Below are 115,343 nucleotides of genomic sequence, written 5' to 3'. Positions count from 1 at the left end.
AGAAAAAATTGGTGAAGCTGCCTTCTATGGTCCAAAGATGGATATTCAAATCTTTACAGCTTTAGGACATGAAATTACTGTTTCTACTTTACAACTTGACTTCTTACTACCAGAACGTTTCCAAATTACTTTCACTAACCAAAATAATGAAGAAGAACGTCCAGTTATGATTCACCGTGGATTAATTGGAACATATGAACGTTTTGTTGCTATTTTACTTGAACAAACTAAAGGTGTTTTACCATTTTGACTTGCACCTAAACAATTTACAGTTATCCCTGCTACAAATAATGCAGAAGACATTAAATATGCTCGAGAAGTAAATAAGATTTTATTTAACGCAGACTTTAGATCAAAAATTGATGATAGAGACGAAAGATTAGGCAAAAAAGTTCGCGAAGCTCAAATGTCTAAATCTAAATTCCAAATTATTTTAGGTGAAAAAGAAAGACTAAGTGAAACCATCTCATATAGAGAATATGGAAAAGAAGAAACTGTTACATTACCATTAGCTGATTTCATCCTACAAATGATGAGATTGAGAGACTCTCGTGGATAAACGAAAAACTGTCACCAAAACAACCAAAAGAAATTGATATACAACATCATTTTATATTTACTTAATTATCTTTAGCTTATTGCTAATTTTAACTAGTGGTATTATCATCCCTTGAAATGTTTTTATACCCAATTCAAACTACCAATTGCCTCTTTGGGCAAGAATAGTTATGTCAGTGGTTTATGGCTTTAGTGTGGTGATATATGGATTTATTCTAGCTTGAAATAAAAAACTATCAATTTATCGTTTTTCAAATTATATTTTTATTATCGGAATTGTTTTAACTCTATTTTGAATTCCACAATCTCACACTGTTAAAGGTCCAGATAACAAAGAAGTTTTTGAAACCAAATGATTAGTTTTCCCATTTGATACAGTACTAGTTTTCTTACTTTGTGCAGTAGCTTATTTAGCTGCTACATTTACATTAAATGAAAAACTAATGGACAAATTAAGACAAATGTTTGGTAAGCAAAAAGCTTTTCTAGATAACAATGATCTAGACTTTGGAACTAAAGAAGCAGATACAACAACTTCTACTACTCAAACTCAAAACCTGGTTGAGAAATTAGATATGACTAAACAAGAAATAGAAAATATTGATCAGAAATAATTCATCCTCTTGGGTGGATTTTTCTTACGCTCGAGTTAATAAAGGTATTTGGGACAACTAAATGGTACAAATATCATGGGACAATGACACGGAATTAGTAGATTTTCTAAATCATTATTGCTTGTTACACAAGATGTAGAATTACAAGAAATTTATAAAAAAGAGCTTGAATGAGGATGAACTGAAGCAAAAAACTACAGAAATGGATTTGATCAGTTCAAAAGAAACACATTAAGATACACGAATAGGAAAGTTATTGAATTTTTACCTTATAATACTTATAACAATAAAAAATATAAAGAAAGACATTTAAAAAGTATGAATGCAGGTAAGAAAAAGAATAAAGATCGTCATATAAAAGGTAAAACAAATATCTCCCAAAAAGATTATGACATCATCTTAAATGTATTATTGGATGAATTATTAGGAGAAGATTCTACTAAAAAGGAACGTAATAATAAAGTTTCCGAAGTAATAGAAAAGATCAAGAATAAGAAAAACAATTGCAGTGCATCTATAAGTAGTTTATGTAAACTTTTTGGTATTTCACGCTCAAGATTTTATGATAGAAAAGATAATGTTGGTTATAAGAAAAGAAAGGACTCTAAAGTCACAGAAATTGAGATGATTGCTTTAGTAAATGAAGTTTTCAACCAACATAAAGGTAATATAGGGTCAGATAAAATTTCTGGCTTAATTAAGAAAGATTATGGAATTAACATATCACAACCAACTGTATCTAAAATAATGTCAAATTCACATTTATGTGTAAATAGCACTAAAAATAAGCCTAAAAAGTTTAAAGAAGATAAAAATACAAAAGACGATTTTGAATATTTAGTAGATTTTGAAAAACGTCAAGAATTAAAACCTTATGAAGCTGTTTCTGCTGATTTTATGATTATAAAGAATAAGGACAAACATTATCATTTGCACATGATTGCTGATATTAAAACGCACAAAATTGTTGCATATACATTAAGCGATAATCAGTCAGCAAGTATTGTTTATAAAGACATCACTAAATTAAAAGATTTGAATGTAAAAATAATGAATACCGATCACGGTACTCAATATTTTGAAAAGAATGTAAGAACTTATTTAGAATCTATAGGTGTTAAACAATCTATGGGCAGAGTAGGCCATTCAAATGATAATTTATGAATAGAATATATTTTTGGAAGAATTCGTGAGGAACTTTTCTCTCAATATAATATCAACAAACTTAACATAAAATATGTAAAACGATTAATCGATAACTATGTTGAATATTGAAATAATGAGAGACCAATTAAAACACTAAATTATATGAGTCCGAACGAATATATTAATTTTTTAAACGAAAGGAACTGTCCTGAATATCTTTATTAGTTCGGCTTTTGTGACCACATTTGTATAAAAAAACACCACGAGGGTGTTAATTAAAATTAGAATTTGTAACCTGTAAAAATATCTTCTAAATCATCTTCATCAAGTAATTCATCTTCAAACTCTTCTTTATCATAAAAGTTTGAATTTGATTTAGAAAAACAATCTCTTGAATCTAAATAGTAAGCTGCTCCATCGTTTTTAAGGCTGTATTTAATCTTGTTTTTAACTAAAAAAGTTTCTAAAGCAGCTTTTAGTGTACCTGTACCATTTCCAGTAATAAATAGTACTGAATCAATTTGGTTTCTTTTTAGGTCATATAAATGTTTAACAACTTCAATCATAGCTTGTTCTGAAGTTAAACCATGTAAATCTACTGTTCTCATGTTTTTATAATTACTCCTGCGTTTTTTAAAGCTTTTAAGCCTATTTTAGTATACTGTTTAGCATTATGCTCTTTGCTATCATAAGTAGCAAGTGCATCTTGATATACAATAACATTTTTATCTGAATGAATCTTATTTAAATATGTTTTTAAAGTTATTCCTAATTGCAAAATACAAATATCTGTACAACATCCTACTAGATAAAATTCATCATAAAGATCCCAAATTTTTGCTGGTATATCTCAGAAGGCGTTCGTAGTATTCTTATAAACAATTTCTTGTACATAAGGTACTAGTGGCGCCACTATTTCAGATTCAACATCGTTGGCTAGACAATGAATTGGGTAAAGTTTCATTTCTAAATCTTCAACTGAATGGTGATCACAAACAAATAAATTGTAATCAAATTCTTGAACAATATTAGCAATTGTTGGGATTATTTTAGCAATGTTTGAGCTTGCTAAAGCTCCTTTATAAGCAAAACCATTTAACATATCAACTACTATGAGCAGTTTTTTATCCATTAATTTCCTTTTGACAATTTGGGCAAAAGCTTGTGCCACGTCCATTTTGCTTATAATCTAATTTTACTTTTTTTATTAAAGAATGTTTACATGTGGAACAAAGTTGTCCTTCTTTTCCATAAACTTGCAATTTTTCCTGATAGCTCCCTCTTTTAGAGTTAACGGATACATAAGTATGTACTGAAGAACCGCCAAGGGCTACTGAATCGTTCATAATATCACCAGCAGCTTGTAATAATTCAGCTAATCTTGCTTTTGAAACTTTATTACATTTGAGCATTGGATACATTTTGACACGATATAAAGCTTCATCTGCATAAATGTTTCCAACTCCTAAAACTAAGGATTGGTCAAGCAGTACTGCTTTAATACTGATATTTTTATGCTGTAATTTAGCTCATAAAGCATCAATATCCACTTGGTGAGGTAACTTGGCTAAATTTTTAATTTCATAAATGCTACGAGTATCGGTGGAAGGAATAATTTCAAATGAACCAAACATACGAGCATCATTATAAATCATCACTGTATTGTTATCTAAATAGAAATAAATATAGTTATGAGCTTCTTGCATCATTGGGCTTGTACTGTTTACATCTAGCACAAAGTACTTTCCAGACATTCTAAGATGTGAAATCATACGAGAATTATCATCAAAAGTAAAGAGAATAAACTTTCCGTAATTACATATTTGTTTTATGGTTTTGTTTTTTAAGAAGTCAATAAATTGAACTTCTGAAGCATTCTTAATTAGTTTATCCTTTAAGACCTTAATGGATATTATTTTGCGTCCGCTAGTTAAGGAATTTAAAGTATTTGTTACAACTGTGACTTCAGGATATTCGGGCATTATTTACCTCCTTTTTCATTAGTGTTCTTTAATATATTTATAACTTGTTGCAAGGTAACTGAACTTTGACGTTTGTAACCAAGTAACTCAAGCGCAATTTTAGCCAACTCATCATAGTTCACTTCATTATTAAATTCTTTTGCTTTAGTTAAGAAGTGTTCTCATTCTTTAGGGTGTAAGAATCCGATTTCTCTTTTATCATCATCGTATGCAGTTTTAAAGTTGATTTCTTGATTATTTAGCCCTGTTTTGTAGGCGAATCCTTGAATAATCTTGAATCTATAGTTGTCTAATACAAGATTGATATTTTTAGGGTTAGTATATACTTTTTGGATTAAAACTTTTAATTCTTTAAGGGAAATTACATTAATATGTTCTTGCAAGTATATTGCCTTATCGCGGATTAAAGTATTTCTTCTAACCTCTTTTAGGCTAATTAAAGGTTCAAAGCAACTTCTAAAATCTACTTTTGCAACTTGCTCAATGATGTTTTCTGATTCTAAAACTTCATTTAAACGAGGTTTAACTTGTTCAAAGGAAGAAATGTGCTTTTGAATAAAGTTAGTTAATTGTTCCATTTCCAAGTCTTTATTTTTGAATCAATCAGTTGATCACATACGATAAATAATTCATCCACGACTTTGTAAAACATTACTACGTAAATAGTCACGATCTTTAGCAACACGTGAGGAAGCAAATGTTGTTCCGTCACATTCAAGTCCAAGTACATATTTGTTTTTCTCTTTGCTATAAATAGCTAAATCAATTTTGAAATCACTAGCCCCAACATTAGTGTGTACAGTGTAACCTAAATTAGTCAATTCTTGAGCTAATTGAGCCTTAAATGCCTGTGTAATAGCGCTATTTGAAGCAACAGTTTGTACTCCAACTTCAGCATTTTTAAGTATGTCTTTTAAGAAGGCGACTCCACGAGCTGGACTTTTGTTTGTATCAATATCACTGTATTTTAATGATGAAATAATAAACATGGCTTCTTTAGCGCGTGATACTGCTACATTTAAACGTTTATATCCAGCGTCTTGGTTAATTGCACCAAAATTATGTGAAATTTTACCTTCAGCATTTGGGCCAAATCCAATAACAAGTAAGATAATATCTCTTTCATCTCCTTGCACATTTTCAATGTTTTTAATAAAGAATTTTGTTTTTGATTTAGGGTTTAAGAAAGACTTATATTTTTCATTACTATTTAGAAATCTATTAAGATGCTTGTCTAAATAGTTAGCCATAGTGATATTAAGAGTAATAACACCAATAGTTTTCTTATCCCCAAACTTATCAATGATTTGAGTTAATTTTTTAATTGTTGCATCAGCATCCTGTGCATTTTCACGATCTTCATAAATACCATTAGTATAAATGAAATTAAGTCCAGTAAAACGATCTCCATTTGAAACACTCGGGAAAGAAACAAGTGTATTATCATAAACATTGGTATTGGATGAATAAATCAATGATTCATATTTTGAGCGATAGTGTCATCTTAAAGCAATTGATTTAAGGAATGAGGCACCAGCTGAAAGTATTGATTCATAGGCGTCTAAGTCATAGATGTTTTCATCATCAACTTCATCTAGGTCGGATTTTTCTTCAAAGAAACTGGTAGGTGGCAATTGCTCAACATCACCACAAATAATGTATTGATTTGCTCTAAAAATAGAAGATAAAGCATTTTCTGTCTTAATTTGACTAGCTTCATCAATAATTAAAACATCAAAAGTAGCATTCGAATCTTTTAGGTATGTTGAAACTGATAGAGGAGACATCATTAAACAACGTTTCATTTGTAAGATAGCATCACTAGCTTCTGACATTACATTTTTAACTGATTTTAGTTTACGTGACTTAGAAGCTTCTGCTTTTAATATTAGGTAACTACGTTCAGTTCCAAGGAAATTAGGAACTTGCTTACTGCAAGCTTCTAAAGCATTGGCATAGGCATTTTTGTTTAAGGTTGCAATATCGTTTTGATATCTTTCATGTAAATCTTTTAATTTAACAAAATCACTTGCTAAATTGTTTCTTACTAAAATATTTTTAATATTTCAATTTGCATATGATCATTTAAATGTATTTACGAATAAGCTGTTATAGTGACCTGAATGTAAGAAACTTAAATAGTTTTCAAGTCCAAATTCAACTAATTTAATTTCTAAATTATTCTTAGAAACTATTACATAACCATTATTTTGTTCAATTAACAAGGTATCAATAAAATTCATAATTGCATAATAGTTTTCAGCATCCAATTCAACTAAGAAGTTTTTAAATAGTTCAGTGTAATTAGAGTTAATTTCACTAATCATTTCTTGTAATTGAGCAAATGAAAAGCGAGCAACAGGTGCAACTTCTTTAGTGTAGTTAACTGCAAAGCTAAACTCTGAATCAGTAAAGCTGTTTGCTAAAGTTTCAAAGTTTTTAATTAATATATCAACTAACACTATATCTTGAATATCAAATTGGAATGTTAATGATGGTAAAATAGTTTGAATCTTATCAAAGATCTTTTGAGCCTTTAAGCTAGCTTTATAAAGTTTTTTAGCATTTCTATAAGAATTAAGATGAATTCCAAGGCCAAAATCTTGCAAGCTTAAGACCTTCTTATTAGCTTTATATTGCTTTGAGAAAGCTCTAAAGAAACCATTTTTGTTTTCTTTTAACCATTTTTCTAAATAGTGAATATTATCTTGATTCATTTTCAAAGTAACTTGATCAAAACTAAGCAATCTTGTAATTTGCTTATATAATTTTGAAATTTCTTTTAGAGTTCTTAATTCAGAATTAAAGGTAAAGTTATTTTTCTTATTTCAAGTAGTTTTAGTCAAGATAAACGTAATATTTTTAACCTTTTCAATCTCACTAAATAACTCATTATTTTTAATAAAAATATAGTCACTATTACCAAGTAAGTAATTAAGTTGAGTTAAGTTATTTTTAAGATTATTTAAACAGTTATCAATCTTATTAAAGTCCACTTCACTAGTATGAATAATTGAAAATCATTTTGAATAGTTGATTTTATTAAACGAATTTAACATGCCTTGATAATTTTTTAGTAAGTCATAAATATCTCTAAGTTCTTCTTCTGAATAGCTACGCATAAAACTAAAGGATTCAGAAATAGGCAAGTAGTCCTTAATTTCTAGATAATTATTAAATAATGTAAATAATGGAACATTATTCTTATCGCTATCTACCAGGATGTTTTCATAGTCATTAATTAATCTGACATATTGAGAAATATTACGATTCATTTCATCTCGAAATGAATTATTTAATTTAGGATAGCTTTTTGTTTCTTCATAGTCAGCAAGTAATTTTTTAGCAAATTCTTTATTATTATCATCACTATGAAGGCGCAGAATAAATTTTTCAAAACCTTTAGCAGCTAGTGTGTTATAAACAACATCAACAGCAGCTGTTTTTTCAGCAACAAACAGTATTCTTTTACCACGAGACATTAATTCTGTAATAATATTACTAATGGTTTGAGATTTTCCGGTTCCAGGAGGGCCTTGAAGTACAAAACTGTGGCCTTGAATTGCGGCTTGAATAGCTTTTTCTTGTGATCCATCAGATTCGAGACAGTGGTAGTAATTTAAGTAGTCAATTTTTTCATCAATATCTTTATCAGAGATAAGTTCGAAGTTAAAATTTTGCATTTGGCCATTTAATTGTTGATAAAATGGTGAAGCATCCAAACGGGCCCTGTTTTGAATTAAGTCATTATAAATGCTAATTTTAGAATAAGTAAAAATACCAAAATAAGCAAGCTTTTGAACTTTGAATTGTTTTTGGCTAAAATTAATTTGACTTAGGAGTTGGTTTTCTAATTTGGTTAAATTATCTAGTACTTCATTAAAAGTGCTCTTTGCTTCTAAATATTGTTCTAGGATTTTAAGTAAGTCAAAATTATATTCAGTTTTAAATTTAAAAGCAAGCGTATAGTTTGGCTCAATATTAGCATAAGAAGTTTCGATAAAATAATCATCTTTTTCACTATTTAATTCCGCACTAACGCAAAATAATGGTGAATTAAGCAAGTTATCATCGCGATCTTGTCATTTTAAAATCCCTAAAGTTAGATTTAAAATATTTATCCCAGTTTCTTCAATTGAAAGACGATTAAATTTGATAAATTTATCAGCCATTTTGCTAAGTTCAACTTCAGAAACGTTAGTAAGCATAATACTTTGTTTTGCGCTGGCACTGTCAGGATTGTTGGTTAATAAAAATGTACCTTCAGCAGTTTCTTTAATTGCGTCTATAGCCAAATATTTTTCAGGTTTAATTTTAACTAGATTGTTGCGCAATGACGTATCAAGTAGTTTGTTTAATATATTTTCGAACATAATTCTCCTATTTAATAGACCTTAAATTAATTTAATTACTATGTAATTAAAGTTTATCAAACTTTGATTTTTTTTACTGAAATTTTAGTCAAAAAAGCGTGCTATTTCCATATTTTCCACATTGGTAAAATAAATAATAAGTTATTAATAGAATTAAAGAAATAAGCAAAAATAGAATAAAATTTAAATATGAAAAAGCTACGTAATTTACTTTTAATATCTAGTGCCTCAGTAGTAACTTTACTGCCTGTTATTTCCTCTTCTTGTGATGATATAAATCAAGGGCCAGATCAAGAATTAATTGAAAAAATTAAAAAACTTGAACAAGATAATCAAGCTGTTCAAGCTGCTTTAAATGCAAAAATTTCTGAGCTAGAGACTAATAAAAAAGCTTATGACTTAGAACTTGCACAAAAAGATAATCAAATTAAACAACATCAAAACAATATTGCTCAATTAAATGATGAATTGACTACTTTAAAACATCAAAATGAGACAAAAAGTACAGAACTTAATAATCAAATCAATCTTTTACTAGATAAAATTGATGGTATTAATGATATTAAAGCAAGTTATGAAAATCAAATTATAGAAGCAAAAGAACAATTAGAAGAACTAAAAGCACAATTACATTCAAATCAAGATGAAATAGATAAACTAAGCAAAAGCATCGAGGTTAAACAAGCCTATATCACTGAGTTAGAAGGCAATATTTCAGGGCTAAAGTACCAAATTGCACAATTACAAGCGCAAATTGAATTAAATAAGCAAACTTTTGCTAAAAAAGAAGCTGAAATTGCTAAAAATGAGCAATCTATTTTAAATTTAAATAATGAAAAATTAATTCTAAATCAACAAATTGGCGAGTTAAAAAATGAAAAGATAAAATTGCTCAAAGAACATGAAAATGAAATTAATGAAAAAAACAAGAAGATTTCTGCTCTTGATTCCTTGCTATTAGGCATAAATAAACAATCAGTTAACTATGTAAATGCTAAAAATCTTCTAGCTATTTATCAAACTAATGCACCTTTACAAGCTGAGTGTGCATCAGAGTTTATTGCCTTAAAAAAAGCCATAGATGCTATTAATAATGAATATAGTATAGATAAAACAAATACTCTAATTGCAAGCTATTCAAATGCCCTCACTTCAGCAATTGGAATATATAGTGACGCAATTGCTAAGCTTAATATAATTAATAGTGAATTAGAAAGTCCAACTATTGCTTTACCTACTGATAAATTTGATAATTTAATTGAATACTTAAAGGAATTAATTTATTTAATTAATCGCAATAAAGTCCAAATAATTGAACAATATAACAGAAAGCTTGAAAGCTATGCTAAAGCCTTTAATATGATTTCAAACTATCGAGTTACCTATAGTCCAATTGTTAATAATGATCAATTAAACTTACCTAATTTAATTAGTCAAGCTAGTGATGAGTTAAAATTCAATATTTGGTCATATATTGCTTTAAATATTTCACTATGCGATCAAATGAATGCAGTTTCACTAGATCCAATAATAAAAAGAAATTATCAAAATTTTAGAAATGAACTAACCAAACGTAGCTATATTAATTTAAGTTTCGATTACTTGCTTAGTTCATTTCAAGCGTTGCTCAAGGTTAAAAAGGATTTAACTGATGCAAGTGCTAATGCTAGAAATGAAGCTGAGCAAAATAAAGCTAGTGTACTAAAAGCTATCAAAGATTTTGAAACACAAAATAATGATTTAATAAATTATATTAATGAACTTGCTTCTTATAAAGAACTTGAAAAATTAAGAGAAGAAATTGGAAATGAAAAACTTAATTACGATAGTATTATAGTTCTTTGTGCTAGAGCTAGAAGTAAACTGAAACAAGTTGAAAATGATCTAGCTAGTGTTAAAAAATATTACAATAGTTTAAAACAAGAAACTGAACAATCAATTTCAAAATTTAAACAATTGCAAGCTGAAATTGACAAGTGAGTTAATGCAAGTGACTACTATAAGCAAAATGCTGAAATTCGAGCCATGTTAGCTCAAATTACCACTGGCCTAGTGTCATTAGAAACAATTGATTGAAAAGGACAAGAACTTGATAATATCAATAGTAAGATTGAAGCAAGTAATAAGGCTAAAGATAATATCAAACAGCTATGAGATAAATTTGAAGCTAATATGAATGCACCTAGAAACGCGGATGAAATTAGTGAGTTTTACAAAAATAATGCTGCAACAGTTAAAAAACTAATAATCGAAAATAAAGCTACAAAAAACCCAAGCTTTAGTTATTACAATATTTATGATTCTATCTTTAAGCGTACCTTTAAAATAGTATTTAATAATGTAGATGATGCTAAAAAGAATGAATCAACCTTAACGTTTGGAACTGCTTGATTATTGGATTATGTTGCTTTAGGAAATAATAAATATCGTTTATATTTAGGAACCAATTTACATGTAGCTAATGCGAATATTGATAAAAATGACCATTCAGATAATAGACAAGAAAGCAAAATTAGCAAAGGGGTTCATACAGTCTCTTCATTTATTGGATTTGATCCTGATTGAGCTGATGGTAAAAATCAATATTACATGTACCAATTTATGAATAATTGAGACTCACATGCTTTATATATTCCTAAAAACTTTTATGTAGCAATTAATTTTATTTCACCAAATAAGGTCAAAGGCAATATAGCAGCTGATTTTGCTGTACTTGAATGATATGTTGACTTAAATGCATTTGCTAAGTGAAGACCTATGAACTTTTTAGAAACAGCACAATTCTATAATCCAGAAGCAAGAAATGAATATAAAAAATTAATTGAGACAGGTAGCTTACAAAGAGCTTATGTGCAACATATCTTAGATGCAATTGCTCAAGTTAATGCTTCAAAAGCAGCAATTGCTAATAAAGCAAAGGCAAACTTTAATTCTAGCTTGCCTTATATTTCGGTAGACTACATGTCTGTTGGCAATATCCTAAAAGAATATAACAAGATGTATCCGGATAATAAGATTATTAACTACTTATCTCAACCTGAAAGCTATAAATCAGCTATTTATTTAGATAGCTATATGAATACTAAATTTGGTAATAATAAATTTGACAAGCAACCTAATAATGTCTTTATTGCTGGGTATCCAGCTAAAAATGGTAATAAGACTGAAATTAATGGAACTTGAAGTAAGATTAATGAAAATGGGGATAGTATTTATAACTATAATGTAACTGATTCAATAGCTGACTATAGTGTTGAATTTAATCCAAAAAGCACCATAAATTACGATGGTACATCGTATCAAAGATATATGCTGCAATTTTATTCTTCTAGTGCTAATAACTTAAGTGGTGGTTCCTCTGGTTCGTTAGCAGTTAATCAAGATAACTTGCCTATAGGATTAAAATGAGGATCTGTTGTTAATGGTGAAACAAAATACTTTGACAATAATTCAAGACAAGTGCACTCATATCGTGATGTTGTAGCCTCATTTGTCAATACTTTTGATAAGCCATTTTATTGAAAAAATGATACTGCTGATATCTTGTATGCTTATAACTTAATTGACGGAACTAATAAAGATAACTATCCATATCAAGTTAGCTCATATCGTGAAGAATTAATTAAACGCTATGGTCCAGAATATAAAACAGTGCTATTTGATAAATAGTTTTAGCTTTTTCTCACTAAAAATAAGATACTATAAATAATTTTGTGTAAATTTGTAAAGATAAGTTTTATAATTCTTATGGTATACAAATTATACATAATTTATTAAATGTTTTTAAACCCACAATGTTTGTATTGAGAATTCTTAAAATTGTACTCTTCAAACATTGCAACAAGTATTTTCTCCGCAGCTTCTACTGTGGAGAATTGTTTTTACCCTTTAATTGTCTTTTTATTTGTGAATTTAATGCTTCTATTAAGTTAGTCGTATATATTGATTTTCGTATTGCATAAGGAAAAGAATAGAACGCAAATAAATCATCCGCAATTTTAAGGAGTCCTCTTGTAATGTTTGGGTATTTCTTGTTTCACTTATTTAAAAATGAATTGAATTTTTGAATAGCTTGTTCTTCATCGGTTTGATTGTAAATTAATTTTAAGTCTTGGATAATTTCAAAATTATCTGATGGTTTCACTTTTGTAGATATATTACGAGATATATGCGTTCAACATCTTTGAAATTTAGTAGATGGAAAGTTTTTGAAGATTACATCTTTAATTCCGGCTAATCCATCAGTAACAAAAAGTTCGACGTTCTCAACACCACGATTCTTTATATCTTGAAGTATTTCATCTCAGTTGTTTGCGCTTTCATTAGGATTAATATCAAAAGCTAGTACCTCTTTATTTCCTTCAAGGCTTATACCGAGTGCTATATAAACAGCTTCTTTGCTATATGTACCACGTTTAATGCTCAAAAATGTTGCATCCAAGTAGACAACTTTATATTCTTTTTAAGTTGTCTTTTCTTAAATTCTTCAACATTTACCAAAAATTTATCAGTTATATTTGTTATAGATTGTTTAGATAACTGCTTTCCAAATAAATCAGTCGTGACATCGATAATATCTGAATAATCCATTCCCTTTTAAATAAAATTTTGACTAATTTTGTCACTTCTTCTTGTGTTCTTTGATATTTTTAATTAGTTTATTATTGAAATCCCCATTTCTATCTCTAGGAATATTTAGTTCAATTTCTCCGATTTCTAATAATAATTTTCTTGTGTAGTACCCATTTCTATAATTATCAGTATCTGCTCTTTTGTATTTCTCGTATTTAAGAAATTCAGTTAATCCATCTTTTAATAGTTCGTTTAATATATGTTGAATATCGTTTTTGTATTGTTCAAGCATTAGTTTCATAAAGTCATCAATACTATTTATACTTTTAGAAAAGTTTTTAATAAAATCTTGGTTTAATAGTTTAAAATTATTCATAGATAAGTTCCTTTCTTGTTCAAAAAAATTATAAGGTAACTTATCTTTTCTTTTTACCCTTTTTTGGGTAATTTTAAATTTACACAAGATTTTGGATAGTATCAAAAATAAAATGCTGTTATAAAACAAAAGTACCTTGTTGTTTGGGCAAACAATGAGGCGCTCTTTTTTTATACTGGATAATGAAAACGCCCTTGCGCTAGGCATGGACGTTTTTTATCTTAATTGGATTGAAATTGAATTATCGCTATTATCAAGCACTTTACCAAGTTTTTTAATATTATCTAAATCTTGTTCATTTAAAGGAACGTATTGTGCATTTGATTCGTGACCTAATTCTGAAATGGCACCTTTTATTGCAGCTACTGAATTATCGGCAATTTCTTTAATTTGTTCTTCATCAAAACCCATTGCTCGAGGATCGTTTTTTAATGAGCGGATAAACATTTTTGAAATAAATTCTGAATTTTTGTCAAAAATGTTATTAGCATATGTTGCAAAATCTAATTTTTTATTTAATGTTATTCTTGCCTTAATGTTGTAAGAGATTTTTAATAAGATAGGCTTATCTTGTGGTTTGCTAGAAAAATCTTTTATTTGATTACTAAAATCTTGAAAAATTTTAACAACATCTTCATTATCTTTCGTAGATATATTATTTAGATTAATGCTTATTGTGCCTAAATCTTTGATTTCGGCATTCTTGTATTCGCCTAAGTTTTGAATAAAATTAAAACCTGCAGCTTCACCAGCTTTAGCTAGATATTTTAATGGGGTTTCTGAGTTTTTGGTTCCAATTTTTAAGAAGTCAGCTGGCATATTTAGAACATCATTGTAAGCCTTATTTAAATTTGCAATATCAGCATCAGTTAATGAACTGTTTATTTGAAGCATTTGTGATAAATAAGGAATAATATATGAAATTGATTGCATTCCATTTGTCTCATAAATTCCTTCTACTTTATTTGATGATAGTGGAACTAAAAATCTAACAGAGGCATCAACATCAAAAGTTTTAGAATTTTGTTTTTCATCTTTCATAAATGTATCTAGATTCTTTGCTAAAGAAACCATATTTTCTTCACTTGGAGCTTGTGTACCACCTTGAGATTGTGTACCACCTTGAACTTGTGTGCCACCTTGAGCTTGTGTGCCACCTTGAGCTTGTCTATCGTCTTGAGCTTGTGTACCACATTGAGCTGCCACTAAAGGTGTAAGCATTGTAGATGATAAAGTAAGTGGGAATAATATTTTAGTTAGTTTTCTCATAGTTTTCCTTTATTTTATATATGTTTAAAAAGTTGAGTCCTTATAACTTGGACTTATTGTAATAGTTTTACTGCTCATTCCGCGTAAGCACCCTGGACAGCAGCAACGAATGGCATTTGGATCATGGGTAATCTTATTTTGTTTAACCGTTGCACTAGTTGTAAATGAAATAGCGCTATATATTAATGGTGTGGCAATTAAACCTGTAGCTAGAACGCTAAGTAAAACTTTATTTTTAACTTTCATTTATATCTCCTGATTTATATCCTTAAAATTATATAAAATTTAGCCTGTTAATAATTAAAAAAGTTTATAAATTAAAAATATGATTTTCCACTAAAGGTCTAATTTTGATTGTAAAACCAATGTTGTTTTAATTTTAAAGGTTTTTTATAAAAAAAGCAGTAGAAAAGGCACCTCACCCATAAAAATTTGATGAGGTTATTTTAAAAGTTTGCTATTTTTTAACAATATGTTGAATAAAATTCATATGCACTCATGCGCACAGTGTATAAACTACCCGGAATTTTATATTCTCTTTTGAGCTATTGATAATATGGCAAATGTTCATTATGTTTTGATCATTTATTCAGGAATAATATTTTCCTTTTGGAATAAACTTTCGTAATTCTTTGTGTCAACATTCAATTCCACCTTTTTGATACGAAGAATAAGGGTCACAAGTATAGATTTTTCCTATTCCTGGAATTGTGTGCAATAATGTGTTTTCAGAGCCATTATCTATTGTTAATGTCTTAATTGTAAGACCATAAAGTTTAATGATTTTTTGGACAGTTTTAACAACTGATTGAGCATCTCTTTTTGAAAGCATCGCATATCCTAATCTTGATTTTCTTTCATAAACAGTTACTAAAATAAGTTTGCTAGACTTATTAAACACAACTGTATCCATTTCGTAATGTCCAGCTTCTTCGCGGTTGTTTATGCTTTCATCTCTATTATGAATAGAAGTTGCGCCTTGAATTTTTGACTTTGTGTATTTTCGTTTTTCTTCTTTTGAGATTTGTCAAATGATGAATTGCTCATTCCTTTTTACCCACAAACATACTGAAGTCGATATCTAATTTAGTGTCTATTGCATTATAAAATGTCTTTAGTGTAGGGATAAACACATTTTGACCTTTATATTTCTTGGTATATTCATCTAATAAACGAGCTGCTGATACTTGCATGGTATATTTAATATTTTCACCAAGATCCATATCAGGATTTTCTTTTCTTAATTTTTTGTATTTCTTTCTTAAATTACTTCACTCAATCAAAAAGTCTTGTATTGGTTTTAATCTTTCACAACTTTTCATTACATTTGACTCATAAATATTCTGAGCTAATGCAATTTTTGTATAAGTTCATTCTTCTAGCGATAAATATGTAACAGTCATCATCTTTGATTTACATCTCTTACATTTTGCTGTTGTTGTATATTTGTATTCTTCAGCAGCGTTTTCGATGTTACTTTTGATTGTTTTAATATTTATATTCATCACTTTAGAGATTTCAATTAAGCTATTGTATCTCTGTAAGTTATCAAACAAACAAGATAAGTTACTTAATTGGAAATAATTAGTGTTTTGCTTTCTAGCTTTGTTAAGTTCATTGTCAAGTTTAGTCTTTAATGTTTTATCCTTGTAAGGTCTCAAAATAAAATGTTCGCATTTTGTAATTTGTTTTTTTGTGTTATCAAAATTGTCTATTCTTATTTCTGTTTCAACACAAATTATATTTTTCTTGTGCATTTTAGTTGCAGTTATCATATAATTAAATTGGTTCCTTTCTTTTGTTTTTTGTACACTAATTTTACAACAGGAACCAAAAAAGATGACAGCTCCACTTTACCTTTAGTGGAATGTCATCTTTTTAATTTTTAAATTAAAAAAGTTTGCATTTTAGCTTTGTAAAATGCGAGAAAAAAATAAATTTTACTTGTAGTTAGAAACAAAAAATACATTTTAGACCATTATGTAAGCTAAAATAGCTTTTTGAGATATTTAGCCTTATTTATTAATAAAAAACACTTTTACTATATAATTATTTTGATAAATACATTTAGGTATTTTATTCACCCATTTCAAAAGATAATAATTAATTTTAATGAAGCGTTTTTTCATTATCTTAATTTCACATAATTTTTAAGGAGCTATTATGAAACAAAAACAACCTACAGAAATTTTTGCTTTAGGTGGTGTTGAAGAAATTGGTAAATCAACACTAGTTGTTGATCACCACAATCACATTTTCATCATTGACTCAGGTATTAAGTTTGCTGATACATTTAATACTGGAGTTAAAGGGATCATTCCTGATTATTCATACTTAAATAGACCAGAAAAGAAAATTGAAGGTTTATTCATTACCCATGGTCATGAAGATCACATTGGTGGTGTTGTTTATTTAGTACAACAAACCAGAGTTAAAAAGATTTTTGCGCCTAGAATTGCAATTCAATACCTTAAGTTAAAATTTGAAGAAAATCGTATTAAAAAAGATATTGAATTTATTGAAATTGAAAAGAATGAAGTTTATAAATTCCCACTTGGATGTCGAGCAGACTTTTGAACAGCACAACACTCAATTCCAGATGCCTTTGGAGTTAGATTAACAACTCCAAATGGATCAATTATGTGTACAGGAGACTTTAGATTTGATTATACACCAATTGGAAACTATACTGACTTTGCTAGACTTGACGAAATCGGAAAGGATGGATTAACAGCCTTACTTTCTGATTCAACAAATGCAATGCGTCCAAACCACTCACCAAGTGAATCAGATATTTTAACTGACATTGAACGTCACATGCGCTCAGCTAAAAAGAAAACTATTATTACAGCATTTGCTTCAAACTTAACTCGTGTCAAAGTTATTATTGAACTTGCAGCTAAATTAAATAAAAAAGTTATTACCTTTGGACGTTCAATGATCCAAGGGGTAAAAATTGGTCGTAAATTAGGATATATTAATGTTGGAAATGATGTTATTATTGACAAAAAAGACTTAGCTAATGTTAAAGATTCTGACTTAGTTATCTTAACTACAGGTTCACAAGGTGAACAACTTGCAGCTTTATCAAGAATGAGCTATGGAAAACATGCGACAATTAAGATTACTAAAGGGGATTTAATTATTTTCTCTTCTAGTCCTATTCCTGGCAACAGAATGGTGGTTGAATTACTTGTTAATAGACTCTATAAATTAGGGGCTATTATTAAGGAAAATGGTGTTGATGGTTATTTACATACTTCAGGGCACGCTTACCAATGAGAACATGATAAGATCTTTACTTTAACTAAACCTAAGTACTTCTTACCATACCACGGGGATTACAGAATGTCACTTGTGCATGGTCAAACAGCAGTAGCTAATGGAGTTAAAAAAGAAAATGTTATGATTCCTCAAAAAGGTCAAATTTTTGAGATGTTAAATAATGTAATTACCCCAACAGATCGCTTTGTAGAATATGGTCCAATTTATATTGATGGAAATACTGTTTTAAGTGTTTCAGAACACATTTTATCTGATAGAGCCCAATTAAAGGATTCTGGATTTGTTAACATTATTTTCCTATTAGATAGAAATAAAAATGCAATTCTAGCTCGTCCTCAAATAGTAACTCGTGGAAGTTTCTTTGTTAAGACATCGAAAGAATTAATCGAAGAAGCTAAAAGAGTAGCTCACGGTGCTGTGTTATATCACATTAAGAATAATGAAAAATGAACTACTGAAGAACTTGAAGCAATCGTACGTGAACGTTTAGCTACTTTATTTTATAAAGAAAAACGTAGAGAACCAATTATTATTCCTACAATAATATACACAGACGAGCCTCAAGATCCTAAACTAAATAAAGCTAAAATTAAATTCTCAAATAATAAAGATGAAGGTGAATTCGAAACTGAAAATAATGGTAAAAAACTTCGTAAATCACTTGTTCAAGAACTTGAAAAAACTAAGAAATCAATCTTTGGTGAAGTCGAAAATGACGAACTTGATATTGATGAAGAAGACGAAATTTAATCACTTATCCACACAGCAAAACGTGTGGATATTTTTATTTTTACAACTTGCAGCAAGGGAAAAAACACATAAAGTAAATACAATAAACACTGTATAATATAAATATGTTAAATATAGTATTATATCAACCAGAAATATGCCCAAATACAGGGAATATTATTCGTACATGCTTCGCTTTAGGAGCTAAATTACACATCATTAAACCAATTGGATTTGACTTACACCCAAAATGATTAAGAAGATATGGAGCCGGAAGAATGCTTTCAGATATCCCACATGAAGTACACAAATCATATGCTGATTTTGCTGCTAAATATGGTGATAAAAAGATTTTTTACATTACTAGATATGGACTAAAATCATATACAGATGTAAATTACAAAGAACAATTTGAAAACACTGGTGAAATTTGATTAATGTTTGGTAGAGAATCTACTGGAATAGATAAGAAAGTTTTACAAGACCATTTAGACGATTGTTTAAGAATTCCGATGGTATCTGCAATGCGTTCAATCAATTTAGGTAACTGTGTAAGTATTCTTGGGTTTGAAGTTATGAGACAACTTGACTTCCGTGATTTATCACTATATGAAGTAGAAAAAGGAAAGTACTTCCTAAGAGATTATGTTGAAGAAGATCACAAGTAAAAGCAATCCAACTATCAAGGAACTAAAGAAACTACAAGATAAAAAATATCGTGCTAAAGAAGGCAAGTTTCTAATTGAAGGCTACCATTTAGTTCAAGAAGCTTTAGATGCTGGATTATTACTAGAAACATTTGAATCTAATCCTGAAAGTATTAAGTATCCTAATTCAACACTAGTCACAAGTGAAATTATCAAAGAATTAAGTGATACTACTACGCCACAAAGTATTATTGGAGTATGCAGTTTAATTCCAAATGGCAAAATTGGTTCTAAAGTGCTATTTTTAGATGAACTCCAAGATCCGGGAAATGTTGGAACCATTATTCGACTAGCAAAATCATTTGACATAGATACAGTGATTGTAAATAAGTTTGATTATTTGAATCCTAAAACTATTCGTTCTTCTCAAGGAGCCTTCTTTAAAACTAATTTAGTTGCAACTAAAGATGGTGTTAGCTTGCTTAGTGAACTAAAAAAACAAGACTATCATATCTATGCCACAGTGTTAAATACACAAGCTAAGAAACTTAATCAAGTGCAATTTAACCATGATAAATTTGTACTAGTAGTTGGAAATGAAGGCAATGGTGTTTCACCTCAAGTGCAAGAGCTAAGTGATGAATTCATTTATATCCCAATCTCATTTGAAAGTTTAAATGTGGCTTGTGCAACAGCTATAGTTCTAGATAAAATTAGAAATAAGGAATAAGTATGAATAATAAAGTAAATGACTTATGCGAAAAGATCAAGAATCAAACCTTTAGTTTAAATCTTGAAGGATATAACAGAAAAGAAGTTGATGATTTTATGCAACTTATTTTTGCTAATTTAATTGATGAACAAAGTCAAAAAGAAGCCTTAGCTTCCGAACTAGAAAAATATAAAGAACTATATCAAAAAGAATTATTAAAGAATCAAATGCTTGAACAAGAAAATAATCGATTATCAAAAGAGGTGGAAAAAATTTATGAATAATAACGAAAATGAAAACAAATACCAAAATTTAATCCAATGATACCCAGGGCACATGGCTAAGGCTATGAAGGATCTAAGAGAAAATGCTAACTTAGCTGACTTATTTATAGTTGTATTGGATGCTAGATGCCCAATTAGTTCGTATAATGAAGATTTTGATAAGATTGCTCCTCAAAAGCCTAGATTATTTATAATTACTAAATCAGACTTAATGGATAAAAGTAAGAAAGATAAAATTCAAGCTAGATTTAAAGGTGAAAACTTATTATGACTTGATTTAAGAAAACAATCTTCTAAAAAAGTTATCTTAAATAAAATTCAAAGTATCATGAAAGAAAAAATAGCACGTAATCGTGCTAAAGGCATGTTAATTACTCGGATTAAATCCTTTGTAGTTGGCGTGCCTAACTGTGGTAAAAGTACTTTAATTAACCTAGTTTCTGATAAGAAAACTTTAAAAGTTGCTAACTATCCAGGGGTTACTAGAGAAAAGAAATGAGTAGTTAATGGAGAATTTTTATTCTTAGATACTCCTGGAATCTTACTTCCTAAATTTGATGATCAAGAAAATGCAATTAAATTACTAGTAACAGGAGCAATAAAACTTGAAAACTTCCCTCAAGAGTTTTGTGCCACAAAAATTTATGCTTTAATTTCTGGGTACTATCCAGAAAAGATTCAAGCTTTAGGCCTTGTGCCTAGTCAAAATGATGTTGAAATCTATGCTCAATTCCACCAATATGCTACACTAAATAATATCTTTAAAGATGGTGGCAAAGTTGATTTAGCACGTGCTTATACATTATTTATCAACTGAGCTAGAAACTTAAATGATGTAACTTATGATTAATAGCAGCCTAGTGGCTGTTTTTTATAAAAAATCTACACTGCTGTGCAGATAATTTTAATTTAGATTTTTTTGTCTTCAGTATAGTAACAGGCAAAGACTTTAGCTTTAAGCACAATTAGTTCATCTAAATTTTGAGGTGGGTTTTCATAAATAACTTTAATGTTGTTATTTGAAGCTAAGTTAATAACATTAATACAGTCAAAATATACTTTAGTACTATTGAGGTGTTTTGTTACTTTTTCACCTATAACAATGGCTTTAAGCTTAGTATCATTAATAATATTAATTAATGCCTTATCAATTTCATCAATATACAGAGCAGTTGGAATTGAGTTCCTAAAGTTATCTTCGATTTTACGTTTTAAATTTAAGTGATCAAAGACATTATTGTAAGCATAAATTAAGCAAATAGGTGAGTCTTTAGTGTTATTTAAGTCTTTATTTAAGTAAACTTCTTGGCTAACTTTAACTAGTAAATTATGATTTCTTTTATTAGAGTTCTTTTCAACGTATTCATATCAATACTTTTCATATTCATAGTTAAGAATTGGAATGTTTCTGAAGAAATCATTTCATTTATTATCGGTGACATCATAAGAGTCATTAGATACTGAAGCAATGGTTAAATTAGAAGATTTTTGGGATTGATAATTCTTAATAGGAAAAAAGTTTATATGCATGTTATTAAGGTCTTTATTTAGTAATGAGTTTTCATTACGATATCTCACTAATTGATTATTAAACTCCTTAAATTGAGGGGTATTAATAAAATCGAGTGGTAAATCTAAATAGTTAGCATAATTATTAAAATCATTCAGGATGTTAAATAAAGAATAAGCAATTTTAGCTAGCAACATTTCGCGCGAATACTCAGTAGCTAATTTGGCATTTTTAAAAATAGTAGCTGCAATAAAACATTTATTAAAGTTAATATTATTATTTATATTGCGAATTTTATTAAGATAATTATTATAAGTGTGCTTACCTTTATCCTTAATTACAAGGAATAAAAATCCATTTTGTCTAAAAATTGGGGTGCGTTTGTAAGATAAGTCAAATTGATTAAATAAGTCTTCGAGATATTCGGAATCAATTTCTTTAGCCATGTAATATGGCTTAAGTGCAAAGGCAATTATAATGTTGTATTCTTGTTTGAATTGAGCATCAAAGAAGGCATTTTCATCATTTGAGATTTTATTTAGCGAATTGAATTTTTCATTTTGCTTGCTAAAAGTAATAGTGCAATTATATTGACCATTACCAATTGGATAAATTTTTAAAACATATGAACTAGTAACTTGAGAGATACGATCAAATCAGTAAATTAAGCGTTCATATGGTGTTAATAACGCCTTAATGTTAGCATTAAATGTAAAAGGTATTTCTTGCTTACGGGTGATACCTTCTTCAATATATGAAGTAATATATTGTCTTGTTTCATCATCAAGCACATCTAAGAAAGTGTCTTGTTGAATAAACTTATATTGTTGAAATCTTAAACGTTTAGCGTCAAAAATAGTTGAGAAAGCATAATTCTTTTCACTTAAACGTAATACCCGTTTATTACTTGCATCTAGCATAAAAAGAATGATACCAGATGAAGAACGCGCATAAAAGAAATATAAAGTTAGAAAGAAGAGGAAAGTAAGTAGGATGATTGCAATAAAAACACCTATTACTACTCCAATAATAGATGATGTTGGCATTATTGGCCTATAACCTTAATAGAAGAGTGGTTTTTATTTAATGTTCTAACTTTTTTGTCTTTGATAAATTCAACGACAATTTCATTTGGTGTAACTTCTAAGACTTCACCTTCACCAAACATGATGTGGCTAATGATATCCCCAACAATAATGTGGTTATTTGTAACAGTTTCTTCTTCATTACCAAAGTTGCCATAGAATCGATTTTTAGCGTTAATTATTGTATCGTTAACATCTATTCCCATTTCGGTAATAAATCTTGAAGGAACCTTATCAATTTCAGTACCAATAATTTTTCCTCTTGAGTCTGAAATAAAGAGTTTGTTTTTAGCTCTAGTTACCGCAACATATGCTAAGCGTCTTTCATCTTCAAGAGTATTTGAATATCTTCCTTTAGCAGAGAATTTAGAACTATGATCTGGTTCTAGTGATCTTCTGTTAGGGAAAATTCCTTCTGACATACCCACAATAAAGACATTATCAAATTCTAGCCCTTTGGCTGAGTGAATTGTCATTAATGAAACATAGTTAGGCACATTGTCATATTCATCAGAAACTGACATTAAAGCAACCATATTTAAGTAGTCGGATACAGTCTTGTCTTTATTCTTTTCTTCTCAGTTAGCAATTGAGTTAATTAATTCTTTAACGTTATCTTCAGCTGAGCCACGTAAGTTTTCGTTTAAAGCAATGTGCTCATAGTATTTGATTTCTTCAAGGAATTTGTTTAAAGTTACACTAATTTTATTGTGTTGTAAGGCTTTAGCATACTTGATTACAAGTACCATAAATGGATAAATTGATTTAACAATTTTATCATTCGGAATTGGTAAGGTTCTGATATCTTCTTGGAGAGTTCTAAATAGAGATTTACCTTGTTTTTTGGCATATTCTTTTAATTTTTCAAGAGTAGCATCCCCAATTCCACGGTTAGGTACATTAATAATTCTTTCTAAAGCAATATCTTTTTGTTCAGCAATGACTCTTAAGAAAGCTAAAGCATCCTTAACTTCAGCACGTTCAAAGAATTTAGTTCCATTAAAAATCTTGTGGTTAATGTTTTCTTCGATTAAAGCTTCTTCAAATGGACGTGAGTAATAGTTTGAACGATATAAGATGGCAATGCCTTTAAGTTGATTCTTTTGTTTCTTAAGTTCGTTAATTTTTTGAATAACTCATCTAGCTTCAGCTTCAGGTGAGAATCCATGGTAGAATTCAACATCATCACCCAGTTCATTGGCTGTAACTAAGTCCTTGTGTAATCTGTTAGTATTTTTAGCAATTAGTTTGTTAGCAGCATCTAGAATCTTTTGAGTTGAACGATAGTTAATGTCTAGAATAATAGTCTTAGCATCTGGGAATTCTTTATCAAAGTTTAAAATTAAGTTAACATCTGCACCACGTCAGTTGTAAATAGTTTGGTCTGGATCACCAACAATAGTAAAGTGAGTATTTTTTCCAACTAGTAACTTAATTAAGTCATATTGAATTCTTGAAGTATCTTGAAACTCATCTACAAGCACATATTCAAATTGTTTTTGGTAAATAGCAGCAACTTCTGGGTGAGTTTCAAGGAGTAATTTAGTTAGAGCAACTAAATCATCAAAGTCAAGTGATCCTTTTGAAACAAGTTCGTTAAGATATTCTTGGTAAACATCAGCAACTACTTTTGAATATTCAAAAGTTTTTAATTCATCTTTAAGTTCTTTATAGGTTAATTCCATATTTTTAGCATATGAAATATATTCGATCATGCTTTTATAACTAATATCGTGGCTGGAAACACCAAGCTTACGATAAATATTACCTAAAATTTGCACTTTATCAGGTTCATCAATGATTAAAAAGTCATTGTGAAATCCAAGTAAGCGAATGTGTTTTCTTAATAATTCTGCACAGAAAGAGTGGAATGTGGAGATCTTTAATTCATTTTTCAAACTTTTACTTGTATACTGTAGCACTCTTTGTTTCATTTCATTGGCAGCTTTATTTGTAAAAGTCATAGCTAAAATATTTTTAGGTCTAACACCTAAATCATTGATTAAATAAGCAATTTTACGTGTTAATACTCTGGTTTTTCCTGATCCAGCTCCAGCAATAATTCGCAATGATGTGTCAAAATATTCAACTGCTTCTCGTTGTTTAGCATTTAAATCGCTAAGTAAGTCAACTTTAATTAAATCCATAGTTAATCTCCTTGTATTTGATTTGTTTGATTGTAGTATCTAAATGTTCTTTCTGTGTAGTAATATGGGATAAGAATAATATCTTTACTTGCGATTACTTCAAGGTACTTATCTTCAACAATTCTTGAAGTAAAAGCGATATCAAGTATGGTTAGTCTTTTCTTGTAAAAAATTAATAAGATATAGCCTAAAGTTTGAAGTAAGAATCAAGTTCCCATTAGAGCAGTAATAATTGCTGTGATAGCTTGAATGGTAGGGTTTGAATTTGCTTCATTCATATCTTTGTATTGACTCAAATCAATTGAGGCTGTAGCGGAAAGGACAATAATAAAATTTAGCGTTACAAAGAAGCAACCTAAAATGTTGCGTTTTAAAATTAAGGTGTAATGAAATTTTTTATCGACATCTGATATTAGTTTAAGATTGAAAATTCACATACCAATTGTTTTGCCACCAATTAGGCATGGAAATAAGATGTAATAGCAATTTAATCAAATTACTATCAATATCATAGATGTGTAGTAGTATTTATGATTTGCTGTTAAGTTGCCATCTGGCTTGCTAATGAAAATTATGGCGATAGCAATGGCAATGAAAAGAATAAAGTCAACTAAGTTCGAAAAGAACCTTTTAAAGAATCCTGCATTCTTGTACATTATTCCAGATTATCCAAGATTTTGTTTTTGATCAATTTAGTATAGCTTTCTCTTAACATACTGGCTTCAGTATTATCAACAAGCATATACATATTAGTTGTTAAGAAAGTTTGAAAATCATTGCTATCTTCAATTTTTTCAAGCATTTCATCATGCTTTTGAATCAAGATCTTACTTCTTTTTTCTTCTAGTTGTTCTTTATCGTTTTTTGAAAAGTGTCTATAGACAAAATAAGTTTCTGATAAGAATCCAGTTAAAAGCAATTTAACAAAGTAGTATTTAGCATATTTTAATTCTTCTTGAATTTTTAAATTCATACGTTTTGAGTTTTCTTCAATAACTCTAAAGGAATCTATCGCAGTTTTGGTATTAAATCAAGTATCTGAAGAAATGAATTCACGAATAATTCTAAAGTCTAAGTATTTGTATTTTTTAGCTTCCATCATTAGTAAGTAGTTAATTTCTAAACACATTAAAGTATCATTTGAAACTTTTGGTTTGTATTTAGTTACTTTTTTTACTAATGACTTTTTAAAGATTTTATTGAAGATGAAAGGATAAGTATATGCAATAACATTAGGATTTTTGCTAATGTCAAGTACTTTATCGAATTCTCCTCTTTCTTTTGGTTTGAAGCGAACTGTACCAACTAGTCTTGGCTTAAACTCTAACACATCAACATTGAAACGTTGAGCATGTTCGATCATATCACCGATAAAGTATCTTTTAATACTTGAGTCAGAGTTAATTACAGTTACATAATCACCCTTTACAATTCTAAAAGCACTTACAAGATTGTGCTGATATGAATTATCTTTTGAGTTAGTAATTAAAACTAGTCTACTTCCGAAGAACTCATAGTATTTTCGAGCAATTTTGAAAATATTTTTTGCTTCTGAGTTTTTATTAACGCATAAAATAACCTCGAAACTTTGGGTTTCTTGCTCTTTTAATGAGGCTAAAAATGTATCTACATATGATGCATCGTCACCTACAAGTGAAATTATTGATAATCTCATATTTTTACTCCTTAAATTTATAATTTAATTTTATCATATTTAAATATTTCATATTTAAACTATTTACAATATAGTGCATTTTTAAGGGCAAAAAGAAAAACCCAACTATTAGCTGAGTTTTGTTTTAGGATAATAAATTTCAATTAATTGGTCCGCTAAATTATTTAAGTATTTGATAATTGGTTTAGCCATAATGTAAGTACAAATAATATTTAATGGTAGTGGTAAAATGTTTTTTAATGATGTAAAAATTACTACTTCAATTAATGTGTTGGTTATTTGTTTCAATACATCATCACCTACTTTATATAATCCAGCAAGTAGAAGTTTGTATTCCAAGGTCTTATTTGCTACAGCAGACTTTACTTTAGTGAATTTTGAATCTTGGTTGTTTTTAGATAATATATCTGCATCACTTCAATCTTTGTGTGGCTTTCTAAAGTCAAGCTTAATTCCTTTGGCAACTAAATTATCTTTTTTCAATGTAATTGTTAAAGATCACCCTTTGTTCAAGTCTTGATCAATTTTAGCAATTTCTAAATCTTGAGCCAAGTGCACATTTCCGTTAACTGCCATAAATGACTTGATTTCATTTACTAATGCATTATATTCAGCTGTTTTTTCTTTTTTAGCTGCACTTTCTGATGTAACTGAACCAAGTAGATTTCCACCAGCATTTTTGATCATTGTCTTTATTTTTTTTGTAAATCATTCTTCATTTACATAATAATTGTTATATGCACTTTCTAATGCCTTTTCTGCATTGGTTAGATCTTCTTGATTATTTACCTCAATAAGTAATGGACCAAGATCAAAATTGGGATACTGTCAATAATTTTGTGTAAATTCTGAAAAGATAAGTAACTTGTATAACTTTTATTTAAAAATTATACAAGAATATTAAATATTCTTAAATCCCATATGCCTGCGACTAGAATTTTTCGCATTATATGAATCTATAATCGTTATTAATATTTTCTCTGCTGAATTAACAGTAGAGAATTGTTTTTTACCTTTTAATTGCTTTTTGATATATGAGTTGAATGCTTCAATTAAATTTGTTGTATAAAGGGATTTTCTGATTTCATATGGAAATGCGTAAAATGAAAATAAATCATCTCCTATAGATAGTAGATTTCTAACAATTGATGGGTAGATATTTTTTCATTTATTTAGAAATTCATTGAACTTCTTAATAGCCATATCTTCATCGGTTTGATTATAAATTAATTTAATATCCTGGGTTATTTCTGTGATATGCGCTCTTTTAACTTTTGAATGTATATTACGTTGTATGTGTACTCAACATCTTTGATAATATGCTTCTGGAAAATGTCTGTGAATTACATCCTTAATCCCTGCTAGTCCATCAGTTATAAATATGTCTACTTTTTCAACACCGCGATTTTTAATATCTTCTAAAATATCTCCATAATTATTTGCACTTTCATTTGGATAAATCTCAAATGCGAGTATTTCTTTATAACCTTCAGCGCTTATTCCTAGGGCTATATGTACAGCTTCTTTCTGATATGAACCATCTCTTTTAACACTCAAATGTGTTGCATCTAGGTATATGACTTTGTACTCTTTTTTCAACCTTCTTTGTCTAAACTCTTCAATATTATGAATTAAGTTATTGGTGATATTTGTTATTGATTGTTTAGAAAATTCCTTTCCAAACATTTCGTTTACAATATCAATAATTTCGCTGTAATCTAAACCTTTTTGAAAAGAATTTGAATCATTTCTGTTACTTGCTTTTGTGTTCTTTGATGTTTTTTAATAAGTTTATTTTCAAAGTCACCATTTCTATCGCGTGGTATTTGAATTTCAATTTCACCAATTTCTAATAGTAATTTTCTAGTGTAATAGCCATTTCTATAATTAGCATTGTCACTTCTTTCGTATTTTTCATATTGAAGAAATTCAGTTAGACCATCTTTTAATAATTCATTAATTATTTCTTGGATATCTGATTTATATTGATTCAGTAATAAAGACATAAGGTGATTGATATCGGTTGTTTCTTTATAAAATTTTTGCAATTGTTCTGAGCTTTAATAGTTTAAAATTATTCATAGATAAGTTATTCCTTTCGACGTTATAAAAATTATAGGGTAACTTATCTTTTCTTTTGCCATTTTTAATAATTTATGAATTTACACAAAAATCTATATAGTATCAAAATTGGTATCAATTGTTTTTGAATTCATTTTTTCTAATAAAACTTTAAATTCTTCTCTTGTGTATTCAATTTGTTTTTCAAGTGTAAATTTGTTACCAATTTTAATATCATAATTGAGAATAATATCTGTATATGAATTATCATTCATAAATGCCTTAGATTCAGTATCTAAAGTTTTAGCTAGTGCATTTAATTCAGTGGCTTTAGTAGCAACTAAAGAAATGGTTTTTACTTTTTTAGTTGGTGTAACTACAACTGGTGTGTCAATAGGATTGGCATCTAATTCAGGATTCTTCTTTTCATCTTCGGTTTTATTTTCTTTATTGCATTGTGCTGCAACAAGAGGGACTAATGTAGTTGTTGCCCCTCCTAAAGTTAGTAATATTCAGTGTTTTTTCTTCATTTATTCCTTTCTAAAATATAGTTTATATAAAAAAAAGAAGTCTGTTGGTAAACTTCCATAATTTTACAAATTTAACTTTTAAGCCTATCTTGTAGCTGTTTTAATTTGTTCTTCAAGATAGTCTTGCAACTGATCTAATTTTATTTCACTAGTTGGTTTAACTTTTGTGCCATATCATTTAATATGTTGAACTTCTTGGGCTCCTAAGAATTTAAATGTTCCTTCTAATCAAGCTGCATGAGTTCCTCATGGATATCATCCTTCAGGAGCTCCTTGAGTTGAAACGATAATAACTTTTTTAAGGTTAGTTAATAGCCCGATTGCATCACCCTTATTTGAATATTTGTAGCTAAAGGTTTTATTTGCAACTGAAATTGAATCAATAAAGTTTTTAACAATTACAGGGGCAGAAAAATTAATCATTGGGTTAGAAATAACTAAGACATCAGTATTTTTGACTAATTCAATCCATTTATCTGATTCTACATCTTGTCAGTAAGTTGACATGTTTTGACTCGTCATGAAGACTTTTGATAAAACTGTGTCATTTAAATCAATCCGAGTAGTTTGATTATTGGGATCTTTTTGATATTGTTCTTGTACTAAATCAAGAATTTTATGTGATATTGAAATTTCCTTAGAAAGTACATGCGCATCCAAAAGTAGTATTTTTTGCATATTTTTACACTCCTTTTTAACTTTTTAATAATTTTACATTATTTTGAAATTTTGTCAAGGTTAATAAAAAAAGAGCTTTTGCTCTTTCTATTTGTATGTGATTAAATTTGGATTTTTTCTATAACTACGACCTTCTTTAGCTTGAAGTTGTCCATTTAAAACAGTTGCATCAGCTGAAAAAGAATTGTTAAGTTTAAAAATACTTTGCCCTACTCCATAGTAATCGACAGGGACATTTAATTGCTCAAATATTTGAATCTTTTCGGCATTAAATCCTGATGAAACTACAATTTTATAATTTGTTGCTCCTGCTTGGTCTAAAGCTTTTCTAAGTCTAAAAATTTGTTCAGGGTTTACTCCGTATTGTGGCTCTTCACCATCAAACATGTGATCTACCATATTTTTTGAAGTATCAATTCTAACACCTCAAACTTTATCTCCCAAAGCATTTCAAACCTTTAAAGCGTCAGTGATAATATCATTATGGTAATCAATTAAAGCAATCAACTTGTTATTTGGGAATAATTCATGGTATGCACGAGTAGCTGCAACAACATCACCATTAAAGCCTTGGATTAAAACATGAGGCATTGATCCAAACACACTTTCTTCTTTAACCGATGGGTCTTTTTGTGCTAAAGTTGAAACTAACTTAATTCCACCAACTCTTGCTGCATACCCATCAATTTCTTGATTAATATAGTGATCAGCACGATCGCCCATAAAAATAACTTCCTTACCTTTTGCAGCTTTTACACAGTGATATGCGTTTGTTGCAATTGATGTATTACGAGTTAAAATCCCATCAATTAATCCTTCTCAAATTCCAAATTCTTGGTATTGCCCTTCTAGTTCTAGAACAATGTCTAGGCTATTGATATGACTACCTTCTGGTAAATATCTAATAGTATATTTACTAGTGTTAGTTTGAGTTTTTAAGATGTCAAGCACTTCGTTAATTCCACATAAAATTGCATCATCTTTTCTTTGAAAAAATTGCATTACAATCTTATTTTCTGGTAATTTAGTTGCAAGGATATCTTTAGTCTTTTGAAAATATGAAGCGATATATTTTTCTTTTTCTTGCATAATTCTCCTATTTTGTAGTTATAGAAAACAAACTAATTAGCTTAGTTTGTTTGATCTTGATTATTATTTTGTTCAAGAAGAGCAGCAGTTTTTGTTTCAATAGTGCTTGCTGCTAGTAATTTTTGATTCTTTTTATCTAATTTGGCTTGCTTAATTTCAGCTTTATGTTTTGCTATAGCTTCGCGACTTTCAGGGCGAATGAAGTAAACTTTTCTACGTTTTCTTTGTCCTGGAAGTAGAATTCTGAGTACTTTACGAAGTGTAAATCCAATTACAGGAGCTGTAAAAATGGCACATAGAACCATTACTATATCTAAAACAACTACAACAAATAAACTATCTCCAGTGTATCCTATAGGATGATAGAAAGAAACAACTCCGTAAATTGTTACACCTCTTTGTAATTCGGTTCCGCCAAAAGGCTTCATAAATTTATAACCAATAAAGTAAATTGCAACTGTAAATAGTAAGTAAGCAATAGGCCAAGCTGCAAAACCTCAAATTGATCTAGTTGAGATCCGGATTCTTTTACGTTCATAAGCAAATAGCGTAAATAATCCTAAAAATGGTGCTCCAGCATGCATGATTAATGTTTTAATCATTTCAAATGGGCGATTTTGAGTGATGATGCTATTATCAAAAATAACACCTCCTCAATATCCTAACATCACTATAATGATGTACACCATAGAAGCAAAGTAGAAAGTTTGAGCTCTACGAGACTTTTGATAAAATGGGTAAATAAAGAGAGTTACACCCATTAAAACATTTGACATAAATGTGAATCAATATGTTGAGCCACCTCAAAATAAGTAGGTAGCATTAGGATAAACTAATTCTGTGATGACACGTTGAGCATTAGGATCTCCGGCTGCATAAATTTCTTTGATATCATCAAGAATGGTTTTGCCACCTGGACCAGCAATATTATATGCTTCAAGTACTCAAAGACTTCTAAAATGCCATTCCAAAATTGTGATTGTTATATATGTAACAATTAAAGTAAAACCGATTGCACAAGTTAATCAATCTTGTCATTTAAAAGCTCCAAATAACCTTGAAAAATAGTTTCTGATTCTTTTATTTTTCATAAATCTCTTTTTTATAGCAAGATTGCAAGCAGAATAATAGTAATAATGACCAATAAAAGGATAATTCCAAACAAAATAGCTCATAAACGATTACGTAAAAAAGCATGCTCTCTTTTTAAACGTCTAAATAGTACTTTATTAGGAATTAAATCATTATCAGCGATTTTATGGTCGCGTAATTCGAGTAGCAACTTATTAATTTGGTCTAAATATTTTTCTGTTGCTTTGGTATATCTTTTTTTGTTTAGGTTTGAAAATTTATCTATTTCACTTTTTACTTCATTACTAAAAAGCTTTCGGTAAAAAGACATTTTTTCTTTAGGAAATTCTTTGCGTTGCATTTTAATAAATGTCCATTAATACAACTTGCACATTTTTAGGTTTTTTATCAATTAAACTTTTAACACTTTCTTCTATTTTAAAGGTTAAATCTTTAATTATTGCATATGGATCAATTTCGTTACTTTGTGCACCACGAATTTTAACATCTATGTAAATTTGTACATTAGAATGATCGTCATCAAAGCTAAGTCTCATGTTTGAGAGATTGCTTTTAACGTATTTGGTACTTTCAATCGCGTTAGATACAGCATCCACAATAGCAGATTCTTGTACGATATAACTTTGATTAGAATTGTACGGTACTGTAATTCAGTTCATTATTTATTTGATTTTCCAACGTATTTTCCAGAATCTGTTGAAACTGAAATAACGTCACCTTCTTTAATAAACATAGGTGTTTCTAATTCAAATCCTGTTTCAACTGTAACTTTCTTTTGAGGATTAGTTGTTGTGTTTCCTTTAACAGCATCAGGTGCTTCTGTTACAAGTAAGTCAACGTTTGCTGGTAATTCAACGTCTAATACTTCTTCTTGGAATTTTCTAATTTGAACTTCTTGACCTTCTTTTAAGAAGTTTAATTCTCATTCAACGTGTGAAACTGGGATTTCAACTTGTTCAAATGTTTCATTATCCATTAAAATAATGTTTTCTCCATCTGAGTATAAGAAGTTCATTCTTCTTTTGTCAATGTGAGCTGGTTTAACTTTATCTCCACCTGTGAAAGATTTGATTGTTGTAGAACCTGTTCTTAAGTTTTTAACTTTAGCTTTAACATTAGCTTGACCACGTCCTTGTTTTGAGTGTTGTGCATCTAAGACAACAAAGATTTCACCTTCATCTTCGAATGTGATACCTGGTTTAAATTCATTAACATTAATCATTTTTTCTCCTTTTTTGACTATTTTAGCCTTGTTATATTATATTTTTAATTAAATTAAAATAATTATATTAAAATTAGTCTTATTTTTTATAAAAAAATAAGCATTTAATTACCTTAAATCCTGGACTAAAGGTAATTTTGAAATAAAATTATTTTTCAAACTCATACTTTTGGAAATAAAAATGTGGAAATTTCCACAAAATGTGGAAAAATGTGGAACAAAATAGAATTTGAGCTGTATCAATAAAATAAATAATATAATAAATTTGTAAGTCGCATCAAAGTGCTACTTACACCCAGAACTTTTATAAAAAGTGGATAAAAAACTAACTTTTATTTATATCGCACAAAGTTATGCTATTTAGCATAAAATATCATCAATCTACAAATATAAAAGTAATCAACTTTATCATAGATAAAGTGTTATCATAGTATGTAACTATGATTGGTTTCAGTACAAAAAAGATTTTGTTGTTTAAAAAAGTTATATGCTTTTTCGCACGAAAGTGCGTTTTTTCATATTGTGAATTAATAAATGTATGAAAAATTAAAAAGATGACATTCCACTAAAGGTAAAGTAGAGCTGCCATCTTTTTTGGTTCCTGTTGTAAAATTAGTGTACAAAAAAACAATAGAAAGGAACCAATTTAATTATATGATAACTGCAACTAAAATGCACAAGAAAAATATAATTTGTGTTGAAAGGCCATTCAAATGATAATTTATGAATAGAATATATTTTTGGAAGAATTCGTGAGAAATTTTTCTCTCAATACAATATCAATAAGCTTGATATCAAATATGTAAAATGATTAATTGATAACTATGTTAAATATTAAATCATTAAATTATATGAGTCCGAATGAATATATTAATTTTTTAAACAAAATGAGTTGCCTTAAATATCTTTATTAGTGCGCTTTGAAAATTGCTTATGATAGAATAATATTAAGAGGAAGATATGGCAAGAAATAAATTTCAAATAGTATCAATTATTTTTACAATTTTAGTAATTATTTCTGGAATAGGAGCTGCTGGCTATGGTATTTCTAACGCTATTGTAAATTACAAACAAGGAACAGATTGAGAAAAACAAAACAGATCAGCTCTCTTAGAAATGAGACAAAAATATCTTGACCTATGAAATAAAGCTAAAGATAAGAATGATTATTATGTTACATATAAAACAAAAGAATGCATGGAACAAATTGATAATCATCTAAATGATAATTATTTTTTAAGAAACAACAGTCTAGATCAAGATACGTTTAATACCCTTAAAGAGTATTATGACACATTGGAACGATTATTTAATGAATATATTACTGAATATAAAGGTCAAGTTGAGCAAGTTCTTAGTGTTTCTAATAGCTTAGAAGTATGAGCTAATAAGCAAAGTGAACCAATCAAAAAAGCTTTGCATAATAGTAAAGTATGAAGCAAGATAGTAAATATAAAACAGGAATCAGAGTTTTTTCCAACTAAAACTATAGCCATTTTTTGAAAATGGTTTTATCAATTACCAAGTATTTTGAATTCATATACCCAAACTAATCCAACATTAAGTGCTAATTTTTATAGCTACCTTTATCAAAACATTCTAACATTGTGCAATGAAAAATATTACACATCTTGAGAATGAGAAAATAATAAATTAAATAGTCTAGCGCAAGAAATGGAAACAAAAGTCAACCTAGCTGATAATAAAGATTTAGTCCTTGATCAATTAGATAACTTTCTAAAAACTGCTTGGGACTATTTAGAACTATATAATCAAGGCAAAAGGGAAATTGAAGGATTGAAGCGCTATGCTGCAGAGATGTCAAGAAAGCAAACTTCTATAAATAATTTTATGAAAATGGATTTATTTAAAGCTCAATATGGTAGTGAAATTGAAAAACATAAAGAAATGGCCAAAATTAATTTAAATCAACCTTTTAAACAAATTCAACAGCAATATTTAGACTTCTTTCATTTCATTGATCCAATTCTTAAAAAAGGATTTTTAGCTCTAGGGTTTGGGACTGAACAATATCAACCTTTTAAGAATCTTAGATCTCAATTTTATAGCTACTTAAAAACACTAGCAAATAGTGATCTTTATGCTCAAGCTAGAGTGGAAGCTGAAACAATTATTGATAAATACTCTAACGAATTTGCAAATAATCAAAATAATTCAAGTAAGCTTGAAGAACTTTTAGCACAATACCAACAAGCGTATAACGATTTTGTACAAAAGTTTACATCTGTCAATGAGGCGACAAAATAGTAAGTTATTCAATATTAGTCACAACAGTGGCTTTTATTATGCATTAGGTAAATTTACTGTAAATTTTAGTGGGAATGTTAAAATTATTAAAGATAAAAGAAAAGGAATATGTTATGAAAAAATGGAAATTTGCTCTAGGAGCAATTAGTGTGCAAAGTTTAATGCCACTAATGACTTTATCATGTAATGAATCACAAGCACAGGAACTAGATCGGAAAAATAAGTTAATCGAGCAATTACAGCAACAAATTAATCAACTAAATCAAACTTTAGGGCAAAAACAAAATGATTTAACAAATGCAAACAAACAGCTATTGCAAGTTAATAGCAATTTAACTTTAGTACATGAACAACTAGTTCAAGCTAAAAAGACTAATGCTTCATTAGTATCTCAAGTTACGGAATTAAATGGCCAAAATAAACAGTTAAATGAGCAATTACAACAAAATGCTAGTAATATAGCTAATTACCAAACTAAGATAGATAGATTGCAACAACAAGTAAAAGAGTTACAAAATAACCAAGAATATAAGAATCTTGCTGAGCAAATAAAAGAGCTAAATAAGCAAATTGTATCCTTACAAGAAACTATAAAACAAGCTAATGATATTCAAGTTCAAGATCGAAAACAAATTCAAACATTAAAAGCTCAATTAGCTCAAGCTCAAAAAGATAAAAACAACTTAGAGCAAGCACTAAAAGCCAAAAATGATGCAATAAATCAAGTAGCAAGCCAACTACAAGAAGCACAGGAAAAAGTAAAAGAATTAACTGCAAGCAATGAGGAATTGCAAGCGACTATTGAAGCAAATAATGCTACCATTAAGCAAAATAATCTAACAATTGTTTCATTAAAAGAACAAATTAAGGCAAATACAGAAAAAGTTGCTTCATTACAAGCACAGCAAGAACAATTAAACAAGCAAGTGGAACAACTTTTAGCTCAATTAGCAAGCGCCAAAAGTGCCTTAGAAGTTGCTAATAGTTCTAATGCAACATTGCAAGAACAAAATGCTAAATTGCTTGATGAAATTGCAAAACTTAAAAAACAAATTTCTGATCATTCTGAAGAAAGTGAAACTGATAAAGATAAAGTACTTTCTACAGCAGAGATTAAGAAATATTATCAAGAACATCCTGACTTAAAACAATTTAAACTAGATACTAGTGTTGAAGGGAAGCTTGAAAATAATAAAGCTTATATTAGTTCCATTCTAAATCGAACATTTTCTTTAATTTGAGATTTTAATGATGGAACTAATACAGCTGGAACTATTTGATTGTTAGATTATCACAAAGAATCAGATACTAAATATAAGCTTTTCTTTGCTACTAATTATCATGTCGCTGCTGAATTATATTCAGATAAAGACTTTACTTTTAATGCGCAACCCAATCGTAAAAAATCAATTACCAATATTCGACTAGGAGCTATTGATAATTGAACAAATATAAAGCGCAAGTATAGCTATAAACAATTAAATTATGAAATGTGACCTAAAAACTTGTTTTTAGCGCACAACTTTATGGATCAAAAAGTTTCTGCTCTATATCAAGGACGTTACTATACAGAGTTTTCTGTAATTGAATTTGACTATGACATAGAGAAATTCAATGCTTTACCCCCAATTGATCCTAAGCTAAATGATAATGAAAAAAGAGTTAGAATCGAAGAATTAAAACAAATGAAAGCAGATAATAACGTTTTGACTAACAAGCTTAATAATGCAATCAAAGAGTTGGATTTATCAATTGAAAAATTCAAAAGTGGTTCTTATCCAATGCAAAATTCTACTTTACCATATGCTGGAATGGATTATGGTTCAGTTGCATTATTTGCACATAATGTTTTAGGAACTAAAGATGGCATAATTCAACAACCTAACACTATTAATAAAATTAACAAAGTAAGTAATGATATTGAAAAATATTTTGGCAACGTTAAACTTCAAAAGCAACCTACCTGAGACTATTTTGCTGGATATCCATTTGTCAATGCTAGCAGAAACCAATTGCTATATAATGTAGCTCCTTCTATGCTAGGCAGCTCAACTGGTCTGGTACATAATATTGATCAAAACTTTTGACGTACTATTGATTGATATAATGGCAATGTCATTGCAGATCATGGAGCAGAATTTAATAATGAACCTAGAAGCAGATTTTATGGTCTGGCATATGAAAATTTAGTGCCATGTGATATTATTGGAGGAGCTTCCGGCTCATTAGTGGTTAATGATTCTAATTTACCAGTAGGACTACTATTTGGGCATAATGGTAAGCAGCCTTTAATTGATAAAGAAAATGCACAAGTACAATTAGAAAAAGCTTTAACTGTTGGTTATGCTTTAAATATGCCATTTTATTCAAGCAATATTAATGGTTATGTGCAACCTTATAATGTTATTGATGGAACTGATAAAACAAAATATCCACATCAAGTAAACTCATATCGTGAAACGTTAGCCAAGGTTTATGGCTCAAATTATCAAACAGCATTATTTAAATAAAAAAATGACCTAAAATGCATATAGCGCTTTAGGTCATTTTTATATTAATCAAATTCAATTTTTTCTCAGTTATCCTCATGATTAACTGAAGCAATTGTACATAGTTGAGTTTTTAAAATTCAAGAGAAGAATCTGCTTCCAAATAGCTTAATCATTAGTTTAGTATATTTGGAATTGAAGTCATTACCAGTTAAATTATTTTCTTTAATAACTGTATAAATTACTACTCGATTTAATGGATACAATCCAAGGAATGCAAGCATAACAAATATATAAATCATAAACATATAATTAATAAATGATCCATGATATGATGGATTTGCAAAGGCATTAATAATTAATCCTAAACCTGTGAGAGCAAAAATTAAATTAAGTACTGGAAAAGCATTAATTAAGCACGCAATTGCTTTCTTATTGCCTTGTTTGACTGTGCTTGAATTTACTTCAAGATCATAAGTTGGCTTAATGTAAATATATTTGTAGATAAAAGCAAGTAATTTACCTTTTTGACTAGGAAAACGATGAATTGGTGTTTCAAAATCTTTGATTAATATTCTAATTCATAGGTTAAATCCAAATTTTAAATTATAGAAAGCAATAAATGGAGCTAGCATAAGAAGCCATATTCCAAAGAATACTTCAGCTGCTATAAAAAACTTGATTTCATTAGGATTTTTTGAAGTCTTAACTTCATCCATTAATATTGGCATAATTACTGGCAATAGTAGTAGTGTATATAGTGCTGCTATAAGCGCAATTGCTAAGATAATTCCGATTGAAAATAACCAGTAAATTTTTTTCTTGTTACTTGATTCATTCATATATACCCCTTAAAATATTGACTTTTTAATTATATATAGAAGTTAGAAAACCTTGTTAAAATTAAATTTATTTCCACATTTTGTTCCATATTTAGAATTTTGTACATAAAATAAAACTTTTTTATTTAATCTAATATTGCAAGAGGTTTATTTAGTTTCTATTTACCTTTGCAATTTAAGAAATATAGCTTCTTTAAGCCTAGGGGGTAGGCAAAAAGTACAAGATAAAAATCTTTATTTTTTAGATTATGAAATCTAAAATAGGATAAAATTTAAGTAATATTTTAAATAAGGAGATCTTATGTTTGAAAACATAAAAAATAAAGAAGTTAATCACAAAGATATGTGCAATCTAGCTGCTATTATTGATGCATTTGGTGGTTTTGATAATATTTTAGCTTTTAATAACTCAGTATCTCAATTAAGATACGATGTTAAAAATATTGCATTAGTTAATGTTGAAGAATTAAAAAGACTTGGAGCAAGTGACATTAAGGTATTTGATGCTGCAAGACACGTACAAGCAACATTCCCTTGTGCTGAAGAATTAAACTGCTTTATTAAATGCAATAAAGAAGAATTAAAACCTTTATGTTCATCTGTACAAGCTAACAGTGAAAGCAACTGTGGATGTGCTTCAACAGAAGCTAAAACTCAAGTAGTAAACCAAATTGAAGTATTAGCACCAGTTACGGGAACAACATTTACTTTAGAATCATTAAATGATGGTGTATTTTCTAGAGGGCTAGTTGGAAAAGGGTTTGGAATTAAATTAACAAACGAAACAAAAGCTGAAGTAGTTGCTCCATTTGATGGAAAAATTGCTATGATGCCAGCTAATAAATCTCAAATCATTTTATCTAACTCAAGTAATGGTGTTGAAGCTGTTATCTTATTTGGAAAAGACAGCTACAAATTAGATGGAATTGGATTTAAAGCTTTTGTTGCTTTAAATGACTCAGTTAAAGCTGGTGATAAATTATTTGAATTAGACTTAAACAGATTTAATAATGAAAACATTAATAAAGATGTATTATTTGTGTTAACACAAGATTCAAAATTACAAGAAATTACTAACTTAGAAGCTAATGCAACTGTTGGTAAAAAACTATTTACTTTAAAATAACTTACATTTAATAATTAACACGGGGCAACCTGTGTTTTTTAATACAATGTTGCGGTGTTCTAGTGGATTAAAAAAAACTATGCTTTTGCATAGTGATTATGTGCTGATATTAATAAAAGAAAGTAATTTTTATAAAATTTATAATAATTCATTCAGCGATAAATTGTAGATATTGAAGGCTGAATGCGATCTCATTTGTTTTTAACTTTATGTCATGTTGCTTCGATGCTCATAGCACTTTTAGAATATTCAACCTTAAAATGTTTTAAGAATTTTAAACATTTTTATCTGCTCATGAAAATGATCTTTTAAAATGAAACCTATGTAAAGCCACTAATGACGATTTTTGTGATTCGTATCCATTATTAACAGTATTGCGTTTTAGTTCTCTCGAAATTGTTGATGGATTTCTTTTTCTGATTTTAGCGATTTCTCTTATTGAATGATGACTAGTAAAGTATAAAACCTCAATATTTTCTCTTTCTTTTCGAGAAAATCGTTTGTATTTTTTACTATACTTATATAATTATTTAAGCACTCGGTTCGTCAATTAAACAGGGTGCTTTTCTTATGCAAGAATATACAAAAACACCCTATAAATATTATATAGAGTGTTGCGCTGTATTTAAGAATTCAGGATTCACTCAAATGAGTGAATTAATTAAATGATACAATGGCAAAGCGATCTTTGCCGGCCATATCTTTATGAATTTCAATTTGATATTTAGTTTGAAGTTGTTCTCAATATTGTCTGTGAAATGGATTAATTTCAAAAAAGATTTTGCCACCTGGATTGAGGTAGTTTTGTCCTTGTTCAATAATAGTTTGATAAAAGTAAAAACCATCTTCAGGAGCATATAATGCATGTAATGGCTCAAAATTAATTACACTAGCATCTAATTGTTCGCTTTCTTGAATGTAAGGTGGATTTGAGACAATTACATCAAACTTTTGTTCTATATTATTAAATAAATCGCTTTGAATAATATTAATATTTACTTGGTTGCTTAAAGCATTTTCGCCACTTTGCGCTATTGCTTCTGGATCTATATCACTAGCAGTTAAACTTCAAGTGGGATTAGCTTTCTTTAGTGCTATTGCAATAAAACCTGAACCAGTGCATAAATCAAGCACTTGTAAGTTGTTTTTATTTTGATACGCTTGCTCAACAAGTAAAATTAATTCTTCAGTTTCATAACGGGGAATAAGAACTTTATGGTTAACATTGATTCTGACGTCATGCATATCAACATATCCCATAATTTTTTGCACTGGCATTCCTTGCTCAAGGAGCTCTAATTCAAAAGAAGATACAGTTTGAGGTAAACTATATCTTCTTTTTTCAAGTAATAAATCTGCTTTTGTAGGCATGAATTAAATTCCTGCTTCAGCAATCTTTTCATTTTGCTCTTCAGCAAGTAGCGCATCAATAATTGAATTTAACTTACCTTCCATAACAGGAAGCAAGCTAGTTGAATAAGAAACTCTATGATCTGTAACTCTATCTTGTGGGTAGTTATATGTTCTAATCTTTTCACTTCTAGCACCAGAACCAGCTAATTTACGGTATCCTGATTCTTCAGCTTGTTTCTTTTGAAGCTCGATGTCATATAACTTAGATTTAAGCACTCTAAAGGCAATATCCTTGTTTTGAATTTGGTTTTTACCTTCTTGACAAGTAACAACAATTCCAGTTGGCAAGTGAGTAATTCTAACCGCAGAGTCAGTTGTATTAACTGATTGCCCACCATTACCACTTGAACGATAAACATCAATTCTTACATCTTCTGATTTAATTTCAATGTTGATATCATCATCAATTTCAGGCATAACTGTAACTGTAGCTGTTGAAGTATGAACTCTACCTTTAGTTTCGGTTACAGGAATTCTTTGTACTCTGTGTACTCCTGATTCAAACTTAAGTTTTGAATAAGGCTTATCACCTTTAACTGAGAAGACAACTAGAGTAAATCCACCAGCTTCAGCTGCAGAAGATTCAAGTAAAGTAAGTTTCATATCATTTTGACTAGCTCATTTTGAATACATTCTAAATAAGTCCCCAGCAAAAATGTTTGCTTCATCTCCACCAGCTGCTCCACGAATTTCAACAATAACGTCTTTATCATCATTTTCATCTTTAGGCAAAATTAAAATCTTTAATTCATCAGTTAATTTTTGCATTTTACTTTCAGCTTCAGCAATTTCCATTTTAGCTAATGAAACTAGTTCATCATCGTTTTCTTTAAGCATTTCTTTAGCATTCTTTAAGTTGCTTTCAGCTTCTAGATAGCTATTAAAAGCATCTACAATATCTTGGATTGAATTAATCTCCTTATTTAACTTTGTGTACTTTTTAATGTCATTAATAACTTCGGGATCTTGAAGTTGTTTTTCTAATTCATCATGTTTTTGTTTGATTTGCATCAATGAGTTATACATAGTTGTTTCCATAATTGTATATTTTAACATATAGCTCAATTTTAAAGACTATTTTTTAAGCCTATTATATAGAAAGTGAGACAAAAATCTTTTTGCAGCTAATATTAGACATATAAATTAAAAATATGATTTTCCACTAAAGGTCTAATTTTGATTGTAAAACCAATGTTGTTTTAATTTTAAAGGTTTTTTATAAAAAAGCAGTAGAAAAGGCACCTCACCCATAAAAATTTGATGAGGTTATTTTAAAAGTTTGCTATTTTTTAACAATATGTTGAATAAAATTCATATGCACTCATGCGCACAGTGTATAAACTACCCGGAATTTTATATTCTCTTTTGAGCTATTGATAATATGGCAAATGTTCATTATGTTTTGATCATTTATTCAGGAATAATATTTTCCTTTTGGAATAAACTTTCGTAATTCTTTGTGTCAACATTCAATTCCACCTTTTTGATACGAAGAATAAGGGTCACAAGTATAGATTTTTCCTATTCCTGGAATTGTGTGCAATAATGTGTTTTCAGAGCCATTATCTATTGTTAATGTCTTAATTGTAAGACCATAAAGTTTAATGATTTTTTGGACAGTTTTAACAACTGATTGAGCATCTCTTTTTGAAAGCATCGCATATCCTAATCTTGATTTTCTTTCATAAACAGTTACTAAAATAAGTTTGCTAGACTTATTAAACACAACTGTATCCATTTCGTAATGTCCAGCTTCTTCGCGGTTGTTTATGCTTTCATCTCTATTATGAATAGAAGTTGCGCCTTGAATTTTTGACTTTGTGTATTTTCGTTTTTTCTTCTTTTGAGATTTGTCAAATGATGAATTGCTCATTCCTTTTTACCCACAAACATACTGAAGTCGATATCTAATTTAGTGTCTATTGCATTATAAAATGTCTTTAGTGTAGGGATAAACACATTTTGACCTTTATATTTCTTGGTATATTCATCTAATAAACGAGCTGCTGATACTTGCATGGTATATTTAATATTTTCACCAAGATCCATATCAGGATTTTCTTTTCTTAATTTTTTGTATTTCTTTCTTAAATTACTTCACTCAATCAAAAAGTCTTGTATTGGTTTTAATCTTTCACAACTTTTCATTACATTTGACTCATAAATATTCTGAGCTAATGCAATTTTTGTATAAGTTCATTCTTCTAGCGATAAATATGTAACAGTCATCATCTTTGATTTACATCTCTTACATTTTGCTGTTGTTGTATATTTGTATTCTTCAGCAGCGTTTTCGATGTTACTTTTGATTGTTTTAATATTTATATTCATCACTTTAGAGATTTCAATTAAGCTATTGTATCTCTGTAAGTTATCAAACAAACAAGATAAGTTACTTAATTGGAAATAATTAGTGTTTTGCTTTCTAGCTTTGTTAAGTTCATTGTCAAGTTTAGTCTTTAATGTTTTATCCTTGTAAGGTCTCAAAATAAAATGTTCGCATTTTGTAATTTGTTTTTTTGTGTTATCAAAATTGTCTATTCTTATTTCTGTTTCAACACAAATTATATTTTTCTTGTGCATTTTAGTTGCAGTTATCATATAATTAAATTGGTTCCTTTCTTTTGTTTTTTGTACACTAATTTTACAACAGGAACCAAAAAAGATGACAGCTCCACTTTACCTTTAGTGGAATGTCATCTTTTTAATTTTTACTAATATTAGACAGCGAAAAGAATAAAAATATACTTCCAAAATGAAAATATATTAACAAAACATTTTTTCTAATAAAGCTTGCTTAATGTTGTTAAGCTTTTCGAGTTTTAGTTCTTGAGAAGATATTAAGGAGTCAATTGACATAAAAAGAGTGCTGATTTTACTAGATTCAATTGTCGAATTAGGGTAATTAATCATTATCTCTCCCATTGTTGAGTTCATTAATTTCGGATTTCCTGCTCTAGTAACATAATTAGGAGCAACAATATTCAGTAGCTCTGCAACGCAAGAGTTGGGCTTTAGTATTCCTTGTTCCAGTACACCACAAACATTTGTACAATAAAATTTTTCATTTCTAAATTTCACAGTTCCCGCATTTGCCCCATCAGTTGTTCAAGTGATGCAATTTTCAAATAAATATTCTTTATAATATCCCATTAATCCGTTTCTTAATGTTTGAGAAGAGTATACTGGGTAAGTATATATTTCATTTTGAAATTCAGATATCTGATTTTGAGATAGTACTTCCCCTCTTGTTATTTTAAATAAATTGCAAACTTTATCTAAATTCCATTCATCCTCAAATCCTTTAAATCTTATTTGTGGGAATTTTTGATTTTTTAAAGCAAACATTTTGTTTAGCAATGATTGTTTTACTTCATTAAGTTTTTCGAGTTTTAATTCTTGAGATTGAATAAGTGAGTCAAGGTTTGAAAAGAATTGCCCTATTTTTTGTTGTTCAGATAGATCACTTGGAACACTGATTTCAGATTTCTCTAGCTCCAAAGAAGCTATAGAATCAAATGTTGACCCGCTAGATTTAGATTTTCAAAACTGACTAATTTCTTTTCACAATAAATTGAAATATATGAAATCATCTCCCTTTATTGCTGCAACTCCTCTTCCTATTACAATATCATAATTAGACCTTGCCACTGAGCCTACGGGTGCTCTTACAGAAAAAATAATATCGCCAATGAAAGCCCTTTTCGTTATCTGAGATGTATAAATTCTTGGATATACTCATCTATTTTTTACGTCAGCATTTCCTTGAACTAAAATGTGATCAGTTTTTTTATCAGTATAATAAATGGATAAAGGAGACTGCCCGAAGGTTATTTCTACTATTTGTTCTAATGTTTTTAAATTTCACTCGGTATTATATCCACTAAATCTTATTTCTGGCGCTAATTTTTGCTTTTGCATATCTCTCTCCATCTCAAGCTAACTTGTTATAAAATAATTTTATCATAGCTAAATACGAAGTTACTAAAATGAAGCATTTTTGTAGCAGATATAAATTAAGGGACCGTGAAAAATGAGTGTGTAGCTCTACTTCAAAAAAGAAGTAGGGCTTTTTAATTAAGCCTTGCGTAAATGAAAAAGTGAGGTGAATTATGGAAAACACAAAATTTGATGCTAAAGATTACGTTAATATGAATGATAAAGCTATTAATACACTTAAAGGTATGAAAGTTTGTGTTAACAGAGAGTTTAGCTTGCTTTTTCACAAAAAAATGTACTTTTTTGTTTTAATGCTAATGAAACACAAAGAAGAAAACAATGAATGTATTTCACTTAAAGAAATGAGTGAAGAATACGGAATTAGTTTGAATACACTTTGAGGTGCTACAAAATATTTAGTCGCAAATAATTTAATCATCAAGAAAGCTAAAAAAGAATTTAAAGTTAATGATGAAATTCAATATGCAAAATATGGTGAAAAATATATTTCAATTGATAATGATGTTAAATGGAATTTATTATTTGCTGGGAATTTTATTACATTATGAATTTCCCAAAAAATGTTAGTTAAAGTACGTAGTAAGAAAGATTTAGAAAACGTTGACTTACCTAACAAAGCATTTAGATTTCTTGGAATTAGTAGAGTAACAATATATAAACAACTTAAATTGATTTCTGAAGTTTTATTGAATTGTGATTTCAATGATGTTTTTTGCACTGAAAAAAATTCATACAAATTAGATAAACCTGTTTTCGAAACATATACAAAAGAAGAACTTGAAGAAAAAATGTTAAATGATGAAGAATTTAATATTGATAAACAACTGTGTAAACACTGTTGTGATTTAGAATATTCTTTACATAAGACTGATGGATATAACTGAACTCGGTTTCGAAAGAACGGGTGATGTTACTTTTATATTGAGTACCTTGCAAGTGTAAAGTCTAAAAGTAATTTAGTTATCACAGACCCTAAAGGTGAAATATTAGCATCGAGTGGAAATATACTTAAAAATAATGGATATAAAATTGTTGTTTTTGATTTAGTAGATACAAGAAAATCTATTAAATGAAATCCACTTAAACTTGCTTGAGAACAAGTTCATAATAAACCAAAAGATGAAATCACACAGTATGAAATATCACGTGCATATGAAAGTATAAGCGACGTTATGAATGCTGTTTCCAAATCTATATCTGAAAATAAAAATGAAAATGATATTTGAGAAAGAAAAGGTGTTGATATCGTTGAATTGGTTCTTAAATTTATGCTATTGTACTCACTTGAAGATGATAATTTTAAACTAAATGACTTTTCAATTGCTAATGTGATGCAATTTATTAGCGAAAACAATTTTAAAAAAGGAAAATGGGTTGAGAAACTTAAAAAATATAGATATAAAAACGATGAATGAAAGAAACTTTATGCTAGCTGAGAAATTTATTTTAATACTAATAAAGATACATTAACATCAGCTTTATTTAATGCTTCGGATTTATGCGCTCCTTTTGCTGCATCTCCGGAAATTTCAAGTCTAACAAGTAATGATACGTTTGATGTAAAGGAATTATTAAGAGGTGAGCAACCATTCGCTATTTACATTAAATACAATGATGCTAAAACGAAAATGAGATTTCTTATTTCACTATTTGTTACTCAGCTATATCAAAATGCAATTGATATAACACAAGAAACATCAAAATGAAGATGCACCACGAGGAAGCATTAAGATAAGCCTATTGTACACCGCGGTGGAACACTAGCGCAAACGGATACAATTTAGATAAAGACATTCAGGCTTGAGTTGTCTAAATAGTGGTTTGTTCATAGGCCTGTTACTAATAAATCTACTTGAAAAAGTAGATTTTTTTATCATCTAATTAATAAAGGTTTTTGGGACAATTCCATTCGCTTAAAAAATTAATATAATTTAATATGGAGGAAGAATGGAAGAATTAAAGATAATTAGAGATAAAAAAACTAATGCATATACTAAAGCAAATGAAACAATCATTTTTGATGATGAAGGTAAATCAATTTTGTCTCATTTCACCGGGTATAATAATAGACCACTAATTATATTTGAAATAAATAATAAAACTTATTACTTACCTATAAGAGGAGCAAAAGATGCATCAAAAAAATTGCCTTTTGAAGTAGAAATAACTAAAGATGATGATTTAAATGATAAATGATCTAAGAATTCTTGAGTTGATACAGCTAATATCCAAATAATGGATAGTGATAAGTTTCATAAAATTTATAGAGAAAAACAATTTTATACATTAAATGATTTAAAAAGTGAAAAACAGCTTGAGATAATATCAAATATATTTTTAAATATAAATAATCAAAAAGCTACAATTCAAGAAATAGATTTTGATAATGAATTAAAAGTGTATTCAAAAATGATTAAACAGAGAAATACATACAAAATTAATGATGAAAAAGAATATGAATTTTATAAAAACACGCTACTTTTTAATTTGGGTAAATATATTTTAAAGAATAGTGGTGAAAATGATATGTTTAAAGACTATAAAGAAAATAATAATGTATATGAAATTGGTGAACTATACGATATCATTGATAATGATATTAAGCAAAATGGAATTAGAACACAATATGGTAAGTTGATACCTCAATTTAAAGTAATAATTAGTAAAGATATTACAAAATATCCTTTACCTTTATTAAAAATAAATGATGATATGACCTCATTAGAATTTGTGAATATAGATGAATTTACTTTTATTGTGCTTAATAATATAAGCAAAGAAAAAGAAACTTCTAAAACAGATGAATTACTAAATAACGATACATTAATAGAAGATGGCGAAACTTTAAATAATGATGAAGAAATTATAGAAGATAATGATGGAGTAATAAAAACCAAAATATAAAAATATTTTTAGCTATAACTTAATTTTATGTGTTATAATATTGCTAATATATTTATGAACAGCTGATTATTCGCTGTATTTTTTTTGACTTTTTTTATAATTAAATAATGAAAAAACTAATTAATATTGCACAATTGCAAATGCAGCAATTTGTTGATACATTAAATAATAAAGAAAAAGAATTCAGAGAAAAGATAAATTCCCGACGTGAAATATATGTCGTAGAAAACAAAAGAAATTTATTACAAAGTACGGTACATTTTTATTAAATATTACTATGTACGAAACTAGAATAAATGGAAAAGTAAAGAGATTTACATATTATCACGATGATATTATGAAACAGATAATGAAATATAAATATGATTATGAGTTAATGAATGATTTATGCTATAAGTATCTGAATGGTGAAAATATTGGGTCCATTAATGGAAAAAGAATATCAGCTAATCATATTAAATATTGAATAAGACTACTCGGGATTGATAAAAATATAGAAGAAGAAAATAATAGATTAATTGATGAAATAAAATCAAAAAAGCTAAATGATTGTAACTCTGATATTGATATTGAAATAGATGATACATATAATGGTGTAAACTCTAAAATAAGTTCAAAAAGCATTGTTTTAGACAAGCTGTTATTCACTCTAAGCAAGATAATAAAATAGGTAAAAATGGTGTAGTGATGCTAATGCTTTTAGGGGATAAAAATTCAAAAACTAGTGGTAAAAAATTAATGATTTTGAAAATCATATTTTAAACAGCATTAATGAATTTACAAGCAAAGGGACAAAATTATATCTAAAAGCGGATGGTGCAAATTGAATAAAAACAATCGCTAATAATATACAAGCTCATTACATTTTAGATTTATTTCACTTAAAATTTGTTACAAGAAAGGCTATAGGATATTCTAAACATAGTAATAATCCATATAAAAATTTCTTTAAAAATTGATATTCAAAAACTTTTAATGCTCGATGATATGATTTATTCGAGTATGTTTTTGAATACAAAACTTTACAAGATTGTGATAGTTTGATGAATATTTTTATGGCTGAATTTGACGAGCTTAAATACGAAAATAATGAGCTGAAAGCACACATTAGAGCATTTATAAAATACATCGATAATAACAAAAAGGGGATATGAAATAAAGAAGGAAAAAGAATAAAACGTTCTTGTTTTACTGAACATTTTGTATATGCTAAATGCAAAAACACATTCAAAAAGCACAGGCTTTATATAGTTATGAAGCTATAAAATTAAAAATAATGTACGGAAATCTGAAGTCTGGATACTGTACATTATTTTATTAGCAAAAATGTGGTGATGCAGATTTGATGCACAAAATTGAAAAATTCATATTACTATGTAATATGTTTTCTATTTTTGTCAAAGTGATGCAGATTTGCATCAGATTTTAATTTGCTGATGCAAATTTAATACATAAAAATACTTTAAATAAATTACTACGTAATTTACAAGATAAAAAACTGCACCACGGTAAGTGGTTTGATGCAGTGCTTATCTTGCCTTAAAAGGGCGCGCATACGCACGCGTGTAATTTTTCTACGAAAAATTCGATTGGAAAAAACTGGAAAAAGTGAAAAAATAGAAAAAATATTAAAAAAATTGCGAAAGTAGTATAATACTATTGAAGTAGCAGATACGCTACATACTTAATTTTCACGGTTCCTAAATTAAAAATATGATTTTCCACTAAAGGTCTAATTTTGATTGTAAAACCAATGTTGTTTTAATTTTAAAGGTTTTTTATAAAAAAAGCAGTAGAAAAGGCACCTCACCCATAAAAATTTGATGAGGTTATTTTAAAAGTTTGCTATTTTTTAACAATATGTTGAATAAAATTCATATGCACTCATGCGCACAGTGTATAAACTACCCGGAATTTTATATTCTCTTTTTGAGCTATTGATAATATGGCAAATGTTCATTATGTTTTGATCATTTATTCAGGAATAATATTTTCCTTTTGGAATAAACTTTCGTAATTCTTTGTGTCAACATTCAATTCCACCTTTTTGATACGAAGAATAAGGGTCACAAGTATAGATTTTTCCTATTCCTGGAATTGTGTGCAATAATGTGTTTTCAGAGCCATTATCTATTGTTAATGTCTTAATTGTAAGACCATAAAGTTTAATGATTTTTTGGACAGTTTTAACAACTGATTGAGCATCTCTTTTTGAAAGCATCGCATATCCTAATCTTGATTTTCTTTCATAAACAGTTACTAAAATAAGTTTGCTAGACTTATTAAACACAACTGTATCCATTTCGTAATGTCCAGCTTCTTCGCGGTTGTTTATGCTTTCATCTCTATTATGAATAGAAGTTGCGCCTTGAATTTTTGACTTTGTGTATTTTCGTTTTTTCTTCTTTTGAGATTTGTCAAATGATGAATTGCTCATTCCTTTTTTACCCACAAACATACTGAAGTCGATATCTAATTTAGTGTCTATTGCATTATAAAATGTCTTTAGTGTAGGGATAAACACATTTTGACCTTTATATTTCTTGGTATATTCATCTAATAAACGAGCTGCTGATACTTGCATGGTATATTTAATATTTTCACCAAGATCCATATCAGGATTTTCTTTTCTTAATTTTTTGTATTTCTTTCTTAAATTACTTCACTCAATCAAAAAGTCTTGTATTGGTTTTAATCTTTCACAACTTTTCATTACATTTGACTCATAAATATTCTGAGCTAATGCAATTTTTGTATAAGTTCATTCTTCTAGCGATAAATATGTAACAGTCATCATCTTTGATTTACATCTCTTACATTTTGCTGTTGTTGTATATTTGTATTCTTCAGCAGCGTTTTCGATGTTACTTTTGATTGTTTTAATATTTATATTCATCACTTTAGAGATTTCAATTAAGCTATTGTATCTCTGTAAGTTATCAAACAAACAAGATAAGTTACTTAATTGGAAATAATTAGTGTTTTGCTTTCTAGCTTTGTTAAGTTCATTGTCAAGTTTAGTCTTTAATGTTTTATCCTTGTAAGGTCTCAAAATAAAATGTTCGCATTTTGTAATTTGTTTTTTTGTGTTATCAAAATTGTCTATTCTTATTTCTGTTTCAACACAAATTATATTTTTCTTGTGCATTTTAGTTGCAGTTATCATATAATTAAATTGGTTCCTTTCTTTTGTTTTTTGTACACTAATTTTACAACAGGAACCAAAAAAGATGACAGCTCCACTTTACCTTTAGTGGAATGTCATCTTTTTAATTTTTATTTTTGTAGCAGAATGCTATTAAGAAATAATTTTGTAATATAATTGTTTTAATACTTTTTTAATAAAGGAGCTGAAATGAGAATTTTAATTAAAAATGCAACAATAGTTACTATGGAAGATGAAAATAAAGTTATTCCTCATGGTAACGTTTATATTCAAGATAAATATATAGTAAAAGTTACTCCTGAATTAGATCCTGAGTTTAAAGCTGATAAAGTGATTGATGCCAATGGCAATGTTTTAATGCCTGGATTAATTAATTGCCATACTCATATAGCAATGACAATGTTAAGAAATCATGCTGATGATGTTAACTTAGAAGATTGGTTATTTAATAATATTTTTCCAATTGAAAGTAAAATGACTCCAAAAGATGTTTATTATGGAGCAAAATTAGGAATGCTAGAAATGATTTCTAGTGGTACTACAACATTTTTAGATATGTACTTTTATGAAGATCAGGTAGCACGTGCAGCCAGTGAAGTTAATATTAGAGCTTATTTAGGAATTGGAATTACTAAGGATTCACTTGAACGTAATTTAAAAGAAACTAAAGAATTATATGCACAATATAAAGATAATGATTTGATTCAAGGTGTTGTAGCACCACATTCAGTTTATACTAATGATGAATCTGACTTGGTAGCTTGTGGTAACTTACATAAGGAATTAAAAAACTTACATACAATTCATTTAAATGAATCTAAAGCAGAAGTACAAAATGCTATTGCTAAATATGGAATGAATTCATTGCAAGAAGCATATAAAACAGGTAATTTAACCAGTCAAACAGTTGTTGGACATGGAGTGCATTTAACTGATGCAGATATTAAATTAATTAAAGAAGTTGGATGTTCAATAGCTCATAACCCTTGTTCAAACTTAAAACTTGCTTCAGGAGTTTTACCTGTAAGTAAATTGTTAGCTGAAGGAATTAATGTCTGCTTAGGTACTGATGGAGCTGCATCAAATAATAATTTAGACATGTTTGAGGAAATGAAGTTTGCTTCATTAATTCAAAAAGGTGTATATGATAATCCTACTAATTTACCTGCTTGAGAAACTTTAAAAATGGCTACAGTTAATGGAGCTAAAGCTTTACACATGGAAGAAAGCTTAGGGAAAGTTAAAGCAGGATATTTAGCTGATTTAATTTTAGTTGATATTCATAACATTAATCACACACCAAGTGCTAATGTTATTAATTCATTAGTTTATTCAACAAACAGTAAAGATGTTTACACAACTATTATTAATGGAAAAATTGTTTATGAAGATCATCAATTTAAAACAGCTGATGCAAATGAATTAATGAAACAAGTCAATGCAGTTTACCATGAACTCATTAAGTAAATGCTTACAAGGCATTTTTCTTTATCTTTTTTAATTATTAAATAAATAATTAAGAGATAGCATTTTAAGAAAATATAAAAAAATATTTTTAAATTTCAAAAAATAAAGGTATAGTTATAACTAATTATGGGAACAAAGAATTTAATTATTGTCGAATCACCTAATAAGGTAAATACAATTCAAAAGTATGTGGGAGATGACTATCAAGTAATTGCTAGTGTTGGCCACATTTTGAAAATGAAAACTACAGGAACTTATGGTTTTGGAATTGATATGGAAAATTGAGAGCCAGAATATAGTGCTGACTCAAGTAAGAAAAAAGTAATTTCAGAACTAAAGGCTGCTGTTAAAAATGCTAAACATATCTATATCGCAACTGACCCGGACCGTGAAGGGGAAGCGATTGGATATCATTTAGTTGAATATTTAAAATTACAAGATAGATATTCAAGAATTAAATATAACGAAATTACTAAGGATGTAATTTTAAAAGCTTTAGCTAAACCTCAAGAGTTAGACTTTAACTTAATTGATGCTCAAAAGGCTCGTAGAATGCTTGATAGAATTATTGGTTTTAGACTTTCAAAACTAATGCGTACTAAATTAAAACAAGCACCAGGAACTCCAACTGCCGGAAGAGTTCAAAGTATTGCTTTAAAATTAATTGTTGATCGTGAAAACGAAATTAGAGCATTCGTGCCGGAAAAATATGCAACATTATCAGTTAAAATAGAAAATGATAATTTTGCTTATTATTATGATGCTACAGTTTCAGGAGATCGAAAAGATTGAATAAATAACGAACAATTGGAAAAATTTCAAAAATACTTTGCTACAGCTAAAAAAGAACTTGTTGTTGCAGATATAAAAGTAGCCGAAAGAAAAGTTGCTGCAATGCAACCATTTAAGCAAGCTGTTATTTATCGTAAATCACCACTCTCTTCACAAACTACACAATATGTGTTGCAAAAACTTTATGAAGGATTTGGAGATGGCGGGTTAATTTCATATCCAAGAACTGATTCAACACGTCTTTCTCAAGACTTTATAGACCAAGCACATAGCTATATTAAGCAAAAATGAGGTGCAGATTATATTGCGAGTGAAGTTAAAGGATTTAGTGGAGATCAGGATGCCCATGAGGCAATAAGACCTACGCATATTGAATTAACTCCAGCAAGCGCAAAAGCACTTTATAACTTGACAGACTCAGAATATAAAATTTATAAAATGATTTATGAAAATACATTACAAGCCTTAATTAAACAACCAATTAGAGAAATTACATCTTATACATATCAAAATGGAACATATACATTTAGAAATTCATATTCTAAAATTAAATATGATGGATATTATGTGGTTACTGGAAAAGAAACAGAAGATATTAATCCAAACTACCAAGTAAACCAAGTTGTTCCAGTAGAGGAATTTATTTTTGAAGATCACGAAACAAAGCCAACAGCTAGATATAATGATGGTTCATTAATTGAAGCTTTAGACAATATAAAAGTTGGTAGACCTTCTACCTTTGCTGCTACTGTAAAAATAGTTAAAGATAGAAATTTTGCAGTTAAAGAATCAAATGCTTTAGTTCCGACTGAATTTGGAGAAATTGTTCTTAAGGACTTAATTTCAGGCTTCCCTAACATCATTAATGAAACTTATACAGCACAAGTAGAAGATGAATTAGACTTAATTGCTGAAGATAAAATTAGCAAAAATGTTGTAATGCAAAACTTTTGAGATAAATTTGCTACAGAATTTGAAGAAGCTGATAGTAAAATTGAAACTTACACATTCCCACTAAAAGAATTCGATACACCATGTCCAGAAGATGGAGGAATCTTAGTTCAAAGATTTAATAAGAAAAATCAACCTTTTGTTGCATGTAAAAACTTCCCAAAATGTAAATATACAGCTAGCTTGCCTGAAGCTGAAAAAGTTTCAGATGAAGAAGCAAATGAAGAAACATTTATTAATGATATTGAGATGGAATAACTTAATATTGCAATTTATTTTTAATGATTTTAAAATCTAGTTTATTCTAGATTTTTTTATTTACTCCTAAATTTTTAATTTAAAAATTATATTAACAAATAAATATGATTTTTTAAAAGATATAGAATAAAAGTAAGAATGATAGTAAGGAAAGTGAGATAAATATGAAAAAAATAAGTAAATATGTAGCATTAATGCCTTTGGCAGCTGCTCCTGTTATTGCGGTTGCAACTTCTGAAAATAATGAAGAAGTTAATAGTGAAAATGACCAGGCCGATATTGATTTAAGGGCCATTGATGTGCAAAGAATTATGGAATGAATTAAAAGTAATGATGATGCTTTTATAAGAAAATTCCCAATTATGCAAAATAATCAAACAATTGATGATTTCTTGAATAAATGAGATATATTTAGCAATATTAAATCACACAATGATATAAAACAAAAAGTTGAAAAAGAGCTAAATAATCCCGATAAATATTATGACATAATGCAAAATATAAATAAGCATTTTGGCAGTGGTCTTGAAACAAAAGCTATTGTTACTATTGATAATGTTACGAAATTATTTAAAAAATTTAAAGAAGTTCTAGATAAAGACAAAATAAGAGATTATTATGCAATTTATACATTCTTAGAATGGGTAAAAAGCTTGTCTGTAGACAAAGAAATTCCAAAAATTAATAATTCAGACAACACCGATAATAAATATTGAAATTTCTATAATGATGATAAGTTTTATGATATTTATACAAAAACATCAATACTAAGAAATTTCAATATTGCATTTGGTGAAGGTGACATCAATACTTTGTTTAAAAACAATTTTAGTTCATTTAATTATAATAACTCAGATGATATATCCTCATTTGTAAAAGATATAAATAATATATATTACCCTAATCTTATACACCAAAGTGGCTTTAAATTGTTCAAGACAATAATGAATGATGCCTATGAAAATAGGGACAATCTAGATGTTGAAAAATATCTAACCTACGCTTCCCACTTGGGCCAAATATAGTCACTTTTTAGGTGGCTATATTTTTGAAAAAAATATAAATATTATGCTACTATGCTACTAAATGTGGTATAATATATTCATGAAAAAGAAGAACCTACATGAAATAAATTGAATAATTTCAAGATCTAAAAGACAAAAAGGAACTTATATATCTGTTGGATATCAAAGCACAAACAAAACAGGATATGCTGTAAGATTCGGGATAGGATATGAAGAAGATTTTGATAAATATCAAGAAAATTCAGTCGAAAAAATAAAACAAATTATAAAAACTCTTCCTCTCTCAATGACTAAAGAAGAGGTTATTAATGAAATTAATAAAAGATCAAAAATAAAAGCCCTAAAATAAATGAGACATATGAAAAATTTGTTGGACTCGACTTAATTTCTCGATTAATTGATTATTTTGATATTTTCAAGGATTGTAAAACTACAAAATCAGTAAGTTTAAATGATGTTGTAAAGCAACAAATATATCAAAGAATTAAAAATCCACTAAGTGTTTATGCTACATACAAAAATGCAACTAAAGAAAAACAAGATTTTTATTCTAAAAATTCGTTTTATAGATCACTAGAATATATTGCTGATAACAAAAATCAAATACTTAAGCAATATAAATGAAACCATGAAAAATGAGTACAAAAGAGATGTAAGTATAGTTTGATTTGACTCAACAACAGCTTATTTTGAAACATTTAGTCGAGATGGTTATAAGAAACCAGGTTATTCAAAAGATGGAAAATTTAAAGAAGACCAAATCGTTATTGGACTCGCCACTGATAGTAATGGTATACCAGTGCACTACAAAGTTTTCCCGGAAATACAGCTGATTCATCTACTTTTATTCCTTTTATACTTGAACTGCAAAAATATACAACATAACCACAGTTACTGTTATTGCTGATAAAGGAATGTCTGTAAATAAAAATATAAGATTTTTAGAAGATAAAAAACTAAATTACATTATTTCATACAGAATGAAAAAAGGTTCAAAAGAATTCAAAGAATATGTTCTTAGTGAAAAGGATTACATTAATGAAAATGGACTCTTATATAAGAGCAGAGAGATAATATCTCTATACCGTAATGGAAGAAAAAATGGTCACACTAGAAAACAAATAATCACTTTTAGTGAAAAAAGAGCAAAAAAGACTATGAAGATAGAAAAATTCTTATTGATAACTTCAATAAGAAAGCTAAAAATGGAAAAGTGTCATATGAAGATATGGTTGGAGGAAAGAAATATCGTTTCTTTAAACCAACAGATAAGTCAGGTTTTTATGAATTAGACTATGATAAAGTCCTAGAAGATGAAAAATTCGATGGATTTTATGTTTACGAAACTAATAGAGTTGATCTTAAAGAAACAGAAATCGTTGAGCTATATGCAAAACAATGACAGGCTGAAGAAAACTTTAGAACATTAAAAGGTGCATTATCATTAAGACCAATGTATCTTTCTACATGAAAAAATATACAAGGATATATTTGTTTATGTTTCCTTTCTTTAGTAATGTTAAAATTCCTTACCTATAAAATTAATGATTTTTTAGGTCTTGCTTAGAAGGATAAAATGACTACATCTAGAATCATTACTATGATTAATGATGTTAAACAAGTTGAACACTATTTTGACAAAAAACTTATAAATACAATCGAAATCAAAAACCCAGCCTTACAACAAAGCTGGGAAGACTACCAATTAATATTAAATATTTTTAATCATTTAAATATTAAATAAAGTTTCAAACCAACTACAGCATTCACTGTGGCTGGTTTATTTTATTATGCTACTGCTGGGAAACGTAGGAAAAGTTTCAGATGAAGAAGCAAATGAAGAAACATTTATTAATGATATTGAGATGGAATAACTTAATATTGCAATTTATTTTTAATGATTTTAAAATCTAGTTTATTCTAGATTTTTTTATTTACTCCTAAATTTTTAATTTAAAAATTATATTAACAAATAAATATGATTTTTTAAAAGATATATAATAAAAGTAAGAATGATAGTAAGGAAAGTGAGATAAATATGAAAAAAATAAGTAAATATGTAGCATTAATGCCTTTGGCAGTTGCTCCTGTTATTGCGGTTGCAACTTCTGAAAATAATGAAGAAGTTAATAGTGAAAATGACCAGGCCGATATTGATTTAAGGGCCATTGATGTGCAAAGAATTATGGAATGAATTAAAAGTAATGATGATGCTTTTATAAGAAAATTCCCAATTATGCAAAATAATCAAACAATTGATGATTTCTTGAATAAATGAGATATATTTAGCAATATTAAATCACACAATGATATAAAACAAAAAGTTGAAAAAGAGCTAAATAATCCCGATAAATATTATGACATAATGCAAAATATAAATAAGCATTTTGGCAGTGGTCTTGAAACAAAAGCTATTGTTACTATTGATAATGTTACGAAATTATTTAAAAATTTAAAGAAGTTCTAGATAAAGACAAAATAAGAGATTATTATGCAATTTATACATTCTTAGAATGGGTAAAAAGCTTGTCTGTAGACAAAGAAATTCCAAAATTAATAATTCAGACAACACCGATAATAAATATTGAAATTTCTATAATGATGATAAGTTTTATGATATTTATACAAAAACATCAATACTAAGAAATTTCAATATTGCATTTGGTGAAGGTGACATCAATACTTTGTTTAAAAACAATTTTAGTTCATTTAATTATAATAACTCAGATGATATATCCTCATTTGTAAAAGATATAAATAATATATATTACCCTAATCTTATACACCAAAGTGGCTTTAAATTGTTCAAGACAATAATGAATGATGCCTATGAAAATAGGGACAATCTAGATGTTGAAAAATATCTAAGAATATTTGATGAACTTGGTCGTTCAGAAATATCGACTAAGATTTTTTGATTATATATGTATTCAATTTATAAAAATGATTTTTGATTTTATTCAAACCAACTTTTTGGTGACATTAATCAATATGATGGATATAAATGAAGTAAAGAATTATTAGACTGTTATATAAATAATCAATGTCCACCTGTCCAAGACAATTATTATAGAGGTCATGTGGATCAAATAATAAATTGAGTTTATAAAACTGCTATAGTTAGTGCAGAATTTAAAAAATTAAATGCAAAATATTCTCCTGTATTTGAAGCTAATAAAAAAGAAGAAAATTATAAATACTCTAATCCAACTATTAAGAGTCAATTTAATGCACAGATAAATGCTTTGCCTTATTTATCAGAACTAAAAACATTAGTTGCATATGATAAATCTATTTCTGATGTTGTTGTTGGAATTAAGGCCATTAATAATAAATACTTTCCGATAGAACCCAAATTTGATATCTCACATCTCAACGGAAATAGTAATTTAGCTAAGATTCAAAGTTATAAAAATATTAGTAAAACATCAGCTGATGCCTTTAAAAATATGATTTCTAACGCAACCACTGATAACGATGTAACAGAAATATTTAAAACAATTAAAAACTTAGATGATGTATTAAAAAACACGTCTGATTTAAATAAAAAATTTGGAGAAATTAAAAACACAATAAAATATAAGTTTTCTGATTCTCAGCCACAATCAAATTATGATACTAGATACAATGATTTTGAAAATAAATTAAACTCTATTAGTGAAATAAATAATTCATCTACATATCAAAATGTAAATGATTTAATTGCACAATTTTATACATCTATTCAAGAAACTAATAATGCAGCTGAACAATTAAATGGTGAAGTTAAATATAATAAGTTAATTAGCGAAAGAATAAATGAAATTTCTAAATTGGATAATTTATCAGTAAGCCAAAAAGAAAATATCACAAAATTAATTAAGACACAAACTGATAAACACTCAATAGAAGATATTGTTTACTCTGCTGTATCATTAAATGATATTATAGGAAAACTAAAAACACAAAAGCTAGAAAATGAAGCTGTAACAAAAACAATTAGTTTTACCGAATCTGATAATAAATTAAAAGAAGACTTTAATAATAAAGCCAATGCAATTGTTGCAAAAATAACAGAATTAAGAAATTTTGTTTTTGATAATAGTTCGGTGCAAAAAGTTCCTGTGATTGATGATGATGCGAGAGAATTAATTCTGAATGCAAAAAGCGCAGCTAGAAAATTAAATGGTGATGATAAAATGGCTAAAGCTAAATCATCAGCTATTGCAACCATAGGAACATTAGATAAGTTAAATTCAGCTGTTATTGATGAATTCAAAAAAGAAGTCATCAATGCTAAAGATATAACTTCAGTTGAAGCAATTAAATCAAAAGCCACAAGCCAAAACCATACTATCAGTGAAATTTTAGATTCACTACAACGTGCTGAAGCATTAAAAAATAATGCACCTGTATATAAAAATGCAACATCAGAACAAAAACAAGCACTTGAATCAGCTATTAATTATGTAAAAAATAATATTTTGGATGAATCTGGTAAAAAGATGAAGCCAAATAATTTAGTAAATGAAATAGCATCTAAAAAAGAAGTAATTGACAATACAATTGCTACTATCAACCAATTATCAAGTCAAATTGCTACAGAACAACAAAATGCAAAAGAAAATATTCAAAAATTGCAAAATTTAACACAAGAACAAAAAGAAACTCTAAAAAATGATATTGATTCAGCAACAAGCATTGAATCAGTTAATCAAAAGGTTTCAAATGCATCAAAAATAGATCAAGCTACAAAACAATTTAAAACTGCAATTGAATCAGCGAAAATAATTGATAAGCATTCAAGAAAATATACTAATTCTACAGAAGAAGCTAAAGATTACTTTGACACAGCCCTAAAAGAAGCTGAAATCATTTATCGAAAAGAATTGAAGGGTAAAACTGCAGAGCAAATTAAAATTTTAGCTGATAAGTTGAGCCAAGCTGTAAAAAATATTGATGGAGATATTAGATGAAATAAATATCTTAATGAACAAAAAGCAGACATTGATGTGCTAGATAACTTGAGCCTTGAACAAAGAAATAAGATTAAAGCAAGAATTGATGCAGCACCTGATTCTAACTCTATCAAACCTATTAAAGAAGCAGCTGGAAGCTTAAATAGATTTATTAAGGATGTTAAAGAAGCACAAGATGATGTTGCAACCATAAAACAAAGCAATAATTATCAACAAGCAGAGCAAAGTTTAAAAACAAGTTTTGATGATAAAGTAGGTAATTTAGATAAAGTGCTTGCTAATGCAAAGGCAATAGATTCATTTGACGATTTAGAAACTATTAATAAATTAGCTAATAATTTAAAAGCTGGTGTAGAAGATTATAATAAAGCTAAAACTGCTCTTAATGGTGATTTATTGATTTCTAATGCTAAGGCTAAGGTTCAAACAGCATTAAGTAACAGTACTCATTTGTCAAATGAATATAAAGAAGGTGTTAAACAAAGTCTGGATTCTAATAATAGTGTAGCTGATTTAAATAATTTAGCTACTGCAGTAACTGATTTAAACGCAGCTGCAAGCAATTTAATAATAGCTGCCAATAAGTTAGAAACAGCTTTACAAGATCCGCAATATGCTAATGCAAGTGAAGAAACAAAAACTAAAGTTGCGAATGCTCAAAAGAAAAACAGTGAATTATTAGCAAATAATTTATTAATTAATGGGCAAAAACAACCAGCTGTAACAAGTGCTATTGAAGCAAATAATTTAGCTTTAGAAGCAATTAAGGCTGATAAAGAAGCATTACAAAATGCTAAAGCACAAGCAACAGAAGCATTAAAACAATTAACTAATTTATCTCAAACTCAAATAAATACAATTACACAAATTATTACAGCCGCTAATACAACTGCTACAGTAACAGAAACCCTAAATAATGCTAGATCATTAAACACAAGCATGGGTGAACTTATTGCAGCATATAATAAATTTGATAATGCTAAATCAGAAACTAAATACACTCAAGCTTCTGAAACAAGCAAAAATCAATTTGATAAGGAATACAGTAATAAACAAACTTATTCAAAAGATGTACAAACAAGTATAAAACCAGAAGAAATTAGCAAAATTACTCAAACCATTAAACAAATATACAACTCTTTAGATGGTGGTATAGAACTTGATAAAGCAAAACAAGTAGCCAAAGATAAAATTGAAAAATTATCAAATCTTGATTTATTAGCTAAACAAGCAGCTTATGAAGCAATTGATAAAGCTGTAACTAAAGAACAAGCAGAAACTATTGCAGACAATGAAACAACTTTAGATCAAAAAATATTAACAGCAAATAATATATTAAAAGATTGCACAACTATTAAAGGTACTCCACAATACAAAGAAGCTACAGACAGTAAGCAAACTGCATTGGATAAATCTTTCGAAGCATTAAAACAAGCAATTAATGATGCAAAAGCTCAAAGTGATTTAGACAAAGTTACTTCTACTATTGAAGGTCTTAATGATAAAGCAAGTGATTTGACATCAGCTAAAAATGAACTTGATGGTAATGCTAACTTAGCATCTGCGAAAAAAGTTGCTAAAGCAGTTATTGAAGCTTTAACAAATATCGATACACCAGTTAAGAATCATTTTGAAAGCCAAATGGATGCCAAAAGTTCAATAAAGGAAATTGAAGCCATTGCTATTCAAGCAACCGCAACAGATACCGCTGCAAAAGAATTAATCAATACTGTAGCTGAAGCAATTAGGTTTAAAGATAAACCTGATTACAATTTTGCACGGCGTGACCAAAAAGAAAATTTAACAGAAGCACTCGAAACAGCTAAATCATTTTTAAAGACTGATAACAATAAGCTTTATATAAATACAACACCGGATGTTATTAATGGAGCTAGAGAAACATTGTCTCGTGCAATTATTGAAGCCTCAAGTCAAGCTGACAAAATCTTAAAAGCACAAAAAGCTGCCATTGATAAAATCAGTAAGCTTACTGATTTAACCGACCAACAAAAAGCAGATTTGAATCATGAAGTTTCGGCCACAACTACTGATGAAAAAATTCAAACAGTTGTTACAAAAGCCAGTGAACTTGATCAAATTACTAAAGAATTTAAAAACACAGTAAAAGCAGCAGAAAAACTTAATAAGGCTGATGAGAAATATAAATATGCAGATGAAAACAAACAAAGCGAATTTGATTCTGAATTACAAGATGCTCAACTTGAACTTGCAAAAGGATTAGCTGGCAAAAATAAAGAACAAATTAAAATATTAAATGACAGACTAAGTGCTGCACAAAAAGCCTTAAATGGAGATAGCAAAGTAACTAATACAAAGCAAGAAGCTAAAGAACAAATTAAAAACTTGGACAATTTAAACAAAAATCAAGCTGATATTATTAATGAAGCAATTGATAATTCAACTAGTCCAGAAGAGGCTAATAAATTAGCGTCAAAAGCAAAAGATTTAAATGATGCAATTACTAAAGCAAAACAAACTCAAAAAGAAGCACAAGTAGTAAAAGACACATCTAAATATACAGAATCAAGTGATCCAACTAAGAATTCATTTAATGAAGCAACAAATAAATTAGATAATGACATAACAAATGCAATTTCAGCAACTGATTTAAGCACAGCTGAAAAATTAGATAATTTAATCAAAACATTAAAAGAAGATACAACTAAAGTAAATGACGCAAATAAGGGCTTAGATGGGGATACACTTCTAGAACGTGCTAAAGCAGAAGCAAATGGTGCAATTTCATCAGCAAGTCATTTATCTCTTCAAGTCGCTGAAACATTTAAGCAACAAGTGAAAGAAGCAACAACAATTGCTGCTGTTAATAAAATTAAAGCTAATGTTAAAGATACTCAAGCTGCAGCTGAAAAGTTAATTAATAATCTTGATAAAGTAAATACAGCATTGCAAACCTCAAGTGGCTCAGCAGATCCAGCAACGCTTCAAGAAACCTTAGATGTTAGTCAAGAGGCTAATAAATTATTAGAAAATCATAAATTAAAGCAAGGTGTAGATATCACCAAAATAAATCAAATTAGTGATAAATTAAGCGATGTGATTAATAAGTTTAAAACTAATGCAGATGCTTTAAAACAAGCACAAAACAATGCTACTGACAAAATCAATGTATTACCAAACTTATCAAATTCTCAAAAAGAAGCATTGATTAATGAAATGAAAGGAAAAAACAGCCCAAGTGATATTCCTGGTTCAATAGCAAAAGCAAAAGAACTAGATAAAGCTTGTGAAGAATTGAAAAATAATTTAAATTCATTAAATGGTACACAAGCACAAGATAATTACAAATTAGCCGATAAAGACAAGCAAAAAGAACTTAATAATATTATTGATGATGTTCAAAATATTAGAGATCAAGTTACTAAGGCAGTTGATAAAGCTGCTATTGAAGCAATCAATAATAAAATAAATACAGCCAAAAATGCTTTAAATGGAAATGGCAACAAGCAAAAAGCTAATGCAGCTATTGATAGCCTAAACAATTTAAATTCAAATCAAAAGTCTGCAGCTAAAGAAACTTTAAATCAAGCTGAAAACAAAGCTCAATTAGATACAAAAGTTAAATCAGCTCAAGATCTAGATACAGCTAAAGCAAACTTGGTAAAAGAAAAAGTAAGTTTAGATGCTTTAATTAATCAATTTACAAAACCAAATAATAGTAATCAAGCTATATTATCTGGATTTGAATCACAAGTAAATACTATTGATGCAAACAAGCAAGCGTTAGAAGATGCTAAAACAAAAGCAAATGATGCTTTAAATGCAACAACATTAAATGCCAATCAAGTAGCTCAAGCTTTAACAACTATTGCTCAAGCTAAAAAACAAGCTGCAAATGCAATTGATACAATTGTGACAAATAATAATTCAATTATTTCAGCAGCTAATATAGCAAACTTTATTAATAATACTGACAAACAAAACGCAAACGAATTTACAACTAATGCTCTTGATAAGAAAGCAAACTTATACGAAGGTATTGTGAATGCTCGCCAAGTGCAACATTTAGCTGCCTTAGATCGACTAGCTAAATTCAAAGATAACTTAGCTCAAGACCTAAAAAAATCAAATGCCTTTGCACTTACATTAAATGGAGCACAAGAAGAATTGCAAGCTTCAAATACAAAAGTAAGTGATGATGAAATATTAGCTAAAGTAAATCACCAATTATTAAAAGATAAGTTAGCATTAGCATATGATGCTATATCTAAAGCAAATATTAATACTTCACTTCCTAAAAACTTAAAACAAGAAATTGAAGCCCAAAAAACTCAAGCTTTAGAATTATTAAAATATGCTAATACAGTTGTAACAACTCCAAGAGCTACTTATGATGCTAAAGCTGATAAATTAAACTTATTATTAGCTAAAAATGATTTAGCTACCGTAATTGTCAAAGCGCAAGCAGCAGAAAAATCAAGTCAGCTTAATGCAGCTATTAAACAAGCTCAAGATGCATTAAATAATCCTGCTTTTGATCAAGATGCAATCAAAGCTGCTAGTGATAAACTTGCAAATGAAATTGATAAAGCTAAATTATATGTATCTATTAATCAAGCTAATGACTTTGTTAAAGAATTACAAGAAGGAAACAAACAACACCACAGTGCTTTAAGAGATAGAATTGTTAATACATTAAGTAATGATGATATTCCTAAATCAACAGCTGCAGCTAATAAGCAAGATACTAAGGCTGGATATAATACAGCTGCTGCTGCTCTTGATAACGCTGTAGCAAATGCTAAAAAGACAATTGGTGATGTTTATAAAGCATTAGAAGAATTAAGAAACAAAATTGCTACTATGCCTGAAGAAGCCAAGTCAGATGAATTAAAAGCTGCTTTAAATCAAACCAAGGACATAAATAAAGATAGTAGTGTAGTTGCAATAGAAAATGCGTTAGAAACATTACAACACAAATATGCAACAAATGAGCTTGATAAAGCTATTGCAGCTGCTCCAACAATTAATGATAAATATGCTTCATTAGTTCCAAGCATTGTTGAACAATCTCAAGCTGTAAGAAATAATCCTCAAGCAAGCACACAAGAAATTGCAAGTCAACTTGCAAAACAATTATTAAACAATGCTAAAGGAAATGCCTTAAATTCATTAGTTAACTTAACTAACTTAAATAATGCTCAAGCTAGCGCATTAGCTAATGCTATAGCACAAGCTAAAGATAATGAACAATTAATTAATATCACTACACAAGCTAGTCAGTTAGATAAAGCAATGAGTGAATTAAAAGATACTTACACTAAAGTTGATCAAGCATATAAAAACGAGACTAACTTACCATATGAATTCTTCTTTGCACCCGCAAATAAACAACAATTTATTAAAAATATAATTGCTATCGTAGGTAAAATAACTCCTGAAACTGGCCAAGTTTATATAGATAATTTACCAGCTCAAATTAATCAACTAAACAGTGATTTAAATACTGCTCTTGATTTACTGGGACAAGGAAAGAACCAAGCTAAAGTGATGGAAGCAGAATTTACTAAGTTACATAGCCAAGCTGATAGCTTGCAAAGCGATTTAAACGCTAATGCTAATAAATTATTCAATTCACCTAAAGCAATTCAAGAATCAGTAAATACCTTACAAAACCAAATTAAAGATTTAAGTAATAAATATTTTGATAATCATGCTGATTATATGCAAGAAGGAAATGCTAAGTTAAAAGAACTAATAAATCAACTAAACAAACTAAATGAACAAGTTAAACAATTTTCACCTCAAGTATTTATGCAAGGCAATACTCGTATTACTCAGATTCAAGATGCAATAAATAATAATTCAGAGTTTGTTAAGGAACAAATTTCACAAGAAAACTTATCTAAATTTAACCAAGCTTTAACATATAAAGAAGCAAAAGACATTTTAGATAGTCAAATCTCTACAAATCATGACATAAAATCAAAAATTGATCAAGTTGTAAGAAACTTGCAAGACATTTTAGAAAATAAAAATGATAATAGCAAGCAAAATGCCACATTAATGGATGCTATTAAACCTAGGGCAAAAGAAAATTTAGTTAATGAAATTGACTTAATGAGCCAACAAACTAAATTATTGCAAGATAACAAAAAGCTTTTTGAAATACAATTGCAAAATGCATATATTAACGATAAAGTTTATGATGCTGTTGTTAAAAAAATAAACAATACCAATGAGCAAAATTTTGAATCTTATACAGAATTTAGTGATCTCCTAAATTCACAATCTAAAAACTTAAAAGCCCGCGCTGCTGGCATAAAAGAAATTTTAGATGCAATCAAAATGCAAAATGAAGCAAAATTAACCAAAGGTATAAATTTATTAAATCCAATTGATAAAAATAATGCAAATCTAGCTAAAGTAATGAAAGATAATGACTTCATTTCAATCTTAGCTAATGCAAAAGATAAGTCATTGACCAAAGAAGATTTAAATAAAATAGCGCAAATGAAAGAATCTTCTGAATACCAAAAAGCTTCGCCACTAATTCAATCTCTATTAGATCAAAAATTGCAAATGTCTCGTACCTGAGCTTGATGATCTATTTTAGTTGCAATCGCATCTGTTGGTTGAATTGCTGCAATTATTGCTCTATACTATAAGAGAAAATAATAATTCAAAACCCCATAGGTTATGTCCTATGAGGTTTTTTGTATCGAAAAATAAAAACACTCTCATTAAGTTGAGAATGTTTTTGAGCTAGTACTAAAGTGATTATTTATTTTTTCTACCCTTACTTTTGGCAATATACATAATAATTCCACCAGCAAAAGTTATTGCACTAAGTACTAATAGTGGAATTCAGAACATAAAGTGTGAACCACCCATTTCTGCTAATTCTTTTTCAGTTTCATTAATTGCGTTATTTAGGTCGTTTGTTAATTTATTAATTTGATCTGCTGTCATACCGGCAAAACCTTTTTGTTGCGCGTCTTTTAATGTGTTATAAGCATTTTCAAGTTTTGCACTTGTATAAGCATTTGGCAATTTTGCTGAATTTTTATCAACAAAGTCTTGGTAGTTTGCCAATGCATCCTTAGCATTTTTATCAGCACCAACTAGTGTATTTGCAGTAGTCATAATGCTTTGTAATTGTTCTGAAGTGTTAGCAGCTTGGATTTGTTTTGTTAATTCTGCTTTTTGTTCATTAGTTAAGTTTAATTTATTGATTTCTTGAACATAATAGAATTTATTATTTTCATTTGCTGCTTGTGTTAATTGATCAATTTGTTTATTAAGATCAGTTAATGAAATATCACTATTTAATTTACCATTTGCTAGTAAACTGTTAGCATTTTTTATTAGTGTTTGTAAATCATTTGGATTTGTTGAGTTGTGTTGAGCAGCTTCAGAAGCGTATGCAATAGCATTTTTTAGCTTAGTTGCTGCATCATTTAATTCATTTGCTTCTTGTGCAGTGGCTTGTAATGCTTGATCTCCGGAAGTTACTTTATTAATTAATCCTTTAAGCACATCACTTGACAAGTTAGGATAATTTTCTGGTGAAAATTGAGCATTGTATAAATCATTATTTAATGCTGAAATTAAGTTTTTATATACATTTAATGTTGGAAGAGAGCTAATATCCTTATTAGCAATTTGAGCTATTGCTGTTTTAAGATCATTAATTTGTGAAACAGCGTTTGAATTCTTAAGCTCATTTGCATTATTGCTTAATGTAGTTAACTCATCATTTAATGTATTTCATTGAGTAGCAATGCTTGCGTTTAATTCTTTTGCTTTATTATCAACATTTGTTATTACACTATTAATTTTATCAGCTTGTGCATTAGTAAATTTGTTTGTAGCAGCATCATAAAATTGGTTAATTGCTTCTTGATTTGAGGCTAAGAATGATTTATTTTCACTATAAACATCATTTCTTTCTAACGCATTTTGATATGTACTATTATCACTTGCTTGTAGTTCTTTTAAGCTGGCAGGAATATTGATATTGCTATCGTTGTATTTAAAACTATTTAGGTTTTCCATTGCTTTTAATGTTCCATCATCATTTAATAATTTATTAAATGATTCAATAGCTGTTAATGAGTTTTGCAATGAAGTCTTAAATTCATTTGCTGCTTGCATAGAACTTAAATTATTACGTTGTGTTTCTAAAGCGTTGTAAGCTTCAGTTGTTAAATAAGGTTTTAATGCTTTAAGTTGAGCATCTATTCCATCTAACAAGTTTTTACCAGATAAATTGTTTTTAGCAGTTGTTAAATTAGTGCTATTTTGTTCAATTACAGTAGGATCTAACTTAGCAGTTGTATTATTATCAACATTATTAACATAGTTTTGTGCTTGTTCAAATGCTTGGTCATATGCTTTTTGTTCTTCAGGGCTAGATAATTTGTAAGCTAAAGTTGTATTCTTGTTTTGCTCTTTTTCGTCAGCACTTAATGAAGTATCTGAGTCATTGTTAAGTTTTGAAACAGAGACAAGGTGTTTAAGGTTATTGAATGCAGCAATATTATTTGTAACTTTATTTGCAATACCTTGGATATTGTCAACAAAGCTGTTGTTATCTAGCGCTTTTTGTTCTATATCACCATCAGCATATGCATTTTTAACTGCTGTAGGTAGACTGCTTGTATCTTTTGAGTTAGTTAATCCTTGATAAATGTTTTCTCTAATGATGGTAAATGTTTTGCTTAATTCATTAGCTTTTTGGCTTAATTGTTCTTTTGGTGTTTTTGAATCATAATTTTTAACTTCATTTAATAAGTTGTCAAAATTATCTAAAACATCTTGTGGAATGTATTTTAAGTAGTCCTTTTGAGCTAATTTTTCTTTAAGCTGAGCATATTGTTGAACTTCATTAAGCAATGAAGCGCTATTGATTGCTGAAAGATAAGATTTAAAGTTTGCAGTTAAAACATTTAAATGTGGATCAACTTGATTTGTGTTTATAAAGTTTTGAATAATATTTTGTGGTAATTGTGAATTATTAGCTCTATAAATACCATTTAATCTATTTCTTAAAGAATTTGTATCTTCAGTAATGTTACTGTTTAATTGAGCTAATGTGGCATTTATATTATCAACTGAATCTAATTTAATTCCAGCGATTTGATCATTTACTTGTTGTAATAATTCATTTAATGTTTGTTTTTGGTCACTAGATAAATGAGTATTTTGTTGCGCTTCAGTTAAAACATTTTTTAAATTATCTAATTGTGTATATGCCTTATTTATATTTTGTACAGCTTGTAGTGCATTGCTAAATTGGCTGTATGATAATGCACTATTTGTTAAAGTTTCTTTAACTTTAGCTAGCATATCTGGAGTTAACTTTGTATCTTTATTGGTTACAAAATCATTAACTTGCTTATCTCTGCTTTGCTTTTCAGATTCCATAGCTTTTTCAACTTCTTGGTTTAGTTTATCTAATTCAGAATTTAGATCGCTTAAATTATTAGAATCATAACCATTTGGACTTGTTAGATTATTGTCAATTTTGTTTTGTAAATCTTGAGGGCTAACTGTGAAAGTTGAATTTTCTGGTGAAAGGAAATTATTAATTTGATAATTTAAAGCATTCATTGCTTTTTGATCATCTATTAATTTTTGTAAAAATGTTTTGTCCTTGTCAATTGTTGCTGAGTCTTGACTATTTGGAATAGTGTTAATAGCTGCTTGAATTTTGACAGCTTGTTCTGGTGTTATAGAATTGTGTTGTTCATTATTATTTTGAGCTTGTTTAACATTATTATTTAATTCATCTTGAGCTTGTTTCAAGTATCCATCTAAATTATTTTTTGCTGATGTTGCTGCTGAAACCAATTGTGCTGCAATTCCTTCTGGATTGCTTAAAATATTTGTTTTATTAGTTTCAGGAACTGAAATTTGGCCATTTGAAATTGTAATATTTGCTTTAGGGTTATTTGGATCTGATAAATCTAAAGTAGATTTAATATTGTCTCATGCTTGTAAATATTGATTTTTAACTTCTGGAGTAGCTTGTGTATACAACGGACTATTAATGATATCTTTTAGCTCATTATACGCAGCAATAATTGTGTTATATGCATTAGTAATAGGTGTATATTGGTTAATTATAGCTTGCATTGTTTGAACATTTGCTTTATTTTCTGGTGTATTAGCATTTGCTTTTAATGCTTCTGCTGTTTGAGCAGTATATGGAGCATAATTTAAATTATTTAATTCATTTGCATAATAATTATAGTTAGCGGGAGCATCAGTCTTTACAGAAGTATCAAAATCACTTTGCATTGATTGAATTAAAGTTATATTTCTTCCACTATTATTTGAGAATAATGCAATTAAAAGGTTAGTTAATTGACCAGTACCAAGTTGTAATGTGTGAGTATCAAAATTAGCTGCTTTTACATTTGCTAAATATTTGGTATTTGCGTTCATGTAATTAATGACTTTAAGAGCTCTGGATCTTTGTAAATCTGTAGTTAGGTTCTTATATGTATTACTTTTTTCGTAAATTTCAGGCGTTAAACCACCAAATGCTTTTTCAAATTCTTTCAATAATGCCTTGTACATTTTCATACCAGGTTGAAGAATTGTGCTTACAAATTCAGTGTTTAAAACATTAGCATCAGTAACAGCAGTATAATTGTCTCTTAACCCTGCATAAATTAGAGCAAATGTAACTAGGGCACTAGAAGTAGAGTGGCGCACTAAGTCTACTTCTTCGCTTGTTGTATTAAAAATGGTGTTTACTTTGTAGTAAGCATTAAATAGATCTCAGAATTGTTCACCATTTGTAGTGCTTTTAACACCTTGTTCAAAATCCTTAGCCATTTGAGCAATTTTTTCGTTCAATATTTGTTCGTTTACTGCATCTTTTGAATCAGCATAGAACATCTTAAAATATGGTTTAAGTTTTTCAACTAATGAGCCTTGTCCAGAACCTCATTGTTTTGAATTATACATTTGGTCAGCTTGTAAGTTTAATGTAGCATATGATTCAGGGTCTCCAAGTGAGTTCACTTGAGCCATTTGGTAATATTTAACCATCATGTTATAGTCATCATTAGCTTGTGATGTTAATTCTTTTAACTTTGCATTTGTGATATTTTGACCATCATTAAGTTGATCTGTGTATTTTTGCACTTGATCATTTCTAAGTCCACCAATAGCAAAGGCAAATTTATGTTCTTGCAATCAAGTTTTAAAAGCTTCAATATCTGTCGAAGAAGCTGCTGTATCTGTATTATTTTCAGTAACAGCTGCAGATAAAAAAGTTAATGGTATACTAGCTACCAATGGCAAACTAGCGAGATTAATAAGTAGTTTATTCTTTTTCATTTCATATCTCCTTTTATTTTTATTTGAAAATTATAATAATTTTTTCATAATTCTGTTTATATATTTTTAAAAAAGTGGTAAAGAGTAAAACAAAACATCATACATAACATATGATGTAATGCTTAAAATAATTATTTCTTCTTTGTGAATGCTGCAATTAATCCAGTTATTCCAATTACTCCCGCAATAATTAATAATGGTAATCAATAAATAATGCTGTTATCAACATCATTGTTATCAGCAGGCGCTGTAACAGAGCTATTTGGTTCATGAGTTGTTCCGGCTTGTGGAGCTGGTTTTACTTCAGGAGTTGTCCCTGGAGTTGTTCCTGGTTGTGGCACTGGTTTTACTTCAGGAGTTGTTCCTGGTTGTGGTAAAGGGGTAGAAGGCTCTTTATCATTATTGAGTAAATTTTTAATGTTATTATTTAGTGCATCTTTTTGAGCATTGTAAAATTCACCTAACAATGTCTTATATTTTTGATTAAAGATGATATATCCAGGATATGTTGAAATATTTTGAGCTGCAGAATATTGGCTAACTAAGGCATTTAACTTGTTTAACTTATCTAAAAAAGTTTGATCGTTAATTGAATTAACTAGTGAGGTAAAGGCATGTAGATTTGTCTTAAGTTCATTTCATAGTTCAACAACTGTTGCATTTTCTTTTGCTAGTTGTGATGTTATATTGGATGCAACCGCATTAATAGCTTCGGGATCGCTAGTTATAAATAAATCATTGTTGGCATCGTAAACTTTTGCAAATTGTGCTTGTATGTTTTTTAAATATTCTTGGTTTGCTAAATATAATTCACTGCCATTATATAAGGATTGGTAAGTTTCAAAATCTGTATATCCATTAATTTTTAGTTGGTTAGCAAAATTATATTGTTGAAGTTGTTGCAACATAAAATAATTATTATTTATTTGATCAGTATCAAAATTATTTACTGCTTGATTTAATGAAGTTAATAGGTTTAATAATGCGCTAGCATTAGCGTTATTGCTAATTGCTGCAGATTGCTTATCTATTTCTTGCAAAATGGTTGGTGCTAATTTAGTTTTTAAAGTATTGTAATTTGTTTTGATATTTGCAAGCAATTGATTTCCACTTAAATTATTTACAGCTGTAGTTAAATTATTTAACTGAGTTTGAACTGAATCAATGTTAATTGATGAAGTTAAGTTCTTTACAAGTGAATTTATATAGGCTTTAGCATATAAATTCATTTTGTCAAAGTTTGCTTGTTCTTTCACTGTTGAAAATTGATATGCTTTTTTAACATTATCACTAAGTGCTTTTTGTTGTTCTGTTAGTGTTGTAGAGTTATCAGGATTATTAAAATCATTAATTTTAATTAAATTATCTATTTGGCTTAAATCATTTACAATCATGAGTTGTACATCACGCAGTTGTAACATCGTGTTATATCAATTATCAAAATAATAAACTTGTAGTGCACCAATAGCGTTTGAGTTGAGATCTTGAATTGCACTTGATTTTTGTAGTGCAGCATTTAAGCCAGTAATTTTACTAAATATTGCATTAGCTATTGGGGTTTGAATGTTCATCGCAACAACAGCAATAATTTGTTCAGCATTACTTAACAAAATAGGAACATATGTATTTTCATTATAAATTTTTAAATAATTTTGAACTTGTTTTAATATTTCGTTACATTGGCTTTCTAAATTATATTTATCGATATAACCATCTTGTTTAAGCTTGTTAAAAAAGATTGGTGTTTGATACATAACATATAGTGAAATATATTTTTCCATTAGCAGTGTTGCATCATTGTATGCACTTAAAGCAGTTTTAATATCTGTAATTTTGTTAATTTCTTCAAAAGTGCTTTTGGCTTCTTCTGCAGTGAAATATTTTTTTGAGATTTTTGAATTCATTGAGTTTAATAATCCAGTTTTAAGCTGAAAAGCTCAACTATTTATTTGCTCAGAAATATTATTTTTCATTTCTACTAATTTCTCATAAGTGTAATTGACTGAACTTGGTGTACCATAAGATAATGAATTAAAAAAGTTAGCTATTTGTTGCTGTTCTTGAGTTAATTGCATTCAAGCATTTCAATTTACAACATTTTCATCGAATGGTAATCTTTGATTTTGGTTAACAGTTTGCGCCATTGAATTTGAATCAGTGTATAGGCTGTATATTTCGAATATTACTTTATATATTTTAACTAGTTCAGGAATTGAATGTATGTCATCAACTGTTGAAATACATTCTTGAGCAAATAGTTGAAGAAAATATTGTTCATTAAATTCGACCAGTTGTTTATATTGCTTATCAACATAATCTTTAGCTTTCTTTTTTAATGTGTCATATTGCTGTGTTAGTGCAGTCATGTTATTATTTAAATCATCAGTTTTTGCACTTGTAATATTATTTAATAATGAATTAACTTGATTTTGAACATCTGTGATTTTATTTTTTAAGGTTGCATCATCATCTGGCAAAATATTATCTATATAACTTGCACTTATTTCATTTATTTCGCTTTGTGCTTGTATTAAAGCAATAATTGTACTTTTCAATGTATTTATTTGTTCTTGTGTTCCATTTGGAATAGCATTAATTGCTTTATTAATATTTTCTTTTTGTTGATTGGTTAAATTAGAATATTTTGCGATTTCTTTTTTGATTTCTTCCCTAGCAGCTAGCACATTTTGATCGGGACTATCATTTGTAGTTGTTGCTGATAAAGATATTAGTGTTGATGGTATAACAATTGCACTGCTGATTGCAGTACTAAGTATAATGTTTTTTAATTTCATAGTATTTACCTCATTCCATTTTTATTCTACTACTTATCTTTTTTCTTATTTTTGTAATTTATAGAAAAAAATCAGGCCAAATAGGCCTGAAATTAAGACTTATTAGTCAATTTACTCTTTTTATTTTTCTTTTTAAAATCATATCAAAATTTAAATATAAACCCAAATAGCACAAAAGCAAGATAAGAAATTAATGAAACAGTGTTTTTAATTCCTCAATCTTCGCCCAAGATTCAAGGCAAATAAAATAGTAATAATAGAAAGACAATAAATAATAAGTCTAAAATATAAATTATTTTTTCTCATAATGGAATTTTAGAAATACGTTTTTTATGTTCTAAAACAAAAGCAACATTAAAAGTAATTATGTCCTCTATAAATAAGGCTGTTGAACAAGCTATTATTGTTCCATCAAAAAACTCTTGCTTATGTTTTTCTTCCGTCATAAGTGAGGGAACGATTCATAAAATAACCATTGATATTAAAACGACAATAGTTGAAAAAACAATTGCATTTTTAAATTCATAATTTTTATTTCTTTTGGCTAGAAAATTAGGTAAATAACCATCTTCTGCCAGTGGGACTATTCTACGTGCTGTTGAAGCACTTTGGAATAATTTATAACTTAAATCATTACACAAGAACCCTATAATAAACAAGACTACACCCGCTGTTCCTAAACCATAGGTATAAATGTTGGCAATGTTTGGTCCAGATGAGCCAGTTTTTAAGTTTTCTGGCAAGAATAAGTAAAGGGTGAAAAAGATTAAATAAAAGGCAAATATTACTACGAATGAGATTATTAATATTTTTCTAAAATTCTTAAATTTAACATCCTTTACCATAGCAGAAACATCTTCAATCCCTGCAAAAGCATACATGAATAGTAATGTATAAGAAATAATTAAACGAGGTTGAACAGTATTATTTATTTTAGAATTAGGTGCAACATTGATTTGAGGCAATGTTGGCTCTTTAGCAACTGCAACCATCATAATTATTATGGCAAGTAGTAAAATGAATCATTTAAAACTTGAGGCTATATAAATGATTTTCTTATTAGTTTTTAATCCAATAGTTGATAAAGCAATAATTGCAATAAATAAAACTATTGATGCTACCCGCGTAATTCATATAACTAAATCATAATGTTGGAAGCTTTCTTTTGAGGGTAAAACGATTTCAATTGCATCAACTAAAAATAGTGGAGCTATTGCTGAAAGCAATGGAGTTTGTATGAATTGGTTTCACCCGACAAAAAACACTAAGTTATCTAAAAATTTATTTTTAGGTCTTGTGGCATTCTTTTTTGCTACTTCGTCATCAATATGACGTGCAAAAGAGTATGAACCACCATAATGGTCATTGTAAGTATTGGCTAGTCTAGAATAAGCTAGTGCTATTCCAAAAACACAAAATCCCGCTAATAATAGAACTAAATAGCCTCAATATGCTATTTTTAAAACAGTAGAAATAGTTGTGATAAAGCCAAGACCTACGACAAAGTTTATAGTAAAAAATGTAAAGCTTTTTTCTGTAAATTGTTTTTCCATAACTTATTTTTTGCTAAAAGCAATAATTTCGTTAGGTTCTTTTCCTTCAAAAATTACTTGATAGATTTCTTCGTAATTTTTTACAGGAATGTATTCTAATTTTTCTTTAATTTCAAGTGGAACATCTTTTAAGTTTTTAACATTTCCAGCTGGAATAAAGATACGTTTTAATCCTTTAGATGATGCTGCAAATGATTTTTCTTTTAATCCACCAATTTCGAGCACTTTTCCACGTAAAGTGATTTCTCCTGTCATACCAATTTCATTAGAAACTGCTCTTTGTGAAAGCGCTGAAATGATTGCAGTTGTAAATGTGACACCAGCAGAAGGGCCATCTTTTGGAACAGCACCTTCAGGTACGTGAATATGAATTGTATTTGACTCGAAATCAAATTTATCAACTCCGAAATGTTTAGCATTTGCTCTTACATAAGTTAAAGCAATTTGAGCAGATTCTTGCATAACTTCTTTTAAAGAACCAGTAAGTTTGATTTCTGATTTACCTTCATAGGTAGTTACTTCAATTGGTAATGTTGAACCACCAAATGAGGTGTAAGCTAATCCAGTTACAACACCTGGAAGATTGTCCTCTTCTTTTTCTTCATCTTTATATTTAATAACACCAAGTAATTCTTCTAAATCACTTATTTCGATGTTATATGAAGTAATAGCTGGGTCATTAAGTTTTTTAAGCACGATTTTACGAGCAATTTTATCTAGAGTACGTTTTAGTCCACGAACCCCTGCTTCCATTGTGTAGTGCTTAATAATAAATTCTAATGTTTCATCTGAAATTTTAAACATTCTTTTACCTAAACCTGATTGTTCAAGCACTTTAGGTACTAAGTATTTTTTAGCAATATTAACTTTTTCGCTTAGTGTATAAGCTGAAAGTTCGATAATTTCAACCCTATCTACAAGGGCAGGTGGAATGTTATCAAAATAGTTAGCTGTAGCAATGAAAATACATTTTGAAAGATCGTATTCATGTTCAAGGTAGTGATCTTGGAATTTTGTATTTTGTTCTGGGTCAAGTACTTCTAACATAGCACTAGCTGGATCACCTTTAAAGTCTGAAGCCATTTTATCAATTTCGTCAAGTAAAATAACTGGGTTTGATACACCGGCTTTTGTGATTCCTTTAATAATTTTTCCAGGCATTGCACCTACATAAGTTCTTCTGTGCCCTCTGATTTCTGATTCATCATGTACCCCTCCAAGAGAGATTTTAAGGAATTTTCTTCCTAATGCTTCAGCGATGGCTTTTGATAGAGATGTCTTACCTGTTCCTGGAGGACCAACTAAAGTTAAAATAGGAACATTGTTATATTTGTCTTGTAAGTTTTTACCATTTTCTTTAAATAAATCGTGGTCAATTAAGTATTCGTTGTCAATTACTGTATATTCATTATTATTTTTGTTTTGTTTCTTAGTATTAATTAATACAGCAAGATATTCAAGAATTCTTTCTTTAATTTCCTCTAATCCATAGTGATATTGGTCTAGAGTTTCTTTAACATGTTTAATGTCTAATAATTCACGTTGAACTTTTCTTCAAGGTAACTTTTTAAGAGTATTTGTGTAATTTTTAGAAATTGCAGCTTCAGGTGATGCCGGCATCATTTCTGAAGAACGTTTTTCTTCTTCTGAAATTAATTTAATAACTGATTCTGGATAAATTGATCTTAATTTTTCATCTTTAATAGTTTTAGTAAAGTCGTCCTCAACTACATCAGAACCCATTTCTTCAAGATAATCTTGTAATTGTTTAATTTTTTCTCTAACAATAAATTCTTGTTGTTGTTTTCCTAATTTTTGAGTAAGTTTAGTATTAATATCACTATTTACTTGCATTTGAGTGGTAATTAATTCTGTAATTTGAGCAATAATGAATTCAATTGGCCCTTGACGATCTTCGGTATAAATGTCAAGTAGGTCAAATTTAACTCTGAAACAAAGTGGATCTAAGAAGTTAATAATAGTTGACATTTCTTCATAAATATATTGATCTGATGATTTAGGTATTTTAGGATCGATATTAGTTAGAAAGATATTTTCAACTTCATCCATTGTATATCTTTTATTACCATAGCAGTGAGGTTTAAAAGTAACAAATTCACGGTCAATAAGACTTAATGGGTCTTCTTCTGTCATACCATTTGGGAATGGGTGCCCTGGAGTACTTAAATCTTTAATTGTTTGAATAAAAGTTTTAACAGCTTTTACATCTCGAGGTGTATTTGCAAACTCTCTTCATGGTAATAATGGAGGTAAGTCACGAACACCTTGTGCACCATATAGTGGTACTTCAAAGGTTTCACCATCAATTGTCACTTTATCTAATTCAATCGTTTGTAAAAGTGAGAAGTTTGAAAGTGGTTTGAAGGTAAATCTATAAATAAGTTGTTTATTATCATATTCCATTTTTATAGGTTTAACATAAACACATGGGCTCATTTTGAATTCGTATTCAGTAAGACCAGTTTCTTCACCTAAACGAAGCATATCAAAACAAATTACAATAGTGTTTTCACGATTCTCAATATCTAAGTGTTGGAAGAATTGATACAATCTTTCGAATTGTTTGTCATTGAATTTAGCTTCAATAACGCCAAAACCATCAACTCCAGTAATTTCTTTTGCGGACACAACTAAAGCAAAAGAGTTAGATGAACGTTCTAATATATGCTCATCTATTTGCGACTCCTCTTTTAGCATGTGATCAAATTTAGAAAAATAATTGATTCCTTCTAAAGCATCAATAAATTCCTCAGTTGATAGGTATTTATATTTTTTAGTATTAGATTTTTTTTGCATTTGGTTTCCTCTTTTCTATTTAATTACTAAATTAACGATTTTGCCTGGTACAAAGATTTCTTTAATAATTTCTTTTTCTTCTAACCATTTTGCAACAACTAGTTTAGCTTGAGCTAGTACTTGTTCTTTATTTGCACTTTTTGAAATATGAAGCTCTCCTCTGACTTTACCATTAATTGTAATTCCATAAGTAACTTCATCAAGTTCTAAAGCTTTAGTATCTATAGTGAAGTCTTTTAAGTTAACAAGGTTAAAGTACTTGTCAGAAATTTCTCAAGCAAAGTGTGGAATGAATGGCTCAAGAATGTTTAATAAGACATAAAACATTTCAGTTATTAAGTCAGTTCGAGTAATTTGATCATATTCATTTAAAGTTTCCATGGTTCATGAAACTAAAGTATTAAAAGCGTAATTATTATTTCGATCTTCGAATGTAGCGATTTGCTTTTGCATACCTAAGTATAACTTGTATCTAGCTTTCTTTTCTTCGCTTGTTAAACTTGCAACATCAATGTTTTTATAATTTGAATTTGTGTCAATTTCTTTTGAACGTTCAAATAAACGATTGATAAATTTAAAGCATCCTACTACACCTGAATCACTCCATTCAAGTTCTTTTTGAGGTGGAGCAGCAAACAAGATAAATAATCTAGAAGTATCAGCACCATAAGTTGCAATCATTTCACCTGGTTCAACTACATTGCCTTTAGATTTAGACATTTTAGCACCATCTTTTAGCACCATTCCTTGAGTAATTAGGTTGTTAAATGGCTCTCTGAAGTTTACAAGACCAACATCAGCTAATGCTTTAGTAAAGAATCTGGCATAAAGCAAGTGTAAGATAGCATGTTCAATTCCACCAATGTATTCATCTACTGAATTTCAGTATGCTAAATGTTGTGGTTCAACTGCATAGTCTTCTCTTAAATAAGTTGGGGTTGTATAACGCAAGAAATATCAACTTGATTCGAAGAAAGTATCTAAAGTATCTGTTTCTCTTTGAGCGTATTCACCACATTTTGAACATTTAACTAAACGCCACTCTTCATTTGTGTTAAGTGGGTTACCTTGACCGGTAAAAGTAACTTTTTCTGGTAAAAGTACAGGAAGTGAACTTAATGAAACGGGGTTAGTTCCACATTTGCTACAGTTAACAAGTGGAATTGGTGTTCCTCAATATCTTTGCCGTGAAATACCTCAGTCCCTTAAGTTATATTTAACTTCTGTTTCTAGACTTGAAGGATCAATAATTTGCTTATGGTCTAATTCGTAAGCCAAATTATTAAAGTCCATAAAAGCTTTTTGAGTTTCATTTGTTGCAGAAACTAATGTAACTTCTTTATTAGGATTATTTGAAGCAAAGTCTGAAATAATAACGGGTATTTCATGTTTTGAAAATGGGTTTAAAGCTACAAAAGGAGTTTTTAGCATAATTTTTTTAGAAAAATCTTTTTTAACAAAGTTAAGGTTGATCTCTTCTAATAATGCTAATTCATTTTGACCAAAGTAGTTAGCTTGTTTTAACTCTTCTACTAATGGGTGTTTATTAGAAATAGCGACATAATCAATATTTGAAATTGTAGTTAAGTTATTTTCATATGCTATTAGTTTAGTAGCAGAACTAAATTTATTTGCTGTTAAATCGAAAGTAAGTTTGTAATCTTCAGTTCTTCCAATTCAGTTCTTTTGCATTGTTAAAACTTGTTGAGGCCAGTGCCCTTCAAGTTGTTGCAAGTCAGCTAATAATTCATCAGCATAAGCAGTGATTTTTAAATAGTAAGTATCCATTTCTTTTTGGACAACTTCACCATCACATCTTCAGCATTTGTTATCTATAACTTGTTCATTGGCTAAAACAGTATTGTCATTTTCACATCAGTTTAATTGTGATTTCTTTTTGTAAATTAAGCCTTTTTCTCAAAGCTTAATAAATATGTATTGTTCTCATTTAGTGTAATCATAATCTGCGGTAATGCATTCATAATTTCAGGCAAATGAAATACCTAGTTTTTGAACTTCTTTGTCCATTGAATCAATGTTTTCATATGTTCACTTTCTTGGGTGAATTCCATGTTTGATAGCTGCATTTTCTGCTGGAAGTCCAAAAGCATCTCAACCAAATGGGTGTAGCACATTGTATCCTCTACGACGATAGTATCTTGCAATAGCGTCACCAATTGAATAGTTTCTAACATGACCCATATGTAATTTACCACTTGGATATGGGAACATACTTAAAATGTATTTCTTTGGAAGCGTAAAGTCTTCTTTTGGTTCAAAATAATTGGATTCTTGTCAATTATCTTGTCATTTTTTATCGATAAATTTAAAATCAAACTTATCCATTTTTACTCCTTTTGTTTAATAAGTATTTTTAGAGCTAATTTTATATATAAAATTAGTTTTATATTCTCATGTAATAAATATATAAATTATAATGCAATTTATTAATATGTTTGCTAAATTAAAAATAAAATATACTGTAAATGAGCCAATGTAGTAGTTGGGAATGCCTAAAAACAAGTATTTAAAACTATTGTCATAACTATTTGCCAATTCATTTAAGCTAAAACTCTTAATTAATGAGAGTATGTAAAAGTAAATCAAGTTGAATAAAAAAGTATTTAATATAGGCATAATAATACTTACTGCAAGGGCTGAAAGTATCATAACAAGCAGTACCTTAATTAGAGGAGAGCTAATTTTGGTCCAATTAACTACTCCATATAATAAATAAAAAAATCCAAAAAAGAACAGTTGTGAAACAAAAACAATGAAATTCCCTAAATATTCTATTCCGATCCCAGCATTCATTGTGATTGCAGAGCTAATTAAAGGCACAATCAAAAAACGAGAAAAACTTACAACGAGGGCAAAATTTAATCCTATATATGTAAAAACAATGAAAATGGGTATTAGCGATAAATTAAAACTTAAAAAGGAAGTAAATTTTAAAAATGTGCTTACTATCGATAGAATAATTGCAAGTGCTAACATAATTCCACTAAATGCGATTTTATAACTAGGTCTTAAAGCTCTATTCCAGCTAAATTTTAAGAAATTTTTCTTTGTATTATCGATGTTTTGAATTTTATTATCTGTCATATTTATTCCTTATTTTAAATTGATTCTTATTATATCTTTTATTGTAGAAATCTGATAAAAAAACTAAAAAGTATATTTTTTAGCCAAAAAAGTACATTTTTATCACTTTTTTATTTCAGCTAATTCTGGAATATTTAAATTACTAAAAAGTAATATAAAAGTCCAAAAATTATGGTATAAATTATTTGCAAGTATAAATGTAAAATTTAGTAAAATTTTAGATATTTTCAATATTAAAATATTAGAGGTTAGTATGAGTAAAATTACAAGATACGAAAATAACAAGCCTGTTTATGATAAGCAAGCTGCTCTAGAATATCTAGATGTTATTAATAATTTCTTACAAGATTACCTAGCAAAGTCAAAAGCTGAAGGCTTTATTGTTGGTATATCTGGAGGAATTGATTCAGCATTAGTTTATGCAATTGCGAAAAACTTAATGCCACAACGTACTTATGGTATTGTGATGCCAGTTGGTCAAATGCTAGAAAGCGATCTAAATGACATCGCTAAATTAGAAGCTACTTTTTATGACAAATTTGAAGTAGTAGATCTATCAAAGACGTTCAATGCAATTTATGAAGCTGTAGCAATAAGTAACCCACTTGCAATTGCTAACATTAAACCAAGACTAAGAATGACAACATTATATGCAAAAGCACAAGATAAAAATGCTTTGGTGCTTGGAACAGACAACCTAGATGAAACTTATATTGGCTACTTCACAAAATATGGAGATGGTGGAGTTGACTTACTTCCAATCTCAAGATTAACCAAAGGTGAAGTTCGTTTCTTAGCTCAATTGCTTAACGTTCCGCAAGAAATTATTCAAAAAGCTCCTTCAGCTGGGCTTTGAGAAAATCAAACAGATGAAAATGAACTTGGCTTTTCATATGCACAACTTGACTTTTACTTAGACAACATTGAAAATAAAGAATTAATATCTAAAGTTTTATCACAAGATATTATTGATAAAATTGAACACAAACATGCAATCTCTCAACATAAAAGAGATGCAATTTATAAACCATCAGAAATTAAATAAATATAAAGGAGAAATTATGGCAGGACACTCACACGCAGCCAATATTATGCACCGTAAAGGTGCCCAAGATGCAGCAAGAGGAAAAGTATTCCAAAAATTATCAAAAGAAATTTATGTAGCTGCACAAAAAGGATCAGATCCAGAATCAAACCCAGCTTTAAAACTTGCTATTGCAAAAGCTAAAGCAAAAAACATGCCAAAAGACAACATCGAAAGAGCTATTAAAAAAGCTGCTGGAGATAAAAACTCAAATGCATTCGTTGAAACAGTATTTAATGCAACAGTTAGCGGTGGTGCAACATTTATTGTTGTTACGCTTTCTGACAATTTAAATAGAGTTAAATCAAATATTCAAGCTTACTTTAACAAACAAAATGCAACACTGGGGAAAACTGGACAAATCCCATTTGCCTTTGACAAAAAAGGAATTATTGAAATTTCTAAACAATATGTATCAGAAGATGACATCATGATGGTCGCTCTTGAAAATGGAGCTGACGATGTTGAGGTTGCTGAAGAATCATTTGTTATTACTACAGCCCCTGAAAACTTCTCAGATCTAAAATCAGCTATTGAATCTTCATTAGGTGTTACTGAATATTTACAATGTGAAGTAACTTACTTACCAAATATGTATGTTGAATATGATGCTGAAAAAGAACAAAAACTTCTTGATTTTGTTGAAAAATTAAAAGATGATGATGATGTTCAAGATGTTTATCACAATATTGATGTTAAAGAAGAGTAATGTCTTTACAAGATTTATATCTTAGATTAACTGATTCTGTAGGGGGTAATCAATATTTAGCAACATTTATAGTAGTATTAGTAACATTGCTAATTTTGCTATCAATCCCAACCTTGCTTTCATTCATTTTACCTCTATTCCACAGACTCAAAGATCGCAAATTTAAAAGTTTTACATTTTACTTATATGCATTTTCAACAGGTTTCTTTATTGCTTTAGCTTTATTCGGATTTTTACGTGAAAGTATTGAAACTTCAAGCCACGGTGTGCTTGATAATTATCCAACTGCAGCTGAAAACAAAAATATTGTTTATGGATTTAATATTGCAACTGTAGTAACAGGACTAATAGTTGGATTACTTTTTTCATTCACATTAAAATTTGTTATTACTTATCGAATCAATAAAGCTTTGAAAAAAGACAAGAACATGAGTATTTTCGTTCATGAACATGGAAGTCACGAACATAACCATGGTACTGATCACACATTCTTAATGAAAAATGTTGAAAACTCACAAAAAGCAAATAAAAATAGTTTAGCTATTTTTAAAGATAAAACAGTATACAGGGGTGATAAATATATCCACCATCACGATCATGAAAATCACCATCATGATCATTCTCACCCCGACTATATTTTTGGACAAGAAGAAAATTTAGCTCAAGCAGAAGAAGCAATTATTTATAAAACTTCACCAAAAATGAAAGTTATTGCTTTACTTTTATTACTTACACATAGAATTCCAGAAGGAATCTTACTTGGATATAACTTATCTTTAGCTACGGAAGGAAAATTAAATAACCTTTCAACAGCTTACTTTATTTCATTGGTCCTTCACCTTTTCCCTGAAGAATCCATTTTTTACTTCAGATTAAGAGAAGCAGGATTTAGTAAAGTTAAATCACTATTGCTTTCCTTTTTAGGATTATCACTCTTCTTGCCATTTATGCTGATTGGAGCCTATGCAGGTGCCAAAATCAATGATTTATGATGATTAAAAGCAGGTATGTTTGCAGCAATTGCTGGAATTTTCCTATTTACTTCAATTGTCGAATTTATTCCAGAGTTCTATCACAACCATATTGAAAAGAAAAAATGATTCTTTATTCTTTTTTCATTATTCATCGGAATCATTGTAGCAGTATTTATTCTTTCTTTCCACTCTCACTAATGGAGTGGAATTTTTCTTTGCTTTTTCTACTTCAAGAAATCTTTTCCATTTGCTTCCATAAAAATTAAACAAATTTGAAAAGAATTTTTTTCAAAATTCCCATAGGGTAGCATTATTAGAATCTTGATTTTTTTAGATATTTTGAAAAAATAATAGTATAGATAAAAAATATGCGTTAAAGAACTATAAGTTTTTTAGTTTAAATCGAATAAATAAATTAATTTTTAGGAGCAAAAATGAAAAAGAAGTTTCTATTATTAAGTACTATTATGCCTGCAAGCATGTTACCAATTGTAGCTGCCTCATGTACACATGAGAATGATACTAAACCAGATGGTTCTGAAAGTAGAAAACAGCCCACTCCGATAAGAAGAGAAACTAACGATATTATCAGCACTGAGTATGTTTTAACACCAGGTGCAAAACCAGGAAAAATTAGTTTTAACAAAACCGATAAGACTGTAACTTTGGAAGGAATTAATACTCTTGAGCAAAATGCTTTAAATGCTATTATTGATTTGCTCAAGAAGAACAACTATCTTGTATTATTTAAATTGCAATCCAATGATGTAACAAAAATAGCACAATGGACTAAGGATATTAACCATTATTTAATTTCGATCCAACTTCCCAATTTACAAACCGTTAGTGAGAGTTTTGATATTTCAGACACACCAAATATGCCTGAAAAGGTTATACAAAATGGAATTTTGTTAAAATGAAGCAATGCAACTGGCGATGTTAATGAAGATACTATTACAAAAGTTGCACCAAATGCGTTTAAAAATAATGCTGCAATTACAAGCTTGATACTTGCTAATGCAACAGAAGTTGGAGCAAGTGCACTTCAAGGAGCTAGCCAACTAACCAAGATATCATTGCCTAATGTCCATACAATTAGAACTAATGCATTCGCTAATGATACTAAACTTGCCACTGTACAATTGCCAAAAATTAAAAATATAGAGCATAAGGCTTTTTGACAAACAGGTCTAAAAGGTAAAGTTATTCAAAATAGCATACTAATTAAGTGAACACAAGCAACTGGACATGTTCTTGATAATGACGTTATCGCTATTGCACCAAGTGCGTTTGAGGATTCTGATCAAGTCACAACAATTGCCTTTCCTAATGTGACAAAAGTACCTGCAAATATCTTTAATGAATTAGCAAATCTCAAGAGTGCTGAATTTAAAAATGCACAAGTCGTAGAAGCAAATGCTTTCAAAGGGAATAAATCACTTACATTTTTAGACATTCCTAATGTAACAGAAGTTGAAACTAGTGCGTTCGAAAATGCTACAGCTCTAGCAAAATTAAACGCACCTAAAATAACAAAAATTGGAGATAGTGCCTTTGCTGGAGCAAATGCATTAGAAAGTTTAGAATTCCCTGAACTTATAACAATGGGATCGAGTGCCTTTTCAAGAACTGAAAAATTACATTCAATATCACTTCCAAAAGTATTAGAAATTAGCTCATTTGCATTTTCGAATGCTAAAGCTTTAAAATCTATTCAAGCACCGTTAGCAAAAGTAGTTGGTTCACATGCTTTTAATGGAGCTAGAGAGTTAGCTCAAATAGATTTACCAGAAGTTAAAGCTGCTGAAACATCTGCATTTAAGGAAGCTTCTAAACTTGCACAAGTAAATATGCCGAAATTAGAAAATGTTGCAGAATTTACTTTCTTCGATGCCTCAAGTTTAAACAAAATATCATTGCCAAATGCAATCTATATTGGAGCTTATGCTTTTACAGGAACACACGGAAACAATCTTACAGAAATTAACTTGCCAAAAGTAACTGAAATTTCAAACTATGCTTTCTTTAACTCAAAAATGTTAGAAAGTATTGAATTGCCAAGCGCTGTAAAAATTGGAGCATCAGCGTTTGCAGGGGCAGAAAAATTAAGTGATGTTATTTTACCTAAAGTTAACACTTTAGAAAGCAAAGCATTCAGCAATGATGTTGAACTTACAAATGTTTCAATGCCTAATACTGTATCTTTAGGCGACAATGTATTTGAAAATACCCCAAAATTAAAACAATATAAATAATTTTTTAATGTGGTATTTGTCTTTTATGAATGTTGTATTTTTATATTTTTTCTTATAGCAAAAAAAGCAAATACAGATTAATTTAACATTTATACATTTATTTCTATTCTATAGAGTTATACACATTTTTGCTTTTTAAAAGAAGTGAAATAATTAAATAGAGAAATAAAATGTTGTTCAAAATTGAATAATTGAACAGTTATCAAAAGGATGTAAATATGAAACACAATAAATTATTGATTTTATTATCATTAACTTCAATCTCAAGTGTTGCAACATTGCCATTAGTGGCTGGATCTTGCAACCATAATAAAGCTAATGAAACAGCTCCTGGAGTAAAACCAGCTCCACAACCAGCTCCACAACCAGCTCCACAGCCAGAAACAGATCCTGGAAATAAGGGAGGTGATAAAGAAACCCCAGCACCTAGTACTATAGTAACAGATGGTAATATTTCATTTGATACTAAAAAACTTGTTTTAACAATCAAAGATGTTAAAAAAATAACACCAGAATATTTATGAAATATTTATCAAGAAAAAGCTGAAAAACTAAAACTAAAATATGAAGATGGTGCCTGAATTGGCGGCATTAAATTAGTTTGCCCAGACGCAACTGAATTGGTAACGGTTTCAAAGGATGTATCTTTTTTACCAATTAATAGCATTGAATTTCCAAAATTGGAAAATGTTATAACGACATTGCCTAATGTAACTTCTGACATTGGATTATTCAATTTAGTAGAACAACTAGAAGGAAACAAAATTGTTCAAAATGGTATTTTATTAAAATGAAGCAATGCATCTGGCGATATTAGCGATGACACTATTACAACAATTATTAGAAATGCATTTGACGCTACTACTTATATAAGCAAGATTAATTTACCAAATTTAAAATTTGTTCAGCCTTATGGTTTTGGAACAATTGACAAAGAGCCATTTCCAATGATTGATGGAAAATTAATTATTAATAATATACTTGTAAAATGACCTGGAGCAGATGGAAGCGTAAATGATCCTAACATAACAGAAATTTATAATGATGCTTTCAAAGATAATAATAGGCTATATTCTGTAAATTTTGATAATGTAACAACAGTGTGTGATGGTGCTTTTGAAGGATTACAATCACTTCAATATATTGGACTTCCTAAAGTTAAAACCATAGGAAGCAGAGCTTTTGCAAACTGCTGAAAATTAAACGAAGCTGATTTGCAAGAAGTAGTCACAATTGGCGAAAGAGCTTTTGAAAATGATACTGAATTACGTAAAATAACATGTCCAAATGTTAGAGAAATAGGAAAAAATGCATTCAATAACACTCCAGAATTAGAAACAAAGCCAACTGTAAAAACTGAATAAAAGAATAATAACAGCGCATAGTTTTGCTTCAAATTAGCAAAACTATGCGCTGTTTTCTTATGCAAAATGTAACTGGAAGTTGTTTAAAATTAAGGAATAAATATCTAAATTAACTTAAAAGAAGTTATCAAAAAGATTAAAGTAATTTGGCTCTTTAACAAGAATTAATTTATAATTTAAATATTACTGAAAGGAAGCGATGCAAAAAAAACAAAAAGTTTGAATTTATTCTGGGTTGATAACATTATTTATAATAATGTTTATCCTTTTGATTTGGGCATTAGTTAACCTACATACAGATAAATTGACTGGTATTTTAGTAATACTAGGAATATTTGTGGTTTTAGGAATTGTAATTATGCTGCTATATTTTGCAGTTTATAACTTTGCTAAGTCAAGAGAACTGATTAACAAGTCATTTAATGGTTTCTTGGAAAAGATTATGTCAAATAATAATATTGGTCTAATTATTTATGACATTGATCAAAACATAGTTTGAACCAGCAACTTTATTAAAAATAAATTTCACAAAGATTTCATTAATGTCTCAGTTAATGAGTTTTTCCAAAAGATAGATAATAATTACAAAAAAGAAGTTGATATGAATCAAACTAAAATTGAGTTTGATAACAATAAAAATATTTATGAAGCTCAGTTTTGGCCTTTATCAAACACGATTGTAATTCGTGATATTACAACTGAGCATTTATTCAAAGTAGAATCATGAGAACAAAAGCCAGTTGTAGGAGAAATTGAAATTGATAACTATCAAATGTATCAATCAATTCTTTCTGAAGAACAAATTTTCTTGATTAATAAAATTGTTATTGACACTATTAAAGAATATATGGAAAAATACAATTTGATTTATCGCCAATATACAAATGGGAAATTTGTTGTTATCACTAATGAAAAATCATTACAAGAAATGTCTAGGGATAATTTTAGTTTATTTACTAATATTTATCAAAATATCAAGGACCCTTCAATTAATAAATTATCTCTAAGTGTAGGATTTGCTAGAGGGTGATCTTCGTTGAAAGAAAAGCTTGAGCAAGCTAAAAAAGCCTTAGTGCAAGCCCAAAACAGAGGTGGGGATCAAATAGCTATTTTTTCAAACACTCAACCAGCTGTGTACTTTGGATCAAATAGTGAAATTATGTCAAACAACAATCGTACTAAAATTAAATCAGTTGCTTTAGAATTTGCAAAACGCTTAGAAGAGCAAAACATTGAACAAGTAATTGTATATGGACACCAATTAGCTGATTTAGATGCGCTTGGTTCTGCTTATGCTGTTGTTGAAATTGCTCGCAGTTTTGGTAAGAAGGCTTATATTTGTAATGTTACATTTGACCAAACTACTGAGAAATATTTAGAAGAATTAAAAGCTAATGGCTTTGATGAAAAAGTCTTTATTAAACCAGCACATGCAACTAAGATTACAGATGGCAATACATTAGTTGTTTTAGTTGATAATAATGATGTATTACGTACAGATAACAAAGACGCAATTATTAATGCAGCTAGAAATAATATTTTTATCTTTGACCACCACCGTGTGGGAAAAAGTATTGATTATTGTCCGATTACAAACATTTACATTGATACAACAGCTTCCTCAGCATCAGAAATTGTGACTGAAATTATGACTTTTATAGAATATAAACTTAATATTAGCCAAATTTGTGCACAATTATTGCTTAGTGGTATTTTCTTAGATACTGCACAATTTTCAAAATCTGTAACGACACGGACATTTGAGGCCAGTGCTTGACTTGAATCACATGGAGCTAATGTTATTAAGTCAGGTAACTTGCTAAAAATTGATGATGAAACAGAAGAACAAATTCAGGAAATTTTAAATAATATACAAGAAGTTAAAAAAGGTTACTTCCTTGCTTATAGTGAATTAGAAGTTTCAAATGATGTTATTTCAATGGCAGCAAATGAAATTTTAAAAATTAAAGGAAGAGTAGCTAGCTTTGTAGTGGCTAGACTAAAAGGAACCAAATTATATAAATTAAGTGCCAGAGGTATTGGAACTAATGTGCAAATAATTTGTGAACAAGTTGGGGGTGGTGGACACTTCTCAACAGCTGCAGCTGTCTCAGACGAAGAACTTGAAATCTTCGTTGATAATATTAGACATGCAATTATTACAAGTGAAAGAGAGATTAAAGATGAAAGTAATATTAATTAAAGATTGTAAAGATGGAAAAGCTAATACTATAGTAGAAGTATCAAATGGATACGGATCAAACTACTTAATCAAAAATGGCTTTGGTGTTCCATATAATGATCAAACAGTGCACCAATTAAATAAAAGATTAAATAATTTAGTTGCAAATGAACATGAAAACAGAAGTAATGCTTTAGAACTAAAGGAAAAACTAGAAAAGTTAGTGCTTAAATACACACTTGAAGCCAATACTGATGCTAATGGAAATTTAAATGTACATGGCTCAGTTTCAACAAAAGATGTTGACAAAAAATTATCAGCTTTAGGTTTTAAATTAGATAAACATGCCTTAAGTAAAGTGCGTTTAGTTTCAGAAGGTCCACATGATGTAGAAGCAGTGCTTTACAAAGATATCAAAGCTAATATCAGAGTAGAAATTACCATTCAACATGTCAAGAAATAGACGTTTTTTTGAAGATAAGCCATACCGTAATATTTCTGGTGATTTAATACCATTAAAAGACACTTTATTTCACAGTGAAAGCGTTGAAAGAGAAATATTAAGTAATATATTAAATGATTTAGATAAGCAAGGATTAGCATTTGATTATTTGGATCCACAAGCCTTTTTTAACCAAGCATATTATCAACTTTTTAAACTAATTAAAACCACCCGTAGCGCTTCAAATAATAAAACTATTACATTTGATTATAATGATGTTAAAAAATTGATTGAAGCACATAATACTGAATTTGAATATAGCACACTTTCACTTGCGATTCTCAATAAGGTAGCATCTTCATTTTATAATGATGATAATTTTATAACCAACATAGAAAAACTAATTGAACTGCAAAAAATGCGTAATTTAGAGTCATTTTATGCAGAATATATTAAAGCATTTGGACATAATAAAGAAATTAATTGAGATAGCAGTATTCAAGATTTACAAAACTTTATTGTAACCAATAACAATATGTCGATTCAAAACTCTGAATTTATTCCACTAGATGAAGCAGCCTTCCAATTAGCTGAACATATTAATTCAGTTTTACAGAATAAAGACCACCAAGATCAATTTTTATACACAGGGTTTTATTCAATCGATAAATATGTTAAAGGAATTAAACCTGGTCAATTTATTATCCTAGCTGCACGTCCTGGTGTTGGAAAAACAGCTTTAGCATTAAATATAGCTAAAAACATCGTCGACGAAGCTAACAAGAATGGAGAAGTAAAAAATGTTGCTTTTATTTCTCTAGAAATGCCAACTAGCGAGCTCACTAGTCGTTATTTATCAACTTCAAGTGGAATTGAACTTTATAAAATTCAAAATCCTAAACTAATTAGCAATAGTGATGAAGCTTTAAAACTATTTCATACTATTGAAAATATGAAAAAAGAAAGTGTTGTTTGATTTGATGATGAGCCAAAAAGCAACATTACCGAAATTATCTTTAAAATACGTCACTTAGCTAAAAACCTTGATGGTAAACTCGATTTAGTGATAGTAGATTATTTACAACTGCTTTCAGCTGGTGATGCAAGTGGCAATAGACAAAATGAAGTTGCAACAATTTCACGTTCTTTAAAAACACTTGCTTTAGAACTAAAAGTGCCAATTCTTGCTCTTTCACAACTATCTCGTAGTGTTGAAAATAGGGAAGATAAGCGCCCTCAACTAAATGACTTGCGTGAATCTGGGCAAATTGAGCAAGATGCTGATGCTGTTATTTTCCTAAATAGAAAGCCTTTAAAAAAGGGAGTATCAGAAGAAGAAAGTAATAAAAATGAACATATTCCAGTCGTTGTTACAGTTGCTAAAAACAGAAATGGACAACCAGGTAGTGATACTTTAATCTACACTGGTAAATATGTTAAATTTACAGATGAAAATGAAGGGAACAGATATTAAATCATGGACAGTTATTCCAGTCTTATAACTAATTTAGAAACCTCAACAAATACAGTTTCTAGCAACGTTGATAAACCATTGATTACAGGTATTGTTGCAGCTGTATTAATCTTATTGTTCTTATTAAGCAGCATATTTTCAGGTTCAGAAACTGCTTATAGCACTATTTCTCCTGCTAAGTTGCATGATATGCTGGATAAAAAGAAAAAGTTTGCTGTTTTAATTAACAAACAAGTTAAAAAGTATAATCAATTATTAAGCACAATATTAATAGGAAATAATTTAGTTAATGTTGCTTCTTCAGCATTAACTTCTTATGTGCTATCACTTTATTTTGCTGAAGGTGATCCGATGACTGTAATAATTTCAACAGTTATTGTTACGCCTATTTTAGTACTATTTGGAGAAATAACTCCTAAATTAATTGCTAAAAGTAATCCAGAAAGATATTTAACAATCTTTTGTATCTTTAATGAAGTGATGTTTTGACTCTTTTTCCCACTTACTTATCCAATTAGTAAAATGTCAAAAAATGTTTATGTAACTAATTCTGAGGAAGATATTAAGTCAATGCTTTCATTAGCTCAAGAAGAAGGTGTGCTGCAAACTGGAGAAAGTATTTTAGCGCAAAATGCCTTGGATTTAGACTCAACGAAAGTTTCTCAGCATTATATTAGAATGAAGGAAGTCACAACAATTTCTTCAAAAAGTAATATAGCAGATGCACTTGAAATTTTTAAACAAACTAATTATTCTAGAATACCAGTGGAAAAAGATGGACAATTAATTGGTATTGTGCTATTCCTACGTTTCCCAGCAGTAGCATAATAAAATAAACCAGCCACAGTGAATGCTGTAGTTGGCTTGAAACTTTATTTAATATTTAAATGATTAAAAATATTTAATATTAATTGGTAGTCTTCCCAGCTTTGTTGTAAGGCTGGGTTTTTAATTTCGATTGTATTTATAAGTTTTTTGTCAAAATAGTGTTCAACTTGTTTAACATCATTAATCATAGTAATGATTCTAGATGTAGTCATTTTATCCTTCTTAGCAAGACCTAAAAAATCATTAATTTTATAGGTAAGGAATTTTAACATTACTAAAGAAAGAAAACATAAACAAATATATCCTTGTATATTTTTTCATGTAGAAAGATACATTGGTCTTAATGATAATGCGCCTTTTAATGTTCTAAAGTTTTCTTCAGCCTGTCATTGTTTTGCATATAGCTCAACGATTTCAGTTTCTTTAAGATCAACTCTATTAGTTTCGTAAACATAAAATCCATCGAATTTTTCATCTTCTAGGACTTTATCATAGTCTAATTCATAAAAACCTGACTTATCTGTTGGTTTAAAGAAACGATATTTCTTTCCTCCAACCATATCTTCATATGACACTTTTCCATTTTTAGCTTTCTTATTGAAGTTATCAATAAGAATTTTTCTATCTTCATAGTCTTTTTTGCTCTTTTTTCACTAAAAGTGATTATTTGTTTTCTAGTGTGACCATTTTTTCTTCCATTACGGTATAGAGATATTATCTCTCTGCTCTTATATAAGAGTCCATTTTCATTAATGTAATCCTTTTCACTAGAACATATTCTTTGAATTCTTTTGAACCTTTTTTCATTCTGTATGAAATAATGTAATTTAGTTTTTATCTTCTAAAAATCTTATATTTTTATTTACAGACATTCCTTTATCAGCAATAACAGTAACTGTGGTTATGCTGTATATTTTTGCAGTTCAAGTATAAAAGGAATAAAAGTGGATGAATCAGCTGTATTTCCGGGGAAAACTTTGTAGTGCACTGGTATACCATTACTATCAGTGGCGAGTCCAATAACGATTTGGTCTTCTTTAAATTTTCCATCTTTTGAATAACCTGGTTTCTTATAACCATCTCGACTAAATGTTTCAAAATAAGCTGTTGTTGAGTCAAATCAAACTATACTTACATCTCTTTTGTACTCATTTTTCATGGTTTCATTTATATTGCTTAAGTATTTGATTTTTGTTATCAGCAATATATTCTAGTGATCTATAAAACGAATTTTTAGAATAAAAATCTTGTTTTTCTTTAGTTGCATTTTTGTACGTAGCATAAACACTTAGTGGATTTTTAATTCTTTGATATATTTGTTGCTTTACAACATCATTTAAACTTACTGATTTTGTAGTTTTACAATCCTTGAAAATATCAAAATAATCAATTAATCGAGAAATTAAGTCGAATCCAACAAATTTTTCATATGTCTCATTTATTTTAGGGCTTTTATTTTTGATCTTTTATTAATTTCATTAATAACCTCTTCTTTTGTCATTGAGAGAGGAAGAGTTTTTATAATTTGTTTTATTTTTTCGACTGAATTTTCTTGGTATTTATCAAAATCTTCTTCATATCCTATCCCGAATCTTACAGCATATCCTGTTTTGTTTGTGCTTTGATATCCAACAGATATATAAGTTCCTTTTTGTCTTTTAGATCTTGAAATTATTCAATTTATTTCATGTAGGTTCTTCTTTTTCATGAATATATTATACCACATTTAGTAGCATAGTAGCATAATATTTATATTTTTTTCAAAAATATAGCCACCTAAAAAGTGACTATATTTGGCCCAAGTGGGAAACGCAGGACAAACTAATTATTCTAGAATACCAGTGGAAAAAGATGGACAATTAATTGGTATTGTGCTATTGAAAGATATTTTTAACTTGAAAAAAGGTCGTGTCATTGATTATATGAAACATGTGCCTTTGGTTTCAGCTAACTCAATTTTATCTTCTGCTCTTGAAAAAATGAGAGCTGCACGTGCTCAAATGGCTTTTGTGGTAGAAAATAACAACAGTACAGACGTTTTAGGCATCATTACAATTGAAGATATTATTGAAGAAATAGTAGGTGAAATTTATGATGAGTATGATGATGACGAAGAAATCTATGAAGTTTCACTCGAAAAAGCTCGGGTACAATCAAATGTTAAAATGAATGATTTATTCAAACAACTCGAAATTGACGACGAGTTAATTTCACCAGACGAAGAAGATATGGACTTGCGGAGCTTTTTACTCAAACGTACTGGGGCTAAACGTCTTTATAAGAATGCTAGATATACATTAGCGGATGAAGTTACTTTTAAAGTAGTTGAAATTGTTAAAAATAAGAAGTTTTCAGCCTTTATTGAAGTAAACAAGATTTAATTTCCTTAAAATTATGGCAAAATGCACTTGTACTTAATGCAAGTGCATTTTTAATGTTACTTAGTGATTAAGCCCCGTTATCTTATCTAAGGCCATGTAGATACATTGATCAAGATACTATCCAAAATCTTGTGTAAATTTAAAATTACCCAAAAAAGGGTAAAAAGAAAAGATAAGTTACCTTATAATTTTTTTGAACAAGAAAGGAACTTATCTATGAATAATTTTAAACTATTAAACCAAGATTTTATTAAAAACTTTTCTAAAAGTATAAATAGTATTGATGACTTTATGAAACTAATGCTTGAACAATACAAAAACGATATTCAACATATATTAAACGAACTATTAAAAGATGGATTAACTGAATTTCTTAAATACGAGAAATACAAAAGAGCAGATACTGATAATTATAGAAATGGGTACTACACAAGAAAATTATTATTAGAAATCGGAGAAATTGAACTAAATATTCCTAGAGATAGAAATGGGGATTTCAATAATAAACTAATTAAAAATATCAAAGAACACAAGAAGAAGTGACAAAATTAGTCAAAATTTTATTTAAAAGGGAATGGATTATTCAGATATTATCGATGTCACGACTGATTTATTTGGAAAGCAGTTATCTAAACAATCTATAACAAATATAACTGATAAATTTTTGGTAAATGTTGAAGAATTTAAGAAAAGACAACTTAAAAAGAATATAAAGTTGTCTACTTGGATGCAACATTTTTGAGCATTAAACGTGGTACATATAGCAAAGAAGCTGTTTATATAGCACTCGGTATAAGCCTTGAAGGAAATAAAGAGGTACTAGCTTTTGATATTAATCCTAATGAAAGCGCAAACAAGCTGAGATGAAATACTTCAAGATATAAAGAATCGTGGTGTTGAGAACGTCGAACTTTTTGTTACTGATGGATTAGCCGGAATTAAAGATGTAATCTTCAAAAACTTTCCATCTACTAAATTTCAAAGATGTTGAACGCATATATCTCGTAATATATCTACAAAAGTGAAACCATCAGATAATTTTGAAATTATCCAAGACTTAAAATTAATTTACAATCAAACCGATGAAGAACAAGCTATTCAAAAATTCAATTCATTTTTAAATAAGTGAAACAAGAAATACCCAAACATTACAAGAGGACTCCTTAAAATTGCGGATGATTTATTTGCGTTCTATTCTTTTCCTTATGCAATACGAAAATCAATATATACGACTAACTTAATAGAAGCATTAAATTCACAAATAAAAAGACAATTAAAGGGTAAAAACAATTCTCCACAGTAGAAGCTGCGGAGAAAATACTTGTTGCAATGTTTGAAGAGTACAATTTTAAGAATTCTCAATACAAACATTGTGGGTTTAAAAACATTTAATAAATTATGTATAATTTGTATACCATAAGAATTATAAAACTTATCTTTACAAATTTACACAAAATTATTTATAGTATCTTGATCAAAATATAAAAAAGCTGGCAATTTTTTGCCAACTTTACAAATGAAATTTATTATGTATTTAGCTTATTAAATAACTATTTTATTAATCTTCGTAATATTTGAAAGTAATGTGATTTTCTTCACCTTTGAAATAATATTTCTTGTAATTTCCGAGTTTTTTTGGCATCGTCACTTCTGTTAAACTTGTACATCCCTTGAATACAGATTCGCCAACTAAACCAGCATCAATATTCTTGGGTAGTATAATACTTTTTAGGTTTTTACATCCATTAAATGCGGATAGACCGATCTTTGTAACAGATTCTGGTATAGTTACTTTTTCTAAAGAAGCACAATCTTGAAATGCTTGGTCTTCTATTTCGGTTACTTTATCTGGTATAACAATTTCCTTAAGAGAAAATGCATTTCTAAACATTTGATTACTAATTTTTGTAATATTTGAAGACAATTTAATAGATTCTAATGCAGTATCATTATAAAATGCTCCTTCACCAATTTTTGTTACGCTATCTGGTATTGATATAGTTGTTAAATTGCGCATATTTGCTAATGCAGATGGTTTAATTTCTTCTACACTATCAGGCAATGATACTTCACGTAAAGATTGTAATTCAGTAAAGACATCTTTTCCTATTACTTTGACTCTGTTATCAATGTTTGCAGGTTTATTGATTGGACCTTTTCATTTTGCCAAAATACCATCGTTTGGATCCCCTTTGAAAATTTCGAAGTCTTTTCCATTTAATGCGTTATATTTTTCGTTAAGTGTTTTAATTTGTTCATTGGTTTCATTAAGATTTTTATTTTCACCATCAGTTTTATTTAAAAGCTTTTTGCTTGCTTCTAATTCTTTGTCAAATTCCTTGTGATCAGTAGAGTCGTTAATGTATTTTATATCTGTTTTTATAGCTTCAGCTTTTGCAACTAAGTCACTAAGCTCATGCATTTTATCGTTTAATGTTTTAGCAACAGTATCAACTTCTTCAAATTTATGAGTTTTTAGCTGTTCTTTCATTGAACTTAATTGAGCATTATTTAAATTACTGTATTCAGTTCATTTTTTAGCTTTTTCTAATTTAGCATCACCATTTAGGTTTTTCTTTTGAGTGTCGATATTTTCGGTAATTTTTGCTATATCTTGGGTATTTGTATATGTTTCATAGTTTGCTTTGGCGTCTAGAACAGCATCAGTATAGCTGCTTCTTAATTCTTCATCAGAGTATATATAGTTATCAGTTTTTAATGTATTTTCTTTTTCATCTATTGCTGTTTTTAGTGCCGGCATATTAGTGTTTAGATTAGTTATTTGTTCCTTAATAAGATTACATTGCTTATCTAATTCTGCTTCTGAATTATATTTTGTCTTCTTGATTCCTTCAATTGCTTGTTTAAAATCATTTCTTTGGACTGGATTTAAATTTTTAGCTTTTGCAAGTACATCATTTAATGCTGTAATCTTTAGTTCTTTATTAGTGTTACCATTTAAACTATTAAATGCATCCAAAAGGGTTTGGTAAGGTTTTGTTACACCTTTTATAGCTGCATACTTACTGTGTTCATTTGACTTTGTAAGCATTCAAACGTTGTTAAATGCTTCATCAAATTCGGTTCTGAATTCTTCATCTGAAAGTGCATAGTTTTCATAATTAGTATCACTTTCAGATTTTATATCTTTAACTTGATTATATAAATTATTAAGCTTTTTCATTGCTTCGTTTAAATCTTCTGAAAGTTTTTTAAATTCCTCAATTGATGGTGCTTTAACTTTACTATTTTCATTAATAAGCTTAATAGTTTTATCTTTTGGATTTAAGTAAGTTAATGCAAATCCTTTTTGCGCTACATTAAGTTCTGGATAAGTTTCATCAAAACTTTCTAATACTTTATTTTTTTCATTTTCAAGTTTAACATCACCATTTAAATCACTTTTTGCGGTTGTTATTTTATTAACATATCCTTCAACTTCTTTGAGGTCAGCGGATAATATTCCTTTGTCAACGTTATCGAATGAATTTACATAATTGTTTTGATAATTGCTATCTGCATTTCAATAGTTAGGACTTTGTTCAACATCTGCTTTTTCATTTTTTAATGTCTTTAAAGTCTTTATATTTGAAACTAAATCATCAATTTCTTTTTTCATTACATCTTTAAATCTTGTGTTAAAGTCTGCTAAGGAAGCATATTTAATGCTTGTGTTTTCTTTTATTTTATTAACTTTTGCAATTAATGCATTTTGTTGTTCATCACTTAATTCTGCAGAATTAATATAGTTAGTTAGCTCAGTAATTGCATTATCCATATTAGAGTAACCATTTAGTTTGTCAAATGCAGTTTCCTGATCTTTTACTAGTTTGTCTAATTCATCAAGAGTTTTGTTTTCACCCTTTTCTTTATTAATAACATCTTGTAATGGTTTAGCAGTAGCTTTAAACGCTTCTTTTAATTCATCATTAGCTACATCATAATTGTTTTGCACTTCATTTCCTAAAGTTTTGTTAAGTTTATCTGCAACTAATGTTTTAACTTCCGCCATCTTTGCATCTAATTGTGAAGCTGTATCTTTTAGAGCTTTAATACTTTCTTCAGTTTTAGCAACTTTAGCTTGATCTTTAAAGGCTTGAATTTGTTTGTTGTTTAGGTTTGTGTATTCATCAAAGCTACTTACAAGTTTGTCAGTAGTTTTAGCATCAAGCATGTTAATAGCAGCTTCTAGTTTGTTTGAAATATCTGTAATTTTGTCGTAGTTTAAGGTATCTTGTGTAGCACCTGAAACAAGATCGCTAGCTGCTTTTATTGCATCATCAACTTGTTTGCGTTGTTCTTCATCTAAACTGGTGTATGCATCATGATATTTATGTTCATTTTTGTTAATACCTTTTAATAAATCGTATGAGTCTGAAAGTTTTTTCATTGCTTCATTATCTTTTGAAAATTCAGCTTTCATTTCTTCTAATGAAGTACCTTTTTCATCTCCATATTTAGCAATAAATTTAACTTTTTGATCATTTAATTTATTAGTTGCTTCTGTTCTTTGAGTTTCTGTTAAGTTTGGATAGTTTTTGCTTAAATTATCAATAATTTCTTTTCTAGCACTTGCAAATTTAGCATCACCATTTAATTTGTCTTTGGCTTCAGCTATTTTTGTAATAGCTTGGCTAATTAAACTGTTATCTTCAGCTAGCTTGTCTAGTTGTACTTTATCAACTTCACTTGTGTATCCATATTGTAAAGCTTTATCAGCATTTATGAAGTTTGGTGTTACAATAACTTGCGCTTTTTCAGTTGTTAATGTACTTAAAGTACTCATATTTTGACTTAAAGCATTTATTTTAGTGCTCAATGCAGTTTGGAAGTTATCTTTAAAATCTTTTAAAGAGCTATATTTAGTTTCGTTTTTACTTAAATTATTTATTTCGGCTGTTAAAGCTTGCTTTTGAATTGCATTTAAATTGTTATCTTTAGTTAATGCGTCATTCAATTCTTTAATTGCTTTATTAATATTTGCTTCACCATTTAATTTTTCAAAAGCAGCTTGTTGCCCTTCTACTAGTTTGTCTAATTCATCAAGAGTTTTGTTTTCACCCTTTTCTTTATTGATAACATCTTGTAATGGTTTAGCTGCAGCTTTAAAGGCTTCTTTTAATTCATCATTAGCTACATCATAATTGTTTTGTACTTCATTTCCTAAAGTTTTGTTAAGTTTATCTGCAACTAATGTTTTAACTTCTGCCATCTTTGTATCTAATTGCGAAGCTTTATCTTTTAGAGCTTTAACACTTTCTTCAGTTTTAGCAACTTTGGCTTGTTCTTTGAAGGCTTGAATTTGTTTGTTGTTTAGGTTTTTGTATTCATCAAAGCTACTTACAAATTTGTCACCAGCCTTACTATCAAGCATGTTAATAGCAGCTTCTAGCTTGTTTGAAATATCTGTAATTTTGTCGTAGTTTAAGGTATCTTGTGTAGTACCTGAAACAAGATCACTAGCTGCTTTTATTGCATCATCAACTTGTTTGCGTTGTTCTTCATCTAAACTTGTATATGCATCATGATATTTATGTTCATTTTCAGTAATACCTTTTAATAAATTGTATGAGTCTGAAAGTTTTTTCATTGCTTCATTATCTTTTGAAAATTCAGCTTTCATTTCTTCTAATGAAGTATCTTTTTCATTTCCATATTTAGCAATAAATTTAACTTTTTGATCATTTAATTTATTAGTTGCTTCTGTTCTTTGAGTTTCTGTTAAGTTTGGATAGTTTTTGCTTAAATTATCAATAATATCTTTTCTAGCACTTGTAAATTTAGCATCACCATTTAATTTGTCCTTGGCTTCAGTTATTTTTGTAATAGCTTGGCTAATTAAGTTGTTATCTTCAGTTAGCTTGTCTAGTTGTACTTTATCAACTTCACTTGTGTATCCATCTTGTAAAGCTTTATCAGCATTTATGAAGTTTGGTGTTGCAATAACTTGCGCTTTTTCAGTTGTTAATGTACTTAAAGTACTCATATTTTGACTTAAAGCATTTATTTTAGTGCTTAATGCAGTTTGGAATTTATCTTTAAAGTCTTTTAAGGAAGTGTATTTAGTTTCGTTTTTGTTTAAATTATTTATTTCGACAGTTAAAACACCTTTTTGAATAGTATTTAAGTTCTTATCTTTAGTTAATGCATCATTTAACTCATTAATTGCTTTATTAATATTTGCTTCACCATTTAATTTTTCAAAAGCAGCTTGTTGCCCTTCTACTAGTTTATTTAATTCATCAAGAGATTTGTTTTCACCCTTTTCTTTATTAATAACGTCTTGTAATGGTTTAGCTGCAGCTTTAAAGGCTTCTTTTAATGTATCATCAGCTACATCATAATTGTTTTGTACTTCATTTCCTAAAGTTTTGTTAATGGTTTGACTTACTAAGGCAGAAACATCTTTCATCTTGGCATCTAAGTTTTTAGCATCATTTAAAACATTTGATATTTGAACTTCATTTTTTACTAATGCTTCTGATAATTCAGATTTTAAGAAATTCTTTTGATTATTATTGATGTTCTTTAACTTATCAATTTCATTAATAGCATTATTAATTTTTTGTCCTAGGTCTGAATCAAGGCCTTGAGAAAGTTTATCAAAGGCACCTTGTAATGTTTTTAGAACTTGTTGAACAGTCTTTTGGTCTTTGTTTTCATTTAGGCCTTTATCTTTTGCGATATTTTTAGCATTATTTCAAGCATCATCAAAAAGCTTCTTAGTTTTTGAATCAGCATCTTTGTATTTTTTGTTATTTACATCATTAACATCATAAATATGTTCATATTTTGTAAAAATTGTATTTAATTCCTTCATTGAAACGTTTAAATCACGAAAGATTTCAACTAATTTTTTAATATTAGGTTCAGTTGTTAATGTTGAATTATTAATTTTAGTTTCAAAATCCTTTAATTGATTTGAGTTTAAATCAGAAAAGTTTTCTGCTGCTTGTTTTAATGCTTCATTTTTTTCATTTTGCAATTGAGCATCGCAAATTTCTTTGGTGTTATTTCTGATAATGCCTGCATTTCTCGTGATATCTTCATCATTATTAAGATCTGTATTTTTCAAGATGTCTTGAATTAACTTATCTATTTTTTCTTTAGATTTTGGATCTGTTAATGATTCTGATATTTTTTTAGCGTTATTAATTTCATCCTCAAGGGCACTAATTTTGTCAATTTTATCTAAAGCATCTTTTATATTTCTGGTTTTATCCTTCAAGCTATCATTAGGCTCACCATTTGGGTTTGCAATTTTATTATCTTTAATAACTTTTTGCAAATATGGCTTGGCAAGAAAATTTTGATCAGTTAGTGTGTTAAGTTTATTAGTTGCATCAGTCATAGCCTTTTGATAGTCACTAATATATTCCGGATCTTTCACATTCTTCTTAAACCCATCAGTGCATCCTGCTGTAGTAGCAAGAACTATACCTGAACCAATAATGAGTCCAGCTATCCCTGCAGTGATGTTTTTGATTTTTTCATTCTTTTTAGTTTTCATATGTTCTCCTTACTTTACTTTTATATTTTTATTATATTCTTTTTGCAAAATTAAAATTAGTTACAGAGGATTAAATGTGGAATAATGTTCTATTTCCACATTTTCATTTTTAAAATGAATAAGCCTAAATTTAAGTCTTAGTGATTGCTTTAAGCAAGTTTATATTTGAATATGTTTTAAAGATTTTGCAAAAAAGTCAAAGATAAAATATCTATATAATAATTACGAGGAGAAAATATAATAAATTTATTTAATAATGAAGTTTTCCAAAATTTCGTGTAGAAAAAGAATTTATAGGTGTTGAGAAATTATGTTTTTAACATTATTAGGTAATATGATGCATTTATTACTAAAATTGACTGCCTAACTAATTCTGTTTTTGCATGTTTTAAGCTGACAAAATAGCTGTAATTTATACCTATCATTGATACAAAGGCTTGCCGGAATAGACAATATATATCTAAAAAAGAAATCACTATAGGCTAAAAAATATATAATTTAAAAGTTAATGATTTTATATGCTAATTTTGATATCTGCTTTAAAAATCACTTTACAAAGATGCATTCACTATTGTTTTCCCTTTTTCATGCATCTATAAAGCAAGGAGCGATATCAATACAGAGAAAGAAGGATTATAAAATATGAAAAGAGTAGCTGATTTTTTAAACTATTCAGACTTTGAAGCAAATGCAAAAAGTAAAATTTCGCCAATAATTCAAGAACTATTTGAAAGCAGTTTTCAAACTGAAGCATATACAAAATACAAGAAGGCAATAAAAATTTTTAAAATCATCGGAATTATAACGCTAGCTTGAATTATTTTATCTTTAGGGTTATTAATTCCTACTGCAATACAAAAAAATCTTGCCGGAATTATTGTGGGAGGGCTATTTCTTGCTATTGCTTTAGTACTAATTATTGTTTCACTTGCATTTTTATCAAATGCACTAGATTATACAAAAGACATTAGAAAAGATTTGAATGAAAAATTATCTAAGTCAAATGACTTATATAAAGCTTGCATTCATGCTGCACAACCAAATTGAGAATATTATGGAACAGACTACAAAAGTGATAATACTAAATATACATTTTCAAGTGATGATCATGTTTTTACATATTCTGAATATGCGAACTATAAGCCTTTATCAATTGCGAATGATGCTAGACTTGCAAAAGCTGACAAATGTCAAACAATTGTTATTGATGGTAAATACCCAACACACATTTCGAATGCTCGTTGAGTTTCGAATTTTGCGGGTACTTCTCAAAATATTGACCAATACTGCACTGTAATAAAGATAGATGCACGAAATTTAGATCCAAAATATTGAACCAAATTCTCATTTTTTGAATCTTTTGAAGGTCGAATGAAGAAAGCAAATCTTGAAAATAGTACTTTTAATAAAATTTTTAAATTAAGAACAGATGATGAGCTTAAGGCACGTTTACTATTTACACCTTTGGCAATGGAGAATTTAACAAATATGTGACTCCGTAATAAAAAGCATATTTCAGCTCAATACATGAGGCTGATTGCTGATAATGATTTAATTTATATTTCATTTAATTCACCTTTGGGCTTTGCGAAAGTTGACTTACCACTTTATTGCACTAGCTTAAAAAAGGTTACAAAATATGCTTACAAAGATATAATATCTGACATATATTCACTTTACTTCATGTTGCAATTAGTCTACATTCCAAACTATTTATATTAAAAATATTATTCTATGGTAAGAAAATATGTACTTGCATACAACACAAGTACATTTTTAATTTGGCTTTGCAATTAAGAAATTAATATTTTTACCCTTAGCAGATCACTTTTCTTCGTACCCTGTAGGCACATTAGTAGCGTTGTAGCTTGAAGCGTGTAAGTCACGAGTATAATCAACTATTGTTCAATTGTTTAATGCTAAGGATTCTAATGAATAATCAAATAATTTATCATTATCAGTTTTAAAGTATAGGAAGCCTTGTTGTGATAATAAGGATTTATATTGTTCCAAGAATGTTTTATATGTTAATCTTCTTTTTTCATGTGCATTTTTAGGTCATGGATCTGAAAAAGTTAGTCAAATTGTATTAATGGTTCCAGTAAATAATTCATTTAAATTTGCTGCATCTTTTGTAACTATAAATAAATTTTTCAATCCCATTTCATTAATTTTCTTTAGTATTTTATTTGCCACGGTTGGATATTTTTCAAAAGCAATATATCTAGTATTTGGGTTTAGTTGTGCTAGTTTAGCAATCATTTCCCCTTTACCGGCCCCGATTTCTAAAACATCATTGGGGTTTAATTCTATCGGAAATTCTTTAATTAAGTATTCTGAAGCATTTAAATTGCTTTCTGCGTTTTTGTCAAATCTTAGTCTCATAAAAACAATTATAAAAGATAATTTGATATTGCAATCTTAAAACTTACATATAATTCTAAATTTCCCTTTCATTGTTTTTCCTTTATGCGGATAATTCATTCAAAATGTCAATATATTTATTTCAAATTTAAACAAAAAGTCTATATCGCATCAAATAAGCCTTTAAAAAGGGGCTTTTTGTAATTTCACATTATTTTTGTTCAATTTATTTTATATATAATATATATAAGAGAATATTAATACAAAAATTCAAAATAATGGAGATGCAAATGAAGAATAAAACAAAGAAAATAATTTTGCCTTTAGCAACAGCTAGTGCTATTTTACTACCTATTGTTGGTGTTATTTCAGCCTCTACAAGTGCCAGCAGACAAGAATTTGGCGGAGATAATGCAGAATTTTCAGGAACTTATTTAAAAGATTCATATATTAACATAGTAAAGAACGGAAATGGACAAGGTGAAAACGCTATATTTGGCAGCATTTATCCTGGAATGAGCCAAAACCAATGATCTAACAGAATTGAAAGTCGAGAAGTTTATCAAAATGGAGTAGCTTATTCAAGTGCTTTTTCAGGCAGAGTAGCTTTAGCTAACGAACATTATGATAATGTGGTTAAGATTGAAGAAATTACATCTTCAACTACAGGCAATCTTTTTGCTGATGCTAAAAAGCTTGTAAAGCGTAGATGAAGAGCAGTATTTAACAATTATTATGCTCCAAAGAATCCTAACTGAAATAGTCAACCAAGTTCTTCAAATTACTATCAAGCAAACAGCTATGGAAACTTAGCTTTTGGTCTTGCTTTAACAAAGAACTTGCAAATTGTTGATAATTCAATGAGAATTACTGTGATAGCTAAAGATTCAAACTATAATCCGACTTCATACCCAATTATTGAAGGTGCAAACTTTAGTGGTTATATTTTTGATATCTTAAATACAAACTCAGCTACACCATTAACAACTGGAAATATTAATATACCAAATGTTTATAATAATAACAATTTAGACTCATATGAACCAGACCAATTTATAAAAGCGACAATTAATTTAAACAGTAACAATCCTTTTTATGATAATTTCACTAATCCAGGATTTGGAGCAACATTCAATGATGTTTATAATAAACCATTGCAATTAAACAACCTTAAATATGCGACTGTTGATCCGAATTATGAAAACAACATTGACAATGTAAATTATTTATGAAAAGGTGTTAATAATCAAAGTGGATGACCAGATTCTAGATGACAATCTTTACTTGGTAACTTTTTACCTCAAGCATCAGGTAGTGCTTTGACTAAAAATGTTACAAATATCGGTTCAGTGTTTTATGGTGAAGTAAGTACTGGAAATCAAAACTATAGAGGAAGTAGTTATCAACCTACTATTGTGGTAGAATTTGAAACCATTGATAATCAATCTGATTTCAATATCAATAATACTGACACATATACATTTACAAATACTCAAAACACCGAAGGTGGAATTTCTGCATTCTTTACTGCTTATGGAGGAACAGGATATAACTATGTCGCAGCAGATTCGATTTCTTATACGCGTAGTAACTATAGACCTATCATGGTACAAGTAAAAGAAAAAGCTATTTCGAGCTACATTCAAAATCAAAATGGATTAAACAATCAATATCTAACCAATAATTATGGATATGCGCTTTATTATGGTGATACCTTAATTTCAAGCATTCCTTCAAGTGTAATTGCTAAAGCCAAAAGTAATAGTTATAATCAAAGAACCCAAACCTTTGAATTGAATTTAGTATTTAATACAGATGTTTCTAAATGACCTGCAGGAATGGCTGATTCATATAACAGTTTTATGGATCCAAGTAAATTAGTGCTTAAAAAAGTTTTTGATCAACCAGATGCAGCTCAATTTTTCACAAATAATAATAATCACTCAATTGATCAATTGCCAAGTGATAATGGTGTGCAATCCCTTGGTGGAATATTCTTAGATCCGAATTCATTAAAATATAACGGACAAATTGTATTCTACTCAGATACTCAATGAACTGGTTCTAATGGTGGAAGTAACTATGGATACTGAAAACTAAAATTACTTGATATTGCAAATAAAAATACAGCAGGAACTGGTACAGCTTCACCAGTTAATGTTTATCAGTCATATACTTTCAACAATAGACAATTATTGCCAAATCAAATACAACCATTTATTGATGCTGTATATAGCGATTGAAATACAACTCACTTTGCTAATTCAGGAAACTTATGATGAATTCAATACAATGATTTAAAACAATCTGCATTTAATGCTGAAAACGAATTACAAACTGCTCCAAATATGAGTGATATTGAAGCTTATAATGCTAATATTAATGGAACTAGCGATGTAATTAATAATGTTAGAAACTTTTTAATTGAATCTAACTGAAATAATTCTTTATCAGACATTAAAAACAAAATTGATAAATACATTAACTTCTTATATGCTTCAGATGCAACCAAAAAGGCTTATATGCAAGCTTACACTGCATTAGTAAACTGAAAAGATGTTTCAACTCCAAATTTTGATACAAGTAGTAATAATATCGTAGATAAAAACCAAGCTGCCAGAAAAATTCAAGATATTATTGATACTTATGTCAAAGTGCTAACTCAATTGCAAACAGAAAAGGGTATTGGATTTGTTCAAGGCCAAGAATTAACATCAATTGAATTTGTTAACACAGCTAATTCAATTATTGATTCTCTACCTCTTTACTCACAATGATACAAGGAACAATTTAAACAATTTGTTTTAAGACAAAATTCACGTCAAGTAGTAGTTGATTTTATTCATGCATTGCAAGAGTTGCAAACCAAGGTTCAACAATCTCAAGATATGTATGATAAATATTTACCAGTTGATACAAACAAGGATGGTGTTTATACAAATATTTATAATCTTGAAGGCAAAAATAATAATTTAACTTTTAAAAACTTTGATGCAGCAGAAAAAGCCTTATTAGCTCAAATTAATGCAGTTAAAACAATTTATGGGTCTTCAACTGGACAAGAAACATATGTATCTACGGCTAAAATCTTAGAACAAATTGATTCACTAAAACCTGAAACTGTTCCTAATGCTTACCATGCAATTACTACTGATATTGATACCTTTGCTCAAGTAATTAAAAGTTTAACTAATCTAACAGAAGAAAGTAAGCAAGCTTACATTGCACAACTAAATGGAGTTATTAATCCAACTAGTGCAAGCGATGTAAATAAATATCGGCTAATTGAGAACTATCAACTTAGAGAAGCTCAAATGGCTAAAATTGCAACAACAGCTCAATTAGAAGATACCCTTCTAGCACAAGGCAAAAGCTGAACTCCATTTGCTGCTCAATTCAATTTTGACTTTTTGACTACCAGTTTAACTAACAGTATTGATAAGAATGACCCTACAATTAGCACAATAAATAATGGCACAAATAAAACTGTGTCAGTTGAAACAAGCAATAATTCTCACTCAAATTGAAATGTAGTATCTCAAAATGGAATTAATATCTATATTTATCCTAATACCACAATTGATTCAGCTTCTGTAAACTATGCATGACAAGTTGATGCTCAGGGTTATATTAAAAATGGTACTCATTATCCTTCTACAACAATTAGCATTGCTCAAGTCAACCAAAATAAAAATACTCATCTTGCTAACAGTATTTTAGAGCAATATAAGCAATTGCTTGATCAAGAAGCTGCAAGCTTAACAAGTCAAGCAAATGTCGAAGCTTTACTTGGCACGCAAAAAGTTTTATTAAATGCATTTGTAGCTAATTTAAAAACTTTATATGCTCAATATAGAGATCTAGCTAAAGAAAACCCTCAAGTTGGAGGACTAAATCAAGCACAATATAACTCATTAACAAAAGACTTATATGACACTTACTACACCAATAATTTAAATAACGCAAATGATGTAGTGCTAGCTGGCAATGTAACTAATTGAAATAGTAAAATGCAAACTATTGTTAAAGCAATGAACCAATTGCAAAATACAGTAGCTGCATTAACAACCGGAAGCAATTCAGTATTCAAAAATGGACAATTTTATGGAATAGGCAACTATGATAAGTATGTTGAAGCAACAAATGGGTCATTGAATTTTGCAATGCCTCAAGCTAATGGTGAATTAATTGCTTTATTATCAACTGCTTTACAAGTTCTACAAAGCAATCTAGCAAATATTAATTCATTTGTTGCATCAAATGCAACCACAAGTGATCTTGTTTCAGCTATGAAAGAAAATAACTTACCAAGTGTTCTTTCGACAACTACATTTGCACAAGCGAAACCATATAACTGATTTGTGTATAGTGCACAAGATGTGGAAACACTAAATGCTGCATTAAATGCAGTTGTTGCTAAACTTGATGGTAGATATCAAGCAGCTAGTCAATACGCTCAATATATTTTGGATAAATATTTTGGAGCAATTAATGCGGTAAATCAAACCATTACACCTTTATATAGCGAAAGTGAAGCACAAGATCAAACTAAAGCTTTAAAACTAAATCAAGCAACATTTACTTTTGCAAATAATGCAGATAACATTTATTATTATAAGATAAATCAATTCATTGTGCAAAAAGCGACTGAATACATTAATTCATTGCCTAATGTAACAACTAGTGATAAACAAATTGCAATTGCGACAATACAATTGGCGCAAAACTCAGTTACATTTAATGATTTTGATATTAATCAAACAACTCAACCGCAATGAATTTGAAAAGTTCAAGCTGTTCTTTACCAAGTGAGTCAAATTAATGATTTAAAAGCTAATTTAATTACTAACTTTAATGCTGACACAGCTTTAACCAAGCTGCAAAAAGATGCCTTAATTCAATCTATTATAAGCCAAAATATTTTTGATACTACAACAACAAATATTACGAATGTATCAGATGCTTTACCAAAAAGTTATGCTAACTTAAGCAAAACATTACACAAGCCTTTAGCTAAATCTGATGCAAGCGAACTAAATAGCAAAATGCAAGCTTTACGTAACTTACTTGCACAAGTTGCTCAAGTAAAAGTAAGCGATCCATTATTAATTAATAAGGCAAGCAACTTAGAAGCATTTAATGCTGCTTTAAACCCTGTGGAAAATATAGATACAATTTCTAATACTGACCCTAGTCAAATTGCTGCTTGAACACAAGAATTACAAAAACAATTTGATGCATTAAATGGATATAATCAATTGTTAGCTCAAGATGTTGCAGCAGCCCAAGAAATAGTTGGAAATTATGTAACTAAACCTACATACTTGGCAAGTACAGTCATACCTTCAAGCCCTCTAATTAAAACATTAACTAACTATCAAACTAAAAGCAAGGAATTAATGAATGCAATAGCTAAAGACATTAATTCAGTAGTAACTAAAGATATTAATTTAACACAAGCGCAGAAAGATGCTATTCAAGCAAATGTTAATGCGACTGCTTTAAGTCAAGACACTTTAGCAAGTTATAACACCACCGTAAGTGATATTAAGGCTCTTTCAGAACAAATGAAACAATTGCAAGTAGCTTATAATGCAGCAAAAACATTTGTATCTGATAATCAAACAATTTATGATCAAATATCTAATTCTATTACACTTAAACAAGCGTTCCAAAAAGCCCTAGACCAAGCTGCAATTGTTTATGACCCATACTCTGAAAAATTGGCTAATAAACAAAACTTATCATTACAACAAGCAACAGACTTGACTAATGAACTCAAAAATTCATTAGCTAAATTATCACAAGCAATACAAGTTGGCGATATTGCAAAAATCTTATTACCAATTGATGATAGTTCTCCACTTGATCAACAAATGGCTAAAACTAATATCTTAAATAAAGCTACTAATCCAAATGCAACTGCTCAAGAACTTCAAAAGCTTACTCAAGAAGCTCGCAACGTGATAGCATTAACTCCACTATATAAAGCGCTTGCTAATAGTGATAAAATTACAAACCCTGGAGTTGATTTAAGTAATAGCATTAAAGCTGTTGAAAATACTTTATCAGATATGGTCCATGGTGTAAAAACACCTACATCTGAACAGATTCAGGCTCAAATCGAAAAATTAAATAATGCTGAAAGCTTAGATAAATTGCAAAAGCTCATTGCACAAGCTAAACAAGTTACAAATCCATCAGACAACTTAAAACAAGCTCTTGCAAATGCACAAACAGTGGCTACAAATAAACAAGCGGAACAATATCAAGATCAAATTAATAAATTATCACAGGCTTTAACTAAGAATCCTTTATACAATGCAATTGAAAATGCAACAGCTACAAATACTGAATACAATCTTCCAAGTATCAAGGAAGCAATAAATAATGCAACCGCAATAGCTAGTCAAGATCTAAGTCCAGAACAAGTTACTCAAGCAATAAACAAGTTAAATTACTCTGTAGATCGAGCTTTATTAGTTCACAAAGCGAGAGAAACTTTAAAAGATATTATTGCACAAGCTAATACTCAAAATGATAATAGAAATGGATTTTTAAAACAAATTATTGATCAATCCCAAACTATTTTAAATAATCCAGCTGCAAGTGATCAAACAATTATATCTCAGGGTGAAAAACTTAAATTAGCAATTAACTTGGATAAATTTATTCAACTTGTTAATAAGGCTAAAAGTCTAGTTCCAACCAGTCAAGCTTCAGCTCAGTTTACAGCAGAAATAGCTAATGCAGATCAATTTATCTCTGACTGAGAGGATAAAATTAATGCTTTCATTGACCAAAGTCAAGATGGCTCAACGTACAATACACTTTCATCAGCATTAAAACAAGCACTAGAAGTTCAAACACCAGCTGTTTATATGAATACTAATGCCAATGGATTATATATTTATGCAAATCAATTACAAACAAGCATTACTAATCCAGGTGATAGCACACTTCAAGCATACTATTCAAACTTTATTTCAAATATTCAAAGCCTACAAGGTTTAGTGCCAAATGCTGTAAGCCAAACTACATTCCAAGAAAATGTGGCAAGTACTGAGGGATATCAAAATGTATATAACAAATTAACAGCAAATGCTGACTATTACAAAATGGAAGTTGAATTAGACAAATTGTCTAAATTAGATCCAAAGCAAATTTCTGCAGCATTAGCAAATGCAATGCAGGACTCAAATGCCATTGTACAATTGGGTGGAGCAGCAATTCAATTTACTAGCTCACGTGCTCTAAGTTCAAGTTTTAACACGCTAGTTCCACAAATGACAGCTGCTAATTTAAAAAATAAAAATGATAAACCATTGCAATTAGTTATTCAGGCATACGAAAATCTAATTCTTGAATTAAATAAAAACAAATTAGCTCTTGCGATTGCAACAGCAAATAAAACTTTAGAAGAATTTAGCCCTAAAGCAGGAGAAACATTAACCCCTGATCAACAAGCTGTTGTGGACAAGGCAAACGCTTTAAAAGAAGCTATCTCTGCTGCGCAAACTGCGCTAAATACAGCTAATAAAGATGAGACATTTTATAATGATGCAGCAAATGGCTTAACGCAAGCAACTACAGCTGCAAATTCTATTGTTTCAGCACTTAGAGATAAACTAGCTAGTGCGATTAAGAATGCCAATACAGTAAAACCTCAAAGCGAAAGCTTAAAATCTCAAGTGATAGCTGCTCAAGGATTAATTAATAGTCCTGATTCTTCTGCTTTAGATATTGTTAAGGCTATAGATAGTCTTAATAAAGAAACTGCGAAAGATACACTAGCAAATGCAATTAATAATGTTTCTGCTAGTCTAAAAAATAATCCGACATTTAAGCAATTAGCTTTAGGACCTGCACAAGATGTATTAAGTAACAAAGCATCTACAACACAAAATTACATAGATGCAGCTAAAACTCTTGCAAATCAAATTAAGAAACAAGAATTATTTAATGCCTACAGCAAAGCTTTAAAAGCGTTACAACCAGTTTCTAATGAATTAAATAGCTTAAAACAAAGTGCGCTAGAAATGTTGAATGGTACAGATGCATCAGTGCTGGACAAAAATCAAGAGTTCTTTGACCAAGAAGCAAATAAATTATTAAGTGCTTTAGGACAAAACAATCTTGCAAATGCAATAAAAGAAGCTCAAGCAATTCCTGTGACAGCTAGATCTGATGAATTATCATCTGCATTACAAGATGCAATTAATGTTGCGAAAACAAGTTCAGCAAACTCAACTGAGATAAATAATTCTGCTACCGAAAAATTATTGGACGCAATTAACAAGAATTCATTAGCCTTTAATTTAGCCCAAGCTAAGAATGCACTTGCTAAATTTACTCCTAATAATAATCAAATAGATGATGCAAAAGCTAAAAAGCTTAGAGAAGAAATGCAACAAGCAATTGGCTTAGCTAATCAAGCATTAGTCACACCAAATCAAGATAAAAACTTTTATCAAAATGCTGCCAATACGCTAGCTGGAACAACTGCTAAATTAAATGATGCATATGATAATACATTAACTGAATTGAAAGATACAGTTAATAGTTTACAAAATGAAATCGCTAGTCACAATTTAATTCCTTCACAAGCTTTAAGCCAAGATTTAAGTGAACTATCAAATGAACTAGCTAATAATGCTAAAAACCAAAATTACTTTGATTTAAGAGACCAAGAAAATAAACTTAATTACTTAGTTAAATCAAATTCTCTAGCTAACGCAGTTGCTCAAGCAATTCCTGTTGCAGCAAATTTACCACAATTTACAAATGACATTTTAAATAACTCAAACAAAATGCTTGCTAACCAAGCAAGCACGCAACAAGAACTTAAAGCTCAAACTAAGTTACAAGAATTAGCAAATATTGCTGCAAATATCATTACTCAAATTGCTAATGATCA

75 protein-coding genes and 4 pseudogenes (2 of these 79 cut by a window edge) are annotated in these 115,343 nt (G+C 28.9%); 38 read left to right on the top strand and 41 right to left on the bottom strand.

Going from position 1 to position 115,343, the window contains the following annotated elements:
• The 3 genes from thrS to ACM0IS_RS02645 form a co-directional block, all read left to right on the top strand.
• Positions 1 to 559 carry the final stretch of a threonine--tRNA ligase gene (thrS, locus tag ACM0IS_RS02655; RefSeq protein ID WP_416755944.1) on the top strand. 1,187 nt of this gene lie to the left of the window's left edge, so only the last 559 of its 1,746 coding nucleotides appear in the window; the start codon falls outside the window, past its left edge; the stop codon is at positions 557 to 559.
• A gap of 169 nt (positions 560 to 728) precedes the next feature.
• Positions 729 to 1,172, top strand: a complete 444-nt coding sequence (locus tag ACM0IS_RS02650; protein ID WP_416755943.1) for a hypothetical protein — start codon at positions 729 to 731, stop codon at positions 1,170 to 1,172.
• A 48-nt stretch (positions 1,173 to 1,220) separates the two neighbouring features.
• Positions 1,221 to 2,543 carry an IS3 family transposase gene (locus ACM0IS_RS02645; protein WP_416755942.1) on the top strand — a complete coding sequence of 441 codons (1,323 nt, stop codon included), beginning with the start codon at positions 1,221 to 1,223 and terminating at the stop codon, positions 2,541 to 2,543.
• Positions 2,544 to 2,599: 56 nt separating this feature from the next.
• Here ACM0IS_RS02645 and ACM0IS_RS02640 read toward each other — a convergent pair whose 3' ends face one another.
• Genes ACM0IS_RS02640 through ACM0IS_RS02625 form a run of 4 tightly spaced genes read right to left on the bottom strand, consistent with a single transcriptional unit; the run spans position 2,600 to position 8,673 of the window.
• On the bottom strand, positions 2,600 to 2,926 hold the full coding sequence (locus ACM0IS_RS02640) for a Smr/MutS family protein (protein WP_416755941.1): 327 nt from the start codon (positions 2,924 to 2,926) through the stop codon (positions 2,600 to 2,602).
• Positions 2,914 to 3,450 (bottom strand): isochorismatase family cysteine hydrolase, encoded by a 537-nt coding sequence (locus ACM0IS_RS02635; RefSeq protein WP_416755940.1) that lies wholly within the window; start codon positions 3,448 to 3,450, stop codon positions 2,914 to 2,916. Before ACM0IS_RS02635 ends, ACM0IS_RS02640 begins: the two co-directional genes overlap by 13 nt.
• Positions 3,443 to 4,300, bottom strand: coding sequence for a bifunctional DNA-formamidopyrimidine glycosylase/DNA-(apurinic or apyrimidinic site) lyase (mutM, locus tag ACM0IS_RS02630; RefSeq protein ID WP_416755939.1), 858 nt, complete (start codon positions 4,298 to 4,300; stop codon positions 3,443 to 3,445). The genes ACM0IS_RS02635 and mutM overlap by 8 nt, the downstream gene beginning before the upstream one ends.
• Positions 4,300 to 8,673, bottom strand: coding sequence for an AAA domain-containing protein (locus ACM0IS_RS02625; RefSeq protein WP_416755938.1), 4,374 nt, complete (start codon positions 8,671 to 8,673; stop codon positions 4,300 to 4,302). Before ACM0IS_RS02625 ends, mutM begins: the two co-directional genes overlap by 1 nt.
• 189 nt (positions 8,674 to 8,862) lie before the next feature.
• Here ACM0IS_RS02625 and ACM0IS_RS02620 point away from each other — a divergent pair, with 189 nt between their 5' ends.
• Complete coding sequence (locus ACM0IS_RS02620; RefSeq protein ID WP_416755937.1) at positions 8,863 to 12,342, top strand: MIP family Ig-specific serine endopeptidase; 3,480 nt, start codon at positions 8,863 to 8,865, stop codon at positions 12,340 to 12,342.
• A gap of 193 nt (positions 12,343 to 12,535) precedes the next feature.
• On the opposite strand, the gene ACM0IS_RS02615 is transcribed toward ACM0IS_RS02620, so the two are convergent.
• The 7 genes from ACM0IS_RS02615 to ACM0IS_RS02585 form a co-directional block, all read right to left on the bottom strand.
• Entirely contained in the window at positions 12,536 to 13,114 is a 579-nt protein-coding gene (locus tag ACM0IS_RS02615) for an IS256 family transposase (protein WP_416755936.1), read from the bottom strand.
• Positions 13,054 to 13,263, bottom strand: coding sequence for a transposase (locus tag ACM0IS_RS02610; protein WP_416755935.1), 210 nt, complete (start codon positions 13,261 to 13,263; stop codon positions 13,054 to 13,056). The genes ACM0IS_RS02615 and ACM0IS_RS02610 overlap by 61 nt, the downstream gene beginning before the upstream one ends.
• A 22-nt stretch (positions 13,264 to 13,285) precedes the next feature.
• Complete coding sequence (locus tag ACM0IS_RS02605) at positions 13,286 to 13,708, bottom strand: transposase (protein ID WP_416755872.1); 423 nt, start codon at positions 13,706 to 13,708, stop codon at positions 13,286 to 13,288.
• Between the two features lie 129 nt (positions 13,709 to 13,837).
• The gene (locus tag ACM0IS_RS02600; RefSeq protein ID WP_416755934.1) at positions 13,838 to 14,890 is read right to left on the bottom strand and encodes a hypothetical protein; all 1,053 of its coding nucleotides are present in this window, start codon (positions 14,888 to 14,890) and stop codon (positions 13,838 to 13,840) included.
• Between the two features lie 24 nt (positions 14,891 to 14,914).
• Positions 14,915 to 15,136: a hypothetical protein gene (locus ACM0IS_RS02595; RefSeq protein ID WP_416755933.1), complete on the bottom strand. Its 222-nt coding sequence runs from the start codon at positions 15,134 to 15,136 to the stop codon at positions 14,915 to 14,917.
• A gap of 211 nt (positions 15,137 to 15,347) precedes the next feature.
• Positions 15,348 to 15,953 (bottom strand): IS30 family transposase, encoded by a 606-nt coding sequence (locus ACM0IS_RS02590; RefSeq protein ID WP_416755932.1) that lies wholly within the window; start codon positions 15,951 to 15,953, stop codon positions 15,348 to 15,350.
• Complete coding sequence (locus ACM0IS_RS02585) at positions 15,850 to 16,665, bottom strand: hypothetical protein (RefSeq protein ID WP_416755931.1); 816 nt, start codon at positions 16,663 to 16,665, stop codon at positions 15,850 to 15,852. The genes ACM0IS_RS02590 and ACM0IS_RS02585 overlap by 104 nt, the downstream gene beginning before the upstream one ends.
• 388 nt (positions 16,666 to 17,053) lie before the next feature.
• Here ACM0IS_RS02585 and ACM0IS_RS02580 point away from each other — a divergent pair, with 388 nt between their 5' ends.
• From ACM0IS_RS02580 to ylqF, 5 genes are all read left to right on the top strand, one after another.
• On the top strand, positions 17,054 to 18,925 hold the full coding sequence (locus ACM0IS_RS02580; RefSeq protein WP_416755930.1) for a ribonuclease J: 1,872 nt from the start codon (positions 17,054 to 17,056) through the stop codon (positions 18,923 to 18,925).
• Between the two features lie 104 nt (positions 18,926 to 19,029).
• On the top strand, positions 19,030 to 19,572 hold the full coding sequence (locus ACM0IS_RS02575; RefSeq protein WP_416755929.1) for a tRNA (cytidine(34)-2'-O)-methyltransferase: 543 nt from the start codon (positions 19,030 to 19,032) through the stop codon (positions 19,570 to 19,572).
• The gene (locus ACM0IS_RS02570) at positions 19,550 to 20,281 is read left to right on the top strand and encodes a TrmH family RNA methyltransferase (protein ID WP_416755927.1); all 732 of its coding nucleotides are present in this window, start codon (positions 19,550 to 19,552) and stop codon (positions 20,279 to 20,281) included. Before ACM0IS_RS02575 ends, ACM0IS_RS02570 begins: the two co-directional genes overlap by 23 nt.
• Before the next feature lie 2 nt (positions 20,282 to 20,283).
• Entirely contained in the window at positions 20,284 to 20,547 is a 264-nt protein-coding gene (locus tag ACM0IS_RS02565) for a DivIVA domain-containing protein (protein ID WP_416755926.1), read from the top strand.
• Positions 20,540 to 21,397: a ribosome biogenesis GTPase YlqF gene (gene ylqF / locus ACM0IS_RS02560; RefSeq protein ID WP_416755924.1), complete on the top strand. Its 858-nt coding sequence runs from the start codon at positions 20,540 to 20,542 to the stop codon at positions 21,395 to 21,397. The genes ACM0IS_RS02565 and ylqF overlap by 8 nt, the downstream gene beginning before the upstream one ends.
• 59 nt (positions 21,398 to 21,456) lie before the next feature.
• On the opposite strand, the gene ACM0IS_RS02555 is transcribed toward ylqF, so the two are convergent.
• From ACM0IS_RS02555 to efp, 13 genes and pseudogenes are all read right to left on the bottom strand, one after another.
• Positions 21,457 to 23,103: an MHO_4530 family protein gene (locus ACM0IS_RS02555; protein WP_416755923.1), complete on the bottom strand. Its 1,647-nt coding sequence runs from the start codon at positions 23,101 to 23,103 to the stop codon at positions 21,457 to 21,459.
• Complete coding sequence (locus tag ACM0IS_RS02550) at positions 23,103 to 25,289, bottom strand: ATP-dependent helicase (RefSeq protein WP_416755922.1); 2,187 nt, start codon at positions 25,287 to 25,289, stop codon at positions 23,103 to 23,105. Before ACM0IS_RS02550 ends, ACM0IS_RS02555 begins: the two co-directional genes overlap by 1 nt.
• Before the next feature lie 2 nt (positions 25,290 to 25,291).
• Positions 25,292 to 25,945 (bottom strand): RDD family protein, encoded by a 654-nt coding sequence (locus ACM0IS_RS02545; RefSeq protein ID WP_416755921.1) that lies wholly within the window; start codon positions 25,943 to 25,945, stop codon positions 25,292 to 25,294.
• The gene (locus ACM0IS_RS02540) at positions 25,945 to 26,964 is read right to left on the bottom strand and encodes a glycosyltransferase (RefSeq protein WP_416755920.1); all 1,020 of its coding nucleotides are present in this window, start codon (positions 26,962 to 26,964) and stop codon (positions 25,945 to 25,947) included. Before ACM0IS_RS02540 ends, ACM0IS_RS02545 begins: the two co-directional genes overlap by 1 nt.
• 108 nt (positions 26,965 to 27,072) lie before the next feature.
• Entirely contained in the window at positions 27,073 to 27,651 is a 579-nt protein-coding gene (locus ACM0IS_RS02535; protein ID WP_416755919.1) for a hypothetical protein, read from the bottom strand.
• Positions 27,652 to 27,864: 213 nt separating this feature from the next.
• Positions 27,865 to 28,970 (bottom strand): annotated as a pseudogene (locus ACM0IS_RS02530) (IS256 family transposase).
• Between the two features lie 168 nt (positions 28,971 to 29,138).
• Positions 29,139 to 29,555: a hypothetical protein gene (locus ACM0IS_RS02525; protein ID WP_416755917.1), complete on the bottom strand. Its 417-nt coding sequence runs from the start codon at positions 29,553 to 29,555 to the stop codon at positions 29,139 to 29,141.
• An 84-nt stretch (positions 29,556 to 29,639) separates the two neighbouring features.
• Positions 29,640 to 30,233, bottom strand: coding sequence for an FMN-dependent NADH-azoreductase (locus ACM0IS_RS02520; RefSeq protein ID WP_416755915.1), 594 nt, complete (start codon positions 30,231 to 30,233; stop codon positions 29,640 to 29,642).
• Positions 30,234 to 30,320: 87 nt separating this feature from the next.
• Positions 30,321 to 31,322 (bottom strand): nicotinate phosphoribosyltransferase, encoded by a 1,002-nt coding sequence (locus ACM0IS_RS02515; protein ID WP_416755914.1) that lies wholly within the window; start codon positions 31,320 to 31,322, stop codon positions 30,321 to 30,323.
• A gap of 41 nt (positions 31,323 to 31,363) precedes the next feature.
• Positions 31,364 to 32,413 (bottom strand): MAGa3780 family membrane protein, encoded by a 1,050-nt coding sequence (locus ACM0IS_RS02510; protein WP_416755913.1) that lies wholly within the window; start codon positions 32,411 to 32,413, stop codon positions 31,364 to 31,366.
• Positions 32,414 to 32,424: 11 nt separating this feature from the next.
• Positions 32,425 to 32,754, bottom strand: coding sequence for a hypothetical protein (locus ACM0IS_RS02505; protein WP_416754217.1), 330 nt, complete (start codon positions 32,752 to 32,754; stop codon positions 32,425 to 32,427).
• Position 32,755: 1 nt separating this feature from the next.
• Entirely contained in the window at positions 32,756 to 33,073 is a 318-nt protein-coding gene (locus tag ACM0IS_RS02500) for an MMB_0454 family protein (protein ID WP_416741502.1), read from the bottom strand.
• A complete protein-coding gene (gene efp / locus ACM0IS_RS02495; RefSeq protein ID WP_416738327.1) occupies positions 33,073 to 33,636 on the bottom strand; it encodes an elongation factor P in 564 nt (187 codons plus the stop codon). Before efp ends, ACM0IS_RS02500 begins: the two co-directional genes overlap by 1 nt.
• 694 nt (positions 33,637 to 34,330) lie before the next feature.
• Here efp and ACM0IS_RS02490 point away from each other — a divergent pair.
• The 3 genes from ACM0IS_RS02490 to ACM0IS_RS02480 all read left to right on the top strand — a co-directional run bounded on the left by ACM0IS_RS02490 (position 34,331) and on the right by ACM0IS_RS02480 (position 38,414).
• Entirely contained in the window at positions 34,331 to 34,474 is a 144-nt protein-coding gene (locus ACM0IS_RS02490; protein WP_416755912.1) for a hypothetical protein, read from the top strand.
• A gap of 122 nt (positions 34,475 to 34,596) precedes the next feature.
• Positions 34,597 to 35,904, top strand: coding sequence for a hypothetical protein (locus ACM0IS_RS02485; RefSeq protein ID WP_416755911.1), 1,308 nt, complete (start codon positions 34,597 to 34,599; stop codon positions 35,902 to 35,904).
• Between the two features lie 113 nt (positions 35,905 to 36,017).
• Positions 36,018 to 38,414, top strand: coding sequence for an MIP family Ig-specific serine endopeptidase (locus ACM0IS_RS02480; protein WP_416755910.1), 2,397 nt, complete (start codon positions 36,018 to 36,020; stop codon positions 38,412 to 38,414).
• A gap of 44 nt (positions 38,415 to 38,458) precedes the next feature.
• On the opposite strand, the gene ACM0IS_RS02475 is transcribed toward ACM0IS_RS02480, so the two are convergent.
• A complete protein-coding gene (locus tag ACM0IS_RS02475) occupies positions 38,459 to 39,235 on the bottom strand; it encodes a hypothetical protein (protein WP_416755909.1) in 777 nt (258 codons plus the stop codon).
• Between the two features lie 301 nt (positions 39,236 to 39,536).
• Between ACM0IS_RS02475 and ACM0IS_RS02470 the strand changes: the two genes are divergently transcribed.
• Complete coding sequence (locus tag ACM0IS_RS02470) at positions 39,537 to 40,361, top strand: PTS glucose transporter subunit IIA (protein WP_416755908.1); 825 nt, start codon at positions 39,537 to 39,539, stop codon at positions 40,359 to 40,361.
• Between the two features lie 274 nt (positions 40,362 to 40,635).
• On the opposite strand, the gene ACM0IS_RS02465 is transcribed toward ACM0IS_RS02470, so the two are convergent.
• From ACM0IS_RS02465 to ACM0IS_RS02440, 6 genes are all read right to left on the bottom strand, one after another.
• Positions 40,636 to 40,887, bottom strand: a complete 252-nt coding sequence (locus tag ACM0IS_RS02465; RefSeq protein ID WP_416756655.1) for a helix-turn-helix domain-containing protein — start codon at positions 40,885 to 40,887, stop codon at positions 40,636 to 40,638.
• A gap of 131 nt (positions 40,888 to 41,018) precedes the next feature.
• Complete coding sequence (prmC, locus tag ACM0IS_RS02460) at positions 41,019 to 41,732, bottom strand: peptide chain release factor N(5)-glutamine methyltransferase (protein WP_416755907.1); 714 nt, start codon at positions 41,730 to 41,732, stop codon at positions 41,019 to 41,021.
• Positions 41,733 to 41,735: 3 nt separating this feature from the next.
• Positions 41,736 to 42,800: a peptide chain release factor 1 gene (gene prfA / locus ACM0IS_RS02455; RefSeq protein ID WP_416756653.1), complete on the bottom strand. Its 1,065-nt coding sequence runs from the start codon at positions 42,798 to 42,800 to the stop codon at positions 41,736 to 41,738.
• Positions 42,801 to 43,056: 256 nt separating this feature from the next.
• Positions 43,057 to 43,647, bottom strand: coding sequence for an IS30 family transposase (locus ACM0IS_RS02450; RefSeq protein ID WP_416755906.1), 591 nt, complete (start codon positions 43,645 to 43,647; stop codon positions 43,057 to 43,059).
• Positions 43,542 to 44,375, bottom strand: coding sequence for a hypothetical protein (locus ACM0IS_RS02445; RefSeq protein ID WP_416755905.1), 834 nt, complete (start codon positions 44,373 to 44,375; stop codon positions 43,542 to 43,544). The genes ACM0IS_RS02450 and ACM0IS_RS02445 overlap by 106 nt, the downstream gene beginning before the upstream one ends.
• Positions 44,376 to 44,540: 165 nt before the next feature.
• Complete coding sequence (locus ACM0IS_RS02440; protein WP_416755904.1) at positions 44,541 to 45,695, bottom strand: restriction endonuclease subunit S; 1,155 nt, start codon at positions 45,693 to 45,695, stop codon at positions 44,541 to 44,543.
• A gap of 191 nt (positions 45,696 to 45,886) precedes the next feature.
• Here ACM0IS_RS02440 and ACM0IS_RS02435 point away from each other — a divergent pair, with 191 nt between their 5' ends.
• The 4 genes from ACM0IS_RS02435 to ACM0IS_RS02420 all read left to right on the top strand — a co-directional run bounded on the left by ACM0IS_RS02435 (position 45,887) and on the right by ACM0IS_RS02420 (position 49,308).
• Positions 45,887 to 47,464 carry a type IV secretory system conjugative DNA transfer family protein gene (locus tag ACM0IS_RS02435; protein ID WP_416755903.1) on the top strand — a complete coding sequence of 526 codons (1,578 nt, stop codon included), beginning with the start codon at positions 45,887 to 45,889 and terminating at the stop codon, positions 47,462 to 47,464.
• Between the two features lie 217 nt (positions 47,465 to 47,681).
• On the top strand, positions 47,682 to 48,638 hold the full coding sequence (locus tag ACM0IS_RS02430) for an Mbov_0400 family ICE element protein (RefSeq protein WP_416755902.1): 957 nt from the start codon (positions 47,682 to 47,684) through the stop codon (positions 48,636 to 48,638).
• Between the two features lie 107 nt (positions 48,639 to 48,745).
• The gene (locus ACM0IS_RS02425; RefSeq protein WP_416755901.1) at positions 48,746 to 48,907 is read left to right on the top strand and encodes a hypothetical protein; all 162 of its coding nucleotides are present in this window, start codon (positions 48,746 to 48,748) and stop codon (positions 48,905 to 48,907) included.
• 8 nt (positions 48,908 to 48,915) lie between these two features.
• A complete protein-coding gene (locus ACM0IS_RS02420; protein WP_416755900.1) occupies positions 48,916 to 49,308 on the top strand; it encodes a hypothetical protein in 393 nt (130 codons plus the stop codon).
• A gap of 1,182 nt (positions 49,309 to 50,490) precedes the next feature.
• On the opposite strand, the gene ACM0IS_RS02415 is transcribed toward ACM0IS_RS02420, so the two are convergent.
• Entirely contained in the window at positions 50,491 to 51,804 is a 1,314-nt protein-coding gene (locus tag ACM0IS_RS02415) for an IS30 family transposase (RefSeq protein ID WP_416755899.1), read from the bottom strand.
• Positions 51,805 to 51,993: 189 nt separating this feature from the next.
• On the opposite strand from ACM0IS_RS02415, the gene ACM0IS_RS02410 reads away from it, so the two are divergent.
• The 6 genes and pseudogenes from ACM0IS_RS02410 (at position 51,994) to ACM0IS_RS02385 (ending at position 67,912) form a co-directional block, all read left to right on the top strand.
• The gene (locus ACM0IS_RS02410) at positions 51,994 to 53,271 is read left to right on the top strand and encodes an amidohydrolase (protein WP_416755898.1); all 1,278 of its coding nucleotides are present in this window, start codon (positions 51,994 to 51,996) and stop codon (positions 53,269 to 53,271) included.
• 126 nt (positions 53,272 to 53,397) lie between these two features.
• Positions 53,398 to 55,272, top strand: a complete 1,875-nt coding sequence (topA, locus tag ACM0IS_RS02405; protein WP_416755897.1) for a type I DNA topoisomerase — start codon at positions 53,398 to 53,400, stop codon at positions 55,270 to 55,272.
• A gap of 164 nt (positions 55,273 to 55,436) precedes the next feature.
• Positions 55,437 to 56,297, top strand: coding sequence for a hypothetical protein (locus tag ACM0IS_RS02400; RefSeq protein WP_416755896.1), 861 nt, complete (start codon positions 55,437 to 55,439; stop codon positions 56,295 to 56,297).
• A gap of 148 nt (positions 56,298 to 56,445) precedes the next feature.
• A pseudogene (locus ACM0IS_RS02395) lies at positions 56,446 to 58,041 on the top strand (IS1634 family transposase).
• A gap of 294 nt (positions 58,042 to 58,335) precedes the next feature.
• Entirely contained in the window at positions 58,336 to 58,764 is a 429-nt protein-coding gene (locus ACM0IS_RS02390) for a hypothetical protein (protein ID WP_416755895.1), read from the top strand.
• 46 nt (positions 58,765 to 58,810) lie between these two features.
• Entirely contained in the window at positions 58,811 to 67,912 is a 9,102-nt protein-coding gene (locus ACM0IS_RS02385) for a hypothetical protein (RefSeq protein WP_416755894.1), read from the top strand.
• Positions 67,913 to 68,014: 102 nt separating this feature from the next.
• Here ACM0IS_RS02385 and ACM0IS_RS02380 read toward each other — a convergent pair whose 3' ends face one another.
• The 6 genes from ACM0IS_RS02380 to ACM0IS_RS02355 all read right to left on the bottom strand — a co-directional run bounded on the left by ACM0IS_RS02380 (position 68,015) and on the right by ACM0IS_RS02355 (position 82,859).
• On the bottom strand, positions 68,015 to 72,589 hold the full coding sequence (locus ACM0IS_RS02380) for a hypothetical protein (protein ID WP_416755893.1): 4,575 nt from the start codon (positions 72,587 to 72,589) through the stop codon (positions 68,015 to 68,017).
• 131 nt (positions 72,590 to 72,720) lie between these two features.
• On the bottom strand, positions 72,721 to 75,384 hold the full coding sequence (locus ACM0IS_RS02375) for a hypothetical protein (protein WP_416755892.1): 2,664 nt from the start codon (positions 75,382 to 75,384) through the stop codon (positions 72,721 to 72,723).
• Positions 75,385 to 75,476: 92 nt separating this feature from the next.
• Positions 75,477 to 76,937 carry an APC family permease gene (locus ACM0IS_RS02370; RefSeq protein ID WP_416755891.1) on the bottom strand — a complete coding sequence of 487 codons (1,461 nt, stop codon included), beginning with the start codon at positions 76,935 to 76,937 and terminating at the stop codon, positions 75,477 to 75,479.
• Between the two features lie 3 nt (positions 76,938 to 76,940).
• On the bottom strand, positions 76,941 to 79,754 hold the full coding sequence (lon, locus tag ACM0IS_RS02365; protein ID WP_416755890.1) for an endopeptidase La: 2,814 nt from the start codon (positions 79,752 to 79,754) through the stop codon (positions 76,941 to 76,943).
• Between the two features lie 15 nt (positions 79,755 to 79,769).
• Positions 79,770 to 82,100, bottom strand: a complete 2,331-nt coding sequence (locus tag ACM0IS_RS02360; RefSeq protein WP_416755888.1) for a class I tRNA ligase family protein — start codon at positions 82,098 to 82,100, stop codon at positions 79,770 to 79,772.
• Between the two features lie 15 nt (positions 82,101 to 82,115).
• On the bottom strand, positions 82,116 to 82,859 hold the full coding sequence (locus ACM0IS_RS02355; protein ID WP_416755887.1) for an MPN527 family putative ECF transporter permease subunit: 744 nt from the start codon (positions 82,857 to 82,859) through the stop codon (positions 82,116 to 82,118).
• A 253-nt stretch (positions 82,860 to 83,112) separates the two neighbouring features.
• Here ACM0IS_RS02355 and nadE point away from each other — a divergent pair, with 253 nt between their 5' ends.
• The 9 genes from nadE (at position 83,113) to ACM0IS_RS02310 (ending at position 94,171) form a co-directional block, all read left to right on the top strand.
• The gene (gene nadE / locus ACM0IS_RS02350) at positions 83,113 to 83,904 is read left to right on the top strand and encodes an NAD(+) synthase (RefSeq protein ID WP_416755886.1); all 792 of its coding nucleotides are present in this window, start codon (positions 83,113 to 83,115) and stop codon (positions 83,902 to 83,904) included.
• 16 nt (positions 83,905 to 83,920) lie between these two features.
• Positions 83,921 to 84,652 carry a YebC/PmpR family DNA-binding transcriptional regulator gene (locus ACM0IS_RS02345; protein ID WP_416755884.1) on the top strand — a complete coding sequence of 244 codons (732 nt, stop codon included), beginning with the start codon at positions 83,921 to 83,923 and terminating at the stop codon, positions 84,650 to 84,652.
• The gene (locus ACM0IS_RS02340) at positions 84,652 to 85,824 is read left to right on the top strand and encodes a ZIP family metal transporter (RefSeq protein WP_416755883.1); all 1,173 of its coding nucleotides are present in this window, start codon (positions 84,652 to 84,654) and stop codon (positions 85,822 to 85,824) included. Before ACM0IS_RS02345 ends, ACM0IS_RS02340 begins: the two co-directional genes overlap by 1 nt.
• A gap of 236 nt (positions 85,825 to 86,060) precedes the next feature.
• Complete coding sequence (locus tag ACM0IS_RS02335; RefSeq protein ID WP_416755882.1) at positions 86,061 to 87,881, top strand: leucine-rich repeat protein; 1,821 nt, start codon at positions 86,061 to 86,063, stop codon at positions 87,879 to 87,881.
• Between the two features lie 218 nt (positions 87,882 to 88,099).
• The gene (locus tag ACM0IS_RS02330) at positions 88,100 to 89,245 is read left to right on the top strand and encodes a leucine-rich repeat domain-containing protein (RefSeq protein ID WP_416755880.1); all 1,146 of its coding nucleotides are present in this window, start codon (positions 88,100 to 88,102) and stop codon (positions 89,243 to 89,245) included.
• Positions 89,246 to 89,444: 199 nt separating this feature from the next.
• The gene (locus ACM0IS_RS02325; RefSeq protein ID WP_416755879.1) at positions 89,445 to 91,448 is read left to right on the top strand and encodes a DHH family phosphoesterase; all 2,004 of its coding nucleotides are present in this window, start codon (positions 89,445 to 89,447) and stop codon (positions 91,446 to 91,448) included.
• Positions 91,429 to 91,890: a 50S ribosomal protein L9 gene (rplI, locus tag ACM0IS_RS02320; protein ID WP_416755878.1), complete on the top strand. Its 462-nt coding sequence runs from the start codon at positions 91,429 to 91,431 to the stop codon at positions 91,888 to 91,890. The genes ACM0IS_RS02325 and rplI overlap by 20 nt, the downstream gene beginning before the upstream one ends.
• A complete protein-coding gene (locus ACM0IS_RS02315; protein WP_416755877.1) occupies positions 91,877 to 93,343 on the top strand; it encodes a DnaB-like helicase C-terminal domain-containing protein in 1,467 nt (488 codons plus the stop codon). Before rplI ends, ACM0IS_RS02315 begins: the two co-directional genes overlap by 14 nt.
• A gap of 3 nt (positions 93,344 to 93,346) precedes the next feature.
• Positions 93,347 to 94,171, top strand: a complete 825-nt coding sequence (locus ACM0IS_RS02310; protein WP_416755875.1) for a CNNM domain-containing protein — start codon at positions 93,347 to 93,349, stop codon at positions 94,169 to 94,171.
• Positions 94,172 to 94,215: 44 nt separating this feature from the next.
• Here the strand turns inward: ACM0IS_RS02310 and ACM0IS_RS02305 are convergent.
• Positions 94,216 to 95,810, bottom strand: a pseudogene (locus tag ACM0IS_RS02305) (IS1634 family transposase).
• Between the two features lie 163 nt (positions 95,811 to 95,973).
• Between ACM0IS_RS02305 and ACM0IS_RS02300 the strand changes: the two are divergent.
• From ACM0IS_RS02300 to ACM0IS_RS02285, 4 genes and pseudogenes are all read left to right on the top strand, one after another.
• Positions 95,974 to 96,552 carry a CBS domain-containing protein gene (locus ACM0IS_RS02300; protein ID WP_416755873.1) on the top strand — a complete coding sequence of 193 codons (579 nt, stop codon included), beginning with the start codon at positions 95,974 to 95,976 and terminating at the stop codon, positions 96,550 to 96,552.
• Between the two features lie 129 nt (positions 96,553 to 96,681).
• On the top strand, positions 96,682 to 97,104 hold the full coding sequence (locus ACM0IS_RS02295) for a transposase (RefSeq protein WP_416755872.1): 423 nt from the start codon (positions 96,682 to 96,684) through the stop codon (positions 97,102 to 97,104).
• A gap of 22 nt (positions 97,105 to 97,126) precedes the next feature.
• Positions 97,127 to 97,494, top strand: a pseudogene (locus ACM0IS_RS02290) (transposase).
• Positions 97,394 to 97,855, top strand: a complete 462-nt coding sequence (locus ACM0IS_RS02285) for an IS256 family transposase (protein WP_416755871.1) — start codon at positions 97,394 to 97,396, stop codon at positions 97,853 to 97,855. Before ACM0IS_RS02290 ends, ACM0IS_RS02285 begins: the two are co-directional and overlap by 101 nt.
• Before the next feature lie 255 nt (positions 97,856 to 98,110).
• Here ACM0IS_RS02285 and ACM0IS_RS02280 read toward each other — a convergent pair whose 3' ends face one another.
• The gene (locus ACM0IS_RS02280; RefSeq protein ID WP_416755870.1) at positions 98,111 to 104,062 is read right to left on the bottom strand and encodes a leucine-rich repeat protein; all 5,952 of its coding nucleotides are present in this window, start codon (positions 104,060 to 104,062) and stop codon (positions 98,111 to 98,113) included.
• 642 nt (positions 104,063 to 104,704) lie between these two features.
• Between ACM0IS_RS02280 and ACM0IS_RS02275 the strand changes: the two genes are divergently transcribed.
• Positions 104,705 to 105,784 carry a DUF3137 domain-containing protein gene (locus tag ACM0IS_RS02275; protein WP_416755869.1) on the top strand — a complete coding sequence of 360 codons (1,080 nt, stop codon included), beginning with the start codon at positions 104,705 to 104,707 and terminating at the stop codon, positions 105,782 to 105,784.
• A 54-nt stretch (positions 105,785 to 105,838) separates the two neighbouring features.
• On the opposite strand, the gene trmB is transcribed toward ACM0IS_RS02275, so the two are convergent.
• Positions 105,839 to 106,447 (bottom strand): tRNA (guanosine(46)-N7)-methyltransferase TrmB, encoded by a 609-nt coding sequence (trmB, locus tag ACM0IS_RS02270; protein WP_416755868.1) that lies wholly within the window; start codon positions 106,445 to 106,447, stop codon positions 105,839 to 105,841.
• A 269-nt stretch (positions 106,448 to 106,716) separates the two neighbouring features.
• Here trmB and ACM0IS_RS02265 point away from each other — a divergent pair, with 269 nt between their 5' ends.
• On the top strand, positions 106,717 to 115,343 hold the 5' portion of the coding sequence (locus ACM0IS_RS02265) for a hypothetical protein (RefSeq protein WP_416755867.1). It continues 1,525 nt past the right edge of the window; 8,627 of the gene's 10,152 nt are visible here — the first part of the coding sequence; the start codon lies at positions 106,717 to 106,719; the stop codon falls past the right edge of the window.

It is taken from the genome of Mycoplasma aquilae ATCC BAA-1896 (assembly GCF_048074525.1).
GTDB classification, from domain to species: domain Bacteria; phylum Bacillota_I; class Bacilli_A; order Mycoplasmatales; family Metamycoplasmataceae; genus Mycoplasmopsis; species Mycoplasmopsis aquilae.
The sequence above is the reverse complement of the archived record's forward strand: the minus strand, read 5'-3'. Positions and strand labels throughout refer to the sequence as shown.